The organism is Viscerimonas tarda, from assembly GCF_054601255.1.
The window spans coordinates 57,160-168,280 of record NZ_BAAHWV010000003.1; the positions used below are offsets into that span (position 1 = coordinate 57,160).

General features: G+C 43.8%; 104 protein-coding genes, 1 pseudogene and 1 riboswitch (1 of these 106 cut by a window edge). Of the genes and pseudogenes, 76 read left to right on the top strand and 29 right to left on the bottom strand.

All coding sequences use genetic code 11. The features are described from left to right. A protein-coding gene (locus tag ACYPWY_RS01910; RefSeq protein WP_459683713.1) for a pectinesterase family protein crosses the window boundary here: on the top strand, positions 1 to 1,464 show its 3' portion. The gene continues 48 nt to the left of window position 1, outside the view; only the last 1,464 of its 1,512 coding nucleotides appear in the window; its start codon lies beyond the left edge, outside the window; its stop codon occupies positions 1,462 to 1,464. A gap of 98 nt (positions 1,465 to 1,562) precedes the next feature. Here ACYPWY_RS01910 and ACYPWY_RS01915 read toward each other — a convergent pair whose 3' ends face one another. Both ACYPWY_RS01915 and ACYPWY_RS01920 read right to left on the bottom strand, forming a co-directional pair. Next, positions 1,563 to 3,605, bottom strand: coding sequence for a M13 family metallopeptidase (locus ACYPWY_RS01915; protein ID WP_459683715.1), 2,043 nt, complete (start codon positions 3,603 to 3,605; stop codon positions 1,563 to 1,565). A 140-nt stretch (positions 3,606 to 3,745) separates the two neighbouring features. Beyond that, positions 3,746 to 6,169 (bottom strand): TonB-dependent receptor, encoded by a 2,424-nt coding sequence (locus ACYPWY_RS01920; protein ID WP_459683717.1) that lies wholly within the window; start codon positions 6,167 to 6,169, stop codon positions 3,746 to 3,748. Between the two features lie 119 nt (positions 6,170 to 6,288). Here ACYPWY_RS01920 and ACYPWY_RS01925 point away from each other — a divergent pair, with 119 nt between their 5' ends. The 6 genes from ACYPWY_RS01925 to ACYPWY_RS01950 all read left to right on the top strand — a co-directional run bounded on the left by ACYPWY_RS01925 (position 6,289) and on the right by ACYPWY_RS01950 (position 9,989). Beyond that, the gene (locus ACYPWY_RS01925) at positions 6,289 to 6,492 is read left to right on the top strand and encodes a hypothetical protein (protein WP_459683719.1); all 204 of its coding nucleotides are present in this window, start codon (positions 6,289 to 6,291) and stop codon (positions 6,490 to 6,492) included. Between the two features lie 99 nt (positions 6,493 to 6,591). Beyond that, the gene (locus ACYPWY_RS01930) at positions 6,592 to 6,822 is read left to right on the top strand and encodes a 4Fe-4S dicluster domain-containing protein (protein WP_459683721.1); all 231 of its coding nucleotides are present in this window, start codon (positions 6,592 to 6,594) and stop codon (positions 6,820 to 6,822) included. A gap of 15 nt (positions 6,823 to 6,837) precedes the next feature. Then, complete coding sequence (locus ACYPWY_RS01935) at positions 6,838 to 7,911, top strand: 3-methyl-2-oxobutanoate dehydrogenase subunit VorB (protein WP_459683723.1); 1,074 nt, start codon at positions 6,838 to 6,840, stop codon at positions 7,909 to 7,911. A gap of 79 nt (positions 7,912 to 7,990) precedes the next feature. Continuing rightward, complete coding sequence (locus tag ACYPWY_RS01940; RefSeq protein ID WP_459683725.1) at positions 7,991 to 8,758, top strand: thiamine pyrophosphate-dependent enzyme; 768 nt, start codon at positions 7,991 to 7,993, stop codon at positions 8,756 to 8,758. Positions 8,759 to 8,765: 7 nt separating this feature from the next. Continuing rightward, positions 8,766 to 9,311 (top strand): 2-oxoacid:acceptor oxidoreductase family protein, encoded by a 546-nt coding sequence (locus ACYPWY_RS01945; RefSeq protein WP_459683726.1) that lies wholly within the window; start codon positions 8,766 to 8,768, stop codon positions 9,309 to 9,311. A gap of 96 nt (positions 9,312 to 9,407) precedes the next feature. Beyond that, positions 9,408 to 9,989, top strand: coding sequence for a hypothetical protein (locus ACYPWY_RS01950; RefSeq protein WP_459683727.1), 582 nt, complete (start codon positions 9,408 to 9,410; stop codon positions 9,987 to 9,989). A 134-nt stretch (positions 9,990 to 10,123) separates the two neighbouring features. Here ACYPWY_RS01950 and ACYPWY_RS01955 read toward each other — a convergent pair whose 3' ends face one another. Further along, entirely contained in the window at positions 10,124 to 11,059 is a 936-nt protein-coding gene (locus ACYPWY_RS01955; RefSeq protein WP_459683729.1) for a glucosaminidase domain-containing protein, read from the bottom strand. Positions 11,060 to 11,107: 48 nt separating this feature from the next. Here ACYPWY_RS01955 and cdd point away from each other — a divergent pair, with 48 nt between their 5' ends. Continuing rightward, on the top strand, positions 11,108 to 11,587 hold the full coding sequence (cdd, locus tag ACYPWY_RS01960) for a cytidine deaminase (protein ID WP_459683730.1): 480 nt from the start codon (positions 11,108 to 11,110) through the stop codon (positions 11,585 to 11,587). Positions 11,588 to 11,590: 3 nt separating this feature from the next. Here the strand turns inward: cdd and ACYPWY_RS01965 are convergent, their stop codons facing one another. Both ACYPWY_RS01965 and ACYPWY_RS01970 read right to left on the bottom strand, forming a co-directional pair. Next, positions 11,591 to 12,541 (bottom strand): diacylglycerol/lipid kinase family protein, encoded by a 951-nt coding sequence (locus tag ACYPWY_RS01965; protein WP_459683732.1) that lies wholly within the window; start codon positions 12,539 to 12,541, stop codon positions 11,591 to 11,593. Positions 12,542 to 12,991: 450 nt separating this feature from the next. Continuing rightward, complete coding sequence (locus ACYPWY_RS01970) at positions 12,992 to 13,204, bottom strand: hypothetical protein (protein ID WP_459683733.1); 213 nt, start codon at positions 13,202 to 13,204, stop codon at positions 12,992 to 12,994. Between the two features lie 602 nt (positions 13,205 to 13,806). Between ACYPWY_RS01970 and gldB the strand changes: the two genes are divergently transcribed. Both gldB and dnaB read left to right on the top strand, forming a co-directional pair. Next, a complete protein-coding gene (gldB, locus tag ACYPWY_RS01975) occupies positions 13,807 to 14,805 on the top strand; it encodes a gliding motility lipoprotein GldB (RefSeq protein ID WP_459683735.1) in 999 nt (332 codons plus the stop codon). A gap of 136 nt (positions 14,806 to 14,941) precedes the next feature. Then, positions 14,942 to 16,453, top strand: coding sequence for a replicative DNA helicase (gene dnaB, locus ACYPWY_RS01980; RefSeq protein ID WP_459683736.1), 1,512 nt, complete (start codon positions 14,942 to 14,944; stop codon positions 16,451 to 16,453). A 63-nt stretch (positions 16,454 to 16,516) separates the two neighbouring features. Here the strand turns inward: dnaB and ACYPWY_RS01985 are convergent, their stop codons facing one another. The 6 genes from ACYPWY_RS01985 to ACYPWY_RS02010 form a co-directional block, all read right to left on the bottom strand. After that, positions 16,517 to 17,269 carry a hypothetical protein gene (locus tag ACYPWY_RS01985; RefSeq protein ID WP_459683738.1) on the bottom strand — a complete coding sequence of 251 codons (753 nt, stop codon included), beginning with the start codon at positions 17,267 to 17,269 and terminating at the stop codon, positions 16,517 to 16,519. A 1-nt stretch (position 17,270) separates the two neighbouring features. Next, positions 17,271 to 18,401 carry an AAA family ATPase gene (locus ACYPWY_RS01990; RefSeq protein WP_459683740.1) on the bottom strand — a complete coding sequence of 377 codons (1,131 nt, stop codon included), beginning with the start codon at positions 18,399 to 18,401 and terminating at the stop codon, positions 17,271 to 17,273. After that, the gene (locus ACYPWY_RS01995; RefSeq protein WP_459683742.1) at positions 18,370 to 19,542 is read right to left on the bottom strand and encodes a DUF262 domain-containing protein; all 1,173 of its coding nucleotides are present in this window, start codon (positions 19,540 to 19,542) and stop codon (positions 18,370 to 18,372) included. Before ACYPWY_RS01995 ends, ACYPWY_RS01990 begins: the two co-directional genes overlap by 32 nt. A gap of 29 nt (positions 19,543 to 19,571) precedes the next feature. Further along, positions 19,572 to 21,038 carry a DUF3078 domain-containing protein gene (locus ACYPWY_RS02000; RefSeq protein ID WP_459683744.1) on the bottom strand — a complete coding sequence of 489 codons (1,467 nt, stop codon included), beginning with the start codon at positions 21,036 to 21,038 and terminating at the stop codon, positions 19,572 to 19,574. A 150-nt stretch (positions 21,039 to 21,188) separates the two neighbouring features. Further along, on the bottom strand, positions 21,189 to 21,929 hold the full coding sequence (locus ACYPWY_RS02005; protein WP_459683839.1) for an HAD family hydrolase: 741 nt from the start codon (positions 21,927 to 21,929) through the stop codon (positions 21,189 to 21,191). Positions 21,930 to 21,955: 26 nt separating this feature from the next. Then, positions 21,956 to 22,837 (bottom strand): virulence RhuM family protein, encoded by an 882-nt coding sequence (locus ACYPWY_RS02010; protein WP_459683746.1) that lies wholly within the window; start codon positions 22,835 to 22,837, stop codon positions 21,956 to 21,958. Between the two features lie 219 nt (positions 22,838 to 23,056). Here ACYPWY_RS02010 and kdsA point away from each other — a divergent pair, with 219 nt between their 5' ends. The 5 genes from kdsA (at position 23,057) to ACYPWY_RS02035 (ending at position 27,973) form a co-directional block, all read left to right on the top strand. Next, positions 23,057 to 23,854 (top strand): 3-deoxy-8-phosphooctulonate synthase, encoded by a 798-nt coding sequence (gene kdsA / locus ACYPWY_RS02015; RefSeq protein WP_459683747.1) that lies wholly within the window; start codon positions 23,057 to 23,059, stop codon positions 23,852 to 23,854. Then, positions 23,851 to 24,429, top strand: a complete 579-nt coding sequence (locus ACYPWY_RS02020) for a Maf-like protein (RefSeq protein ID WP_459683748.1) — start codon at positions 23,851 to 23,853, stop codon at positions 24,427 to 24,429. Before kdsA ends, ACYPWY_RS02020 begins: the two co-directional genes overlap by 4 nt. Positions 24,430 to 24,492: 63 nt before the next feature. After that, positions 24,493 to 25,716, top strand: coding sequence for a CinA family nicotinamide mononucleotide deamidase-related protein (locus tag ACYPWY_RS02025; protein WP_459683749.1), 1,224 nt, complete (start codon positions 24,493 to 24,495; stop codon positions 25,714 to 25,716). Between the two features lie 279 nt (positions 25,717 to 25,995). After that, on the top strand, positions 25,996 to 26,676 hold the full coding sequence (locus ACYPWY_RS02030; RefSeq protein WP_459683751.1) for a hypothetical protein: 681 nt from the start codon (positions 25,996 to 25,998) through the stop codon (positions 26,674 to 26,676). A gap of 553 nt (positions 26,677 to 27,229) precedes the next feature. Next, positions 27,230 to 27,973 (top strand): YaaA family protein, encoded by a 744-nt coding sequence (locus tag ACYPWY_RS02035; protein WP_459683753.1) that lies wholly within the window; start codon positions 27,230 to 27,232, stop codon positions 27,971 to 27,973. A gap of 46 nt (positions 27,974 to 28,019) precedes the next feature. Here the strand turns inward: ACYPWY_RS02035 and ACYPWY_RS02040 are convergent, their stop codons facing one another. The 5 genes from ACYPWY_RS02040 to ACYPWY_RS02060 all read right to left on the bottom strand — a co-directional run bounded on the left by ACYPWY_RS02040 (position 28,020) and on the right by ACYPWY_RS02060 (position 31,913). Further along, entirely contained in the window at positions 28,020 to 28,742 is a 723-nt protein-coding gene (locus ACYPWY_RS02040) for a DUF5036 family protein (RefSeq protein WP_459683754.1), read from the bottom strand. Between the two features lie 100 nt (positions 28,743 to 28,842). After that, positions 28,843 to 29,364, bottom strand: coding sequence for a KdsC family phosphatase (locus ACYPWY_RS02045; RefSeq protein WP_459683756.1), 522 nt, complete (start codon positions 29,362 to 29,364; stop codon positions 28,843 to 28,845). After that, a complete protein-coding gene (locus ACYPWY_RS02050) occupies positions 29,345 to 30,130 on the bottom strand; it encodes a Rossmann-like and DUF2520 domain-containing protein (protein ID WP_459683758.1) in 786 nt (261 codons plus the stop codon). The genes ACYPWY_RS02045 and ACYPWY_RS02050 overlap by 20 nt, the downstream gene beginning before the upstream one ends. A 2-nt stretch (positions 30,131 to 30,132) precedes the next feature. Then, entirely contained in the window at positions 30,133 to 30,456 is a 324-nt protein-coding gene (locus ACYPWY_RS02055; RefSeq protein WP_459683760.1) for a LiaF transmembrane domain-containing protein, read from the bottom strand. A gap of 83 nt (positions 30,457 to 30,539) precedes the next feature. Continuing rightward, positions 30,540 to 31,913 carry a sugar transferase gene (locus ACYPWY_RS02060; protein ID WP_459683761.1) on the bottom strand — a complete coding sequence of 458 codons (1,374 nt, stop codon included), beginning with the start codon at positions 31,911 to 31,913 and terminating at the stop codon, positions 30,540 to 30,542. A gap of 134 nt (positions 31,914 to 32,047) precedes the next feature. On the opposite strand from ACYPWY_RS02060, the gene ACYPWY_RS02065 reads away from it, so the two are divergent. The 12 genes from ACYPWY_RS02065 to ACYPWY_RS02120 are packed head-to-tail and all read left to right on the top strand — an operon-like array spanning position 32,048 to position 43,244. Continuing rightward, the gene (locus tag ACYPWY_RS02065) at positions 32,048 to 33,115 is read left to right on the top strand and encodes a glycosyltransferase (protein WP_459683762.1); all 1,068 of its coding nucleotides are present in this window, start codon (positions 32,048 to 32,050) and stop codon (positions 33,113 to 33,115) included. After that, on the top strand, positions 33,096 to 34,172 hold the full coding sequence (locus ACYPWY_RS02070; protein WP_459683763.1) for a glycosyltransferase family 2 protein: 1,077 nt from the start codon (positions 33,096 to 33,098) through the stop codon (positions 34,170 to 34,172). Before ACYPWY_RS02065 ends, ACYPWY_RS02070 begins: the two co-directional genes overlap by 20 nt. Beyond that, on the top strand, positions 34,169 to 35,446 hold the full coding sequence (locus tag ACYPWY_RS02075) for a hypothetical protein (RefSeq protein WP_459683764.1): 1,278 nt from the start codon (positions 34,169 to 34,171) through the stop codon (positions 35,444 to 35,446). The genes ACYPWY_RS02070 and ACYPWY_RS02075 overlap by 4 nt, the downstream gene beginning before the upstream one ends. A gap of 4 nt (positions 35,447 to 35,450) precedes the next feature. Next, positions 35,451 to 36,476 carry a glycosyltransferase family 4 protein gene (locus tag ACYPWY_RS02080; RefSeq protein WP_459683765.1) on the top strand — a complete coding sequence of 342 codons (1,026 nt, stop codon included), beginning with the start codon at positions 35,451 to 35,453 and terminating at the stop codon, positions 36,474 to 36,476. Positions 36,477 to 36,495: 19 nt separating this feature from the next. After that, positions 36,496 to 37,602 (top strand): glycosyltransferase family protein, encoded by a 1,107-nt coding sequence (locus ACYPWY_RS02085; RefSeq protein ID WP_459683766.1) that lies wholly within the window; start codon positions 36,496 to 36,498, stop codon positions 37,600 to 37,602. An 8-nt stretch (positions 37,603 to 37,610) separates the two neighbouring features. Beyond that, a complete protein-coding gene (locus ACYPWY_RS02090; RefSeq protein WP_459683768.1) occupies positions 37,611 to 38,312 on the top strand; it encodes a nucleotidyltransferase family protein in 702 nt (233 codons plus the stop codon). After that, complete coding sequence (locus ACYPWY_RS02095; RefSeq protein ID WP_459683769.1) at positions 38,309 to 38,848, top strand: D-glycero-alpha-D-manno-heptose-1,7-bisphosphate 7-phosphatase; 540 nt, start codon at positions 38,309 to 38,311, stop codon at positions 38,846 to 38,848. The genes ACYPWY_RS02090 and ACYPWY_RS02095 overlap by 4 nt, the downstream gene beginning before the upstream one ends. Positions 38,849 to 38,873: 25 nt before the next feature. Then, a complete protein-coding gene (locus tag ACYPWY_RS02100; RefSeq protein ID WP_459683771.1) occupies positions 38,874 to 39,449 on the top strand; it encodes a D-sedoheptulose-7-phosphate isomerase in 576 nt (191 codons plus the stop codon). A gap of 9 nt (positions 39,450 to 39,458) precedes the next feature. Beyond that, on the top strand, positions 39,459 to 40,487 hold the full coding sequence (locus ACYPWY_RS02105; RefSeq protein ID WP_459683772.1) for a GHMP family kinase ATP-binding protein: 1,029 nt from the start codon (positions 39,459 to 39,461) through the stop codon (positions 40,485 to 40,487). Positions 40,488 to 40,498: 11 nt separating this feature from the next. Continuing rightward, the gene (locus ACYPWY_RS02110; RefSeq protein ID WP_459683774.1) at positions 40,499 to 41,335 is read left to right on the top strand and encodes a glycosyltransferase family protein; all 837 of its coding nucleotides are present in this window, start codon (positions 40,499 to 40,501) and stop codon (positions 41,333 to 41,335) included. Between the two features lie 2 nt (positions 41,336 to 41,337). Beyond that, positions 41,338 to 42,399, top strand: a complete 1,062-nt coding sequence (locus ACYPWY_RS02115; RefSeq protein ID WP_459683775.1) for a glycosyltransferase family 4 protein — start codon at positions 41,338 to 41,340, stop codon at positions 42,397 to 42,399. Between the two features lie 11 nt (positions 42,400 to 42,410). After that, positions 42,411 to 43,244, top strand: a complete 834-nt coding sequence (locus ACYPWY_RS02120) for a glycosyltransferase family 2 protein (protein ID WP_459683777.1) — start codon at positions 42,411 to 42,413, stop codon at positions 43,242 to 43,244. A 201-nt stretch (positions 43,245 to 43,445) separates the two neighbouring features. On the opposite strand, the gene ACYPWY_RS02125 is transcribed toward ACYPWY_RS02120, so the two are convergent. After that, complete coding sequence (locus ACYPWY_RS02125; RefSeq protein WP_459683778.1) at positions 43,446 to 44,120, bottom strand: DedA family protein; 675 nt, start codon at positions 44,118 to 44,120, stop codon at positions 43,446 to 43,448. A 472-nt stretch (positions 44,121 to 44,592) separates the two neighbouring features. Here ACYPWY_RS02125 and ACYPWY_RS02130 point away from each other — a divergent pair, with 472 nt between their 5' ends. The 23 genes from ACYPWY_RS02130 to ACYPWY_RS02240 all read left to right on the top strand — a co-directional run bounded on the left by ACYPWY_RS02130 (position 44,593) and on the right by ACYPWY_RS02240 (position 72,837). Then, positions 44,593 to 45,624: a sensor histidine kinase gene (locus tag ACYPWY_RS02130; RefSeq protein ID WP_459683779.1), complete on the top strand. Its 1,032-nt coding sequence runs from the start codon at positions 44,593 to 44,595 to the stop codon at positions 45,622 to 45,624. Continuing rightward, a complete protein-coding gene (locus ACYPWY_RS02135) occupies positions 45,621 to 46,367 on the top strand; it encodes a LytR/AlgR family response regulator transcription factor (RefSeq protein WP_459683780.1) in 747 nt (248 codons plus the stop codon). The genes ACYPWY_RS02130 and ACYPWY_RS02135 overlap by 4 nt, the downstream gene beginning before the upstream one ends. 41 nt (positions 46,368 to 46,408) lie before the next feature. After that, positions 46,409 to 47,617, top strand: coding sequence for an outer membrane protein assembly factor BamB family protein (locus ACYPWY_RS02140; protein WP_459683782.1), 1,209 nt, complete (start codon positions 46,409 to 46,411; stop codon positions 47,615 to 47,617). Between the two features lie 70 nt (positions 47,618 to 47,687). Then, entirely contained in the window at positions 47,688 to 48,893 is a 1,206-nt protein-coding gene (locus ACYPWY_RS02145; RefSeq protein ID WP_459683784.1) for an outer membrane protein assembly factor BamB family protein, read from the top strand. An 89-nt stretch (positions 48,894 to 48,982) separates the two neighbouring features. After that, positions 48,983 to 50,398, top strand: coding sequence for an outer membrane protein assembly factor BamB family protein (locus ACYPWY_RS02150; RefSeq protein WP_459683785.1), 1,416 nt, complete (start codon positions 48,983 to 48,985; stop codon positions 50,396 to 50,398). Positions 50,399 to 50,481: 83 nt separating this feature from the next. Beyond that, positions 50,482 to 51,411: an NHL repeat-containing protein gene (locus ACYPWY_RS02155; RefSeq protein WP_459683786.1), complete on the top strand. Its 930-nt coding sequence runs from the start codon at positions 50,482 to 50,484 to the stop codon at positions 51,409 to 51,411. A gap of 46 nt (positions 51,412 to 51,457) precedes the next feature. Next, the gene (locus ACYPWY_RS02160) at positions 51,458 to 52,462 is read left to right on the top strand and encodes a twin-arginine translocation signal domain-containing protein (protein ID WP_459683787.1); all 1,005 of its coding nucleotides are present in this window, start codon (positions 51,458 to 51,460) and stop codon (positions 52,460 to 52,462) included. A gap of 53 nt (positions 52,463 to 52,515) precedes the next feature. Beyond that, complete coding sequence (locus ACYPWY_RS02165) at positions 52,516 to 53,079, top strand: ferredoxin (protein ID WP_459683788.1); 564 nt, start codon at positions 52,516 to 52,518, stop codon at positions 53,077 to 53,079. A gap of 147 nt (positions 53,080 to 53,226) precedes the next feature. Next, the gene (locus tag ACYPWY_RS02170) at positions 53,227 to 54,447 is read left to right on the top strand and encodes an ATP-binding protein (protein WP_459683789.1); all 1,221 of its coding nucleotides are present in this window, start codon (positions 53,227 to 53,229) and stop codon (positions 54,445 to 54,447) included. Between the two features lie 34 nt (positions 54,448 to 54,481). Continuing rightward, positions 54,482 to 55,738 carry a 4Fe-4S binding protein gene (locus tag ACYPWY_RS02175; RefSeq protein ID WP_459683790.1) on the top strand — a complete coding sequence of 419 codons (1,257 nt, stop codon included), beginning with the start codon at positions 54,482 to 54,484 and terminating at the stop codon, positions 55,736 to 55,738. A gap of 7 nt (positions 55,739 to 55,745) precedes the next feature. After that, positions 55,746 to 57,503, top strand: a complete 1,758-nt coding sequence (locus ACYPWY_RS02180) for an outer membrane protein assembly factor BamB family protein (RefSeq protein ID WP_459683791.1) — start codon at positions 55,746 to 55,748, stop codon at positions 57,501 to 57,503. Positions 57,504 to 57,507: 4 nt separating this feature from the next. Further along, on the top strand, positions 57,508 to 59,946 hold the full coding sequence (locus ACYPWY_RS02185; RefSeq protein ID WP_459683792.1) for an NAD(P)H-dependent oxidoreductase subunit E: 2,439 nt from the start codon (positions 57,508 to 57,510) through the stop codon (positions 59,944 to 59,946). 7 nt (positions 59,947 to 59,953) lie between these two features. Then, the gene (locus ACYPWY_RS02190) at positions 59,954 to 60,472 is read left to right on the top strand and encodes a DUF1016 N-terminal domain-containing protein (protein WP_459683793.1); all 519 of its coding nucleotides are present in this window, start codon (positions 59,954 to 59,956) and stop codon (positions 60,470 to 60,472) included. 37 nt (positions 60,473 to 60,509) lie between these two features. Next, complete coding sequence (locus ACYPWY_RS02195) at positions 60,510 to 60,725, top strand: hypothetical protein (protein ID WP_459683794.1); 216 nt, start codon at positions 60,510 to 60,512, stop codon at positions 60,723 to 60,725. Continuing rightward, positions 60,682 to 61,143, top strand: coding sequence for a GIY-YIG nuclease family protein (locus ACYPWY_RS02200; RefSeq protein ID WP_459683795.1), 462 nt, complete (start codon positions 60,682 to 60,684; stop codon positions 61,141 to 61,143). The genes ACYPWY_RS02195 and ACYPWY_RS02200 overlap by 44 nt, the downstream gene beginning before the upstream one ends. Before the next feature lie 49 nt (positions 61,144 to 61,192). Then, positions 61,193 to 62,161: a 2Fe-2S iron-sulfur cluster-binding protein gene (locus tag ACYPWY_RS02205; protein ID WP_459683796.1), complete on the top strand. Its 969-nt coding sequence runs from the start codon at positions 61,193 to 61,195 to the stop codon at positions 62,159 to 62,161. Between the two features lie 11 nt (positions 62,162 to 62,172). Continuing rightward, a complete protein-coding gene (locus tag ACYPWY_RS02210) occupies positions 62,173 to 63,351 on the top strand; it encodes an outer membrane protein assembly factor BamB family protein (protein WP_459683797.1) in 1,179 nt (392 codons plus the stop codon). Continuing rightward, on the top strand, positions 63,348 to 64,016 hold the full coding sequence (locus ACYPWY_RS02215) for an ABC transporter ATP-binding protein (protein ID WP_459683798.1): 669 nt from the start codon (positions 63,348 to 63,350) through the stop codon (positions 64,014 to 64,016). Before ACYPWY_RS02210 ends, ACYPWY_RS02215 begins: the two co-directional genes overlap by 4 nt. Beyond that, a complete protein-coding gene (locus ACYPWY_RS02220) occupies positions 64,013 to 67,183 on the top strand; it encodes an FtsX-like permease family protein (RefSeq protein WP_459683799.1) in 3,171 nt (1,056 codons plus the stop codon). The genes ACYPWY_RS02215 and ACYPWY_RS02220 overlap by 4 nt, the downstream gene beginning before the upstream one ends. Continuing rightward, on the top strand, positions 67,165 to 68,451 hold the full coding sequence (locus tag ACYPWY_RS02225; protein ID WP_459683800.1) for a glycosyltransferase family 4 protein: 1,287 nt from the start codon (positions 67,165 to 67,167) through the stop codon (positions 68,449 to 68,451). The genes ACYPWY_RS02220 and ACYPWY_RS02225 overlap by 19 nt, the downstream gene beginning before the upstream one ends. Before the next feature lie 181 nt (positions 68,452 to 68,632). Then, positions 68,633 to 70,975, top strand: coding sequence for a TonB-dependent receptor (locus ACYPWY_RS02230; protein ID WP_459683801.1), 2,343 nt, complete (start codon positions 68,633 to 68,635; stop codon positions 70,973 to 70,975). 57 nt (positions 70,976 to 71,032) lie between these two features. Continuing rightward, entirely contained in the window at positions 71,033 to 71,437 is a 405-nt protein-coding gene (locus tag ACYPWY_RS02235; protein ID WP_459683802.1) for a hypothetical protein, read from the top strand. Between the two features lie 200 nt (positions 71,438 to 71,637). Beyond that, positions 71,638 to 72,837 (top strand): radical SAM protein, encoded by a 1,200-nt coding sequence (locus ACYPWY_RS02240; RefSeq protein ID WP_459683803.1) that lies wholly within the window; start codon positions 71,638 to 71,640, stop codon positions 72,835 to 72,837. A gap of 4 nt (positions 72,838 to 72,841) precedes the next feature. Here ACYPWY_RS02240 and ACYPWY_RS02245 read toward each other — a convergent pair whose 3' ends face one another. The 7 genes and pseudogenes from ACYPWY_RS02245 to ACYPWY_RS02275 form a co-directional block, all read right to left on the bottom strand. Next, complete coding sequence (locus tag ACYPWY_RS02245) at positions 72,842 to 73,717, bottom strand: MBL fold metallo-hydrolase (RefSeq protein ID WP_459683804.1); 876 nt, start codon at positions 73,715 to 73,717, stop codon at positions 72,842 to 72,844. A 462-nt stretch (positions 73,718 to 74,179) separates the two neighbouring features. Next, positions 74,180 to 74,824 carry a thiamine diphosphokinase gene (locus tag ACYPWY_RS02250; protein ID WP_459683805.1) on the bottom strand — a complete coding sequence of 215 codons (645 nt, stop codon included), beginning with the start codon at positions 74,822 to 74,824 and terminating at the stop codon, positions 74,180 to 74,182. Positions 74,825 to 74,834: 10 nt separating this feature from the next. Further along, positions 74,835 to 75,419 carry a nicotinamide riboside transporter PnuC gene (pnuC, locus tag ACYPWY_RS02255; protein ID WP_459683806.1) on the bottom strand — a complete coding sequence of 195 codons (585 nt, stop codon included), beginning with the start codon at positions 75,417 to 75,419 and terminating at the stop codon, positions 74,835 to 74,837. A 2-nt stretch (positions 75,420 to 75,421) separates the two neighbouring features. Further along, complete coding sequence (locus ACYPWY_RS02260; protein ID WP_459683807.1) at positions 75,422 to 77,638, bottom strand: TonB-dependent receptor; 2,217 nt, start codon at positions 77,636 to 77,638, stop codon at positions 75,422 to 75,424. Positions 77,639 to 77,750: 112 nt separating this feature from the next. Next, a riboswitch (TPP riboswitch) is annotated at positions 77,751 to 77,847 on the bottom strand. A gap of 256 nt (positions 77,848 to 78,103) precedes the next feature. Then, positions 78,104 to 78,331: pseudogene (locus tag ACYPWY_RS02265) on the bottom strand (transposase); the annotation flags it as partial. 963 nt (positions 78,332 to 79,294) lie between these two features. Beyond that, on the bottom strand, positions 79,295 to 79,513 hold the full coding sequence (locus ACYPWY_RS02270; protein ID WP_459683808.1) for a (4Fe-4S)-binding protein: 219 nt from the start codon (positions 79,511 to 79,513) through the stop codon (positions 79,295 to 79,297). Positions 79,514 to 79,536: 23 nt separating this feature from the next. Then, the gene (locus ACYPWY_RS02275) at positions 79,537 to 79,824 is read right to left on the bottom strand and encodes a GNAT family N-acetyltransferase (protein WP_459683809.1); all 288 of its coding nucleotides are present in this window, start codon (positions 79,822 to 79,824) and stop codon (positions 79,537 to 79,539) included. Between the two features lie 361 nt (positions 79,825 to 80,185). Between ACYPWY_RS02275 and proS the strand changes: the two genes are divergently transcribed. Beyond that, positions 80,186 to 81,667, top strand: a complete 1,482-nt coding sequence (gene proS, locus ACYPWY_RS02280; protein ID WP_459683810.1) for a proline--tRNA ligase — start codon at positions 80,186 to 80,188, stop codon at positions 81,665 to 81,667. 54 nt (positions 81,668 to 81,721) lie between these two features. After that, on the top strand, positions 81,722 to 82,261 hold the full coding sequence (locus tag ACYPWY_RS02285; protein WP_459683811.1) for a nucleotidyltransferase family protein: 540 nt from the start codon (positions 81,722 to 81,724) through the stop codon (positions 82,259 to 82,261). A gap of 398 nt (positions 82,262 to 82,659) precedes the next feature. Here ACYPWY_RS02285 and hemW read toward each other — a convergent pair whose 3' ends face one another. Next, the gene (gene hemW / locus ACYPWY_RS02290) at positions 82,660 to 83,787 is read right to left on the bottom strand and encodes a radical SAM family heme chaperone HemW (protein WP_459683812.1); all 1,128 of its coding nucleotides are present in this window, start codon (positions 83,785 to 83,787) and stop codon (positions 82,660 to 82,662) included. Positions 83,788 to 84,028: 241 nt separating this feature from the next. Between hemW and ACYPWY_RS02295 the strand changes: the two genes are divergently transcribed. After that, positions 84,029 to 85,483, top strand: a complete 1,455-nt coding sequence (locus ACYPWY_RS02295) for an amino acid permease (RefSeq protein ID WP_459683813.1) — start codon at positions 84,029 to 84,031, stop codon at positions 85,481 to 85,483. Between the two features lie 72 nt (positions 85,484 to 85,555). Here ACYPWY_RS02295 and ACYPWY_RS02300 read toward each other — a convergent pair whose 3' ends face one another. Next, positions 85,556 to 85,690 (bottom strand): hypothetical protein, encoded by a 135-nt coding sequence (locus tag ACYPWY_RS02300; protein ID WP_459683814.1) that lies wholly within the window; start codon positions 85,688 to 85,690, stop codon positions 85,556 to 85,558. A 2-nt stretch (positions 85,691 to 85,692) separates the two neighbouring features. On the opposite strand from ACYPWY_RS02300, the gene ACYPWY_RS02305 reads away from it, so the two are divergent. From ACYPWY_RS02305 to ACYPWY_RS02375, 15 genes are all read left to right on the top strand, one after another. Further along, entirely contained in the window at positions 85,693 to 86,721 is a 1,029-nt protein-coding gene (locus ACYPWY_RS02305) for a 6-bladed beta-propeller (RefSeq protein ID WP_459683815.1), read from the top strand. 154 nt (positions 86,722 to 86,875) lie between these two features. Beyond that, complete coding sequence (ftsY, locus tag ACYPWY_RS02310) at positions 86,876 to 87,829, top strand: signal recognition particle-docking protein FtsY (RefSeq protein ID WP_459683816.1); 954 nt, start codon at positions 86,876 to 86,878, stop codon at positions 87,827 to 87,829. An 82-nt stretch (positions 87,830 to 87,911) separates the two neighbouring features. Beyond that, positions 87,912 to 89,207 (top strand): 30S ribosomal protein S12 methylthiotransferase RimO, encoded by a 1,296-nt coding sequence (rimO, locus tag ACYPWY_RS02315; RefSeq protein ID WP_459683817.1) that lies wholly within the window; start codon positions 87,912 to 87,914, stop codon positions 89,205 to 89,207. An 18-nt stretch (positions 89,208 to 89,225) separates the two neighbouring features. Beyond that, positions 89,226 to 89,504: an HU family DNA-binding protein gene (locus tag ACYPWY_RS02320; RefSeq protein ID WP_459683818.1), complete on the top strand. Its 279-nt coding sequence runs from the start codon at positions 89,226 to 89,228 to the stop codon at positions 89,502 to 89,504. A 3-nt stretch (positions 89,505 to 89,507) separates the two neighbouring features. Then, positions 89,508 to 91,124, top strand: a complete 1,617-nt coding sequence (locus tag ACYPWY_RS02325; RefSeq protein ID WP_459683819.1) for an HU family DNA-binding protein — start codon at positions 89,508 to 89,510, stop codon at positions 91,122 to 91,124. A gap of 160 nt (positions 91,125 to 91,284) precedes the next feature. Further along, positions 91,285 to 93,018 carry a lysine--tRNA ligase gene (gene lysS, locus ACYPWY_RS02330; protein WP_459683820.1) on the top strand — a complete coding sequence of 578 codons (1,734 nt, stop codon included), beginning with the start codon at positions 91,285 to 91,287 and terminating at the stop codon, positions 93,016 to 93,018. An 82-nt stretch (positions 93,019 to 93,100) separates the two neighbouring features. Beyond that, a complete protein-coding gene (locus ACYPWY_RS02335) occupies positions 93,101 to 94,105 on the top strand; it encodes an NAD(P)H-dependent glycerol-3-phosphate dehydrogenase (RefSeq protein ID WP_459683821.1) in 1,005 nt (334 codons plus the stop codon). A 13-nt stretch (positions 94,106 to 94,118) separates the two neighbouring features. After that, positions 94,119 to 95,465: a glucose-6-phosphate isomerase gene (locus ACYPWY_RS02340; RefSeq protein WP_459683822.1), complete on the top strand. Its 1,347-nt coding sequence runs from the start codon at positions 94,119 to 94,121 to the stop codon at positions 95,463 to 95,465. Positions 95,466 to 95,504: 39 nt separating this feature from the next. After that, the gene (rlmN, locus tag ACYPWY_RS02345) at positions 95,505 to 96,545 is read left to right on the top strand and encodes a dual-specificity RNA methyltransferase RlmN (RefSeq protein WP_459683823.1); all 1,041 of its coding nucleotides are present in this window, start codon (positions 95,505 to 95,507) and stop codon (positions 96,543 to 96,545) included. Positions 96,546 to 96,553: 8 nt separating this feature from the next. Beyond that, positions 96,554 to 97,636 (top strand): 4-hydroxythreonine-4-phosphate dehydrogenase PdxA, encoded by a 1,083-nt coding sequence (gene pdxA, locus ACYPWY_RS02350; protein WP_459683824.1) that lies wholly within the window; start codon positions 96,554 to 96,556, stop codon positions 97,634 to 97,636. Between the two features lie 17 nt (positions 97,637 to 97,653). Beyond that, on the top strand, positions 97,654 to 98,349 hold the full coding sequence (locus tag ACYPWY_RS02355; RefSeq protein WP_459683840.1) for a nucleotidyltransferase family protein: 696 nt from the start codon (positions 97,654 to 97,656) through the stop codon (positions 98,347 to 98,349). A 46-nt stretch (positions 98,350 to 98,395) separates the two neighbouring features. Beyond that, a complete protein-coding gene (locus ACYPWY_RS02360; RefSeq protein WP_459683825.1) occupies positions 98,396 to 99,262 on the top strand; it encodes an ATP-grasp domain-containing protein in 867 nt (288 codons plus the stop codon). Between the two features lie 27 nt (positions 99,263 to 99,289). After that, positions 99,290 to 100,222 carry a CDP-alcohol phosphatidyltransferase family protein gene (locus tag ACYPWY_RS02365; protein ID WP_459683826.1) on the top strand — a complete coding sequence of 311 codons (933 nt, stop codon included), beginning with the start codon at positions 99,290 to 99,292 and terminating at the stop codon, positions 100,220 to 100,222. A gap of 9 nt (positions 100,223 to 100,231) precedes the next feature. After that, positions 100,232 to 100,966 carry an HAD family hydrolase gene (locus tag ACYPWY_RS02370; RefSeq protein ID WP_459683827.1) on the top strand — a complete coding sequence of 245 codons (735 nt, stop codon included), beginning with the start codon at positions 100,232 to 100,234 and terminating at the stop codon, positions 100,964 to 100,966. 78 nt (positions 100,967 to 101,044) lie between these two features. Further along, positions 101,045 to 102,343, top strand: a complete 1,299-nt coding sequence (locus ACYPWY_RS02375; RefSeq protein WP_459683828.1) for an inositol-3-phosphate synthase — start codon at positions 101,045 to 101,047, stop codon at positions 102,341 to 102,343. 132 nt (positions 102,344 to 102,475) lie between these two features. Here ACYPWY_RS02375 and ACYPWY_RS02380 read toward each other — a convergent pair whose 3' ends face one another. Continuing rightward, positions 102,476 to 103,180, bottom strand: a complete 705-nt coding sequence (locus tag ACYPWY_RS02380) for an SAM-dependent methyltransferase (protein WP_459683841.1) — start codon at positions 103,178 to 103,180, stop codon at positions 102,476 to 102,478. 138 nt (positions 103,181 to 103,318) lie between these two features. Between ACYPWY_RS02380 and ACYPWY_RS02385 the strand changes: the two genes are divergently transcribed. The 3 genes from ACYPWY_RS02385 to ACYPWY_RS02395 all read left to right on the top strand — a co-directional run bounded on the left by ACYPWY_RS02385 (position 103,319) and on the right by ACYPWY_RS02395 (position 106,134). Next, positions 103,319 to 104,710 carry a methyltransferase RsmF C-terminal domain-like protein gene (locus ACYPWY_RS02385; protein ID WP_459683829.1) on the top strand — a complete coding sequence of 464 codons (1,392 nt, stop codon included), beginning with the start codon at positions 103,319 to 103,321 and terminating at the stop codon, positions 104,708 to 104,710. 104 nt (positions 104,711 to 104,814) lie between these two features. Then, positions 104,815 to 105,588, top strand: coding sequence for an acetylglutamate kinase (gene argB, locus ACYPWY_RS02390; protein ID WP_459683830.1), 774 nt, complete (start codon positions 104,815 to 104,817; stop codon positions 105,586 to 105,588). Positions 105,589 to 105,615: 27 nt separating this feature from the next. Next, positions 105,616 to 106,134 carry a nitroreductase family protein gene (locus ACYPWY_RS02395; protein ID WP_459683831.1) on the top strand — a complete coding sequence of 173 codons (519 nt, stop codon included), beginning with the start codon at positions 105,616 to 105,618 and terminating at the stop codon, positions 106,132 to 106,134. A 23-nt stretch (positions 106,135 to 106,157) separates the two neighbouring features. On the opposite strand, the gene ACYPWY_RS02400 is transcribed toward ACYPWY_RS02395, so the two are convergent. Next, a complete protein-coding gene (locus ACYPWY_RS02400; RefSeq protein WP_459683832.1) occupies positions 106,158 to 106,652 on the bottom strand; it encodes a hypothetical protein in 495 nt (164 codons plus the stop codon). Between the two features lie 201 nt (positions 106,653 to 106,853). Between ACYPWY_RS02400 and ACYPWY_RS02405 the strand changes: the two genes are divergently transcribed. Then, positions 106,854 to 107,309: a hypothetical protein gene (locus tag ACYPWY_RS02405; protein ID WP_459683833.1), complete on the top strand. Its 456-nt coding sequence runs from the start codon at positions 106,854 to 106,856 to the stop codon at positions 107,307 to 107,309. 5 nt (positions 107,310 to 107,314) lie between these two features. On the opposite strand, the gene ACYPWY_RS02410 is transcribed toward ACYPWY_RS02405, so the two are convergent. Beyond that, complete coding sequence (locus ACYPWY_RS02410) at positions 107,315 to 107,977, bottom strand: hypothetical protein (RefSeq protein ID WP_459683834.1); 663 nt, start codon at positions 107,975 to 107,977, stop codon at positions 107,315 to 107,317. Positions 107,978 to 108,148: 171 nt separating this feature from the next. Here ACYPWY_RS02410 and ACYPWY_RS02415 point away from each other — a divergent pair, with 171 nt between their 5' ends. The 4 genes from ACYPWY_RS02415 (at position 108,149) to ACYPWY_RS02430 (ending at position 110,861) form a co-directional block, all read left to right on the top strand. Further along, positions 108,149 to 108,856 (top strand): DUF1573 domain-containing protein, encoded by a 708-nt coding sequence (locus ACYPWY_RS02415; RefSeq protein ID WP_459683835.1) that lies wholly within the window; start codon positions 108,149 to 108,151, stop codon positions 108,854 to 108,856. Between the two features lie 125 nt (positions 108,857 to 108,981). Further along, complete coding sequence (locus ACYPWY_RS02420) at positions 108,982 to 109,356, top strand: NVEALA domain-containing protein (RefSeq protein WP_459683836.1); 375 nt, start codon at positions 108,982 to 108,984, stop codon at positions 109,354 to 109,356. A gap of 66 nt (positions 109,357 to 109,422) precedes the next feature. Next, positions 109,423 to 110,616, top strand: coding sequence for a 6-bladed beta-propeller (locus ACYPWY_RS02425; RefSeq protein WP_459683837.1), 1,194 nt, complete (start codon positions 109,423 to 109,425; stop codon positions 110,614 to 110,616). Continuing rightward, positions 110,613 to 110,861, top strand: coding sequence for a hypothetical protein (locus ACYPWY_RS02430; RefSeq protein WP_459683838.1), 249 nt, complete (start codon positions 110,613 to 110,615; stop codon positions 110,859 to 110,861). The genes ACYPWY_RS02425 and ACYPWY_RS02430 overlap by 4 nt, the downstream gene beginning before the upstream one ends. The last annotated feature ends 260 nt before the right edge of the window (positions 110,862 to 111,121 follow it).

Consider the following 111,121-nt stretch of genomic DNA (forward strand, 5'->3'; position numbering starts at 1 on the left):
TTCGGAATGAAGGCCCAGAACAGCAGCGCTATTTTATCTCCTGCCAACGGAAAACAGGATGTAAATCCTGACACACACCTCGTTATCACTTTCAAAGACAAGCCTTTGCTTGGCAACAAGGGTGTGATACGCATAGTTGATGCCGCCACCGGAAAACAGGCCGACAGCCTCGACCTCAGCATTCCGGCAGGGCCATCCGAACCCGATCCGGTGAGAAAAAGCAAGGCCATTTACACCCCAACGCCCTACACCTACGAAAGCTCCAATTACACCAATGCCAATACCATTCCGGGAACTCCTTCGGGGGCCGCCTTACCCGATACTGTGGTTTATCAACTGACCATTATCGGCCATTTTACCGATGGATTTCATTTTCATCCGGTAATTATTAAAGATAATACGGCGACCATTTACCCCCATAACAACCTGCTCGAATACGGTAAACAGTATTATGTAACGATAGATGACGGTGTTATAACTACCCCAGCAGGCGATTTCCACGGAATCGGAGCGCATGAATGGACTTTCGCCACAAAAAGCAATGCGCCGGATAGCCGCAGCCGAAAACTAACGGTGAGCAGCGATGGCGTCGGCGACTTCAACACCATACAGGGATGCATGGATTTTATCCCCGATTTCAGCGCCGAAAAATGGGAAGTGCTGATCAAGAATGGCGATTATGAAGAACTGGTCTATTTCCGCAACAAAAGCCATGTGAGCATCAAAGGCGAAAGCCGCGAGGGCGTTGTTGTCCATTATGCCAACAACGAAACGTTCAACCCGCATCCCGTCAACATAAAAACCAACGAATGGCCGGGTACATTCCCCTCTCGCCGCGCAGCCTTTGCCGCCGATAATTGCAACGACCTGCGCTTCGAGAACCTCACAATTATGACCACATTGGTTGGTCAGGCCGAAGGTTTGCTGATTATGGGTGAGCGGAATTACTTGAAAAACGTCCACATTGTTGGTTCGGGCGATGCCTTGCAGGTAAACGGTTCGGCCTATCTGGAAGGATGCCGGATTGACGGCAGCGGAGACACTGTATTGGGACGGGGAGCTGCATTTTTCAAGAACTGCACCCTTAGCAGTCGTGGGCCGTTTATGTGGGTACGAAATACGAACGAAAACCACGGCAATGTGTTTGTCAACTGCACATTCTTGGGCAAGGGCGAAAAAACCGTCATAGCACGCGCACCCAGCAACAACAAAGGCTACCCCTACGCCGAAGCTGTACTAATCAACTGTCGCCTCGACAATATCGATCCTGCCGGATGGGGCGATGTAGCCGGTGATGGCGCCGACCTCCATTACTGGGAATACAACAGCGCCACCCTGGACGGAAAACCGGTAAACATTTCGGAACGCCATCCCCTGTCGCGTCAACTGACGAAGAAAAAAGATGCCGCAATTATTAAAAATTACAGCAATCCGGCATTTGTTTTGGGTTGGAAACCGAAATAAATTACGTAGGGGCGAAATATTTTTCGCCCTTTTCTCGTATTTGTTGCGTCAAAAAAGGGCGAAAAATATTTCGCCCCTACAATAGCATTGATTATATTTTACCAAATTGAGGCGCGCTTTTCTTTCGGAATATAGAGCGGATCATTTTCCGATATTCCGAAGGCGGCGTACCAGGCATCTATGTGGGGCAGGGATCCGTTAACCCGCCATTTTCCCAGCGAATGGGTATCTATTTTTGTTAACCTCACTATTTCTTCATCGCGGATATTTCCTGCCCACAAATTGGCGTAGGCCAGGAAGAAACGTTGCTGAGGCGTATAACCGTTTATTTGTTCGTTTCCTGCAAATTGCGCTGTTTTCCCGAAAGCGTTGTACGAAACCTGCAAGCCGCCATAATCTGCGATGTTTTCGCCCAAAGTGTATTCGCCGTTGGCACGAAGAGAATCAATGACAATGATGTTATTGAAGTGGTCGAGTAGCACCTGCGCACGTTTTTCAAACTTTTCGGCATCTTCGGGTGTCCACCAGTCGAGCATATTCCCGTTTTTATCGTATTTACGTCCCTGATCATCAAAGCCATGCGTCATTTCGTGGCCGATAACCACGCCAATAGCTCCATAATTCACCGCATCATCGGCATTCATATAAAAGAATGGCGGTTGGAGGATGCCTGCCGGAAATGTTATTTCATTTGTCGTGGGATTATAATAGGCATTCACAGTTTGGGGCGTCATAAGCCATTCCGTTTTATCGACATCTTTTCCCAATTTGCTCAACATAAAAGCGAACTCAAAATTTGAAGCCTGTACAATATTCGCCCAGTAACTGTCTTCCTTTACAATCTTCAAGGCCGAGCAATCCCGCCATTTATCGGGATAGCCTATTTTCACCGCAAACGAATTTAATTTTTCGTGAGCTTTTCCTTTCGTTTCTTTGCTCATCCATTTCAACCCGTCAATCCGTTCAGCCAACGAAACACGCAGGTTATTCACCAAATTCAGCATACGTTCTTTGGCCTGAGGCGGGAAATATTTCTCTACATAAAGCCGTCCAACCTCTTCGCCCAATACGCCGTTGACGGTGTTTACCGTGCGTTTCCATCTGGGTTGAAGCGCTTTTCGGCCACTCAATTGCCTGCCGTAAAACTCGAAGTTGGTATTTACAAAATCGTCGCTCAAATAGTTGGCCGCACTATTCACCAAGCACCACGACAAATAGGCCTTTAAATCGTTCATCGGAGCCGTTTGAATCAGTTTCACCGCCGCGGCAACCGGCTCTACCTGAGAGACATTCAGTTCGGTTAAGTCTTTAGCGCCAACAGCCTCAAAGAACGCATTCCATTGAAATCCGGCAACGGAATCGTTCAGTTGGTTTATCTTAAATTTGTGGTAATTCAGTTCGGGAATCCGTGTTTTTTCTTTTTCAAAATGAGCGTTGGCCAATGCCGTTTCTACTTTAAGTACGGCTTGCGCCACCTTTTTGGCATCGGCATCGGCGTAACCCACATTCCTGAACTGATTGACAATAAGCCTTGTGTATTGCTCCCGTATTTCTTTGGCTTTGGGGTCGTCCTCAATGTAGTAATCGCGCTCGCCCAATCCCAGTCCGTCCTGATAAAGATGAGCGATATTTTTCGAGCTGTTTTTATCGTCCGCGCCCACATAAAATCCATAAAAAGGAGCAGATGCATAATGACGAAGTTTTCCGGTTAACTTTATAATATCCTCAACGGTGGTTGCCGCATTAATGGCAGCCAATTGTTCCTTAATCGGCTCAGCGCCCTCCTGATTCAGCCGAATGCTGTCCATCCCCGACACATACAAATCGCCTATTTTTTGAGCGACACTGCCTTGTTCGTGTGTTGTTTCGCCCAATTCTTCAATCAGTTCTTTCACCTGTTGCTGGTTATTTTCCCTCAACTTATCGAAGGAGCCGTAACGGCTGTATTCGTCGGGAATAGGATTAGAATCGGCCCAACCACCCGTTGCGTAACGAAAGAAATCGACACCCGGAATGGCGGCCGTATCAAGGTTTGCTATATCCAAACCCTTATCCAAAGGAGCTGTATCCCCTTTCTTGTCTTTACATCCAGAAGCTAATAACATAAAGGAAGACATTAAGTAAATAATTTCTTTTTTCATTTTTAATATAGTTTTAAGAGGCTGTCTTTTTATGAGGTTGTCATTGGCTCAGGCCGATCTCCTGACAGCCAGATGATGTTTGTTAGGAGATCCAGTGTCAAGCACGGGATGACAGACTTTTGAGACACCCCTTTTTGGGTTTAAAAATCGGCAACAACCCTAAAATTCAACTGTCGTCCTGTAAGATAGTTGGGGACAGCATATTGATGATTAAAGATATTTGTTACCCAATAATACGAATTGGTGTTACTTATATCGAACAAATTGAAAATATCGACTCCCAACCACACATTTTTGAACGAGCCTACAACCGAACTCCTTTTGCGTATGGCATAATCTTCGCCCAGCAACTCCCACGAAAATCCCATGTCAACACGGCGATAGCTCGGCGCGCGAAAGTTCACTTCATCAAAGCCTTTGTGTGGCGGAGATGTAGGCAAACCGTGAGAGAGATGACCAATCAGGCTCATTTTCAAGCGCTCGCGACCGGGCAGATAATCCTGAAAAAACAGGGATATATTGTACCGCTGGTCTGTTGGGAGCGGCACACTCTTCCCTCGCAATTTTTGTTGCGCCTTCATCAGGGAGAAACTGATCCAGCTGTCTGTACCCGGAACAAATTCGCCGAACAGCTTGGTATCCAGCCCTGTTATGTAACCCGAAGACGAATTTTCGCCCGTATAGCGTATTTTTACATTATCGACCGTATAGGGCGCCAAACCGGAGAGATTTTTGTAGTACAATTCGCCCGTAAACTTGAATTTGCGGCCTTCCAAGGCCTTGAACTGGTAATCGCCACCCAATACAAAATGGACGGATTTCTGCGACTTAATATGCTCATTAAGTTCCATATACACGTTGCCATCCCGCGATACAGGCCGTTGATATTCCTTGTAAAACGGCGCCTGATAATAGACCCCCGTCGCAAAACGAAGCGTGATGTCCTTATCGCCCGGAAGTATGTAGCCGATAGAGGCCCGGGGGCTGAATATAAACTCATCGTTGAACGACCAGTAGCTCCCTCTGAAACCGACGTTCAACGAAAAAAGATGCTCTCCCGAAGAAAACTTATAGGTGTCCTGCAAGTAGCCCGAATAGCGCGTTGTATTGGTTTTATTGTTGGAAATAAGATTGGAATACACCCTCACCGCCTGTCCGTTATAGGGCAACGAATAGCCTGCCGAGTCGCGCGTCTCCCATTCTTTTATTTTGTCGTCGATTTTTTCCTGCTGAATAGCCAGTCCCCACCTGACCAAATGCCTGTTTGCTTTGTACGAGCCAAAATGACTGACATTCAGCACATTCGATTGCAGTTTGTTGCGGGCGTGTTCGTGATAAGTTCCAACACCCTGAAAATTACCCGATTCGCCTTCGCTTCCACCCGAATCAAGGTTCACATCGGTCAGTTCATACTCCCCGTTTATATCGTATTTCACCCTTTCGTGCGACGAAAACGCCGAAGTTTGCAGTCCCAGTTGCAGTTTTTCGGTTAGCTGCCCTTTCAAGGTGAAGGCGCCGAAAGAAGTCAGGAATTTATCATCCTCCCAACCATCGAAATACACCTTGAAGTTTTTGGCAGCAGCCAGTGAGCCAAAACTGGTGCTCCGTGTTACAGGCGTGAATTTGAATATATTACCCGAATAATTACCTAAAAAGCTCAGTTCCCATTTCGGCAAGAGTTGATAGGTCATGTAGGTTTGCACATCAATAAATTCGGGGTCGTACTCCGCATCGGTATCCATCGTACCCAAAAGCGCTTTGGCCGTTTTGTAACGCAAGCCCGTAACCTGCGTAAAGTTTTTGGTAGCGCTACCCACATATACGCTGGCGCCAAGCAAGGATGCCATAGCAGAAGCCTCAAATCCGGTCGGTTTTTTGTAGGTAATATCCAGTACCGACGACATTTTATCGCCATATATAGCATCGTATCCACCCGACGAAAAGCCCACCGCCGCCGTCATATTGGGGTTGATAAAGCTCAGCCCCTCCTGTTGTCCGGAACGAATGAGCAAAGGCCGGTGAACCTCTATTCCGTTCACATACACAATATTTTCATCGTAATTTCCGCCTCGCACCGAATATTGCGAACTCAACTCATTGGTAGAACTCACGCCCGGCCCGGTGGCAATAATGGCCTCAATGTTCCCTCCCGAAGGGTCGGCAGCCAATTTCATTTTCGTAGGGTCAATTTTCCCCATGGTGTTCACCTGCCGCTGTTCGCCGATAACCGTAACTTCCTCCAGTTCCCTGGGCGTTTCGCGCAGCATAATGTTGAGCGACAGTTCCTTTTGTCCGGGCGAAAGAGCAACCTCCCGCTCGGCAGATTGGTAAGTCATCATCGAAAAAACGAGCGTCGCCGTATCGTTGGCCGAAACCGTAATTTGATAAGCGCCCTTGCCATTGGTAAAAGTAGCATTCAACAGTTTGCCCTTCTGGGTAACAAGCACGCCGCCAACCGGCCTGTTATCGAAATCGACCACCGTCCCCGATACCTTCACCGATTGAGCAAACACACCAAAAGAAGCCAGTATATACAGTAAGAAAAATCCAAATCGTTTAGTCATCCCTGTTCAGCAAATTTTCGCATTTGAAACCGCTAAGTTACACATTTTAAAATAACGGGGAAATTTGGGGAATATTATAAATGGGATGGCAGGGGGAATAAATACGGCAGGGCAAACGCATGAAAAATTTTAGTACTACTGTTACGAATGAGATTCCTCCCTTTGGTCGGAATGACTCGCCCATTGGTGGTTTAAGGGATGAGGAAGCGGCGGCAAAGCCGCCGCTTCCTACTCCCCTCTCCCAAAAAGGAGACCATCATTCCGACCAAAGGGAGGAATCTCCTGCTCCTATCAGCAACTTTACCGAAAGGCATAAGCTGTAAAATTTTTCATGCGTTTGCTCTAATTATTTTTCTCTTTTCACTTTCCACTTTTCAGTTAAAAGAGTAACTTTACAGCCTCAAAAAAAATATTTCACTAGAATGGCTAAAGTAATAGGTACTGTGGTGGTGAATACCGAGCGTTGTAAGGGTTGCGACTTGTGCGTGGCGGCCTGCCCGTGCGATGTGTTGGAACTGCACCACAAAGAAGTAAATAACAAGGGTTACCACTATGTTTATATGAAAAACGAGGAAGCATGTATCGGCTGTGCAAACTGCGGATATGTTTGCCCCGATGGTTGCCTGACAATTTATAGAAAAAAAACAGATTAAAATCAACAAAACAATATGCAGGAAGAAATATTCTTACTGAAAGGAAACGAAGCCATTGCTCATGCTGCTATACGCTATGGTGCAGATGGTTATTTCGGCTACCCGATTACGCCTCAATCGGAAATAATGGAAACATTGATGCTTGAAGCCCCCTGGAAAACAACCGGAATGGTTGTGCTTCAGGCCGAAAGCGAAACCTCCTCCATCAACATGGTTTATGGCGGCGCTGCTTGTGGAAAAGCGGTTATGACCTCTTCTTCCAGTCCGGGGATGAGCCTGATGCAGGAAGGCGTATCGTATTTGGCCGGTTGCGAACTGCCTTGTTTGCTGGTCAACGTGATGCGCGGCGGACCCGGTTTGGGCACCATTCAACCTTCGCAAGCCGATTATTTTCAGTCGGTAAAAGGAGGAGGACACGGCGACTACAAGATGATAACCCTGGCGCCCGCATCGGTGCAGGAAATGGCCGACTTTGTGGGTCTGGGCTTCGATTTGGCTTTCAAATACCGCACTCCGGTTATGATACTGGCAGACGGAGCGATTGGTCAGGTGATGGAAAAAGTGAAGCTGTCCGACTATAAAAAGCGAAGGACAGATGACGAAATCAGGAAACAATGTCCCTGGGCAACTTTAGGCAGAACCCCCGACCGAAAACCCAATATCATCACTTCCCTCGAACTCGATTCGTACCAAATGGAAAGCAATAACATCCGTTTCCAGAAGAAGTTCAAGGAAATAGAGGAAAACGAAGCGCTGGTTGAAGAAATAAACTGCGAAGATGCGGAATATATATTCGTGGCTTTCGGTTCGGCAGCCCGTATTTGCCAGAAGGCAAAAGACCTGGCTCGCGAACAAGGCCTGAAAGTGGGGATTATCCGCCCCATTACCTTGTGGCCTTTCCCAACAGAAGTAATTGCCAGCTATGCCCCCAAAGTAAAAGGATTCCTCACCGTTGAAATGAACGCCGGACAAATGATTGAAGACGTTCGCCTCGCAGTAAACGGAAAAGTGAAAGTTGAACATTACGGACGTTTAGGAGGCATTATACCAACGCCAAACGAGGTGTTGGAAGCGTTGAAAAAAATATAAAAACAGCCCCCTCAATCCCCCGTAGGGGGACTTCAAACTTCCCCCTACGGGGGATTGAGGGGGCCTAACTATAAGAATTATGAATAAAGATATTATAAGTCCCGAAAATCTGGTATATACCAAGCCTCGCCTGATGAACGACACGCCGATGCATTATTGCCCGGGTTGTTCGCACGGAGTTGTACATAAACTGATAGCTGAAATTATCGACGAGATGGGGCTTACCGACAAAACCATCGCCATAGCTCCCGTAGGTTGCGCCGTATTCGCGTACAACTACATCGACGTTGACTGGCAGGAAGCCGCACACGGACGCGCACCGGCGCTAGCCACTGCCGTAAAAAGGTTGAACCCCGACAAGATGGTGTTCACTTATCAGGGCGACGGCGATTTGGCCGCAATCGGTACGGCCGAAACAATCCATGCCGCCAACAGGGGCGAAAATATTGTGATTATTTTCATCAACAACGGTATTTACGGAATGACCGGCGGACAAATGGCGCCGACCACGCTGGAGAATATGAAAACCTCCACCACCCCCTACGGACGCAACATACAGGAAAACGGTTACCCCTTGAGAATAACCGAGTTGATGGCTCAACTGCCGGGCGTTTGCATGGTAACCCGTCAGAGCGTGCACACAGCCGCTGCAGTAAAAAAAGCCAAGCGCATGTTGATACAGGCATTTGAAAATTCGATGAATAAAAAGGGAACTTCGGTTGTAGAAATAGTATCGACCTGCAATGCCGGATGGAAATTAACACCCGTTGACGCCAATAAATGGATGGTAGATAATATGTTTCCGGCATACCCCATTGGCGATTTGAAAACAGTTGAAAAACCTTAGAGAAAAAATGACGAAAGAAATAATTATGGCCGGATTCGGCGGGCAAGGTATTTTATCCATGGGAAAAATTCTGGCTTATTCGGGATTAATGGAAAACAAAGAAGTCTCCTGGTTCCCGTCTTACGGGCCCGAACAACGGGGAGGTACGGCCAACGTAACGGTAATCCTCAGCGATGACCCAATCAGTTCGCCCATCGTGAACGAATTTGATATAGCAATTATATTAAATCAGCCTTCCCTCGAGAAATTTGAATCGACAATAAAACCGGGTGGAATCCTGATTTACGACCCCAGCAGCATACCCAATCCGCCCCAAAGAAAAGATATTTCGCTGTACAAAATAGAGGCGATGAATACCTCCTCCGAAATAAACAACCCCAAAGCATTCAATATGATTGTGCTCGGCGGATTCCTGAAAGTTTGTCCGGTAGTAGATTTGGAACATGTTATGCTCGGCCTGAAAAAATCCCTGCCCGAACGCCACCACCACCTGCTGCCCATGAATGAGCAGGCCATTTTGAAGGGGATGGAGATTATAGAGGGGGTTAAGTGATTAGGTTTTAGAATATAAGACCCTGTCATTGCGGACTTGATCCGCAATCTCCTTGTCGGCGAGAGCAGCCAATAATAACTTTAAATGTGTTATACTATGAAACTATTGAAAGGAAAAGCGTGCATAATACTGGTTATGTTATCCATGGTCGGTAGTATCGGCGCACAGGTACCAACCACCCCAACTCTAAAAAACGATCAAGCCCTATATATTGGGGGTGGTCTTGGATTGGACTATGGCGGACTGGGCGCAAAGTTCGAATATTTTCCAACGAGGCATTTTAGTGCGTTCGGAGGTATCGGATGGAATCTGGTGTCTCTCGGATGGAATGTGGGATTTGGCTATTTACAACATCCCGGCAAAAAAGTTTCACCCAAACTAATGGCGATGTATGGTTACAACGGCGTTTTAGAAACAGAATATCCAGGAGCATATTCTTATACCTCCTCTTCTCATACGTTCTCCAGCTACGAAACCTCATACGGAGTAACATTGGGAGTGGGTTTGAGTATTCGTGTCGGTCGTAGAGGTAACAGACTTGATATAAACTTGTTGTTTCCTTTCCGCTCAAGCAAGTTTATGGACAAATACAACGAATTGAAAAATAACTCTAACGTAACAATGGAACAAGCATTACTGCCGGTTGCTTTTTCTATCGGATATAACTTTTTCAACTAGTTTGGTCATTAGAATATAGAGAGGTTTATAGGAGATTGCGGGAATGAGGTTTTTATTATCCGTATTTCGTAGGGGCGAAATAGCTGCAAGCCCGCTGTCGCGAATGGGGCATTCTCAACTCTCAATTAACTTAATTACCTCAGCCTCAGCACATCCCATTCGGTAGGCACATATTCATAATCTCTTTTATTCATTTTGTAGAGATTCCCTACCCGTATTCCGTAGAGTTGGGAGATGCTGTGCATTGATTCGCCTATTTTTACTATGTGCTCGTAGTAGGGTTTGTCGGCTTTTTTCTTCTTTTTCTGGAAATAAATCAAATCGCCCGGTTGAACGGGGAAGCCCTCGGGGACTTCGTTGTATTTGTACAAATCTTTCGGCTTGAAATCAAACTCGGCAGCAATGGCTTCGTAACTGTCATTGGCTTGTGCTATTACATACACCAATCCGAATGTTTTGTAGGGTGTGTGTTTATTAAGCTTATAATCAACCGGTTTTGCTACTTCTTTTTCGTTTCTCGCTCGTTTATTTTTTGTGTCGTAGCGGTAGAGTTCATAGTCTTCAATCAATTTTATCAGCTTGTTGGCATAGGCTTTGTCGGTGGCATAACCCGCCTTCTGAAGCCCTCTCGCCCAGCCTTTGTAGTCGGTAATCTCGAGGGTGAACAAGGCGATATACCGTGTTTTACCGCTAAGGAACAACGAATGATCCTCAAACGAATCTTCGGTTTTACCATATTTACGGAAGCAATCATTCGGCCCGTCATCTTTTGCTCTCACGCTGGGGCCTTTCCAGTCGCCGCCGCATTTTATTCCAAAATGATTGTTGGCGCGCACTACCAAATCGCCTTTGCCTGCTCCCGACTCCAAAAGTCCCTGTCCCAGCGTGATACTGGCCGGAATTTTATACTTATCCATGTGCTTGATAGCCATATCTTTGTGGTTTCTTACATATTCCTCGTAGGCTTTATTTATTCTCACCTGGGCATAAACGGCGCCTAACGAAACCGCGTGCAGAACTATAATAAGTATTAATGAATGTTTCTTAACCATAGCGCTATTTTGTTTCATAACTAATTTTCTTACCTTTGATTGTGCAAATATAAACATTTTAGCAGTATGAAGAATATAGATGTCGTTTCAAGAATAAAAGTTTATTCGTTAGACGAATGCGATGCCCTGCAAAAAGAGCTGATCGAAAGCGCCCGGAATGCCACTCAGACAGCCTACGCCCCCTATTCGGGTTACCATGTAGGAGCCGCTGTTTTGCTCGAAAACGGGGAGATTGTTAACGGAAGCAATCAGGAAAATGCCGCTTATCCGTCTGGATTATGCGCCGAACGTACCGCGCTGTTCTACGCCAATGCACACTACCCCGACTCTCCGGTTGTGGCCGTAGCCATAGCTGCATTCAACAAAGGCGAATATACCGAGGACGTTTGCACCCCCTGTGGTTCGTGTCGGCAGGTTTTTGCCGAAATAGAAGCAAGATACGGCAAAGCTATCCGCATCATCATGTGTGGAAAGAATAAAATTTATGAAGTGGAATCCATAAAAGACCTGTTGCCCCTGTCCTTTGGAAAGGATGCCATAGGCTAAGGTTTATATCCAGCGAGCCAGAATGCTGGACAATACCTCCAGCGGATCGGGTTTTTCTTTAGGCGGATTAGCCGGAACCAACACTTTCAGTCCCTTGGGAATAATCTTTACCCTCAGCTCTTTTCCGGTGTGAATCGGATCGCCATCGACGTGGATAATACCCTCTTTTTCCCTGATTATGGTAACTTCCTCAACCAGAAGCTGGATTAATTTTTTGTTGAGGTTGATGCTTTTTGCGAACAATTGTATCGCGGTTTGTGAAGCGTCGAGAATAGTGAGCGGTTTCAGGATGGAGATGTTCATCAAGCCGTCCTGAATGTTTGCATGTGGCGCAATATAGGCGTTGTAGCCGTACTGGGAGGTGTTGGCACAATTAACAACAAAGGCTTTACTCTTAATTGTCCCCTCCTGATAAATGATTTCGTAGGTTTCGGGAATCTGTTCTACATAAGCTTCCAAAATACTTTTGAGGTACATCAGCGAGCCTCTTTTTTTCTCGTTCGCCACCCGCTGGCTAACCAGCGCATCGAATCCCATGCCGCAGGTACAGAAAAAAATATGTCCGTTGGCAATGCCATAATCTATTTTTATGACGTTCTCTTCCTTAATTATTTTCAGCGCCTTAGTTACCGAAACGGGTATCTGCAAATCGCGCGCCAGTCCGTTGCCCGAACCCGAGGGGATAATTGCCAAAGCCGTATCCGAATCAATCAGCGTGCGCGCCACCTCGTTTACCGTGCCATCGCCGCCAACCGCAATCACATAATCGACCTTGTTATTGATAGCCCGACGAGTTATTTCGGCGCCATGACCGGCATACTCGGTAAAAAAGATGTGTATATTGAATCCGTCAGCATCCAATTCTGCAGCAATCCGTTCGGGAACATTCTGCTTGGAAGAAGTCCCCGAAATAGGATTTATAATTACATACACCGTTTTTTTTGTGTTAAGCATACACAAATAATCAATTAAGTTATCGTACAAATGTAGCATTATTTGCCAATAATCGAAAATATATTGGGAAGAAATGAAGGGGTTTTCGCTAATAAAAACATGGAGGGACACGGAGGAATTTTCACGGAGGAATTGTCGTGGCACGCCACGACCATAATCAGCCGGTGCGGACTTGCAGCGCCTGTTGCACAACCTGATTTTTACCTGATTTCCTCTTACAAAATAACCTCAGTATCAGTTGGTTAAACACCATAAAACAACCTCATTACATCATTTATATTATCTCAAATTCTGGCAATGCAAAATGCGCGATTAATTAGGTAATTAGGTTGTGGGGGGGTATAACACAGCGCTACTGAGGTTGTTTTGTCTATTTTGAATTAGGTGGAAATTAGGTTTTTGAAATTTTGCGATTATTCTTCTACAATTGCCACAACCTCCAAGGTAATATCAACAGCATGCATTTATTACAAAAGGTTCATCAGAGCCATTTGTGTTTATAGGAGACAATCCCTTTTTCTCAATAGCCTCTGATTGTTTTCCCTCAATCACCTCTGATTGTTGTTGATTATCATCTTGTGTATCTGCATTCTCCGTTGTTTTTTGTCCGCACGATACCATTAAACCGATAATTACAATTGGTAAGATTTTTAAATTTTTCATTTGATTGTTTGTTTTACCTTTCCCTCGCTCCCTCAGAGAAATTTATAAAATAAAAAGCGCAGGAACTGTTTAATGTTTTATTTGCTTTAGAGGTATCGCCAAACACCCACCGAACAAATAAACAACAGAACCTGCGCTCTTATCTGTATATAAATTAGTTACATACAAACAGAACGCAAGCATTTGCTGTCTATCACTTTGTTCGGTTTTGAAAATTGGCGATTTTCTAAAGCAAAGTAATATCTTAAAACGCTTTCGCTAATTCAACATGTTCATCCAAGCCCAACGCTTTGATACTTGAAATTGCAACAAAAGCAATCAAAATACTTTAATACCCATCTAATTTAACTTGTGCTTTCCAAAACATCAGCCTAAATTGCCTCTTTTCTCACATAATAAATATAAATTTGCAGAACATTAATTAGTAAATTGGAAAATGGGCTGTCTCATAAGTCTTTTTCTGAGGTTGTCATTGCGGGCTTCGACCCGCAATCTCCTGAGAATCATTGCTCGTTTACTTGGGAGATCCCGTGTCAAGCACGGGATGACAGACTTTTGAGACAGCCTCTTTTCACATTTGCTAATTTGCTAATTAAATTCTTATGAAATACGGTATCTGTTTATTATCTTTCCTTTTATTGGCGAGCGGTTGTTCCGGTCAGAACAACAATCCGGCTGGTTTTGCTAAGGAACTGCAACCGGCAATTGCTATTCAGCGGTTCGATAAGGAGTTTCACGCTTATTTGCAAAATCCTTCACCCGAAAATCAGAAGAATCTGCAAGCAAGATATGCCGGATTTCTGCCTGCTTTTGGACGGATAACCATCAATAACTCAGATGCCTACAAACCCGAATTTTACACCCGCCTGAAGACCTACTTCTCGAACGAAATGCTGGCGAAAATATACGATGACGCCCTGAAAACCTTTGAAAATGTCAGCGTTTACGAACAGGAACTGCTGACGGCCAATAATTTTGTCGCTGCCGAATTTGCCGGCAAGCAGTTGCCCGCTTTCTACCTGCATGTTTCGGGTTTCAAGGAAAACGTGATGGCGCTTGATGGGATTATTTCGGTTTCGGCGGATAAATATTTGGGGAGCGATTATCCTGCTTACAAGCAATTTTTTGAGCCTTACCAGCTTATTCAGATGCAACCGGAATTGATTTCGAGGGATTACCTTAAAGCTTGGCTGCTGTCGGATATGCTGGCTACAAAGAAGAATCCCAACTTGTTGGACGAGATGATTAACGAGGGAAAGCTGTTGTATGCCCTGTCGAAATTGCTGCCGGATTGGAGGTTTAACGACCTGATTGCTTATACCGGAGAGCAGGAAAATTGGTGCAACGACAATGAACAGAAAATATGGCAAACGATTGTCAAATCGAACCACCTGTATAATCAGGATCGCTTGCTGATTGGCAAATATATAAACGATGCGCCCTACACGGCAACACTCACCACCGATTCGCCCGGCAGGGCAGGGGCATGGGTCGGCTGGAGGATTGTAAGCGCCTATGTCTCAAAGAATAATGTGCCATTGAGCCAGCTACTGGCCACCGACTCCCAGTCGCTACTAAAGGGCTCGGCGTATAATCCATAGATTTGTTGAAAATGTTTGTAATTTACTTGTTCAAAACACTTAAATCTGTTCAAAAACTTGTTAGTAACTATATTTTTGAATAGCCTCTCTTAAATGCCAAAAGAGGTGTATCTTTGGTGTTCTGAAAATTGTAAATATGGAAGATAGCAGCAAGAAAAATCAACGGAAACCACGGAATAAAGAGGCTTCATTGCCGGATATAGGTAAAATTCAACCACAGGCACGGGAACTGGAAGAAGCGGTACTCGGCGCTTTGATGCTCGAAAAAGATGCGTATTCGGTTGTCAGTGATATTCTTAAACCCGAAAGTTTTTACGATGACATTCACCAGTTGATTTATCGGGCTATTGTTAGTCTGGCTATCAGGCAAGCGCCGATAGATATGCTGACCGTTATTGAGGAACTCAGGAAAGAAGGCGAGTTGGAAACTGTCGGAGGTGCGACTTACGTGGCGCAATTGACCGAAAAAGTGGCTTCAGCGGCTCATATCGACTTTCACGCGCGTATTATTGCCCAAAAATACCTTGCCCGCGAGTTGATTTCGTTTTCGTCGGGCATCACCAATAAGGCCTTTGACGAAACAGCGGATGTGGATGATTTGATGCAGGAGGCGGAAAGCAAACTGTTCGAGATTTCGCAGCGAAATGTAAAGAAAGATGTAACCCAGATAAATCCCATTATAAAAGAGGCCTTGGACTTGTTGAACATAGCGGCGAATCGCCCCGAAGGGCTGAGTGGTTTGCAGACAGGCTATACGGCCTTGGACAAAATAACATCGGGTTGGCAGAACTCCGATCTGGTTATTGTTGCGGCGCGTCCGGCGATGGGGAAAACGGCCTTTGTGCTTTCCATGGCCAAAAATATGACGGTTAGTTATGGCTTTCCGGTAGCGCTGTTTTCGCTCGAAATGTCGAATGTGCAGTTGGTGAACCGCCTGATTGTGAATACCTGCGAAATACCGGGCGAGAAAATAAAGAACGGACAACTGCTGCCCTACGAATGGGAACAACTGGACTTCAAAATCAAGGAATTGTACGATGCACCCTTGTATATCGACGATACGCCGAGCTTGTCGGTGTTCGAGCTAAGGACAAAAGCGCGGCGTTTGGTTCGCGAACATGGCGTGAAAATCATCATCATCGACTACCTGCAATTGATGAATGCCAGCGGAATGAATTACGGAAGCCGCGAGCAGGAGGTCAGCATGATTTCGCGCTCGCTGAAAGGCTTGGCAAAAGAACTGAATATCCCCATCATAGCGCTTTCGCAGTTGAATCGTGGTGTTGAAGGCCGTACAGGTGTGGAGGGCAAGCGTCCCCAGCTGTCGGATTTGCGCGAATCGGGAGCCATCGAACAGGACGCCGATATGGTGTGCTTTATCCACCGTCCCGAATACTACAAAATATTGGAGGATGAAAAAGGCAACTCGCTGGTTGGTTTGGCCGAGATAATTATTGCAAAGCACCGCAATGGCGCCACCGGCGATATTATGTTGCGGTTTAAAAGTGAATTTGCCCGTTTCCAGAATATTGACGACGATTACAACCGGAGCGGCGCTCACTACATCTCCAAAATAGGACAAGGAGCCGATTCCGATGCCAATTCGCGTATTTTGTCTCAGGGCGATAATAGTGTTACGCCGTTTTGATACTGCAAATTAGTAAATTTGATGATAGTTTAAACGTGAAGGTGCGAAGTTTAAATTGTAAATTTATAATGTTCTTCCATTAACTCGTCTTGTTGTGTCTATGGTTCCTTGCAGATTGGCAATCCCAATATGTTTTCTATCTGAATCGAATACTTCATAGTGATCTCTATGGAGATTATCTAAATACCAAAATTTGCCTGTATCAATTTCTTTATAAACAACCTGTCCCTGCCGATTTTCATGAGTTCTACTAAAACGTTCTGTGTTATCTAATAAAGAGCATCTACCATTGGCAAAATTCCATTCAAAATACTCAGCGTATGGAATTATTCTGCGTCGAAACGAGAGTTCAATATAATCTTCTTTGGCAAATAAATTGTTAAGTTCTATTTCGTCTATTCCTTTAATAACTTGTAGTGTAGAGGTAGAATATATAGATTCGACAAAAGAAATTACTATTTTATCCCTTTCGCAAGCTTCAGCAAGTGAATAACCTGTTACAGTTCTACCATTGCATATATATATTATTTCAACAGAGTGTTCTTGTACTGATTCCCAATAAGGATCATTTATTAAGTTAGAAAGTAGAGATTTGAAACGTGTTACTTCATCTGAGCCTCGTTTAATCAAAATATCATGTAAAGTGTTACTTGCTGTAACCGGATATGACCACAAATCTTGCTTTTTATAAAGTAAGTTACTGGTGGTATCAATTTCTTTAAGCAATGAACTTAATGGCAATAAAGCATCCTTTACAAACTGTTCAGCCGTTGTAAATTGTCCAATTAGTGATAGTTCGTTAATAAGAATTTCCATTTTATAACCCTAATAGTATATCTAAATCATCATCGAATTGGTCGAAAAGCCCCTTTTTAGAGTTTAAAACACGACCACTATTGGATAATCGAATTTCTGTTCCGGTAGAGGCATTTTTTTCGTCCAATTCCAGGAAGTGTATTTTTACTTTTTCTTTTTCAATTTTATTTGCGGCTATGGCTCTGCGAATTCCATTGAATATATGGTCGCTATGCGTTTCCAGTATAATTTGTACTCCGCTTTGTGCTGCTAACGTAATGAGTTCGGCCAATTTCGATTGTCCGCGAGGGTGCAGGTGAGCTTCTGGATTTTCTATGAGCAGTAAACTTCCTTGTTCAGCGGAGAGCAATGCTACCACTATGGAAAGAGAATAAGAAATACCAAAGCCTATATTTTTGGGCTGCAGATTATTTGTGGGTAGATTTTCTCCAACCCCTTTATAGCCATATTCAATGGTTACTTTATCTGCTATTCTTTCTGGATTCATGGTTATTCTAGGACTAATCTCTCTTTCCCATGCAATGGTTTGTGCTAACAGTTTTTTGCTTAAACTGCTCGGATGGAGTACCAAGTCCGATTGGATATCGAAATTTCTATTCTCTCCATAATATTCTAAAAAATGTGCAACAAGTTCGCCTTGTCCATAATTTAAGGAAAGTTGCTTTTCTGTTTCGACAGCGTAAGTATCCATGGGATAGAGGTTTATATTTGCCCAACGTGCTGAACTAAGATATTGAAATTTATTGGTAAACAATGCTAACTGAAGCAAAGATGGCTCAAAAATCATTGGATTCTCTTGAGGTAAAAAAGTATCTTCATAGCGATTTCTTGCATTGAAATGAAAGTTGTAGTTGGTTTCATTATTTACTTCCAATGAAAAAGTTATGATTTCACTCTCGTTTGCAAAACGATAAAGAGCATCACGTCCTTTCCCTATATCACAAAGTGGGGCATTCAAGTCTAGACCGGTACTCAAACGTCCTTTTTTGAAACTTTGCCTAAGCAAAAGTAGAGCCTGCAATACACTCGATTTTCCAGAACTATTCATGCCGGTCAAAACGGTTAATGCTCCTGTTGATAAATTGGTGCTGCAATGCGATTTAAAATATTCTATTTTCAATTTTGTTATCATGGGATACCTTTATTTTAAGACCATTAATGCTTTTATCTAATACTTGTTCAAACCATGAAAAACGAATAGTTACACTATCTTTTGTCCCAGTACCTCTTGACAGTGCATTACTGTAACGTTCACTTTTCATTAGTTCAATTAAATTTTCTTTTAATAATTTACTGTTTTTTCGGAGTCGTGTTTCTTCTTCAGCAGTTAACTTTGAAAAGTTAACCGTTATGACTTCAAAATATGCTTTATTGATCGGGTTGCGATAATCTAATTCGGAAGTTCGTTTGCGAAAAGCGTCATTGCCAAAAATATCAATGGCTAATTGTAATGCCTTCTTAAACCGTGATTCAATAAGTTGGACATCGAATTTTTCCAGAATACTCATACTTGAGTTGATAAAATCATCTAATCCGGGTACATAATTAGTGTACTCAATCAAATAAAAGGCAATGAAACGACTAATAAAATCGCGGTCTTGCATCCTATTTGTTGGTATTCCTCTATCGGTCGCTTCCAAAAAATCATTTAACTGAGCTAATTGTTTTATAGTATCTGCTGCTTTCCCCTGATAAACAGCATTCCGAATTTCCTGAGGAGTTAACTCAAGCCCTCCCGTATTTAAGCGTTTAAATAAGATAAAACGAATATTGCGAGGAGCTTTCTTTATAAGATTTACCGTAATTGGACGCATAATAATACTGCGTTGCAGTGTTCTATCCAAATCGTCAAAACCTAAACCTTCCAAATATGGTTTGTCGTCCTTTTCACCCAAAAATTCTAAGCCAGTTAAACGTAATTTTTTTTTAATACAAAAATTTTCAATAGAGCAACAACGTTGTAAGCCATCAATAATATCCCATTGTTTATTTGCTGTATCGAAATAAAACGCAGGCAAAGGTAGCCCTAATAAAATTGACTCAATAAGTCTGCTTTGTTTCTCTGGTGTCCACAAGTTACCTTCGCGCTGGAAGTCTGTATTCATATTTATTTCGTCATGCTCAATACGGTCAATTAAATAACCCACCGTATAAGGCGGCGTTTCAATCTCTATTTCGTTAGGATTAAACGGATGGGTAATAGATTCCTTTCCAGACGAAGAGTCTTCGTTGTCAATTACTTGTTCTCCATTTATTTTATTTAAATCTTCCATATCAATTTTATATCACTTTCATTTCCCTATCACCACTTATAATTCAACCCAAAGCTCAACAGTTCGTTGAATTGAAAGTATTTTAGTTTCTTGTCCTTTTTCGAGTTCTCATCGTATCGGGTATACAGGTAGAAACTTGTTGAAAAATAGCGGTTTATAGCAAAGTCTAATCGGTTTTCAAATTCCGAGACTACGCTCCCATAGTCGGTGAGGTATTTGAAACGGGAGGTCCATGTGGTGTAACCGTTGAAGTTGTAGCTGAGGTCGGCGTTGACTAGCGAACCCCAACTTGTTTTTGTATCAAGCCCCTTTTTGAGCTTGAAACTTGTTTCGTCAACCTTGTCATCCATCACATACCTGAAGTTCATGGATAAGGGCGCCAGGTTCAACGATAGTTTCACTTTTTTTGTCAGGTTGTTTTTGTAGGTTTTGTTCAGGTTGTAACTCATACCAAGACCGACGTTTACATCAAGCGGAGAGAATAACGCGCTTCTTCGTTTCTTTTCGTTTTCTTTGTAGCTGTTGAAAAGCTGGGTAATGGTTTCCAGCGTTGCCGAATACGACCAGTTATCGTAGGCTTTGTAGCCAAACACGCCATAATAGCGGAAGTTATCGGTATTGACCCGTATGTCGCGGAGCGTATCTCCCGATGTGCTCTGAAAACCGAGGCGCCACTCAATGGTGTTGTTGAATGTAATTTTGTTACGGGTATAATTCAACAGCAACTTTTGGTAGCTCTGCACATAATAACTGCTGGCGCCACCTTTGCTCCAGTTGTCGGATATATGGTTTTGTGCAATTTCGATTTTATGCTCGCCGTTCCGCACCCAATACCTGCGTTTGGGTACATATTTTTGCAGGGTTGGGCTTGTTGGACCTGCCGGGCCATCAATGTTTACAAGCTCCTGCAATATATTTTTCCGGATGTTATCTTTCGCTATGGGGGTTATTCCCGAAAACATCGACTGGCTGTATTTCAGCTTTCTCATGTTGTCTGTCCGTGAATAATAGCTACGCCTCATTTCGGCGATTCTCTTGTTTTTCTCCAGCATGGGCGCGAAGGTGCTATCGGGCGGAACAAGATGGTATGCAGGCCCTTTCTCTGTCGATTTGTCGGGCAGAAAGCTTAAGTTGTCGGGCAATAGCCGCCCGTCGAAAATAACAGGTAAAAATGCCGGATTATAAAACATGGTATCGCGAAAAGTAAAATGAGCATCTAAAGGCGTCCATTGCCTTGGTATAATAATCAAACCGCAATTGTCGCGCTGGAAAAAAGTAGCGGTTGTATCGTTTTGCGAAACGGTCGATTGCAACGAATCGACTACCAAAATCGTTGAGTATGTGGATTCTACGCTGTCGCTTGTCGGCGTGCCGCTCTCGCCGGATTCACCAACCGGGCACTGGGCAAAGAGACCTGGTACCGGGAATATTGTAAAAACAATACAGACTATGAAAGTAAAGCTTCTCCTTGTCAACATATAAAGTATATTTCTCAATAAAACAATTTTAACTGCTGATTAGAAACTGTTTAAATAGTTTCTTAGCATAAATAACCAAGCAAATGTATGAAATATAGCAACTATTTACGATTACTTTAGTAATAAAAAATGTAAAGTTTGGCAATTCGACCGCTTTTAGGGGGAAAATTACCGGTTGATTCCAAGTTCTTTACGGTATTCGTCCCATTGCGATACTAATTCTTTCATGGAGGGCAAAACGATGTTTGCTCCGGCATCCCACAGCGCTTTATCGGCTAAAGGGCCGGTATTGACTGCTATGGTAAACAGACCGGCAGCAACAGCCGATTCCACGCCCATCGGGGCATTTTCTACCACAATGGCCTGATTGGGACGGAGCTCTCCTCCTTTTTTCAGCCCCATTAAATAGGGTTCGGGATGTGGTTTGCCATGCTTTACATCGTAGGCGGTAACCATTAAATCTTCCTGAAAGATGCCGGGAAAATTAGTGTTCAGGTTGTCCAACAATTGTTTTTGCCCCGAGCCTGTTACCAATATACGTTTCAGTCCCGATTCCTTAACGGCATTCAATACCTCTTTCACATACGGAATTGTTTCGCCCTTGTTGTAGGTGTTGAAAAGATGCGATTTTCGTTTATAGATGGTCTTTTTCTCCTCATCCGTAGCGTCCCTGTTCAGGTTGCGCCTGATAATCAGATTGATGGTATTGCTGCCTGTCCGTCCTTCGTGCAGGTAGAACTCTTCGGGCGTGGAGGGCAGATTGTATTCCGACATGGTTTGGTACCAAGCTTGTGCATGGTATTTCATCGAGTCGTACAACACCCCGTCCATATCGAAAAGAACAGCTTGGATGTCGAATTTTTCGTAATTATTTTTTTGCAAGTATTTTTTGAAACAACTTTCCATCAGTAGAATTTTTGCAAAAGTAGTAAAAATTATGCTTGGCGGTTAGTTAAAATATTTTTCAATAATTCTGCTGCCGACATTTCCATTTTTGAAAATGCAAACAGTTTTTTACCTAAATCTTTCAGCGATGCGCCGATATGGTACAAGTCGTTGTCTATCAAAAGAAAACGGTCGTGTATATTCGGCTTTTCTTCAATGAAAATCTTTGGATATTGGGCATTGTGTTTGTTTAAATCCGGTTGTATTTTATTCAAATTGCCTGTAAAGATTGTTGCTTTTACATCCTTTTTGCGTTTTGTGAGTAATGCTAAAACGCTGGCATCAATATAATTATCTATCAAAATGATTTCCTTTTTTCCCATTTCAATCAAATCCGAAACAAATTTGTAGGCATCAAAAATCTGTCCGTTGTAAAACACTCCTTCAACCGGTGGCAAACTTGTCCGAACAAAAAAATCAATCTGTTTTTGGTGTTCCAATAATTTTTGTTCGTGCTGAAATAGTTTATTGTCAATATGCTCAAACCGTTGATTGAGAGCATAACCACGCAAAGTATATTCTTTTAGGATTTTGGTTGCCCATTTACGGAATTGTACACCGGACAATGACTTAACTCGGTAACCTACTGAAATTATTACATCAAGATTATAGTATTTTGTGTTATAATTTTTACCGTCAGAAGCAGTTGTCAAGTAATCCTTGACAACTGAAAGTTTTTCAATTTCACCTTCTTTAAAAGCATTGTTTAGATGCAAACTGATATTTTGTTTCGTGGTTTGAAACAATTCTGCCATTTGCGACTGTGTGAGCCACACCGTTTCGTCTTCCACACGCACCTCCAATCGTACGGAACTATCCGGCTGATAGAGAATGATTTCGTTCTTTTTATTTTCAGAAATTTTCGTTGTCATCGACTTTATTTCATAAACGCCAAAATTACAACAAAATATTCTTTGAACTGGCAAAATTTTCTTGGAAATATATTCCGGTATTTACTACACATTTTAGCTGGCATAACCTTGCAAGTCCCCGCCTGCCCCAATAAACTCTGTGTTTAAAAACATTGCGGATAACCGTATAAATAATTAACTTTGTAGCTTCGTTTTAGATAATTAACTCATAATTAAAATATGACTATTTCCGATTTAAAAAATGAGAACTTTTTTCTTTTGGCTGGCCCTTGTGTGATTGAGGGCGAGGAGATGGCTCTTCGCATTGCCGAGAAGATTATTGGTATAACAGCCAAGCTGAATATCCCCTATGTTTTTAAGGGTTCGTACCGCAAGGCAAACCGTTCGCGAGTCGATTCGTTTACGGGCATAGGCGATGAAAAGGCCTTGAAGATATTGCGAAAAGTAGGCGAAACCTTTCATATTCCCACCGTTACCGATATTCACGAAACTACGGAGGCGGCGCTGGCTGCCGAATATGTTGATGTTTTGCAGATACCGGCTTTTCTTTGTCGTCAGACCGATTTGTTGATTGCCGCCGCTCAAACGGGGAAAATTGTGAATATCAAAAAAGGGCAGTTTCTGGCTCCTCACGGGATGCAGTTTGCCGCACAAAAAGTCATTGATTCGGGCAATAATAATGTGATGATCACCGAGCGTGGCGTATCTTTTGGGTACGGCGATTTGGTGGTCGATTTCAGAGGAATACCCGAAATGCAGGAATTTGGATTTCCGGTGATTTTGGATGCTACTCACTGCCTTCAGAAGCCGAATCAGTCGTCGGGTGTTACCGGCGGGCAGCCGCAATTGATAGAAACCATCTGCAAAGCCGGAATTGCCGTTGGAGTAGATGGCCTGTTCCTCGAAACACATCCGAATCCTTCGGTGGCAAAATCGGATGGCGCCAATATGTTGCCTCTCGACCAGCTGGAGGGCTTGTTAACGCGGCTTATCAGGATAAAAGAGGCGGTAAGATGAATCTCGATTACAACATTATTCTGGCCTCGAATTCACCACGCAGAAAAGAACTCTTAGCGGGTCTGGGCCTGAAATATGAGGTACATGTATTGCCCGATGTTGACGAATCGTATCCCCCTGATATGGATAAGGAAAAGGTGGCGCAGTATATTGCCGAGAAGAAGGCCAAAGGCTACACTCATTTGCTGATAGACGATAAGACGCTGATAATTACGGCAGATACCATTGTTCTATTGGACGGAAAAATCTATGGGAAACCGGTTGATGAAGAAGACGCCAAGCAAATGTTGCGCGAATTGTCGGGCAAAACGCACAAAGTTATATCGGGAGTTTGTTTAACGACAAAGGAAAAACAGAACGCTTTTACCGTAACATCGGAAGTCCGTTTTGCCACCATTGAGGAGAGCGAAATAGACTATTATGTTTCCCACTACAAACCCTTGGATAAAGCCGGTTCGTACGGCATTCAGGAGTGGATTGGCTATGTTGCCGTGGAATACATGTCGGGCTCCTACTTTAATATTATGGGCCTGCCTGTTCAACGGCTGTATCAGGAACTGAAAAAAGCCCCCTAAATTCCCCGTAGGGGGACTCAAAAGCCTCCCCTGCGGGGAGGTTGGAGGGGCTACTTAAATAGAATGAAAGCAGCAATAATTACTATTGGCGACGAAATACTTATCGGGCAGATTGTTGATACCAATTCGGCCTGGATGGCGAAAAAAATGACGCAGACAGGTTTTGAAATTGAGGAAATGGTTTCGATAGGAGATAATGCGCAGCAAATAAAAGATACGATAACCGATGTGTTTCGACGGGCGGATGTTATTTTGATGACGGGAGGCATAGGCCCCACCAAAGACGACATCACCAAGAAAACCTTGTGCGATTACTTCGGAACAGAGCTTGTTTTTGACGAATCGGCGCTCGAAAATATTAAGCAGGCGCTATCGAATTGGGCAAACCTGAACGAACTCACCCGAAATCAGGCTTATGTACCAAAAGATTCGCTTGTCATCCAAAACAGGGTAGGGACAGCTCCCATCACTTGGTTCGAGCGGAATGGGAAAGTCCTGGTGTCGATGCCGGGTGTGCCCTACGAAATGCGCTACGGCATGGAAAAGGAGATTATACCCCGTTTGCAGCAAAAGTACGATGCGGAGGCATACGTCAGCCGCGTATTTATCGTAAGCGGATACAGCGAATCGGCTTTGGCAACGTATCTGAATGATTTTGAGGATAATCTGCCCGAAGGTTTTGGCTTGGCCTACCTGCCGTCGCCCAAACTGATGAAGCTCCGCTTGTTTGTGAAAGGCGAAAGCCGGAGGCCGGAACTTGAGTCCCAGGTCGAAAAACTGGAAGGCTTGTTGGGCAACGATATTTTAGCCGAAGACGATATTTCCATCGAAAAAATTCTGGGAGAACGCCTCCTCGAGAAAGGGCTGACCATAGGCCTTGCCGAAAGTTGCACCGGCGGAAATATCGCCCATCTAATCACCTCCATACCGGGGGCCTCCGCCTATTTTAAGGGTGGGGTTGTTTCCTATTCCAACGAAGTTAAAATGGGGGTTCTGAACGTTTCGGCGGTTAATATCGAAAAACAGGGCGCTGTTAGCGAACAGGTGGCGCTGGAAATGGCGAAGGGTGTTCAAAAACTGCTCAATGTCGATTGCGCCATTGCCGTGTCGGGCATTGCCGGTCCCGGTGGCGGAACGGAAGAAAAGCCCGTAGGAACGGTATGGATTGCCACGGCAGTAAAAAATAAACTGCTGGCAAAGAAGTACCAGCTGGGCAAATACAGGGAGGCGAATATTGCCGGAGCGTCAAACATCGGCATGTTGCAGCTTTTGGATATGCTTTTTTAGGTTCAAAGTTCAAAGTTTAAAATTCAAGTTAGAGACGCCAAATTTAGGTGTTTGTACACAAAAAATAGGGTCGTGGCGTGCCACGACCACATACACCACTACCGGGCAACCGCAAGGGCTTGCCCCCACATTAACCCGAAACCTTGAACTTTGAACCCTGAAATCTGAAATTTTTGAACATTGAACACAAAAAAAATCGGCGAAAACGTGCTAAATAAAAAAATATATGATATATTTGTAGCTGCTATTAAACAATAACAAAATTAAACTAAGACATGTATGAAAACATTTATTAAAATTTTCGGATTACTTCTCGTAATGGGAGGGGTATTTACATTCACATCTTGCGGCGACGATGAAGAGAGTGGCGAAAGAGAAGTAATAACCCCCAAAAGTTATGTTTATAAGATTCCTATTGCAAAGGATACAATTAGAGCAGGTCAACTTGCTTCGGAGACGGTATATTTGGATTTGGTATCTCTTGTTGGTGAAGAAATTGCTAATAATCTTGTCCCCGGCAAATCGGTGTATCCTGAAAATACGCTTAACGCATCAAACAAAAATTTTATTAGAGTGGCCAATTTGGTGCATTCAACTTCTAAAAAAATTTTACTTGAAGATTTCACTATTACAGTAGGAAACCAGTCTCCCCTTAATTTAGGTACTTTTGTTAAGGACACAGCTAATTTAAGACCTTATCCAAGCAGTTATGTTTTTGCCGAAAAGGTTAATCCTTTGGATACTATTCCGACTACTTACGGTACCGGTAATGTAACATTCGCTAAAGCTTTGAAACCGGTATTCGACGGTCAACTTGCGGCTGCGGATGGAAAAGTGAAAGTTACAATAAGCTTTAAGCCGACAGTAGATATTGTTGCAGCGGATAAGATAGAAATTAGCATCTCAATATCAGGAACTTATACTTATATGTTGAAAAAATATCCGGGTAGCTTCATGTAAAAAGTAGCATATCCAAGCATATAGAAAGGGCTGTATCAGTAAGACAGCCCTTGTTTGTTTCTATTATTATAACTATTTTCCGAATATTATAGCCTCGCCAGCAAAACCCTGTGTTCAGGCATAATCTAAACAGAAAGAATTTTATTCGCCTCCTACGCTCCGCACAATGACGGTAGATTAGATTTTAAGTCATGTTTCTCCTTGTTCCTAACGGAACAAGGAGAAACATGACTGCGGATTGACGGTCAAATTTTCCTGCCAAGCCCCGCAGGTGGCGACACTTATTTTTACGACGATTGTCCGTAGGACATCCATATCAATAGAAAATTAGCATCAGAATTTGCCATTTTTCCCCGCAGGGGATACACGAATGAACAGGTGGATGTACTACGGACAATTTATGAGGGGGATTTAGCCTGTTTTCTATTGATATGTATATGATTTCGAGGGCTAAACACAGGGTTTTGCTGGTGAGCCGAAGAAATACGGTTATCTGTTTTGTTTGAAACTATTTATACTTTTGTATCCGGTTAAACTTTTTAGAACAAACAGTATGATTATTATTCTTTCGCCATCCAAATCCATTGATTTCAAGACAAATGAAATTCGCAAGGATGCCACGCTTCCACAATTTCAGCAGGAAGCGTGTTATCTGATGTCTTTGCTGTCAGGATTCAGGGCAGATGAAATTGCAGAAAGAGAAAAGACCAGTCTCAAAATAGCCCTTGATACTTACTGGTTTATTCAAACCTTTCCGTCCACCCCTGAGAAGGAAGCTGTTTTTGCCTATAGCGGAAATGCTTACAGCAAATTAAACGGGAAAGAACTGGATGAAATATCGCTACTTTTCCTGCAAAAACACCTTCGGATTTTGTCTGCTTTGTATGGCATTTTGCGACCTTTGGATAAAATAAAACCCTACCGTTTGGATATGAACAGCAAACTCATATCGGATTTATACGGCTATTGGAAAAATAAAGTGACCGCTACGGTAGCCGGTTTATTGAAAGACAATGACGGTTTGCTGGTCAATTTAGCGTCTGTTGAATATTTCAAAATGCTGGATTTGAAAGCGCTACCCAAGCAAACGCGCATCATTACTCCGGTATTCCAACAGGAGAAAAACGGGAAATTGGTATCAAACAGTTTATTTGCCAAACAAGCGCGAGGATTGATGTTACGGTTTATTGCGGAGAATCAAATCACGGAGCCAACCTATTTGCAGGCGTTTGACAGCGGGGGCTATTTTTATAATCCCCGGTTATCGAACGAAAATGACTGGTATTTTACGAGATAGGGAAAGTATGTATTATTTTAATGTTAAACTGTCTTCTTAATCTTTTCTATTGTACTCTTCCATAAACACAGGTATAACTATCCTTGATGCGTATATAGAAGACAATATCCTGAGGCAGACTATATTCAACTAATTTTACAATTAATTTATTTCCTTCTTTCTCAACTTCAAATACATTGAATAAATTATTAAACGCACGCTCAAATTCAAAATCTGAAGTTGGCAATTCTATTGTGATTTCGAACTGATTGGCATTCAGATGGTCCAGTATTCCGATATTGGTATTTAATGAAGGCAAACCGTTTTTAGGGACATCCATAAGAACGAATTTTACATTTGCACCTGTAACCGTATTCTCTTGTTTCATTTGTGAAACAACATATACATTATAATAGTTTGCTGCAATATTAAGTGCGAGTTTACCTGAAGGAAATTCTCGTATTGTTTCTTTATCGAAAATCTGATAGGCATTTCCCGGCTCTACGGCTGCCGTATTGGTTCCGCCTGTAAGTAGAATATCTGATATGCTTCCCAATCCGTTCTTTTTTCCAAGACTTGACAGCAAACAGGACAGAGTGTAAAAATTATTAGCCTTATTAATATACAAATCAGAATTTCCAAGTTCCGTCATGCCGTTGTCTTCATTCATCATATTGAGCGAGACAGTTCCAATGGGATCGTCGGGAGTATTGTCATCATCGTTGGAACAGGAAACAAAAGATGTTGCGAAAATTAAAAACGTAATAGACAGAAATAAATTAGGTTTCATATTATATATATTTTATGGTGCAAAGATAGTGATTATATATGACGTAACGATGGAATTGTAAATGTTGGATATTAGCATATTAATTACTTTCAATTATTCCCTACCACCCAAAAGCCTCCTCACACAACCAGTTCCCCTGCGTCTTCAGCACTTGCTCTATTACATCGCGGGCAACGCCTTCGCCGCCTTTTTTGTGGGAGATGTATCTGGCTGCTTGTTTTATTTCGGGGGCTGCATCGGCGGGCGCTACGGGCAGGCCGACCAGCTTCATTACCGGATAATCGGGCAGGTCGTCGCCTGCGTAAATAATTTCTTCGGGCTTGTAGCCTGTTTTGCTGATAAAATCTTTGAAATCGTGGATTTTTTCTGCCGATTTCATATATACGTGCTTGATACCCAGGCGGGTGAAACGTTTTCTTACGGCTTCGGTGTCGCCTCCTGTGATGATGGCCATTCCGTAGCCTTTTTTGCAGGCCAGATTCATGGCGAAACCGTCTTTAATATTCACCATGCGCATGGGGTCGCCCTCGACGGATAGCGGAATGGAATCGGGCGATAGTACGCCGTCCACGTCGAAGATGAAACATTTTATTTGGCTAAGGTCATAGTTTATCGAGCTCATTTTGTTTATTGTTTGTATGGTGAATATCTTCGGAGATTAATTGGTACAGCGCCTTCACCCGGGAATCGGTGAGCAGGGACAAGTGCTTATCCATCACGGTTTTGTCGAAGCGGATTGCCGGGCCTGTCTGTGCTTTTTCGGGCGCCATTTCGTGTACTTTTGCCGCTGTTTCGTCAATCAGGGGCAAGACCACCTCAAACGGAATGCCTTCCTTTTCGAGCAACTGTTGCGAGATGGCGTACAGGTGGTTGACAAAGTTGCAGGCAAACACCCCCGTCAGGTGTACCTGTCGCCGCTTTTCGGACGATAATTCAATCTGCTTACCGGATAGTTTTGAGAATGTGGATTTTAGCTTATCCAGATTTTCCGGTGTATTGGCTTCGATAAAAAACGGAATAGCCCCGAAATCGACAGTCCTGCTTTTGCTGAACGTTTGGAAAGGATACACTACGCCATAATTCGGTACGTGTCCTTCAAAAACATGCATGGGAACGCTTCCGGCAGTATGTACCCAAAGCCCGTTGTTTGCAGGGATTTGCTTTAATAAAGCGGGCAGGGCATCGTCTTTTACCGAAAAGATGTATAAATCGGCATCGGGTACAATTTCCTCCACTTTGTTGGTGGCAGGGCATCCGGATTTTTCGGCCAAGATTGTAGCCGATTCTACTGTCCGGCTGTATATCTGCACTATTGGGACAGCCTGTTTCTTTAGCTCCAAAGCCAGATTGGTAGCCAGATTTCCTGCGCCGATAAAAACCAGTTTCATGCTCAAAACTTGGCCGTTAGTATCAGTATCACTCCGGCAACAATCAGCAATATGGGCGCTAACAGGTAGGAGTAGAGATGCCCCCAGCCAAAGATGTCGTTCAGAATAATGAGAACGCCGATAATGGTTGACACGATTCCTATCACTTTTTCGGCGCTGGCCAACAAAAAGATGACCCCGGCGATAAGAAAGAACGGGCCTATACCCAACAGGCCTGAGCAGTAGGGTATTTTTCCCAATATTCCTGTTCTGCCCAGCAAGAATATCAATCCGAATAACATGATTGTCAGTCCGTAAGCCAAATAATTATTTGAATTTTTTGCCATAATTTAAGTTCAAAGTTCAAAGTTCAAAGTTCCGTAGGGGCAGGGTTCGCCTGCCCTTTGATTCCGATCCTCTACCCAACTTTTTATTTTTCGTTATTCATCAGTTTGTTTATCTCAGCTTCGTAATCGATGGAGTTATGAATACCTTCCGTACTGCTTTTCCTTAACAGGATATTGAGGGTTTGCATAATCAGCTTAATGTCCAGCGTCAACGAATGGCTGTTGATATAGAGTAAATCGTATTTTAGCTTGTTTTCGGCGGCGGTATTGTATTTCCCCTGAACCTGTGCAAGGCCTGTAAGTCCGGCTTTTACCTTGTGGCGCAAATCGTATTCGGGGATTTCTTTTTTGAACTGATCGACAAAGAAAGGACGTTCGGGACGAGGCCCTACAATGCTCATATCTCCTTTTAAGATGTTGAATATCTGTGGAATTTCGTCCAAACGTGTGGCCCTGAGAATGTGTCCGAACTTGGTAATCCGGTTATCGGATTGCTGGGAAATAACAGGGCCCGACAGCGCCTCGGCATTTTCTATCATCGTTCGGAATTTGCATATCCTGAATGTTTCTCCGCCACGGGTTATCCTTTCCTGCGTATAAAACACCGGACCTCCGCCAATTTTCAGGCTGATAGCTATGATGATTATAGGAATCAGAAAAATTATCAAGGCGACAAGGCATAACAAAACATCCAGGGAACGTTTTATAAATAAGCCATCCCGGGTAATGCCCGGATTTTTAATATTTAGGATGGGTATATCGTCGATTTGTGAAATATTGGCATTAAATAGTAATATCTCAGGGTTCTTGGGGACATAAAAAATCCGCTTGTACATTTTTATGCAATGTTCAATTATTTCTTGTTTTTTACTTTCTTCAACGTCCTCCGAAATAAAAACGACATCTATTTTTTCGATGTGTTGAAGAAGTAAAGGGTCTTCGGGTGTGCAAATATTATTAATGTTCGACCAGATACCTCCCGAGCGGAGCAATTTATAAGCCAATTCCTTTGTTTTGCTGTAGCCAACAATAAGTATATCTTTTCGGGCATTTTCTCTCAGGAAGCTTCTGTTGACAAACAAATGCCAGAACGACAAGAGTAAAAACTGAATAAAGGAGCTGAAAATAAGGATACTGCGCGGATAAGCAAATTCACGCTTCATAAAACTGATTGCCATGGTTATAAAAAGCAAACAGATGATGGACAACAATATGGGATAGGCGACCCCCAGAAATTTAAAATCTTTAGGCTTGTCCAATTCAAAAATCTGGCTCAGAATTAAGTAGCAGATGCCAATATAGGGCGAAATGGAAATAAATGCGTAGAAATTGTTTTCGTAAGCTTCGAGGTTGCCTTCCAACAAAAAATAGGCGAAATAGATTGACGAATAGATGATTATTAAATCAACGATAATAATGATTATATTAAATCCTTTCCGTGTAAATAAATTATTCATAGAAATACAACGATTAATTTGCACAAAGTTAATCTTTCTTGGTGAAAAATAATATACCCGGAGATAGGAAACGAAACTAATTTTGAGTAAAAAGTCTGATTATTTATCATTATCTTTGTATTTTGATTTTTTGAATGAAGATATTTCAAATAATAACAGTTTCGGAATATGGAGGCGCTCAGTCTGTTGTAACCAATTTATTGGACAAAATAGCTGAGGAGCACGATGTTTTTATTTTATATGGAGGAAATGGCGAAGCATGGCAAGTCGTAGATAAAAAAGTAAATAAAATAAAAATATCGAAACACCAAAAGGGCTTTTCTTTTGGCGATTTCGTGCTGCTTCTCCGGTTATTTTACTACCGGGTTAAGTACAAGCCGGATATTGTTCACCTGCATTCTTCCAAGATGGGGGCCTTGGGACGCATAGCGTTTAATCCCAAGAAAATAGTTTATACAGTGCATGGTTTCGATTCGATGCGAAAAGCATTCAAGAAATTTCTTTTTGTAGAAAAGATACTGAAAAACCGAACCGCCCGGATTGTTGGCGTCAGCCAATACGATGTTGACGGGCTGAAAGAAGAAGGCATATCGAAAAATGTGGAGCTGGTTTACAATGGATTAATAGATTATACGCAGGACCCGGGTATGGAGGAATTGTCCGGATTGCTGGATAAATTCGCTGAAATAAAATCCAGCTATCCGAGGATAATCATGTGCATTTCCCGTATTTCAAAGCAAAAAAAGTTCGATTTTTTTATCGGATTGGCGAAACAGATGCCCCGGTATGCATTTGTTTGGATCGGAAATAAAACCGAAATGGCAGGATTGCCCTCCAACGTGTTTTGCTTAGGCGAAGTTTATGCGGCGCATATGTACCTGAAACAGGCCGATTTGTTTATATTGCCCTCTAATTACGAAGGGCTTCCCATATCTATTTTGGAAGCCTTATCGTACAGCCTGCCGGTTGTAGCTTCTGATGTGGGAGGAGTTAGCGAAATACTGAATGGAAAGAATGGTTTTGCCGTTGAAAACGAAATAGAAGCTTTCATAAACAAAATAGAATATTGTTTAGACGAAGATGTTCGGGAACAAATGAAGTTAGCCGCCAGAGCGTCTTATCTGGAGCGATTTACGGTAGATAAAATGCTGAATGGCTATATGAAAATATATAAACAACTGTATGAAGGACAACGAAAGTAAGCCGCGTGTTTCGGTGCTGATGCCCTGCTATAATGCCGGTAAGTACCTCGCAGAGGCCATGTATTCGGTTCTGAACCAGACATATACCGATTTTGAAGTTGTGGCCATTGATGATTGTTCAACCGATAAAACGCCTGAAATTTTACACCGGTTTGCCGACTTGGACAGGCGCGTTAAGGTTTATAGAAACGAGACGAACTTAAAGCTCATAAAGACATTAAACAGAGGAGTTGGCCTTTGTCTGGGAGAGTATATCGCCCGGATGGACTCCGATGATATAGCTTTGCCCGAAAGGTTGAAAGAAGAAGTGCGTTTTTTGGACGAACACCCCGATTATGGTATTGTAAGTACGCAATTTTCTACATTCTACAACAACTCCGGTAAATTATATCCCTATAAAAATCCGACAGAGTTCGGCGAACTTCAGTCGTATTTATTGTTCAAATCGGGCATCTGTCATCCGGCGTCCATGATTCGGAAAACCGTTTTCACCGATTTGGGATTAAAATTTGAAGAACAATATCTCCACGTAGAAGATTACGCTTTTTGGTCGAAAGCTTTGTATAAAACCAAGCTGGGAAATGTGGGAGGAGCGCCGCTACTTTTGTACAGGGTGCATCAATCGCAGGTCTCGAGCATGTACGAAGAACTTCAGACCCGAAACAAGCGGGAGGTTTTTAAAATTCATTGCCAGCAATTGGGCTTGGACGACTCGGAAGACGGCCTTGATGTGTATGCCTCTGTTGCAGAAGCCGATCCGATTTATTCATCTTTCGATTTTTTGGATAAATGCGAACAGTTTATGTTGTTGTTAACAACCAAAAATGATACAAAACCGTTTTGCTCTTCGGTTTTTTTAAATAATATGCTAGCTTTGCATTGGATACGCCTGTGTGCAAACTCGCGAATAGGCCTTAAAGCATTGAGGAGATGTAAAATATCTCCATTGTACAATAAAAAATATTATACTAATAGGGATAAATTGATTTTATTTTTCAAATGTTTATTTAAAATAAAATATAAGAAGTCCTGGATTTATCATGTCGTATTCAGATGATTAAGAAAATACTTTCGGTTATATTGCTTCTGGTGTTGGTGTTTTATTACATTTATCCAACGGCAATGCCATTATTCGACTATTCCTTTCTGTTCACACTGGGGATATCAGGATTGGTTCTTTACGCATTTCACAAGTTTCCATATCCCGAACTTATTTCGATAGGGCTGGTATATTTAGTGATGTTTGTTTGGGCTTATTTCTGTATGTTTCTGGGCTCGTCAGGCGATACATTTATTTTGGAATATACTAAAAGTGAATTGGGTTGGATTTTTTCGGCTTATCTTCTCATATCCCTGTTCTTCGTCGTTCATCCTAAAGGAAAAGTTCATTATGTTATGTATTATATGATTGCCGCAATAGTATTGCAATGCATTATATCTGTAGCCATGTATATGAATCCGGACGTTAATGATTTTTTTGTGTCTCTTCAAAAAAATGACGACTTGGTCGATTTCAAACGGAGAATTACGGAAGGTGATCGCCTGCTTGGATACGGTGTTGCCTTTTTCGGCGCCGGAATTGCTTGTGGAGTGGGACTAATATTATTGGTGTATGTATTGATGACAAGAAAATTGACTTTATTACAAAACCTTTTTGTCTCGGTATTGTATTGTGGAGTCTTCTATGTCGGAATGCTTGCTGCGCGTACAACAATGGTTGGATTGGCGGCCAGTTTAGTTCTGATGGTTGTACTTTTGTTTATGCGAGGATATAAAAAACAATTCTTTATACACCTGTTTCTTAGTCTGTTTCTGTTCGCTGTCGGTTACACATTGTGTGCTTTTTATTTCCCTGATATTATAGATTGGGCATTTGAAATGTTTATCCAATACGAAAATCATGGTGAATTCAGGACTATGTCTTCCGAAGGATTAGCTGAAATGTTTATGCTTCCCGAGAATGCATTCGACTGGGTGTTTGGTAGAGGTTATGGCAATTATCTGTTTTCCGACGTTGGATATACGCGGTTGTGGATGTGGTTTGGATTGCCGGGCGCTATTTTATTTTTTTATTTCCAATATATGATAATGAAACAAGCATTTACCCAGAATATAGAGCTGGATCTTATGCTCATTACTATGTTTGTTTTCAATCTGGTGCTTAACTATAAAGGTCTTTCCGACTTGAATCACTTCTTTTTATTGCTTGCTTTTTATTTCCTGCATTATAAATATTATATCTATACACCTTATTTGTACAGACTTGGAAAATTTAATCAGACTAAACTTCGTTATGCCGTTCAAGCCCCGTCGTCCGGCCGGAGGTTTTAGAGTAATGTATGAATATGCGAACAGGCTGTCTTTGCTGGGATATGCTGTTCACCTTACTTATCCGCTGAAAACCCGGTTTATGGAGTACCGGCTGCCCTGTTGGATGAGGTTGCTGTTGTCGTATGTCGAAGGTTTCGGAACTAATAAGTGGTTTAAGTTTAATCCCGGAATAACCATGTCGTATGTTCCTTCTATCGAAGATAAATATGTGCAGGATGCCGATGTTGTGTTTGTAACGTGGTGGGCTACGGCATTGGAGGTAGGAAATTTGTCGGATAAAAAAGGACGAAAGATTAATTTAATACAAGGATTTGAAAATTGGACAGGCCACGAAGAGCTGTTGTATTCTTCGTACAACATGCCGGATACGGTGAACGTGGTGGTTGCCTCCTACCTGAAAGACATCATTTCCAACTATACGCACAACAGAATAGCCGTTATATCGAATGCCATCGACAATCAAAAATTTTATGTGTCGGCAGCTATCGAAGCCCGAAAAAAGACAACTATATGCATGTTGTATTCGATACAGGAAATTAAAGGCTCGAAGTATGGCATCGAAGCATTGAAAACAGTGAAACATAAATATCCCGAACTGAAAGTCAGGTTGTTTGGCGTTTGTCCCAAACCTAAAGCTTTGCCCGAGTGGATGACATACCACCGCGAACCATCGGATTTATGTGAGTTTTACAATAGCAATGCTATTTTCATATCCAATAGCCTGACAGAAGGTTTTGGTCTGGTTTCGGTAGAGGCGATGTTTTGTGGCTGTGCGTTGGTTTGCACGGATATTTCGGGGCATAAGGAGTATGCAATAGACCGCGAAACGGCTTTACTTGTGGAACCCCAAAATGCGGAAGATATGGCAGAAAAGATTTCGACCTTGATTGAAAATGATTCGATGCGCATAGCTTTAGCCCGAAAAGGGAACGAATATGTGCAGAAATATTCATGGAACCTGGCCGTGGAGAAAATGGATGCACTCTTGAAAGAAATACTGGCCGACCAACCATGTCTGAAAATTAATTAAAGAAAGGGGGATTACCGGAATGAAAATTTTATTAATAGGCGAATACAGCGATCTTCATTGGACTTTGGCGCAGGGAATAAGGGCTTTAGGGCATGATGTAACTGTCGCATCCGATGGCGATGGCTTCAAAAACTATAAAAGAGATATTGATTTAGCCCGAAACAGTTCGAGCATAAAGGATACGCTAAAGACTTTAATGGCCATCCTTCGGAACCTGAAAAACTTTAGGGGATACGATGTTGTGCAGGTAATCAATCCCTGCTTTACGCAGTTAAACATAAGCGTCAATAAATACCTGTACCGGTATTTGAGACGAAATAACAAGAAAGTGTTTTTGGGCGCTTTCGGAATTGATTCGTTTTGGCTAAGGACTTGCCTGGAGAATAAAACATTCCGATATACAGAGTTTTTCATTGATGGCAAAGAAAATAAATTGGCTGATAATGAGACAATAAAAAACACCTGGCTGAACAACAGCTACGAGGCCTTAAACCGGGAAATTGCAGATACATGCGATGGAATTATTGCCTGTTTGTGCGAATATTACATGTCCTACAAACAACATTACGAGCAAAAGCTGGCCTATATTCCGCTACCGGTAAATGTGGATGAAATAAAAATGAAGGCTGTTCAGGCCACCGGAAAAATAAATTTTTTCATCGGTATAAACAAGGCCAGAAGCGAATTTAAGGGTTCCGACAGGCTGTATAACGGATTGCTTAAGTTGCAGGAAAAATACCCCAACGAGGTAAACCTCACGGTGGTGGAATCGTTGCCCTACAACGAATATACCCAGAAATTGCAGGATTCGGATGTTGTTCTCGACCAGTTGTATTCTTACACGCCGGCCATGAATGGTTTAATTGCCCTGGCCATGGGGAAAGTACTTGTGAGTGGCGCGGAGCCGGAAATGTATCAGTTGCTGAACGAAACAGAAAATAAGCCTGTTATCAATGTTTTCCCTTCGGATGAGGATATATTTAATCAGTTGGAATACATTGTTTTGAACAGAAATAAACTGCCTCAACTATCCTTGGATGGACGCTTGTTTGTTGAAAAGCGCCACGAATACATAAAGGTGGCCGGAGAATACCTTGATTTTTGGAAGAGTAGGGGAGCTAAATAAATTTGGATATGGATGAATGCATCATACTAGCCGGAGGGTTTGGCACAAGGCTGCAATCGGTAGTAAAGGACCTGCCGAAGTGCATGGCCGAAGTTGCCGGAAAACCTTTCCTGTATTACCTGTTCGGGTACTTGGAACAACAGAAAGTGGCTCACGTAATCTTGTCCCTGGGCTACAAGTCGGAGGTGGTAATCAATTGGTTGAACAAGCATACGTTTTTGTTCAAGTTGTCGTATGTTGTGGAGAAAGAACCTCTGGGAACAGGTGGCGCCATTAAACTGGCGATGTCGAAAGCCGAAAGCAACCGAGCGTTTGTTATCAATGGAGATACTTTTTTTGATGTTGATTTGCAGTCGATGAAGGGCTTGCATCAGGAAAAGAATGCCGGTATTTCTATCGCTCTCAAACCCATGCAGGATTTCGACCGCTATGGTTCGGTAGAATTGGATGACGAAAACCGCATTATTACTTTTAACGAGAAAAAATACCGTCAAGCAGGTCTTATCAATGGCGGCGTTTATCTGATAAATAAAGCGGTGTTTGCTAATGCCGGTCTGCCTGACAAGTTCTCTTTCGAGAAGGATATGCTGGAAAATAAATCATTCAATGCGGGCATTTTTGGCTATGTGCAGAGTGGCTATTTTATTGATATAGGCATTCCTTCCGACTTTGAAAAGGCAAATGTTGATTTCACACAATCCGCTAAATGACAGACAGAAAACTACTGCAAACATTATTTCTCGACAGGGATGGCGTAATCAATGTGGAACGGCCGGGCGATTATGTGAAGAACATCTCCGAACTTGTTTTTGTTGATGGGGCCTTGGATGCCATTGCCATACTGTCGTCCATATTTCATCGTATCTTCATCGTTACCAACCAGCGAGGGGTGGGGCGCGGCATCATGTCGGCAGATGCGCTCGACAAGCTGCACCATTATATGACGGGCGAGATTACGAAACATGGAGGAAGCATTTCGGGCATCTATGTATGTACGGATACCAATGCCGATTCTGTAAACCGAAAGCCGAACACGGGGATGGCCTTCCGTGCACAGACCGATTTTCCGGATGTGGATTTTGCCCGTTCGGTACTGGTTGGCAACAGTAAATCCGATATTCAGTTTGGTGAAAAACTGGGCATGTTTACGGTGCTGGTTGGCAATAAGTACCCCGAACAAGATGAAATATATAATAATATTTCGGCATATTATTCAAATCTATACCAGTTTGCATTATCTTTGTAAGGCTAACATTTTATTATAAAATGAGATGAATATTATTCAAAAGAGACTGCTTGAATCTATCGAAGTAAAAAAGCAAATTGCCGGTGATGCTCAGTTGATAACACAAATAGAACAAATCTCGGATAAAATAATCGACTGCTTCAGAGCGGGAAAATCTGTTTACTTTTGTGGAAATGGCGGTAGCGCTGCCGATGCGCAACATTTGGCAGCCGAATTATCGGGGCGGTTTTATTACGACAGGCAACCCTTGTCGTCCGATGCCCTGCATTGCAATACCTCGTTCCTCACGGCTGTGGCAAACGACTATTCTTTTGATGAAGTATATGCCCGGTTGATAAAGGGGATTGGCCATGAAGGCGATATTTTGCTTGGCCTGTCAACATCAGGTAATTCAAAAAATATTCTCCGCGCTTTTGACGAAGGCCGCAAGATGGGTATTTTTACCATCGGCCTGACCGGCGAATCGGGCGGAAAAATGCGCGAGGCAGCCGATACTTGTCTGTGTGTGCCTTCGGCGGATACGCCACGTATTCAGGAGGCGCATATAACCATTGGGCACATTCTGTGCGAAATAATCGAAAGTACTTTATTCCCTAAATAAGAAGCCGGTATGATAATAAGAAGTAAAGCGCCCTTCAGATTGGGATTAGCAGGTGGTGGAACGGATGTTTCGCCCTATTCCGATTTGTACGGCGGCTGTGTATTGAATGCAACAATCAGCTTGTATGCTTATGCCAATATTGAACCAACCGATACGGGGAAAATTATTTTCAGAATTCCCGCAAAGGGCGAGGAATATATTTTCGATGCCGTTGAAGAGTTGCCGGTAACAGGCGATAAGGCCGACCTGATGAAAGGCATTTACAACCGGATTATAAAGGATTATGTGCAGAAGCCTTTGTCATTTACCCTTACCTGTAACCTCGATGTTCCGTTTGGTTCGGGGCTGGGAACCTCGTCAACGCTGGCAATCGCTATTCTGGGCGCTTACTCCGAATGGTTGGGGCTGCCCTTGGGCGATTACGACCTGGCTTATCTGGCATACTGCATCGAACGTATCGACCTTCGGCAGGCAGGGGGGAAGCAAGACCAATATGCGGCGGCATTCGGCGGATTTAATTTTATGGAATTTTATTCCGCCGACAGGGTTATTGTTAATCCCCTACGAATCAGGAGCGAAATCATAAACGAACTATCGAACAATTTGTTGCTGTACTACACCAATTCGAGCCGGAATTCGGGCGATATAATTGAAAAACAGCAAAAAAATGTGGCGGAACAGAAGTCGAAATCGCTCGAATCCATGCATTTGATAAAACAACAAGCCTACGAACTGAAGGAGGCCATCCTGAAAAACAAGCTGGATGATATAGGCAGTATTCTTCATGCCGGATGGAGCCACAAGCGCAACATGGCCGATGGTATTTCTACTCCGCTATTCGAAGATTTATACAATACGGCTATGAATGCCGGTTCTACCGGAGGTAAAATATCGGGAGCAGGCGGTGGCGGCTATGTATTCTTTTATTGTCCGAACAACACACGCTTTGCCGTAGCTCAAGCCCTGGAACATCTGGGCGGAAAGGTACAACCTTATAGTTTTACGAAAAAAGGACTTGAAACCTGGAAGACAAAATGAGTGATCGCAGAATGAGAAAAATGGCAATTCTTATCCGTGTATATGACAGGATAGAAGATTTGAAATATAATTTGCAGATAATTATAGATACTTGGCGTTACTACGATTATTATATTATTGTGGTTAGCAATGGCCACAACGACGGTTTTGCTATCCCTGAAGAATCGAAGCAATATATTGATAAACTGGTTGTTCTGGAAACCAATGCCGGCCACCGGAAAGGCAATTCGCAACTGTTGCTGGAAGGAATAAAGCACATCCCCAAGGATTGCGAATATACCATCATCCTCGAAGCGGATACATGGAAGTACAAAGACCGCTTGAACAAGGAGTATATTGACGAAATGGACGACAACCCAAATGTTGTTTGGGCAAGCGCCGACTGGTACGACAAACAATATGGCCTGGCAACCGATTTTGCCATCATAAAAACAGCATACATCAGCAACAATCCGCAGTTGTTCGACTTCGACCTGTACCCGGAGTGTTATATCGCCAATTACCTGAGGGATACAGGCGCCGAATATATGTGGATTACCGAAAACATGCCGGTGCATATTCCCAGTTATGTGTTTAAGTATCCATACGTGAACAACAGCAAGGAAAAACGCTTCTATGTTTTTCCGAAAGCGCGGATGGTAACTCATCATATCGAATTTTTGAGAGGTGGAATAGCCCGGAAGAAACACTACTTCAATGTGATGTGCAAATTGGATTACTTTACAGAGGAACCGGTTCGTTTTAGAAAATGGGAAGTTTTCAAAATGAAGTTCTGGATAAAATTAAGCCGGTTGTTTTTCAGAAAAAGCTGGATAAGTAAAAAGAAATACATGGAAATAGAGAAATAATTATGTTTGTTGTAAATGGACGTTTTCTGACACAAAAGGCAACAGGTGTACACCGGTATGCTTTTGAAATATGCAACAAATTGCACGAAATGGGAGTCGATTTTCATGTGGCTGTTCCCCGCGAAATAAATCCCGATTATAAGTTCAGTTTTAAAACGGTTGCATCCGGTTCGCTAAAAACACATCTTTGGGAGCAAATATCGCTGCCCAACTACCTGAGGCGCATCGGTAGCCCCTTGCTGATAAGTTTTTCGGGATGCGGCCCCTTGAATTATAGCAATCAGATAATTACGATTCACGATGTGTCGCACGAGCGTTATCCCGAATGGTTCTCGAAAAACTACTGCCGTTTTTACGGATTTATGTTTCCCCGCATCGGCAAAAAGGCGCAGGCCATACTCACCGTAAGCGAATTTTCGAAGCGTGAAATTGTTGATACACTGGGTGTTGACCCTGACAAAATACATGTTGTTCACAGCAATGTGCCTTTCCATACCAAGCCTGGCGATGAAGAAGTATTGAATTTCGGAAGGGACACTGATGCCGGGAAATACATACTCACCGTTTCGTCCATGGATCCGCGGAAGAATTTTGTCCGCTTGGTAGAAGCTTTCAGCAAAATGGAGGATAAGTCTATCAAGCTGTATATCATAGGTATGCAATTCAAGGCCTTCAATACGCCCGACCTCCGCAAACTGATAGGCGAAAACGTGTCGCTCCCCGGATATATTGACGATGAGGCTCTCCAGAAAATGTACCGGAATGCCCTGTTCTCGGTATATCCAACACTGTATGAGGGATTTGGGCTTCCACCCTTGGAGTCGATGACGTATGGTTGTCCGGTGATTGCAGCCGATATTCCGGCGCTGAAAGAAATCAGCGGCGATGCGGTGCTTTATGCCGACCCTTACAGCATTGAGGACATGACCTCCAAAATGAATCTGCTGGCCAAAGACGAAGAATTGAGGCGCGAATTGGTGGTCAAAGGCTTGAAACAGATAAAAAACTATTCGTGGGATATGTCGGCGAAAAAGGTTTTTGAGCTAGCCCAAAAATTCATGTAAGCGTTGAAGATATGATAGCGAAACCAAAAATTACGGTTGTAACGGTGGTGTATAATGCGGTAAATGATATAGAAAAAACCATTAAAAGCGTTATTACCCAGTCGTATCCCTCTGTCGAATACCTTGTTATCGACGGCGGCTCGACTGATGGCAGCCTTGATATAATAAAAAATTACGCCTCACAAATCACAAACGGCGAATTCCCCAACATCGCATTTCGTTGGATAAGCGAACCGGATAAGGGTATTTATGATGCGATGAATAAGGGGATTGAAAGGTCTTCGGGCGACTGGATAAACTTCATGAATGCCGGCGATTATTTTTATTCAGCCGATGCCATACAGCAAATGTTCTCGTTACCCGAGGAAGAATATGCGGATTTTGCCGTGCTATATGGCGATACGGAGTTCCGCCTGAAAACATTTTCGTATGTAATTGAAGCAATGGAAAGCCAATTAGACCGATTTATGCCGTTTTCGCATCAGGCAGCTTTCACCCGGATACAGTATGCCCGCGAGAACAAATACAATACGGACTACAAAATTGCCGCCGACACCGAGTTTTTCCTCAAACTTATCCGGCAAGGACTACGCTATAAACATATACCGGTAGTTGTATGTTCGTACGATTCGCAAAGAGGATTAAGCGCAGACAACGAAATCCGAAGGTCGAAGGAATTGGTCAGGATGCAGATTAGCTATGGCGCCGATAAAAATTCGCCCTACTACAAAAAATACATCCGCGATGCCTGCATAAAGCAGTTCCTGAAAACCATTATTCCCGCTTCGGTTTGGATGAAGATGAGAGAGAGTAAGGTGAAAAAACAGCTGGCGGCAAGGAAATAAAAATCCTTTCGTACAATGTAATGTTGTCATTGCGGGGTAATGCTGTTGTATATTGGGTATAAAATAAATGAGGTAATGAGGTCTCATTTCTAGCTATTTATCTGCTACTGAGGTTGTTTCGTTAAATGAAATTAGGTAAAAATGAGGTTTTCTATTTTCCATGCGTTTATCCAATTACCGTAATTGGTGTTCATTTCGGGTTTATTTTCCACCTTCCTTCTTGGCTTTCAATTTAGCCTTTGCAACTTCAAATATAGCCGGTAGAATAGATACTAAAACAATGATAATAACCATTTTGTCGAGGTTTTCCTCCACCCATTTTATTTCGCCTATCAGCGCTCCCAGCAGGCTGAATATCACAATCCAGGCGATGCTTCCTATGATGCTGAACGAAATAAAATGTTTATACCTCATCCGTCCCATTCCGGCGACAAAAGGAGCAAATGTGCGTACGATGGGGACAAAACGAGCCAGTATGATTGTCTTCCGGCCATGCTTTTCGTAGAACTTGTTCGTTTTCTCCAAGTAGCTTTGTTTGAATATTTTAGAATCGGGATTGCTGAATAACTTTTTACCGAAGAAGCGTCCGATTATGTAGTTGGATGTGTCGCCGAATACGGCTGCGCATATCAAAATAACGATAACGATAACCAGACTCAAATCGTTATTCGACCTCACGGCAATAGCGCCGGTCAGGAACAGAAGCGAATCACCCGGCAGAAATGGGGTAACAACCAAACCGGTTTCACAAAAAATAATGGCAAACAAAATAGCATAAACCAATGTTCCATACTCCGATACCAACCTGTCCAATGTTCCTCCCGTATCTGTCAACAGATTGATAAAAAACTCAACTACTAGATGAAAAAAATCCATAAATCTTTTAAATTAAATTTTAACGCCACAAAGATAGCAATTTAAAGTAGAGCTGCAACATGCTGCAACCGTACTCTAGGGCAAACGCATGAAAATTTTACTGCACATGTCTTTCGATAAAGTTGCTGATATGAACAGGAGATTCCTCCCTTTGGTCGGAATGACTGTCTCCTTTTTGGGGGAGAGGGAAGAGGAAGTGGCGGCGAAGCCGCCACTTCCTCTTCCCTTAAACCACTAACAGGCGAGTTATTCCGACCAAAGGGAGGAATCTCATTCGTAATAGTAGTACTAAAATTTTTCAGGTTTGCCATGAACCGTACTCCCTGAAACTCCGTGGTTAAACATTGAACCGCGAACTGTTTATGAAGAAAATTGCATTATCACGAAAAAAAGCCGGATTATAAGGAACAAGTATTGTGCAATCCTATTTTTATTTGTAATACCTTTACTGCTGATAATTGTTTAACATTTGATGGCACAATTTTTTGATAAAAATATATCGAATAAAACCCTGATAATTGCGAGTTTGATATTAAGCGCTTTTATCATTTATCCCAAGATTATTGAATTACCTTGGGAGTTGTCGCGTTTTACAAACCAGAGCGAGAAAACCGAGCACATCCTTTTTTTCATTTACCGTTATTCGTTTTTCTGCCTGTTCACATGGATACTTCTAAGGACTAATATCCACAAACACAATGCCTTGTTTTTCCCCAAGCGCTTGCTGAAAACGTTTTTGATTACCCTTGTCGCCTACCTCATCTATTTGCTTATCTCTGTGGCTATCAGCAAACATGCCGATTGTCTTACCGGCTTGCTGCTTTTTCAGTTTGTGGTGGCCTGTTTGCTTTGTACGCTTACGGGGCATGTTTTTGCGATGTATCTGGAGCAGCGCAAACGCGAGATGGAAATCGAAAAATTGAAGACCGAAAACTTGCAAAGCCGTTGCGAAGCGCTCGCTAATCAAATAAATCCTCATTTCTTTTTCAATTCGCTGAATGGATTGACCGCGCTTGTGCGTAGCGACAAAAAAAATCAAACGCTGAAATACATCAACGAGCTTTCGGGTGTATTCCGCTACATCCTTCAAAGCGATAAAAAGGGGCTTGTAACCTTGAATGAAGAGTTGCGCTTTCTGGAGTCGTTCCGCTATTTGCAGGAAATCCGTTACGCCGACAAATTCAGGTTTAACATTAACATCCCCGAGGAAAAGAAAAGCAATTGGATACCGGTGTTGTCGCTGCTCCCACTAATTGAAAATATCGTCAAGCACAACATGATTGACAGTGAAAATCAGATGGATGTATCTGTATTTATGAACGACCGGAACGAATTGGTGGTCTCCAATCCCGTTCACGAAAAGCTGGATAAGGCCGATAAAAACGGCATTGGCCTCGTCAATCTCTCCGACCGTTTCGAGCTGCTGCTCAACCGGAAAATACGGATAGAAAGCAAAGATGGATTTTTTTATGTGTATTTACCCTTAACCAGTTATGCCCTATGAAAGTGCTGATTGTGGAAGATGAAACTGCTGCTTACGAAAATCTGAAAAGCATCATAGCGGAGATTGACCCTTCGGTCGAATTTTTTGGGCATACCGAAAGTGTTGTTCAAACGGTTCGGTGGCTCGGCAACAATCCGGCGCCCGATTTGATATTTATGGATATTCACCTGTCCGATGGTTCGGCCTTCAATATTTTTTCGGCGATAGTCATCGAAACGCCTGTTGTTTTTACGACGGCTTACGACGAATATGCCATTGATGCCTTTAAAGTGAACAGTATTGATTACCTGCTCAAGCCAATAGAGCTGGATGCGGTGGCATACGCCTTGGAAAAATTCCGCAAGTTAAGCGCCCGCGATATTTTAAGCTATTTAAGCCATCTGCCTCGGCTGGGGGTGAAGTATCCCGAAAAAATGCTGATTCCGGTCAATAATGAGCTGATTCCGGTGGATGTGAAACAAATATCCTATTTTTATACAACGGCCAATTGTACCCGTACGGTATTGAGGAACAACACCAACATCTCTTATCTGAGACCCTTGGAAAGTATTTACACCTTGCTTAACCCCGCGCTGTTTTTTCGGGCGAACAAGCAGTTTGTCATCGCCAAAAGTAGTGTTAAAAATATAACCATTTGGTTCGACAGCCGTCTATTAATTACATTGGAGACCGATGTCCCCGAACGAATATTCATTAGTAAAAACAAAGCCTCTCAATTCAAAAAATGGTTTACTGAGGGCTGAAATAATTGATAATTAATAACTAATAAATAAAATTGATCAACATGAGAAAAACAATTCTTTTAGGTTTAAGCTTGTTAGCCGTTCTATCGTTACCGGCACAAGAAAATATCCAATGGCGAGGCGATCGCACCGGCGTCTATAAAGAAAAAGGTTTGCTAAAATCCTGGCCTGCCGAGGGTCCCGAACTGCTTTGGAATTATGACGGATTGGGGGAAGGTCATTCATCGGTAGCCATAGCTTCCGGTAAGATATATGTAACCGGTCTGACCGAAGGAAAAGGCTATCTCTATGTGCTGGATTTGAACGGTAAATTGTTGAATAAGAAGGAATATGGCGGCGAGTGGGACAAAAGCTACAACGGTAGCCGTGGAACGGTTACGGTGGATGCCGGTAAAGTTTATTTGATTTCGGGTCTCGGCGATGTGATTTGCTTCAGCGAAAGCAATCTGGATGTTGTTTGGAAGAAGAACCTGCTGACCGATTTTGGCGCCGAAAATATCACCTGGGGCATCTGCGAATCGCCGCTTATTGTTGGCGAAAAGTTGATAGTTACGCCGGGCGGAAAGAATTATAGCGTGGTGGCATTGGATAAAAATACCGGTAAAACAATATGGAGTTCTCCGAGCGAAAGCGGCGATTTATCGGCCTATTGTTCTCCATTGTATGTAAGCGATCAGCAAGTTCCGCAGATTGTTACCATGATTGGCAAACACATTATAGGCGTGGATGTTGCAACAGGTAAACAACTGTGGTCGTACGAAAATATCAACCGTCATGGCGTGCATCCCAATATCCCTGTTTATCACGACAATATGCTTCTGTGCACCAGCGGATACGGCAAAGGTTCGGTAATGCTGCGCCTGCTCGACGGTGGTCGCAAGGTAGAAAAAGCCTGGGATTCGCCCGAATTGGACTCGCGCATAGGCGCCATGGTGAGAATAGGAGAGTATGCTTACGGTTCGGGAGACGCCAACCGCTTTTGGTTTTGCGTAGATTGGAAAACCGGCGAACAAAAATACAAGGATAAAACATTGCCCATAGGCGCTGTTATTGCCAACGACGACATGCTCTATTGCTATTCCGACAGGGGAGATATGGCCTTGGTGAAAGCCACACCCGAAAAATTCGATTTGGTCAGCCAATTCAAAATTACCTTGGGTACCGACCAGCATTGGGCGCATCCGGTAATATACAAAGGCGTACTCTATGTGCGTCATGGAAATTCGTTGATAGCGTATAAATTAAAGTAGGGTCGTGGCGTGCCGCGACCACATACACACAGCCCCGTACGGGTTTAATATTCAAAACAAACAATATAAAATGAGAAAATTAATAGTTCTATTTTTAGTAGCTAGTGTAACAACAGGATTGTTTGCACAAGAAAATTCGCAATGGCGCGGAAAAAATCGCGATGGTATATATAAGGAATCGGGTTTGTTGAAACAATGGCCGGAAGCTGGCCCCGAACTCCTTTGGAGCTTCGGTGGCTTGGGCGAAGGACATAGCTCGCCCTCTATCGCCAACGATAAAATCTACATTACAGGGATGACCGATAGCACAGGTGTTTTGTATGTGCTCGACCTGCAAGGAAAAGTATTGAATAAGAAGGCATACGGCTTGGAATGGAGCAAAAACTACAACGGATCGCGTTCTACCGTTACCGTAAACGCCGGAAAGCTGTACATTTTCAGCGGACGAGGCGTATTATCGTGCCTGGATGAAAAAACCCTGAATGTTGTGTGGTCGAAAGATGCATTAAACGACTTTGACGGAAAGAATATCTCATTCGGTGTAACCGAATCGCCTCTGATTGTGGGAGATGTCATTTATCTTACCCCCGGAGGGAAAAAGAATAATGAAGTGGCCTTGAACAAAAATACCGGCGACCTCATTTGGTCATCTACGGGCACCGGCAAAATCTCGACCTATTGTTCGCCCTTGTATATCGGTGAATTGGAAACTCCTCTGGTTGTCAATGCCATAGATAGTTCTATCGTGGCTTTCGATGCAAAAACGGGCGAAATGCTTTGGACGGTGGATCAAAAAAACGCCTACGGCCACAGTCCGAATACGCCTTACTACGAAAATGGCTTGTTGTTTAGCACCAGCGGCGGCGGAACAGGTTCCATCCAGCTGCGGTTGACCAATGGCGGTAAAAGCGTAGAGAAAGTCTGGTCGAATGAAATGGACAACAAAATGGGCGGCTTTGTAAAAATTGGAAATTACATATATGGCTCGGGCGAAAAAAACAGGTATTGGTATTGCATTGATTGGAAAACCGGCGAAACCAAGTACAAGGACAATAAGCTTGGCGTAGGCGCTGTGATAGCCAACGATGGCCTGCTTTACTGTTATTCGGACAGGGGCGATTTTGCCTTGGTGAAAGCCACTCCCGAAAGTTTCGATATTATCAGCCGGTTCAAAATTACGCTGGGTACCGACCAGCATTGGGCGCATCCTGCGATTTACAAAGGCGTACTCTATGTGCGTCATGGAAATACCTTGATGGCGTATAAAGTGAAGTAAGTTGAAACTGTATTTTCTTTTAATTCCCCCAAATTCGAGGGAATTAGAGATGCTGGAACTTGCGCATAGAAAAATAAACTAATTAAACATTGAAACAGAAAATAACCATAATAACCCTCTGCGTAACGCTGCTCTATTTGGGCGTTATCGTTTGGTGGCATGTCTATTCTCCGCGAAAGGATTTCAGCGTGCAGGCGCCCGGTGCGGATAATCGTCCCGAAGGTTCGGCGCGGAAAGCCGACGAAGTGCTTATTGGCGAATTTTTCATGCGGTATGATGAAGCAACTCCAAGCCTGACAGGGAAATGGAATTCTTTCAGGGGAGAATCGTCTTCCAACATCGTCAAGACTTCCAACTCAATCCAAACGGGCGCGGCAGAATATCCTACGCTTTGGAGCGTGGAAACCGGCGAAGGTCATGCTGCCCCGGTTATCTTCAACGGACGGGTTTACTTCCTCGATTACGATGAGGCGCTCAGTTCGGATGCCTTGCGCTGTTTTTCGCTGGAGAGCGGAAAAGAATTGTGGCGCAGGTGGTATCGCGTGCCGATGAAGCGCAACCACGGTTTTTCGCGGACAGCTCCCTCGGTATCCGATGACTACGTTATCACGATTGGCCCGCAAGGTCATGTTATGTGTTGCGACCCGCTTTCCGGCGACCTGAAATGGTCGCTCGATATGCAGAAGACGTTTAAAACCGAAGTGCCGTTTTGGTATGCCGGACAATGTCCGCTTGTGGATGGAAATACCTTGGTTGTGGCGCCTGCCGGAGAAGAAATTCTGTTGGCCGGAATTGATTGTGCAACAGGCGAAATTGCCTGGCAAACGCCCAATACGCCCGCCTACAAAATGTCTCATTCTTCGGTGATGCCGATGACGCTGAACAGCAAAAAGACATACGTGTATATGGGTGTTGGAGGCGTGTGCGGTGTTTCAGCCGAAAAAGAGGATGCGGGGAGTTTGTTGTGGGATATTTCTAAATGGCAACCTTCCGTTATTGCGCCTTCGCCTTTGCAATTGTCGGCGAATAGCATTTTTTTGGTGGCGGGATATGGCGCAGGTGGCGCCTTGTTGCGCGTGGATAAATCGGGCGCCAAATGGACGGCTTCTATTGCCGACCAGTACAAAGCAAACGAAGGCTTATCCAGTGAACAACAAACGCCAATTCTCTATAATAATATGATTATTACCATTATACCAAAAGACGGTGGCAGCTTGCGCGGAAAATTGGCGTGCTATTCTCCTTCGGATTTGCACAATCCCTTGTGGTCGTCGGGCGCAGACGAACGGTTTGGCCTGGGGCCTTATTTGGTCATCAACGATTGCTTGTTTGCCTTCAAGGAAGACGGGGAGCTTTATGTGTATGGTATAAAGGCAAAAAGCATGGATTTATTAAAGAAACAGCACATCATGGATGGCGTTGATGCGTGGGGCCCAATGGCTTATGCCGATGGACGACTGATTCTTCGCGATGCAAGCAAGGTGGTGTGTTTGAAGATTGATTAAAAAAACAGCCCCTCCAACCTCCCCGCAGGGGAGGCTTCAAAAGTCCCCCTACGGGGGATTTAGGGGGCTGGACTGGATTTAAAATGAAAAAAGAATTTCGCATACTGGTAAATGTCATTATTCTGGCGATTGTGTCCGGTTTTGTGTGGTATATTTTCTCCACGCTGAACAGGGATGAGACCTCCTATGCGGAAGCGGAAGCCGAACAGGAAACAGCTGTCAGCCCGTATTCAAAAGTGGCTTCGTTTGATGTTTCGGGAAAAATAAGCCGCTTCGATTTATCGGAGGATAAGCTGTATGTTGCAACGGACGATTCGGTACTGGTTCTCAGTTTATCGGGGCAATACCTCGGTGGTTTTGCGACAGGAAAAAATGATATACGCGACATTTCGGTAACGGACGACCGGATTTACCTGTTGTTCCCCACCCAAATTGAAGTAGTTACATTAAACGGTCAACCAATCAACTCTTGGGAGGCGTGTAGCGATAATTCAAATTATTATTCGTTTACGGTGGCTTCCGGTTTTGTGTTTGTTACCGATGCCGAGAACAAAAACATTTGCCAATATACAACAGACGGCAATTTCCGGAAATTTATTTCGAGTCCGATGGATTTTATAGTGCCCAGCTTTTCGTTCGATATTGAAAACTTCAACGATACGGTTTACTGCGTGAATCCGGGCAGGCAACAAATCGAAAGCTACACGCTTGCCGGCGATTTCGTCGCTTCGTTCGGACAACCGGGCAGTCAGCCGGGCGCTTTCGTAGGCTGTTGCAATCCGGCCTACATCGCCTTCTCGCCCGAAGGAGACATTATTACCTCGGAAAAAGGAAATCCGAGGGTCAGTCGCTACGGAAAAGAAGGTCGGTTCAAAGAACTTTTGCTGAACAGGAAACAGCTTGGTGGCGGAACAGCCGCTTATGAAATAAAAATAGAAGGCGACACAATTTATGTTGCCGGAAACAAAACGATAACTAAGTTAGCCCCCCCGCCCCCCGTAGGGGGGATTTAAAAGCCTGCCCTACGGGGAGGTTGGAGGGGCTAAAAAAAATAGAATTATGGAAGAGAATAAAAATTCGTTATCACGGAGAAAATTTCTGCGTACTTGTGGCTCTATTGTAGCTGCCGGAACCGTAGTTGGTGTATCGGGCGTATTACTGAAAAAATCGCAGTCGGAATCACAGGCTCTCTCGTCCGGCGATCTTCGTCCGGCGGAGCAGGGCGCGTTTACTTCTCCTTACCGGCAAATCGCTACCTTTGCTACGCCCGGAGTTGTGGAGGGTTTTGAATTGTACAACGACCAATTGTACGTTGCGGCATCAAACATTGTTTCGGTATTCGACCATTACGGCAAGTTGCTTCAGCGTTTTTCTTCCGGCGAAACTATCCGCGATATGGCCGTCAACGATAACGGCATTTACATATTATATACCACAAAAATCAAGGTATTTTCTCATGCCGGAGAATTGTTGCGCGAATGGGAAGCTTGCAGCGAACTTTCGGGGTATTGCTCCCTGGCTTTGGCCGAAGAGTTTGTATTTGTTACCGATGTGCTGAATAAAAATATCTGCAAATATACGAAAGAAGGCAGTTTTGTGCAGTTCATCAACAGTCCGAACGGATTTGTTATTCCAAGCTATACCTTCCCCATTGAGTATGTCGATGGAGTGTTGTATTGTGCCAACTCGGGCAGGCACCAGGTCGAAAGCTATACCTTGGACGGGAAATACCTCGGCACATTTGGCAAAGCGGGAGGCGATCCGGGCTTGTTCACCGGCTGTTGCAACCCCGTTTACCTGACCTGTACGGCTAATGGCGAGATTATTACATCCGAAAAAGGCGATCCGCGAATCAGCTGCTACGGAAGCGATGGAACCTTCCGAAACATATTGATCGACAGCAAATCGCTCGGAGGCGGTAATTCGGCGTATGATGTGAAAGTACAAAAAGATAAAATTTTTATTGCCGGAAAAAGCAAAGTTTCCGTTTTCCGCTACGACGAATTGTTGGCGGCAAACGACGGCTGTCCGGGCTGCGGAATCGATTGTCCGTTGAAAGTTTAAAATTTAAAAGCCTCCCCTACGGGGAGGTTGGAGGGGCTAAAAAATAGAAAAGTATGGGAGAAAATAAAAATCCGGTTACGCGCAGGAGATTTCTGCGAATTTGTGGCTCTGTGGTAGCAGGGACGGCTGTTGTTTCGGTGGCAGGCTTGATGGCGAAAAAGGCTTTGTCGGGAGAGCCAGGTTATTTTTGGCAGATAGACCCCAGCAAATGTACCTATTGTGGCCGGTGCGAAACGGATTGCGTGCTTCCCGTTTCGGCGGTGAAGTGCATCCATGCCAACAAGGTTTGCGGTTATTGCGATTTGTGTGGCGGCTACTACCGCGCCAACGTAAAAGACCTGAATACGGCTGCCGAAAATCTGCGCTGCCCCACCGGCGCCATCGCCCGTAAGTTTGTGGAAGACCCCTATTTTGAATATACAATAGATGAGGATTTGTGTACCGGCTGCGCCAAATGCGCCAAAGGATGCAATTCGTTCGGAAACGGTTCGCTATACATGCAAGTGAAGCAGGAACTCTGCAAAAACTGCAACGAATGTAAAATAGCAAAAGTTTGCCCCGCAGGAGCCATACAACGGGTTCCGGTGGAGAAGGCCTATTTGTTGAAAGATGGATGAAAAAATGGATTTGCGGAGAATAGACGGCTTATTTTCCGCAAAATATGCGGAGAATAATTTGTTGCTAAAATAAATTTTACAAAAAGTTTCTATTATAACAGAATAAAGTCGTATTTTTGACAAAGTTTCTATTATAACAGAATAAAAATGAATATTACGGAATATTTTAAAAGAGAAAAATACATTAACAAGATAAGACCTTTTATCGGGAAAAATATTATCAAGGTTCTTACCGGTCAGCGACGGGTAGGCAAAAGTTATATTTTGTACCAGTTGATGGACGAAATTAAGGCGCTGAATCCTGAAGCGAATATAATTTATATCAATTGTGAATTGGATGAATTTAGAGAAATTAAAACAACCAAAGAGTTGTACGGTTATGTAGAGAGTTATTTAGTGGAAAATAGCGCTCTTAACTGTTTGTTTATTGATGAGATACAGGAGATTTCGGATTTTCAGCATACGTTGAGAAGCCTGCTTGCCGAACGAAAATGTGATATTTATTGTACAGGCAGTAACGCCAATCTTCTGTCGGGAGAGTTAGCTACTTTTTTATCAGGTAGATACATTGAAATAAATGTTCATTCGCTCAGTTATCGTGAGTTTTTGGAATTTCATCAACTTGAAAATGGACAGGATGCATTGGAAAAATACCTCACTTATGGCGGATTACCTTTTCTAATCAATTTAGAATTGTCAAAGGATCAGGCATTTGAATACTTACGGAATGTTTATTCTACGATATTACTGAAAGATGTAGTGGCAAGAGAGAATATACGGAATGTGTCATTTCTCGAAAATCTGGTCTCTTATCTTGCTGATAATGTGGGGAGTTTATTCTCGGCCTTAAACATCAGTAAATACTTGAAAGCGCAACGTATAGAGAGGACGCCTCAAGTGATTATCAATTATCTGAAAGCGCTGACGAATGCTTTTTTTGTCCACAAAGTGCTGCGTGCCGATGTGCGAGGTTTTAAGATATTTGAAATAGGGGAAAAATATTATTTTGAAGACCTTGGACTGCGAAATGTGATTGGAGGCTTCAATGCGGCAAAAGATATTCATAAACTCATGGAAAATGCGGTTTATCTTCATTTACTTCAATGTGGTTATAAAGTGTATGTGGGTAAATTGGACAATAAGGAAATTGATTTCGTGGCAGAGAATAATGGTCAAAGATTGTATGTTCAGGTTTCGTTAACGGTGGTGAGTGAGGATACTTGGAAACGAGAATTTGATAATCTGATACTTATCAGTGATAACTATCCGAAGTATGTAGTTACCCTGAATGATCTGCTTATTGGTACTGATTATAAAGGTATTCGATGCATCAATTTGGCGGATTTTCTATATACGGATTTTGAATAAAGAAACTATATTAATGCATCAAAAATAGTGTAATATGCAGAAACTTTTTTCCATACTTTCCCTGCTCCTTTTTTCGGTAGCCGCACAGGCGCAACGGTTTCCCAAGCCGGATTTTGAATCGGGTTATCAGTATCCCGAACTGCGTTACACGGTGCCGAACGAAACGTTTTGGGTGATAGTCGATTTAATTTTGCTAGTCGCCCTGATGAGCATTGTGGCGTATGCTGTTATCCGAAAAAAGACGCGCAAACCGGTCTTTTGGGTGTCGGTTATTTCGGTGGCTTATTTTGGCTTTTTTCGCAGCGGATGTGTTTGTAGCATCGGTTCTGTTCAGAATGTAGCTCTGGCTTTGGTCGATAATTCCTACACTATTCCGTTGGTGGCGCTGCTCTTTTTTATCTTGCCCATTATTTTCACTTTCCTTTTCGGGCGGGTGTTTTGTGCCGGCGTATGTCCGCTGGGCGCCATGCAGGAAATAGTCAATATCAAGAATTACCGCATATCTAAATCCTTGGCGGCAGTTTTGGGCATTATCCCCTGGGTTTACCTGATTTTTGCCATACTATATGCCGTTACGCGCAGCAGTTTTATTATCTGTCGTTTCGACCCTTTTGTCGGTATATTTCGCTTGGGTGGCGACATCGGGCTTATCCTGTTTGGCGTAGCGCTGCTCATCGCTTCGGTTTTCACGGGGCGACCCTTCTGCCGGTTCATTTGTCCTTATGGCGCCTTGTTGAGCTTCTTTTCCCGCGTATCTATCTGGAAAATGAAGATGACCCCGAACTGTATCAATTGCGAACTCTGCCACAATGCCTGTCCGGTTGACGCCATTCTGCCCATTTACGAAAACAAGGTGAAGGAAACCCGTTTGCAAGGCGTGAAAAGAATCGTGCTTTACTTGATTGTGCTGCCGCTGATATGCATCACCGGCGCGTTGATACTGCGGACAATGAGCGATTCGTTGAGTACCGCTCACCGGGACGTGCGGCTGTACGAACAGGTTATGCAAAACGAACAGGAACCGCAAAACCTCCTGTCGCCCGACTTGGAAGCCTTTTACGGACAGGGAGGAACAGTAGAAGAAATTACAGAACGAGCCACCGAAATCCAAGCCGGTTTCAAAACATATTCAACCATAGTCGGTGGATTGATTGGCCTGGTCATTGGGCTTACTTTGATTGGTTTATCGGTAAAACGCTCGCGAAAAACATACGAGATAGACGATGCTAAATGTGTGAATTGCGCCAAATGTTTTAGCTATTGTCCACAGAATAAGAAATATACAAATTAAAATAATAATGAAAAGGAAGATTATACGCAACATTGCAATTGTATCGGCAATCTTTATTGTCTCTTTTACAATTATGCTGATAACGAATTATTTTCAGGTGAAAGGCGTCAATCCGCTTCAAACGGAAGTGGTGGAAACCTTGAAACAAATCAATGACGAAAATGCCAACAACCTGGAGTTGCAGGAGCAGATACGCCAGTTAGATCTCTTGGCGCGCAGGGCTTATTTTGTGCGCATGGATCATTTAATGACAGGCGTTTACATCCTGATAGCCATGTTGGTGGCGCTTGTGGTGTCGTTGCAGCTCTATTTTGCCGATACCAAAAATATTCCCGACAAAGAAATTGACCCGATAGATGATTGGGCAATTAAAACGAATGCCCGCAAGTATGTGAATTGGGTAGCCGGAGGATTGGTGGTGGCATCGCTGGTATTTGTCCTACTCACAGCGCCTTATCTTGAGGGAGACGCGACTGCCGACTCAACCGAACTGCTCGCCGATGCTACTCAACCCGAAACAGGAGAGATCCCCGTAACCGATACAGTAGCGGAAATAACTCCGGCAGAGGTGGATACGACGGCGACCGATACGACTGCTGTGGAAGAAGAAATCTCAAAAGTAACTTACAATGGATTTCGGGGGAATAACTCCAATGGTCTATCTACGGCCAAAGCTGTTCCCACCAAATGGAATCTGAGTACGGGCGAAAATATTGCATGGCAAAGCAAAATTCCCCGGCAAGGCTACAATTCTCCGGTGATAAACGGTAACAAGGTGTTTATCAGCGGCGCCGACGATCAAGCGCGCGAGTTGTATTGCTACCACCTGAATACGGGCGAGCAGCTTTGGAAATTGGCGGCGACCAATATCACGGGTTCGCCTGCCCAAATGCCCAAGACTACCAACGATACGGGTCTTGCCGCATCGACTGTGGCCACGAATGGGAAACAGGTTTGCGCCGTCTTTGCCTCGGGCGATTTGATTTGCGCCGACATGGACGGTAACCGGCTTTGGGCGAAAAACCTCGGTGTTCCTCAAAATCATTATGGATACGCTTCATCCTTGCTGGTGTTTGGCAGTTCGCTGATTGTGCAATACGACAATAGCAACGGCCCCAAGGTGGTGGCTTTGGATATGGCGACAGGCAAAGAACGCTGGAGCAAAAGCCGGACAGACAAAATCACCTGGAGTTCGCCAATCATTGCCTATATCAACCAAAAGCCGCAACTCATCCTGATGGGCAATCCGAGCATCACCTCATACAATCCGAACAATGGCGAACAGTATTGGCGCGTGGAAGGATTGAGCGGCGAAGTGGCTTCCAGTCCTTGCAGTTCGGCGGGTGTTGTATTCGGCGCAAGCGAGTACGCCTCGTTGATTGCCGTGGATGGAACCACCGGCGAAACCTTGTGGGAAGCCAGCGATTTCCTGCCGGAAGTATCATCGCCGGTTGCCACAAAAGACAATGTTTATCTGGCCACAAGTTACGGCGTTCTGGCTTGTTACGATGCCAAAACCGGAACCCTGAAACAATCGCACGAACTGAATACCGAATTTTACTCCTCGCCGGTCATTGCCGAAGGGAAATTATATGTTTTCAGCAACGACGGCAAGATGCATATTTATACGGCGAATAGCGATTTCAAATTAATCAATTCGTTTGCCACCGGCCAGAAAACATTTGCCACACCGGCATTTACCGACGGTAAAATTGTGGTGAGAACAGAGAGCAGTATTTATTGCGTAGCATTAAAAAAGTCGTAAATCCATGGCATGTAATTGCGAAAATACCCCGGCAGAAACCGTTCAGTCCTTGATTGAACGAACCGATGCCATTATTGATAGAGTGGGGAAGAAGCGTTCTACTATCATCCCCTTGTTGCAGGCATTGCAAACGGAGTTCAACTATCTGCCCTACGATGCTATTGAGCGGGTGTATGAACGTACCGAAATCGACCGTGCACAGTTGATTAGCGTTTCCACCTTCTATTCTCAGTTCAGGCATGTACCCTTGGGCAAACACCTGATAAAGGTTTGTACCGGAACGGCTTGCCACGTGAAAGGCGCGAGCAATGTGTATGATGCATTTATCCGCCATCTGCAAATAGAAGACGGAGGCACAACTACCGCCGATAAACTGTTTTCGGTCGAAAAAATCGCCTGTCTGGGGTGTTGTACACTGGCGCCTGTGGTGCAAGTAGATGAAAAAATTTACGGACACGTAATGCCGGGCCGGGTGAATGAAGTGATTGACGACTTTTTGGAACTGCAACAGGAAAAAGAGAAAGAAGAAACTCAACACGCTCAAAAACGGATTGTTGGAGAAGTGCGTTTGGGAATGGGTTCGTGCTGTATGGCAAGCGGTTCGGCAGATATTTACAGCGAACTGAAAACGGCTTCTTCGCAGTTGGGAATTGATATTACCATCAAGTCTGTTGGCTGCGTGGGCGTATGCAACAAGGTGCCCCTGATAGATGTGGTAGGCGCCGACAACAGCATTACCCGTTATCCGAATGTGAAAGCTATTGAAATAAAGGAAATACTGCATCACCATTTTAAACCGGCAGGTCAGTTAAAACGCCTGAAAAACACTATTTTGGGGAATATCGACACCTTTCATACCGATATTACCTGGGACAATGTGGTTTGGAAATCGGAAAACGAACGTACCGGTATCATCAACAGTTTTCTCTATAATCAGAAACACATATCAACCGAAGGCTGCGGAATACTAACCCCTTTGAATATAGACGAATACTGCACGCATGGCGGGTTCGAAGCCTTAAAAAAAGTCCTTGCCGAACCGCGCGAAAAGGCCATAGAAACGGTACTGAAAAGCGGTTTACGCGGAAGGGGTGGGGGCGGATTCCTTACCGGAAAGAAATGGGAGATTGTGGCTGCTAACAACAAGCCCCCTAAATCCCCCGAAGGGGGACTTTTGAGCCTCCCCCACGGGGAGGTTGGAGGGGCCTATGTGATTTGCAACGGCGATGAGGGCGACCCGGGCGCATTTATGGATAGAATGATGCTCGAATCGTATCCTTTCCGCATCATCGAGGGGATGCTTATTGCCGCTTATGCCGTAGGAGCGGGTAAAGGAATTTTCTACATCCGCGCCGAATATCCCCTGGCGGTTGTGCGCATCAAAAAAGCCATAGAAATATGCAAGGAACGGGGATTGATTGGTCAGCACATTGCAGGCAGCAATTTTTCGTTGGATGTTACTGTTTTCGAGGGTGCAGGCGCATTTGTCTGCGGAGAAGAAACCGCCCTCATTGCATCCATTGAAGGCGATCGCGGTTTTCCCAAACAACGCCCGCCTTATCCTGCCGTGAAGGGATTGAATGGCTTGCCTACGCTGGTGAACAATGTGGAAACGCTCAGTCAGGTTTCGTATATTGTGCGTCATGGAGCGGAAAATTACAGCCGTGTGGGGACGGAAAAAAGCAAAGGCACCAAGGTTTTTGCCCTTGCCGGAAAAATTAATCACGGCGGACTGATAGAAGTGCCGATGGGCATCACGCTCAATCAGATTATCAACGATATTGGCGGTGGCGTGGAAGGCGGCCAGAAGCTCAAGGCCGTTCAAATTGGAGGGCCTTCGGGCGGATGTATTCCGGCAGAATTATGCGATATACGGGTGGACTTTGACGCCTTCAACCAACTGGGCGCCATGATGGGCTCGGGCGGTTTGGTGGTGTTGAGCGAAAGCGACTGCATGGTTGACGTAGCCCGTTATTTTTTGAGCTTCACCTGCGACCAATCCTGCGGCAAATGCACGTTCTGCCGGGTAGGTACGCGGCGGATGCTCGATTTGCTGAATAAAATATGCAGCGGAAAAGCCTCGATGGAAGACATCAACTTGTTGGAAGAATTGGCGATAAGCATCAAAAATTCCTCCCTCTGCGCCTTAGGAAAAACAGCCCCCAATCCGGTGCTGACCACCCTGAAATACTTCCGCCACGAATACGAAGAACACGTGAATGGCATCTGCAAAACAGGCGCCTGCAAAGACATGGTAAACTACGAAGTAACGACCGACTGCATCGGCTGCACGAAATGCGCCAAAGCCTGTCCGGTAGATGCCATACCCTACACCCCATATCAGGTACATACCATTGATGTGGATAAATGTGTGCTGTGCGGGCTGTGTATTGAGGAGTGTAGTTATGATGCGATACGGAAGGTGGGGAAGATTGAAAAATGAATAAGAAATGGGAAAGTTGACAAAAAATAATTTTCAGCAATTAGTCGAAAAAATAAGCGACATACACCTTGCAATGCAGCGCGGAGCAGCTTGTGCTGTGAACCAGTATCTTTCTGTGAGAAATTGGCTGTTTGGCTATTATATTGTTGAATTTGAACAAAATGGAGAGGACCGTGCAAAATATGGCGAGAAACTGATTGATGAACTGTCGAAATCGCTTAAAGAGAAAGGAATTAAATCGACAAATGCAACATACTTGAGGTTGTACAGAACTTTTTATTTGACCTATCCGCAAATTCAACCGACAGTATCGGTTATATTGCAAACGGTAGATTTACCGCATGAAATACCATTGCCAATTCAACAGACAGTGTCTGTTGAATTGGCATATTCCGAGATTTACGAAAAAGATTTGCCACCCGAACTCTTGCTTTCGCGGCTGTCGTTTTCGCATTTTATCGAATTGTTCCAGAGGAGGTGCAAGATGAGATACTGGGGTGAAATTAAAATTAATAGTATAGTATAGTATAAATCGTCTCAATAGAGGCACAAATAAAGAAGATATGAATATATTACTTATTTTTGACGAAAAATTTGAAGTTGATGGAAGTAATTTATGTAACTTTTTTAATACACATACAACCTATCTAAAATTTGAGATAGATAAAAGTATAAGACTAAATTCTTTAGTAGTAACAAAACCAAATTCTTTTGATTTTGTTTCAGAACAAATTAATGAACAAAAAAATAATTTTGATAAAAAATCCATTTACAGATAAATACAATCTTGAATATTGCATTTATTACGAAGAAATACCGTGTTTAGATTTGGCAATAAAGCGAGAAAAAGAGTTGAAAGGTTGGAATCGAGCAAAAAAAGAAGCCTTGATAAACAAGAAAAATCCCGGTTGGAAAGCGCTGGTTACTGAAAACGGATTTGTTAGAGATTCCTCCCCCTCTCCCCAAAATAACGAGTGTCATTCCGAGCGTAGTGAGGTATCTTCAGAAAAATGTTTGCGCGTTACGGATGAGATTCTTCGCTACGCTCAGAATGACGTGGTGGACAATAATAATGTGAGAGAAGAAGGTGGCGGCTCTGCCGCCACCTTCCTCTCCCCCTCTCCCCAAAATGATGAGTGTCATTCCGAACGTAGTGAGGAATCTTCCCAAAGACGCACTATTTTTAGTAATTTATAATAGAACGGAGAGGAATGACGGGTCTAATAATAAATAAGACGAAACAATTATGAAAATACAAATAAATAAAAAAGAAGTAGAAGCCTTCCCCGGCGAAACTTTGATTGAAGTTGCTCGCCGTGAGGGATTTCTCATTCCGTCCTTGTGCTATGCCAAGGAGGCGAAGCACAAGTCTTCGTGTATGGTTTGCGCTGTCAGGAATTGTGAGACGGGGCAGATTATGCCGTCCTGTACTACCTTGCCCACGGAAGGAATGCAAATTGACAGCGAAAGCCCCGAAGTGAAACAGAGCCGCACCCTCTCGCTCGAACTGCTGTTGAGCGACCACCGTGCCGATTGCGAGGCGCCCTGTTCGATAGTTTGCCCGAAAGGATTGGATGTTGAGTTGGTGTTAAAATATTACGATGCAGAACGTTATGGCGAAGCAAAATCCCTGTTGGCAAGTGTGTTTTCGCTTCCCGAAATTGGCTGTGATGATTGCAAGGCGCCCTGCGAAAAAGCCTGTCGCCGTGGTACACTCGACAAATCCGTATCCATTCGCACCATCATAAAGGAAATAGCAACGGCAGAAAGCCCGGAAAGTTCGGAGCATTCAAATTCTCAACTCTCAATTCTCAATTCTCCATTCCAATCGAAGTTGGGACGCTTCACGGCTATGGAAAAAGAGCAGCTGAAAGCAACGACTACCACCCGTTCGCGTTGTCTGCACTGCGCCTGCACTGCTCAGCACGATTGCAAATTGCGCCTATATGCTTCGGAATCAGGCGTCAAGCGTTCGCGATATACGGTTTCATCGGCTTTGCCACTCGAAAAAATACAGATAAACGACAATCTCTACTTTGAACCTGCCAAGTGTATCCGCTGCGGTTTGTGCGTGTATAACAGCGATAACGGCTTCACGTTCAAAGACCGCGGCTTTGTTATGCAGGTGGTATTGCCCGAAGAAAACAAGAAAAATATAAAAGCCGGATTGGCGGAATTATGCCCGACAGGAGCAATATACCTGAACCACGATTAATCTTGATAATTATGAAAATCTTAATAAAATCTTGGTTCATACTTTTTATTTTTGTGGGATGTAGCAACACCTCCCCCGATAAAGAGCGGGATGCGGAAAGCTGGCCTCTATTCCGTGGCGATGCGCAGTTTAGCGGATACACCGATGTGGAAATTGCTGAACATCCGGCTTTGCTGTGGACTTACAAAAGCGAATCGAGAACGGCTTCTTCTCCGGTGGTGTATAAAAAAACCGCCTATTGGTGCGATAAACGCGGACAGATTTATGGCGTGGACATCAACGGAAAACGCTGTTTCAGTTACGATTTCGGTACAGCAGTGGAGGCGACGCCCATGATTGACGATTCAATCCTCTACATAGGTCGCATTGACGGACTGATGAGCGCCCTTTCGTTAGCAAGGCAGGATACGGTTTGGAATTTTGAGACTTTCGGACAAATATCCGCATCACCCAATATCGGGGCTTTCAAAGGCAGACAGGCGGTGATTTTTGGGAGTTACGATAATTTCCTCTATTGCTTGGACAAAAAAACGGGCGCTGAAATCGACCGCTTTGAATCGGGATATTACATCAACGGCGCCGTTGCGCTTTGGAAAGATTGTTTTATATCGGGAGGTTGCGATGCCTGGCTGCGAATCATAGACGGCGGAGCGGGCATTTCGTCCGATTCCCTGCAACTGGATACCTATATTCCGGCATCGCCTGCTATCAATGGCGATTATTGTTACATTGCCGACCATTCGGGAAATATTTACGAAATCATCCTCAAGGAAGGAAAAATCGCTCAGTCAAAAAAAATAGTGGCAGCGAAGGACGATAGCGGAACATTTGTCTCGGTTCCTGCCTTATCCGCCCAAACGCTTTACATTCTTTCCGATGACCGGAATTTGTACGCCATCAACCGACAGGACGGCAGCATCCGCTGGAAATACCTGCAAAAGGGCGATTCCGGCGAAAGTTCACCGCTGGTATGTAGCGACAAAGTCATCTCCTGTACCAAAAACGGCTTCGTTTCGCTGCTGGATGCCGAATCGGGCGAATTGTTGTGGGAATATGATACGGGCGAACAAATAACGGCAAGCCCGGCAGTCATCAAGGGCTATTTTTATATATTGACCGTAAAAGGAACTTTGTTTTGTTTTAGCCCCCCTACGGGGGGCGGAGGGGCTTTTAATTTAAAAATTATATGATTCGATTATCAGGAATTACGAAAACTTTCCCCGATGGGGAGAATAAGCAGAACCCCGTTTTGCGTGGCGTGGAGATGATTGTGCCCAAGGGTGATTTTGTCGCTATCGAAGGCGCTTCGGGATCGGGCAAGACGACTTTGCTTTCTATTTTGGGGACGCTCACGCAACCCGATGCGGGAAGTTATTTGCTGGACGGTCAGGAAATCCTGACTGCCGGTGTTGACCATTCGGCTGTACGCAACAAGCATATTGGTTTTGTGTTTCAAGACCACCGCCTGATGCCCCAGTTTTGTGTGCTGGACAATATTTTGTTGCCGACTTTGGCGTACAGTTCCAAGGCGAGCGTTGAGCAAACGGAATATGCCCGCCGGTTGATGGAAATGACGGGGATTGCCTCGCTTGCTTACCAGTATCCATCGACCCTTTCGGGCGGAGAAGCCAGCCGTACGGCCTTATGTCGTGCGCTCGTTATGAAGCCCTTATTGCTTCTGGCGGATGAACCTACCGGGCAGTTGGATGCCGAAAATGCAAAAAACATCGCCTCGCTACTGACAAAAATCAACACCGAACTCGGCACAACCATCGTTATGGTTACGCATTCGGACGAAACGGCAGCGGTGGCAAAAAGAATACTGACGTTGAAAGACGGGAAAATAAAACAATGAATTTAACAAAAACAAATATAACTTTCTACATCCGCTATTACAAGCTGATAGCTCTTGCTGTTTTGATAATGGTTGCCGTTATTGTGGGCAGTCTGGTGGTGGGCGACTCGGTGCGTTCGACTTTGGTGCAGCGGGTGCACGAACGATTGGGAAATACAGAGACCATCCTGTTTTCCAAAAATTCCTTTTTGGAAAGTTCGGTTGTCGATGATCCTTTGTTTGAAGGGCAGGGGCATGGCGTTTTGTTAAGCAACGGATTCATTTCCAATGTCGGACAGTTAATTCCGGTGATGGTATGGGGCGTGGATGACAAGGATATTCCGAAAGGCGGCGCAAAAATTAATCAGACTTTGGCGGAGGAATTGAAGTTCAAAGTTCAAGGTTCAAAGTTCGAGGTTGGGGAGTCTGAGATTGTTTTGCGTCTGCCTGCTACGGGTTTGGCGCCTTCCGGTTCGTTGTTTGTAACCGACAATTATACAAGCAGTGCGCGACTGGCCTTGGCCGGAGTTGTGGATGCGGCAAACGGCGGAAACCTGAACCTGAAAAACGAACAAATCGTTCCCTACAATATTTTCGTCAATCGAACGGAACTGGCTTCTATTCTCGAAATCGAAAACAAAATCAACCTGATTTTATGTGAAAAACCGGTTTCATACGCCGATTTTTCCAAGATATGGACACCGGCCTTGTCGGGATTGAACGAGAACAGGTACGCCGGATTTACCGAAATCACTTCCGACCGGGTTTTTATTCAGGGCGATGTCGTACAGACTTTGTGCAGCAATCATCCCAATGCCAACCGCCTGTTTTCTTATTTGGTTAACTCAATCGGTAAAGACGGGGCGCTCCCCGTCTCCACAATTCCCTATTCGTTTGTTACTGCCGCCGACCAATACAAAGGACGGGCGTTGCGGAACGATGAATTTATCTTTTCGGATTATGCCGCCAACCGTATTGGAGCGAAGCTAGACGATTCTATTTGCATAACTTATTATGTATCAAAAGATTTAAAAACGCTTTCGGTCGATACGCTTTACGGTCGCGTGGGACAGATTGTTCCCCTGAGCGAATTAGCTGTCGATAAAACCTTGAGCGCTGACTTCCCCGGACTTTCGGATGTGGAAAAATGTACCGACTGGGATAGCGACCTGCCCATTGATATGAGCCTGATTACCAAGGAAGACGAGGACTATTGGACGCAATACCGCACCACGCCCAAAATCCTGATTCCGTACAGCGCTGTTTATGAAAAGTGGGGCAATGCCTACGGTAATGCCACGGCCATCCGTTTCCCATCGGCATCTCCGGTAATAGCATCCCCCGAATTGGAACCGGCTATGTTTGGCATCCAACTTATTCAACCCAAGGAGATGGGCTTGAATGCTGCCCGCAACGGGGTTGATTTTTCCTCCCTTTTTCTCTCGCTGGGCTTTTTTATCATACTCTCGGCCATTTTGCTGATGCTTGTCCCTCTTTCGGAAATGCTTTATGTGCGGCGCAACGAAATCGCCCTTTTCTCGGCCTTGGGCTACTCAAAAAAACGCATTGTCGGCATCCTTTGGCGCGAATCGGCTCCAGTCGTAGTCATCGCTTCGCTGCTGGGAATTGTTGCCGGATTATTATATACATGGCTGATACTGACGCTGTTGGGAAGTCTTTGGAAAGGGGCGACCCACACCGGCGGCTTTACTCTCTTTCCCAGCCTGAGCGTTGTTCTGGCCGGATTTGTTGCAGGTCTGGCCATCTCCTTGGTTTTGCTTTGGAGGAGTTTAAGTTCAAAGTTCAAAAAGCCCCTCCAACCTCCCCGCAGGGGAGGCTTCAAAGTCCCCCTACGGGGGATTAGGGGGCTTTCCACACTGGCAACCCTGTTCTGCATTTTTTTGGCTGCAACCAATACAGCTAGCCTTTTTGTTGTTTCCGGATTTCTGTTAATCGTAACAGCTGCTTGTTGGGGCGATTATATTATTCAGATTAAGGGTAAGCCTAGCCCACTAATCCCCCGTAGGGGGACTTTTAGAGCCTCCCCTGCGGGGAGGTTGGAAGGGCTCTCCTGGTCAAACTTATACGCCAACCGCAAGCGGACGCTTTTGTCCTTTTTCACGTTGACGGCAGGCGTGTTTATCGTCTTCTCCGTAGGACTGAATCGCCGGGGATTTGCCGATAGTTCGCAGTTGACAAGCGGTACGGGCGGTTATTCGCTGTGGTGCGAGAGTAGCGTCCCTGTTTATCACAACATGGCGACAGAAGCCGGACGGGAAAAGCTGGCTTTGAGCGATTTGCCGGAAGATACGCGCGTCATTCAGATGACCCGTTACAGCGCCGATGACGCCAGTTGCCTGAACCTGAATAAGGTGTCGCAACCCACCGTTTTGGGCGTGGATATGAATTTGCTGAAAACGGCTGATTTTGAGATTGAAAAGCATATTTATTCCGGCGAAAAACCGGTATTTGATGCCTTACAAACCGGCACGGACTCCGTCTATCCGGTTCTGATTGACGAAACGGTGTTGATGTGGGGGCTGATGATGAATCTGGGCGATACAATCTCTTACGAAAGCGGCGCCGGAAAGCGGGTTTACCTGCAATTGGCCGGTATGCTCAAGAACTCTGTTTTTCAGGGTAATGTGCTTATGGACAAGCAATTGTTTTCCGAAATATGGGGCGAAATCACGGGGAGTGAAATTGCGCTGGTAAAAATCAACGAGACGGAAACGGAGGAAACCAAAAAGCTTTTGTCGCAGGCATTGAACGAATACGGCGTGAAGGTAACGACTACCGCTCAACGCCTGAAAGAATTTAACAGCGTTACAGATGCCTACCTGAATATTTTCCTGACCCTGGGCGGACTTGGTTTGCTGCTGGGAATCATGGGCTTTATCATCGTCATACGCAAAGACCTCTCTTCGAGGACGGAGCAGATTGCGCTCTACCGCTCCTTGGGTTTTACCGATGACAGGATAAGCAAAATACTTGTTTCCGAGAATAGATTAGTACCTTTGTCCGCGGTTGTAGTGGGAGTTGTTAGCTCGCTGCTGGGAGTGAGCGGCGGCTTCGCGAATGTGGGCCTGTGGGTGTGGCTGTCCTCTTTTGTGCTGTCCTTGTTTTTAATTGTATGCATTGTTGTATTCATTCATAAATCAGTTCGATTATGTTTGTCGAAAAATTAAAGGTATTATTTATTGTCCCCGGTTCCGGCGACCCGTTTTATTGTGGTAATTGCTTTCGCGATAACCTGCAGGCCAATGCCCTACGCAAGGCCGGACACGATGTTATTATCATGCCCCTCTACCTGCCCCTGAAGGACAATTCTTTTTTGGCCGATACGCCCTTGTTTTTTCCGGCCACCTCGCTCTATCTGTCGCAAAAATACTTCCGCAACAAGTCTATGCCTCACTGGATGGAGAAGATTCTCAATTCGGATTTCTCGCTCAATATGGCGGCTTCGTTTTCGGGGACGACCTCGGCTGAGGGATTGGAGGATATGACCCTTTCGATGATAAAGGGCGATGACCAGGTTTTTCTCCGTCAGGTTCATTCCCTTATTCATTGGATGAAAGAGCACGAAATGCCGGATATTATTCACCTTTCGAGTAACCTGCTTATAGGTATTGCCAAAGCCATAAAGCAAGAAATTGATATACCCATCGTTTGCTCTCTTCAGGACGAAGAAGTATGGATAGATACCCTGCGAAAGGAAGATGCGGAAGCGGCCTGGAAAGGGATTGGCGAAAACACCGGTTACATAGACCACTTTGTTACCTCAAGCCATTTCTATAAACAGATTATAACGCAACGCTTTCCGCAAATAAACAATATAGCAGTCATTTATCCGGGGCTGGAAACGGAGAAATACGCTTCGGAACACTATCCGGTAGAGCCTGTTATCGGCTTCTTTTATCGCATGAACGAAATAAACGGGCTGAACTTGTTAGTTGATGCTTTTGTCAAGCTCAAGAAGGAGAATCGGGTAAGCGGCCTCAAACTGAGGATTGGCGGCGGATACACTTCGGCGGATAAAAAATTCCTGAAAAAAATGTACCGGATTCTGGCGCCTTACGGGGAGGATGTGCATTGGTGCGATACCTACAAGCTGAAAGACCATACTACTTTCTACAAGGAAATAACGGCTATTTGTGTTCCGATAACCTTTCAGGAAAGTGTTGGACTGTATCTTTGCGAAGCTTTTGCAGCAGGTCGTCCGGCTATTGAACCGGCGACCGGTTCATTTCCCGAAATAGTGGGCGATTCGGGTACTTTATACGCGCCCAACACATCGGATGCGCTTGCCAATGCCATCGAAAAGCTGCTGACGACCGATGGGCTGTGGGAACAATGTCGCAAAAACGCGCTGAATTTGTCGCAAACCCGCTACAACGAAAGCATACAAGCCACAGAGTTGTACCGTGTGTACAAGCCCTTGAAGGATAACCATTAAAGGATGAATGGGGCTAAATTGAACCAGAGGTTGTAGCCATGTTGATACATATACGACTCTTATTTGCTTTAACCATTAATCATTATTTCGCGTTCATTTCCTGTTTTTTCGTTTTAATAAGCGAAAATAGACCTGTTTTTTATTTATTAATTACATTTGCGTTTCAATCGAAAATTGTGATATGAAACGCATTATTAGTTTCTTACTGTTTGCTCTTGCTTTTATCGAAGCATCCGCCCAAATACAAGCAGATAGTGTTGTTCTTGAGGAGGTTACCGTTACCGCTCAGTTGCGCGAACAACGGGCCTTGGATATTCCCATAACCTTGTCAATCCTGAGTGCGAAAACCTTGGAGAATACCGCTACACGCAATCTGGAACAACTTTCGGCCCTCGTTCCCGGATTAAATATACGCATTCAAACGCCTCACCGTCCCAGCTTCGTTATTCGTGGCGTTACGAGCGATGAGGTGAACCTTACCGACCAACCGCGCGTATCGGTCTATTACAATCAGGTACCTGCAAGCCGTTCGAGTATGGCTATTACCGAACTCTATGATTTAGACCGTGTTGAAGTACTCAAAGGCCCGCAGGGAACTTTGTTCGGACGGGGCGCTTACCTCGGCGCCATTAACTTTATTACCCAAAAGCCCGTGGCCGGTTTTGGCGGCTATGTGTCTGCCGGACTGGGTAGTTACAACATGCGCGAACTGCAAGGAGCCATCAATATTCCTGTTCTGGAGAATAAATTATTGCTTCGTGCCGCAGGTATTTACAGCTATCAGGACGGTTATGTGAAAAACCTTTCGGGAGGCGACAATCTCAATGGTAAGAACACTTTTGGCGGACGTTTTTCGGCAAGCTATATGCCCATTCAGGACTTGAAAATAGATTTGCTGGTCAATTATCAGAAAGACGATAACCCCGGAACGGCGTTTATGAGTAAGCGTTATCCCAATTCAAAGGGCAAGAAGAATATTTTCAGCTACGAGGCATCGCTCGACCCGGGCCAAACCTGGTTTAACAAGCGCGATGTCCTGCTTTCGTCTCTCAACATAAAATACAATCTGAGCGAAAACAGTTACCTGACTTCCATTACTTCTATCGTGAAAAATGATGTTGACCATCATTACGATGGCGACGGCACGGTTGCTCCGGCATTGGACATGTCCGAAATGTATGATATGAAGCAGTTTACAGAGGAGGTTCGCTACAATTTTTCGGTGAATGATAAATTCAGCGGACTGCTCGGAACAAGTTACTGGCGCGAGAGCGGCGATTATTCCTGGGGATTCGACCCCGATGAACGCTATGCCGTATTTCCGGTGATGAATATCGTGAAAGGCTATTTCCCCGGTTTTTTATCGGGCATATTTCCTCAGTTGTTTTTGCCGCTGATAGCTGCCGACGGTACGCCCAACCGTTTGGAACTGTTTCCCGGCATGTTTTCGGGTAGCGCTGCGGATGTGCCTTTGCCCTCCGGCCACCACGAGCAGATTAATAACGGCGCAACCAGTCAGGCGGTTGACTTTTTTGCCGATGCCAGTTACCAACTTACGCCACAGTTGAGCTTCACCGCAGGTTTGCGCGCCACTTACGAATCGTTTGAGGCCACGCGAAATGTGAGCAACAACGGCATACCTTCTACTTTGGGAGCGCTGATGCAAATGTCGCCTAATTTGTTCAGCGCACCTATCGAATTTCCCGACATCAGCAATGCTGCATGGGCGTTTAGCTATCGCGCCGGACTGAAATACGACATCAGGCCAGGGAAAAACGTTTATTTCACTTATTCCAGAGGTCATCGACCGGCAGTGTTGCAATACAATAATGATGCAACTACCGCAAATCCGGCAAAAAAAGAAGTGCTCAATGCCGAAGGCGTACACAGTTTCGATGCCGGTTTCAAATGGTCGGCGCAGCATCGCTATTGGTTGGATGCCGGTGTGTTTTATCAAAAATACAACGATTTTCAAACAGCGCGCCTGGACAATACCACCATGCACTATGTAACCGATGATGCAGGCAAGGCCACTTCCTACGGCGCGGAACTAACGGCCAAAGTGGCCTTGTGGCACAACCTGGATGTGTTTGGCAATTACGCCTACATTCACGCCCGTTTCGACGATACGGACGCCGACGGCAACCCGCAAGAATATGCCGGAAAAACTTTCCGCCTCACGCCCGAACACAGTTTTGATATTGGCTTTACTGCCAAGCGCCATTTTAATAAGGATACTCAGCTTACGCTTACGCCCACCTACTCGTGGAAAAGCCATGTGTGGTTCGAGGACTCCAACGATATGCAGATGCCGGGTCTTGATCAAGATGCCTACGGTCTGCTCAACGCTAATGTGGCCTTGCACCTAGCTAAATACCGGCTTACGCTATCGGCTTTTGCCAGCAATCTTTTGGGCGAAAAATACGTTATCGGGGCAGGAAACACCGGCTTGATATTTGGGGCGCCGACCTTTGTACCCGGCGCGCCACGCATGTTTGGCGGACAAATGAAATTTAATTTTTAATTTATATAATTTAATTTTTTAGACACAATGAAAAAATCATTTTTGAAATTTGCTCTTATGAGCATTTTTGCAGTATTGGCGCTGGTTGCCTGCGATAAAGACGACAAGGATAAAGACGAAAGCGGAACAGGTGGACAAACAGCTACGCAGGCACAAAAGGACGCATTGGCATTCTTGACATGTTCGTATGCTGCATATACCTCATTTCCGGATGAACAGTCTGCGGAATATCAACAAGCAATAGGAGTATGTTTGCAAAGTAATTTGACTATCGGCAGCCTCAGCTTTGGCGCAGATGGCAAGCCAAACAATACTTACACCACAGAATTGTTTGCCGCTGTAACCGAAACTGTTAATGCCATGTATCAGGGGCAGACAGCGGAAGCAAAAGCACAGAGTATTGCAGGCATTCATTATATGATTCTTTCTTTCTATCAAAGTCTGCAAAGCGCTCAGAAATAAGTTAGGGGGAGGTTTGTCGGGGCTATCTCTGAGATTGTCATTGCGGGCTCCGACCCGCAATCTCCTAACAAATGCACAATCTTTGGACTTTTGTCAGAAGATCCCGTGTCAAGCAAGGGATGACAGATTTTTTAGATAGCCTCTACTTGAAATACTCCGTGAAAAATACTCCGTGAAACTCCGTGGTTAAGAATTGAACTTTGAAGAAGTATGTTATAGGAAAAGAACCCGTTGATTCGGTAGAGCTAAAATGCCTGTTAATCAGCAAAGGGGTGATAGTTGATAATGCCATTTACAAAAAGTTTGGGCACGATTATCGACTGAATCCCAGTCCCTTGACCTGTAACAGCCTGATGCTTTCGGATGGCACAAATGTGCAATTGACGGATGTGGGTTTTCACTTAAAACATCTATTCAAAGCGCTTTCGTGGAATAATTTAAAACTCTTAAAGTACGAATCGGAACTTGGTACTCCCTTTCATCTTCAGATTTTGGACGATAAACCGGCTCTTTTTTACGAAAAGGACTGGGTTGATTTCGTAACTTTCCACACGAAAACGGATTTCTACCGTCAAAAAACTGCATCGGGATTGCCCTATATCGGTAATGCTGTGCTGCAAGGCTGCGATTTTGTATCTTTTCAATGCCTGTGGCCCTGCGAATATGCCGCCCATGGAAAGCCTTGCGAGTACTGCTTTTCGGGAGCCGAATTTGAATCGCTAGCCCAAAAAGGCAAACCGCAACCGCTCGCTGTTGAGGCTTCGGATGTGGCCGAGATTGTACAATATGCGGTTCGGAACGGCGATGCCAATAGTGTACAAATTACCGGCGGTTCTACTTTTTCCGGCAAAACGGAGTACAACTACATCTCCGCCTACTTGAAGAAAATTGCTGAAACAGAAACTAAGCTTGCAGGCGAAATTTTGCTTTACATTACACCCCCGGAAGACCTGTCGCATATCGACGACTATTTTTCGTTGGGAGCCGATCGCATTGCTTGCAGTGTAGAGGTGTGGGACGAGGTACGCGCCCGGATTATTACGCCGGGTAAAATGCATTTTACTACACGACAACGGCATTTGGAAGCGCTTGACTACATTGCCGAAAAACACGGAAAAAACAAGGCCTTTTCCAATTTTATCATCGGCCTCGAAAGTCTTGAAACGCTACAAGAAGGGGCAACTTATCTGGCCGAGCGTGGAATTATACCCTCTGCATCGGTTTGGATACCCTTGGGGCGTCCTGTAATGGGCAGCATGAAAGCGCCAAGCCTCGATTATTTTCGGCGCGTAAAAGAAATGTTCGCCGAACTTTACAGCAAATACGAGCTATCTCCTGCCGGTGGCTGCGGCCTTAATGTGTGTGTGGAAAAAGATATATACAATTACTCAAAATTCTAGGTATTTACAACCCTAGACAGGTGCAGAATGCTGTGAATTTGTAACCGCCTTGTTCTGCCGATACATGACCGATGGACGGAAAAACAATGTGCATTCCGCCAACTGGAATCTTGTTCTCCGATACGTATTCCAATAATTTTTTGCGGGTTTGAATCGCTTGCTTCGAATCGGTGTCGAAAGAGAGTGCGACTTCGGGTTGTGGAAACTGGATGGGCGATGCATGAGTTATATCTCCCCAAATTAACAATTTAGCGTCTGCCGATTCCACTAAATAGGAGGTGTGTCCGGGTGTATGTCCGTAAGTGGCAATAGCCTGAATATTTGGAAGAAAGGATGTTGTTTTGCCTCCCAATTCATCGGGAACAAACAAATGCAGTTGATTTTTATAGGCTGCTATCACATCTTGCGCTTGCTTCCCTCTGGGGCTACTCATCCAGTAATCGTGTTCGGCTTGCGCGATATAGAGTTCGGCATTGGGAAAAGCCAGTTGACCATTGCGCAACAGGCCGCCGATATGGTCGCCGTGCATGTGTGTGAGCAGGACAATATCAATTTGTTCGGGTTTAACACGAAGCGATTCCAGGTTATCGAACAGTTTTCGTCCATGACCTGTGTCCACCAAAATATTTTTATCGGGCGTTTGAATTAAATATACGACTGTTTCGAGCGGAAAAGCGCCTTTTGGAAGGTATTTCTGCAACATTTCTTCGGTGGCGCCGACCAATAGTTTGCTATTTCCTTCGCCTCCACCTTCGGATAAGGCGCTGATTTTGAAGTTTCCCAATTCAAAAGTAATAACACTCTGCCCCTCCTGAGCTGCAATGCTACCAACAAACATTATCATTATAAATAAGCATAGTAACTGATTATATTTCCGCATGATATATTTTCTTTTAGTTAGAATCAATTAATTGTCCCAGCTACAAATGTACAACTATTTTGCCTTTTGCCAAACTCCGCACAGCAAAAAACAATATGATTATCCGCAATCATACTACTTGGCTTTCGTTCCTTGGTTTTTTCATCCCATTAGGGATGAATCGCTCGGTAGAAACGGCAACCACACACTCCACGCCCGCATCCTGCAGGGATGCGACCCCCTATTGCACAAGTTGCATTCCTACGGAATGCAGGGGTTTGGGGCAGGGCTGCATTTTCTACCGAGCGACCCATTCCTAACGGAATGGAGAGGGGTGTGTGTACGTTTCTGCCCCGCAGACTAAAGTCTAAGGTTAATAAAGCGCTGTCTCTGCGGGACAAAACCACAAATTGCTTGCAGGAAACGCCATTTAGTGGTATGATTGCGAATAATTATCAAAAACAAACATCGGCTTGCCTTTCCTCAAAATGCCCTGAAAATTATTACTTTGCCCGAAGTTTTCACGGTGAATGTTTCTCCCAATGATTCGTTTAAAGTTCCTTGCCACCAGTTGGTTAGCTCCCTGTTTTCAATGGGGTATTTTAGATTGTGTACGCTGATTTCGCAGCGGTCGATGGCAAAAACAGATACCTGTTGGCCTTTGAAACTGCTGAATTGCGAATCGCTTTTTATAGGAGTAAAGATGCCATAATTCGATATCATTTCTATATTTCCGGCTAGATCAAGGTATTCGGCCAAGAGGCTTATATTTCCCAGTGTGTGGTCTTCTCTTTTACCGGTTCCTCCCAAAATCAGTATGTTGCGAAGTCCTCTGCTTACACAAAAGTTCACAGATTTAGTCAGGTCATTGGTTTCCTGTTCCGAACTTTGATGGATAATGTGGGTATATTTCGATATATTTTCCCGACCCAATGAATCGCAATCTCCTACAATGGCGTTCGGATTTAATTTGCTATTTTCGAGATTTTTGATAGCCCCATCACAGCATACCAGATATTTACTATTGTATAATATCGAATACGGAATCTTGTGTTCGGGATATTCACCGTTTGCCAGAATGACGGCTTCGGCTCTGGTAGTAATGGAAGGCAATTCATATTTTCTCATGCTTTCTATTTTAATAGTTTGCGTGAATCAATTTTTTCCATCTGACATAGCCTAAAATCGAGACGATAGCATATATCAGATACATGACCGAAGTAGGGTAGAGGGCTTGCGTATAATACAAAACAACCGATACGGCATTGAGTATCACCAACAATAGCCATTGTTCTACAAACTTGTGAGCCAGCATCCACATCGACACGATGCTGAGCGTGGTTACAAAACTATCGCCGTATGGAACAGGGCTGTCGGTGTATTGGGTCAATAGATACGAAATAAGGGCAAATACCGGAATAGTTACTCCGACTAATTTCGGGTAATAATTGCGTGGCGTGTGAATAATACCAGTATTATCTGATTCTATAACTTTAGATTTATGCCACTTAATCCATCCGTACATAGCTGCCAGAATATAATAAATATTTATACAGGCAAAAGCATAAAACTTTGCCTGTATAAATACATAGATATAAAAGGATGACATAATTATGCCCACCGGCCACATCCGAATATCTGCTTTATATTCAAGATATAAATAGATGATTCCGGCGATGGCGCCAATTATCTCCACCCAGTTTGTCTCAATAAATTCTATCATGCTCAAAATCTGATACCTAACTTAGCCATTACGTTTCGGGTAGCTTGTGGAAACAGGCCTTTGTAAACAGCGGGATTTCCATCGCTATCGTAGCTTGTGTCCACCCAGGCATTGGCATCGTAGTGGTTATTCAACAAATTGTTTACTGTCAGTTGCAGGTCAATATTTCCGATTTTCTGTGTTTTGAATGTATATCCTGCAACGAGGTTGCTAACAAAATAACCATCAAGGCTGTTATTGTCGTTGGATGTGTTGTCGTAATATTGCTTGCCAACATATTTTCCTGTTAAAGTTATACTAATATCCTTTAGTGGAATAACTGTTATTCCTCCACTACCAACAACATCCGGTGAGAAGGAAATATTGGTGGACTTAAAAAATGCTGTTCGCTGTCCCGAAACTTCCCAATATTCGTCGTACTGGTCGAAATAGGCGGTGTAATTTTTGATTTTGTTTTTGCTCAAAGTTACATTGGCGCTCAAGCCTATCCATGCTGCCGGTTGGTAGGCGCCCTCCAGTTCGATACCCGCACGGTAACTTTCAGGAACGTTTTCCATTAGTTTGTAGCCTACATCGTTTAGCTTTCCGGTTTGTACCATTTGGTCTTTGTAATCCATATAATAGATGTTTGCATTGAATGACGCGCTTGCATTCTTAAAGCGGTAACCCAATTCATAATCCAATACTCGTTCGGATTTTATCTGTTGATTGCCGCCGTATTTAATGGATTCTTTGATGTCGGTTCGCAAGGGTTCGCGATTGGCAACAGCAAGCGATGCATATACGGTATTATAGGTATTGATATTTGTGGTTATTCCTACTTTTGGATTGAAAAAACTGTAAAAGTTCTTGTTGGTAATGTCGGCAAAATCGTCATCTATTCCTCTCATCCGGTAATCAATGTAACGGTATTGCAAGTCTCCGAAAGCGGATATAATGTCGGTTATTTTGTATTCGCCCTTGACAAAACCGCTGATTTCCTGCTTTCTGGATTTGTTCCGGTACCATTCGTAGTTGCTCGCAATATTGTTGTTGTATTTTATCCAGGGCAATTTACCGTAGTGGTTTCCATCAAAGTAGCTGCTCATTAATCCACCTGTAATACTCAAATTATCTGATGAATAATCGAGTGAAACGGTGCCGGTATAGAATCCGTTCGACATCAATTTCTGCCTGACAACATCCGATTTCTTATAAGTGGAATCGCCGATAGTTTGGTTAGGCAGGTTGAATTTTGAATACTTTTGCCCGGCCTTGTAGTTTTCGTAGTATCCAAAACCGTGATTGTAACTCAGATTGGCATTCAATGTGAGTTTATTACCCAATTCCCTTGAAAATAAGAGCTGTACAATATCGGAGTAGTAGTTATCCGTTTCGTTGTCGTAGTAGCGGACGCTTCCTGCTTCGTCATCGTAATATTCGCCGGAAATGTTGTATCTCCGGCCATAGCTTGCCCTGTCTTCGGGCGATAATCCTTCCCAGGTAATGCCCGTGTGCTGAATGCCGTTGATGTAGCTCAATCTTATCAATTGCTTGTCGGTGTAATGCGATAATGCTACATACAGGTTCTTGTGGTTTACCTTCCCGTTGCGGATATAGCCGTCGCCTGTTACGCGCGAGTAGCGTGCATCGAGTGATAGGCCACTTTTGCCAATTCCTGTTCCGGCGGCAATGGTGGATAAATAGGTGTTGTAGCTGCCGATGGCGGTAGATGCCTCACCGTAAGCCTCTTGGCGCGCTCCGGCTGTTTTTAGCGACAAGCTGGCGCCGAATGCTGCCGAACCGTAGGTGGAAGTTCCGACCCCGCGTTGCAGCTGAATGCTTTGCAGCGAGTTGGACAAGTCGGGCAGGTTAACCCAGTAAACTTCCTGACTTTCAGGGTTGTTCAAGGGCATACCGTTTAATGTTACGTTGATACGTGTAGCGTCTGTTCCTCTGATTCGGAGCGAGGTGTTTCCTACGCCGGAACCATCTTCTGAGAAAGCAACTACCGAGGGAAGCAGTTGAAGAATGAAAGGCAGATTGCGGGCCGTGTTGTCCTTTTTGATGTCGGCGGCATTGAGGTTGGAGTACGCGATTGGCGTATTGCTTCCCGCCCGGGTGGAGGAAATGACGACTTCATCGAGCCGGACATGTTTCAAACTATCCCCCAGATTTTCGCCCGAAAGACCGGCGGCGAAGGGAATAAAAGCAGTGATAAAAAATAAAACCTTTTTCATTTAATAAAATAATTTATACCGATAAACATTTTTTTTGTATTGTTTATCAATTAGTTAAACAAAAAAGGGGTTTAAAAAGAGAAATTACCAATTTTGAAGTAGTATGCGTGCGCGCGAAGCATATCTAATTCCCTACGCCGGCATTATCCGGATCAGGTTGTATGGGTATGATCTCAGCCCGTTTTATTAAGGCACCCCTAGAATTGGCTGCAAAGATAAAACAATAGAATGAAAAATAAAAGCCCCCTAATCCCCCGAGGGGGACTTTTAACTTTTAAGTTGAATTTTTGGCTCCGTTTGGCGCAGGTTTGTAGTGTCTGTTGCACAACCTCTAAAAGGTATAGCCGTCAGGCTAAGGCTGAAAGCCTTTAAGCATCAGCATAGGGCAACGCCCTATGTAGCAATGAATCGGTTAGTTAAGCCCTGAAAGGTAGGGTGTCCAAATTTAATGTTTGGTATAGGCGTTTAGATCGCCCTTGTTAATATATTATATTTCAATCTTTTAGGCTCATGAAAGACCATTCTTTTAATGGTCAAATCAAAGATTGACCCCATAAAAGCCCTTCTATTGTACCGATAATGGTACTCATCAAGATAACCCTGCAATCTTTCTTTGGAACAATGATGATGAATTCCTCTTAGCCAGCCTCGTATGTTCATAATGTGAATATGAAGTTCTTTCATGTTCGCTCCTTATTGTTGCCAACATAATCATTTACCTCTTTTTTCATCTTATTCTCCTTTCTTTTATTTGTTCTTATAATTACTACTCTTTTGGTTTTTCGCACTCATCCGTTTTTGTAATGGTCTCTGCTCCATTGCGCTGCAACTATTTACATTTGCTGCTGTTTTGTAAGGATTTTCGGCATTACCTCCTTTTATCTTTTGGACAATAAAAATAGCGTGGAACAACCTGTCTGATTATCAGGTTTCCACGCCTCTACGTCCAACAAGTTACTCCACGCCGCATTACACGGCGTTTACTAACTTATTCTTGACGTAGACCCATTATTATGGGATTATTGTGGAAAATGATAATCAAGAATAGCAGCAATCGCTATTTTTATTTATGTTTCAGTGCTTTATGCACAGTTTTTTTGTTTTTTTATTTCATTTTTTTGTTTTTTTAATGAGAGGGACAAAATTACATAAAATTTTCCAATAACTCCACAGACAAGGAAACTGTGAAGGCATCATAATGGTATCTGTCTATGGAATCAAAAACAATCGCATTCATGGTTGAAGTTTTTTTTGCTCTGCTCGCAAGCTGGTTTGTAAGGATGACTTCTTTGCCCGGCTGCGCTCCAATTTCTTCCTCAAGGAGAGTATCGTTTTGTTTTGATCATTGATCAAAGAACGTAACCGTTTGTTGTCTTCTGATAATTTTAATGTCTTATCCTGCATAATAATTTGATAAGTAATTGTTTAATTGACAAAGATACTCCTTTTTTTTGAACGTTTTTAACGATTATTTTGAACACCCTAGCTGTAAGCCCGACAACAGATGTCCGCCCTTAACCCAAGGCGCTGCGTTGGGCTGGGGTATTTAAGGCTTTCAGCCTTAGCCGTATCAACTACAAAGAGGCCATCTCATAAGCAATTTACGAGACAGTCCCCCTTAGCAGAAAACTTTTAGTACACTCTATCCTCACACGATTATTTTTCGTCCGGCTTGTAACTCAATGCGCCCGACGGGCAACGGTTCACCTGATCAATCAACTGCAGGGTGGTGGCATTCTCCACCTTTATCCAAGGGTGTTCCTGCGGATTATACACCTGCGGTAAGGTCTTGACACAAACACCTGCATGTTGACACAAACGAGGTTGCCAAATGATGGTTATTTCGCCGTTGGAATATTCTTTTTTACTTTCCATAATTAATTCCTGTTCTTTTAATTCTACCTGACCAATACAATCCGTCTCCACTCGGGATGCTTGTAGATATACTTTGCCACAAACGGACAAAGCGGAATCAGACGAAGTCCTTGTTTTTCAATATCTTCCAGCGATTTTTCGACAAGCTGCGAACCTATACCTTTTCCTTCCAGCGCTATCGGCGCCTCGGTATGGGTAAGGTAAATCTCGTTGTTAACCGTTTTAATGTACTCTATTTTAGGAATAAACTTACCAACATGAAACTCATATTGGCCTTCCTCTGTGTTGTCTATCAATTCGTAGGTTTCCATTGGGTTAGAGATTAATTGTTATACTTCTATATTTCCTTTATTTTACAACAAATATAAACAAAATTTGTTCAGGTATAGGTTCTTTTTATTTATTTTTATCTGCAAATTCGATATCAAACCTTTTTTATTAAGTAGCTCCGCTTCTCTGCTAAAAAAAATCGTTGTTTTCGTCCAAAAATATAGGCAAATGCGCTATCTTTGTGAGCGTCAAAACCACCTGTTTTATTCATCATTTACCGGATAAATCATTACCGGTGTGGTCTTGATTTTTTAATTTATGCACCCGAGAATTGCTTGATTTTCAGGTGAGTTTGCAATTCTTATTTCAAAAGTACATAATACAAAAAGAATTATATAACACATGGCAAAAGAGCTTAAAGAACTGACTTCGAGAAGTCAGGATTATAGTCAATGGTATCAGGATTTGGTGATTAAGGCCGACTTGGCCGAAAATTCTGCGGTGCGCGGATGTATGGTTATCAAGCCTTACGGGTATGCGATATGGGAAAAAATGCAGCGGCAACTGGACGATATGTTCAAGGAAACAGGGCATGTGAACGCCTATTTTCCGTTGTTTATACCCAAATCGTTTCTGAGCAAAGAAGCCGACCACGTGGAGGGTTTTGCCAAAGAATGCGCCGTAGTAACACACTACCGCCTGAAAAACGACCCGAACGGAAAAGGCGTGATTGTTGACCCCGAAGCAAAACTCGAAGAAGAACTAATCGTCCGCCCCACTTCCGAAACGATCATCTGGAACACCTACCACAACTGGATACAATCGTACCGCGACCTGCCTATACTCATCAACCAATGGGCCAATGTGGTGCGCTGGGAAATGCGTACACGCCTGTTCTTGCGGACTACCGAATTTTTGTGGCAGGAAGGACACACCGCCCACGCAACCAAAGAGGAAGCCGAAGCCGAAGCCAAAAAGATGCTGGAGGTATATGCCACATTTGTAGAGGAATACATGGGCGTACCCGTCATCAAAGGCGTGAAATCGGCGAATGAACGGTTTGCCGGAGCTGTTGACACCTACACCATCGAAACGCTTATGCAGGACGGAAAAGCCTTGCAAGCCGGCACCTCGCACTTCCTCGGACAAAATTTTGCCAAGGCATTCGACGTTAAATTTGCCGATAAAAATGGCAAGCAGGAATATGTATGGGCTACATCCTGGGGCGTTTCCACACGCTTGATGGGCGCGCTTATCATGTCCCACTCCGATGACAACGGACTGGCGCTGCCTCCCAAACTCGCTCCTCATCAGGTGGTCATCGTCCCTATTTACAAAAACGAGGAACAACTTGCCCTGATAGACGAAAAAGTGGCAGGCATCATTCAGGCCTTGAAAAAACTGGGTATCCGCGTGAAATATGACAATGCCGACAACAAAAAACCGGGTTGGAAATTTGCCGAGTACGAACTCAAAGGCGTTCCGGTGCGTTTGGCAATAGGCGCTCGCGACCTCGAAAACAACACCATAGAAGTGGCTCGCCGCGATACGCTGGAAAAAGGAACGGTATCCTGCGACAACATTGAGGTATTTATCCAAACCCTGCTCGATGAAATCCAAAGCAATATCTATAAAAAAGCATCCGATTACAGGGCGCAACATACGATAGAAGTGGATACATACGCCGAGTTCAAGGAAAAAATAGAAGAAGGCGGATTCATCCTGGCACATTGGGACGGAACCGGCGAAACAGAGGAAAAAATCAAAGCCGAAACCAAAGCCACTATCCGCTGCATACCCTTGGAAGGGGACAAAACGCCGGGTAAATGCATGGTAACCGGCAAGCCATCGGCTCAACGGGTACTATTTGCCAGAGCCTACTAAAATCGCAGCCTTAGCTCTCAAATTCTTCCAGTGAAAATTTAAACAGATTTTTCGTTGAATAAAGAAATAGAACCGGTACTAAGCAAAATAGCACAAGCCCTGAATGCCTCCCATGTGTTGTGGGGTGTTGGGGCTTCGCTGTTGCTGCATCAGTACGGATTGGTCGAAGACCCCACGGACATTGATATTCTGGTATCGGTCGATGATATTTCTACGGTCGATAAACTGCTCTCGTCGCTAGGGGAAAAACAGCCCGAAACGCCTTCGGATATTTACGCCACCGATTATTTTTACGAATACATAATCAATGGCATCAACGTTGATGTGATAGCCGGATTAAAAATCAAGCAAAACAAGGCAGTTTTTGAATACACTTTCGACAAGGAATCGGCGCCTCACACCTTCTTTATTGGAGGAGTACCCGTACCCTTTTCCACCCTCGAAGACTGGTACATACTCTACCGACTGATGCCGGGCAAAGAAAGTAAATCGGAGTTAATTGCCGGTTATTTTCGCGAGCATGGAGTAAGGTATCCGGTGTTGATGGAGAGGATGAATGAGAAATTAAGACTATGCTCTATTGGTAAATATTAAGAAAAAGCTAAAAGAGTTGTTATAGAAACAAACTAAATCTTATTGAGGAATTACCTCTAAATCACCTTTAAAAAACTGGGTTGGAATAATAAGAGCTCCCCCTATTGCGTTACCCAAATTAGCTGTCAATGTGGAAATAGAATGCCTTGTCGCTATTGTTGAGAGAGTATATAAATTAGAGATCTCAGTCTTTGAATTGCTTCGGGTGTTAAGTGTTTCGCTATTTGAAAAAACAAATTTGAGAGACTTCCTGACCAAACAAGAATTAGAGAACTATCAAAATGACACTTCTCCAACTCTTAATTTTTTTTAGCGGACACCAGTAGGGCACGCCACGTCTCTACTTCGAATCTGTTTGTAAGGGCGCGATTAATCGCGCCCTTACAGAACCTTGAACTTTAAACTGACATTAAATCGCTCATTATTCCGTCCGAAACAAGTAATCCTTTGGTTGATATGGTTAAACGATTGTCGTTGTTTATTATATAACCGGTTTCGATGTACTTCGATGCGTTTTGGAGGCAATAATCCCGCATTTTTGTTCCGAACAGCTTTTCCAGCCTGTCAAGACTAATTCCCCATATCGTGCGCATCCCTGTGAGAATAAAGTCGTTGTACCGCATCGTATCGCTCAATACCTCCGTTTCAGCCGGCATACTTCCCGATTCTATGGCCTCCATATACTCGTTTATCGCCGCAATATTCCACGCTCTGGCTTCGCCATTGTACGAATGAGCTGCAGGGCCTATCCCCATGTATTTTTCGCCTGACCAATAAGACGAATTGTGGCGGGAAAAAAATCCTTCCGTTGCAAAGTTAGATATTTCGTAGTGAATGAAGCCCGCTTGTTCGAGCTTTTCTTTTAAAACGGCAAACATTTCCACGCTCAGACTTTCGTCCACCTGCTTTATGGCTCCTTTTTGCAGCAGGCGATACAATTCCGTTTCTTCTTCGTAAATCAGGTGGTAGGCCGATATGTGTTTGACATTCAATGCAATCGCCTTATCAAGGCTTGACTTCCACGATTCGGGTGTTTGCCCGGGTAAGCCATACATTAAATCAATACTTATATTTGAGAAACCGGCCTCCTGACAGGCTTTTACCGCATCCACCGCTTTTTGTGCGGAATGTCTTCGCCGGAGGAATTCCAAATCGCAGTCATTCAGGCTTTGTACGCCCATGCTGATTCGATTGAAAGGAAATGAGCGGAGCATATTAATATAACCGGCATCCAAATCGTCGGGATTGGCTTCAATGCTTATTTCGGCATTCGCCTGCACGGCATAGTTTTCGTTGATGGCATTGAATAGTTTGACGAAGTCGTCCTTTTCCAGTTGCGAGGGCGTTCCTCCACCGAAATAAACGGTATCAACCGCTTCGCTATTCAGGTAGTTCTTCCTGATAATCAGTTCGTTGCATAGTGCATCAACAAACCTTCTCTTGTATCTGAGGTTTGTCTGTGTAAAAAAGTCGCAATAAATGCAACGCGTTTTACAAAAAGGAATATGAATGTATATACCTGCCATTAAACTTTTTCAAATTCATGCAAAGTTAGGAAAATAAGTTTCAGGTTCAAAGTTTCATGGCAAACGCATGAAAATCTCTGTTACGCTAAGTTAAGGCTTTCAGCCTTAGCCTATTCGGACTTTTCTCATGCGTTTGCTCTAGAACTTGAAACTTTGAACCTGAAACTTTGAACCTTGAACTATAATTCTTTCGTCATTTTTTCTTATTTTTGCAAGGTTTAAAACTTTAGATACGAAATACATGATTCAACGTCTATTCAAGAAAAAGGATATAGCCTCTATTCTGAATGAAACCGATGAAACACATAATGGCCTGAAAAGAAACCTTTCGGCTGTGAACCTCGTTACATTGGGCATCGGCGCCATAGTCGGCACCGGAATATTTGTTATAACCGGCACAGCGGCAGCAACTTATGCAGGCCCTGCGCTCTCCATATCTTTTCTCATCTCGGCTGTTAGTTGTGTGATGGCAGGTTTGTGCTATGCCGAATTTGCCGCTATGATTCCCGTTGCGGGCAGCGTTTATTCGTACAGCTACACTACCATGGGCGAAATTCTGGCCTGGTTTATCGGCTGGGTGCTTATTCTCGAATACCTGTTTGCTTGTTCGAGCGTGGCGGTTGGCTGGTCGGGGTATATGATAAGCTTGCTCAACGAGTGGGGAATTCAGCTCCCATCGCATCTGGCATACGCTACATTCGATTACATACAAGGCAAAGGCTGGGTGTGGACAGGCAGCATAATTAATTTTCCTGCGGTTTTCATTATCGGGATTATTTCGGCGCTATTGGTGGGCGGAATCAGGCAATCGGCTCTTATCAATAACGTGATTGTTGTTATCAAAGTCAGTGTTATCCTGTTGTTTATTGCGTTCGGATTGTCGTACGTGAATGTAGGCAACTGGACACCCTATATACCCGAAAATACGGGCGAGTTTGGCCATTTCGGCTGGAGTGGAATACTGCGTGGAGCAGGGGTTGTGTTCTATGCCTATCTGGGTTTCGATGCGCTATCGACTGCTGCACAAGAAGCGCGCAATCCACAGAAAGATATGCCGAAAGGAATACTTATATCCCTGATAATCTGTGCTATTTTATACATTGCCGTTACCGTTGTGCTAACGGGCATAGTCAATTACAAAGAACTGAACGTTGCCGCTCCGATTGCCTTGGCTATCGACAAAACAGGGGAAGGCTTGGCTTGGTTAAGCCCTTTCATCAAGCTGGGCGCTATTGCCGGATTAAGTTCGGTTATACTGGTGATGATGCTGGGTCAATCGCGCATCTACTACGCCATATCAAAGGATGGCTTGCTACCCGGATTCTTTTCAAAAATACATAGCAAACACGGTGTGCCCCATCGTGCTACGGTATTTGCCTGTGTTATCACGGCTGTGTTTGCAGGACTTTTCCCCCTGCATGTGCTGAGCGAACTGGTGTCTATCGGCACATTGCTGGCCTTTACGGTGGTTTGCATTTCCATTCTGGCGCTGCGCAAAACGCAACCCGGGTTAAAACGTCCGTTTAAAACGCCGTTTGTACCCTTTGTTCCGCTGTTGGGCGCAGGGATATGCATCATTCAAATGGTGTCGTTGCCCTGGAGTACCTGGGTAAGGTTAATAATTTGGACGGCCATCGGGCTGGTAATCTATTTTGGTTATGGGATTAAGCATAGTAAATTGAATGATAAACAATAAAAAGGACTACCCCTGGCCAGAGCTTGTGAAAGATAAAAAGGCTTCCATCACTCTATTCAACTGCCGCCTCGGCTACATCGCCCCTGCCGCCTCGGCTACATCGCCCCTGCCGGATGGGGCGATGTAGCCGGTGATGGCGCCGACCTCCATTACTGGGAATACAACAGCGCCACATTGGACGGAAAACCCCTGGATAAATGTTAACAAGCTTGAAAAACTATCAAATTATGCGTCATTTAACTAAATTATTATGTGTATTATTTACAATGGTATGCTGGGGTTGTGCTCACGATTCAGAAACAGAAAAATACCAGAATAGCCGTAAAAATGTCGTAAATGTTCGGGAAAAAGTGAAAGAAATAGAGATGGAAGACGTCTTAATCGGTCAGACTGCACGCTTGTTCCTGATTGGTGATTATTTAATTATCGGAGATTATAAATCGTTAGATAAACTCATCCATATATTTGACAGGGAAACATTTACCTATGTAACAAGCATTGCAGACAGAGGACAAGGCCCACATGAAATTACAAATATGGGACATATAGAGACAGATGAGAGCAGTCGTCTGTTTTATGTGTCCGACCATGGCAAGCAAATGATACTCAGCTATAATTTAGATAGTGTCCTTGTGAATCCATCAGATGTGCCACACGAGAAAATGAAAATGAATAAAGGCCTGTTTCCTGATAAATATCGGTATTTGAATGACACCCTATCTATTGGTTTAATTATAGAACCAATAGGAAATTCCGATTTTAGTCAAATTGTAGCAAAATGGAATATGGCTACAGGGGAGATAAAGCCAATGAAATATAAGCATCCTAAGATAGAGAAGAAACGTGTTAATTTTGCCGTATCCGAAGATAATGGCATCTATGTTGAGTGTTATACCAATCATGATTTAATGACAGTATGTAATTTTCAGGGTGATTTAATACACAATATATATGGCCCTGATTGGAGCAGTCAGGGTAATAAAACTCGCTATTATGGTAAAGTCGTTTTTTGTAATGGCAAAATATTGGCATCCTATTCGGGAGGAGACAGGCTTTCAGAAGAACGTTTCCCAACAAAATTTCATGTTTTTGATATAAATGGTGATTATCTCCAAACTTTGGAAACAGGGCTTAAAATATGCGATTTCTGCTATGACAAAAAAACGAATAGAATAATTATGAATTTGGATGAGGAAATACAGTTCGCTTATTTGGAGTTAGATAAACTTGTTGAGTAACTATATCTAGTCGTTTTGAATTGTTCTATTCTGAAATATACAATTTATTTTGTATTTTTGCAGCAAAAGACTAAGCGCCTCGTTGTGTTTGTTTTTTGAGGATAGTGAAATCAGAAGGATTATTATACACAGTTCACTAAGTTATATAAAATATATGGGGCTATTTAACCTTTTTACCAAGCAGAAAAAAGAAGTTCTGGACAAGGGTCTGGAAAAGACCAAGGAAAGTATGTTCTCGAAGCTTTCGCGCATTGTTGTCGGCAAATCGAAAGTAGATGAGGATGTTCTCGACGATTTGGAGGAAGTGCTGATTACATCCGATGTAGGAGTTGACACCACCTTGAAAATTATCAACCGCATCGAAAAACGTGCAGCAAACGACAAGTACGTCAACACGGAAGAGCTGCGCACTATTTTGCGCGAAGAAATAGCCGAATTGCTCACCGAGAATAATTCGCAGGATAACGAAAGTTTTGATTTGCCTGCCGGGCGAAAACCATACGTGATTATGGTTGTCGGCGTGAATGGCGTAGGAAAAACAACTACTATCGGTAAACTGGCCAATCAGTTCAAAAAGAATGGCTTGTCGGTTTACCTGGGCGCTGCGGATACTTTCCGCGCCGCTGCCGTAGAACAATTAACCATTTGGGGCGAGAGGGCCGGAATACCTGTTGTTAAGCAGGTTATGGGCGCCGATCCGGCATCGGTGGCATACGATACGGTTAGTTCGGCAAAGGCAAACAAGGCCGATGTAGTCATTATAGATACTGCCGGGCGTTTGCACAACAAGCTGAACCTGATGAACGAGCTTTCCAAGATAAAAAATGTGATGGGCAAAGTACTGGAAGGCGCTCCCGATGAGGTATTGCTGGTTCTCGACGGCTCTACCGGGCAGAATGCTTTTGAGCAGGCCAAACAGTTTACCGCCGCCACACACGTAACCGCGCTGGCAATCACCAAACTCGATGGTACGGCCAAAGGTGGCGTGGTCATCGGCATATCCGACCAATTTAAAATACCCGTAAAATATATTGGCTTGGGAGAAGGAATAAACGACCTTCAGGTATTTAATAGAAAAGAGTTTGTCGATTCTTTATTTGGAGGATAAAAAATATTATTATCTTTGCTACCTGATACGAGTTTTCCCGATGAATTGGGTAAGATTTGTTTACGGAGTAACAAAATGATGAATGAAAAAAAATAGGATTGACGTCATTACTTTGGGTTGCTCAAAGAACTTGGTAGATTCGGAATTGTTGATGAGGCAACTGTTGGCGAATGGTTATACCGTTAAGCACGACCCCGATAAACCGGAAGGAGAGATTGTTGTAATCAATACCTGCGGATTTATCGGAGACGCCAAAGAAGAGTCGATTAACGTAATACTTGGTTTTGCAGAGGCTAAGAAGAAAAGAAAATTAGCTAAGCTCTTTGTCATGGGATGCTTGTCGGAACGGTATATGGAGGAATTGAAAGCAGAAATTCCGGAAGTAGATAAGTTTTACGGGAAGTTTGCCTGGAAAAGTTTAATAGAAGACCTGGGAAAGTCGTATCACGACGAACTGAAATTGGAAAGGAGCCGGACAACCCCAAGCCATTACGCCTACCTGAAAATAGCGGAAGGCTGCAACCGGAGTTGCTCGTATTGTTCCATCCCAATTATGACAGGCAAGTACGTCTCGCGCCCGATGGAAGAAATTGAGGAAGAAGTCAGGCTGCTGGCAGCAGCCGGTGTAGTAGAATTTCAGGTAATAGCTCAGGATTTGACCTATTACGGACTTGATTTATATAAAGAGCTGAAACTTGCGGAGTTGGTAGAACGTATCTCCCATATCAAGGGCGTTCGCTGGATCCGTTTACATTACGCCTATCCGGCCAGGTTTCCTTACGATTTGCTGCCGGTTATGCGCGGGCATAAAAATGTTTGCAAGTATCTGGATATTGCATTACAGCACATAAGCGATAATATGCTGACGAAGATGCGGCGGAACATATCGAAAAAAGAAACGCTGTTGTTGCTCGAAAAAATCAGGGCGGAAGTGCCCGGCATCCACTTGCGTACGACCCTGATGGTCGGCCATCCGGGTGAAACCGAACAGGATTTTGAAGAGCTGTTGCAGTTTGTGAAAGAAGCGCGTTTCGAGCGAATGGGCGCATTCCCGTACTCTAACGAAGACGGAACGTTTGCCTGCGAGCATTATAGCGATGATGTGCCCGAAAGCGTAAAGCAGGAACGAATGGATAAACTTATGGCCGCTCAGGAGGAAATATCGTTGAGCATCAATAGCTCGAAAAGAGGTAAAATTCTGGATGTGATAATCGACCGCGAAGACGAAGGTTATTATATTGGCAGAACCGAATTTGATTCGCCGGAGGTAGATACCGAAGTATTGATATTTAAAGAAAAAAAGCTTAAACAAGGGCAAATTTATCAGGCTCTGATAACAGAGGTTGATGCATTTGATCTTTATGCGAATATTGTTTGAATAAAAACGCAACAAAATATGACACACAAAGAACTTATCACAGAATTGGCAAGTCGTTTAGGCTGGACTAATGCCCGCACATCGCAGGTGTTGGATTTGGCGACAGCTGTTATTAGCGAAAATCTAGCAAATTCAAATAGTGTCAATATTCAAGGTTTTGGAGTTTTCGAGGCTAGGTTACGTCAGGAACGCGTCTCGGTTAATCCTGTTTCCAAACAGCGTTTTCTGGTGCCGCCCAAAATAACGCCAACGTTTCGTCCCGGACAAACAGTAAAGGACAAGCTTAAAAATTTGTAATCTATGAAAGACAAACTCGCACTTCAGGATATTGTTGATCTACTGGCGAAAAAAGCCAATCTTAGCAAAAAAGAAGCAGATATTTTTTTCAGAGAGCTTTTTATGGTCATTGTAGATAATGTTTTCAATGATGAGCATGTAAAGATAAAGGATTTTGGTACATTTAAGCTTACAAAAGTCAGTAGCAGGGAAAGTGTTGATGTCAACACCGGCGGAAAAATCGAAATTCCGGCGCATTATAAAATAAGTTTCTTGCCCGACAAATCGTTGAAAGAATTGGTTAACAAACCATTTGCTCAATTTGAGGTAGCCATGCTGAAAGATGGCGTTTCGTTCGATATTGAAGAATCGGAAGAACCCGTTGAATCGTCCGGAGAAGATGATACGGCCATTGACGAAACAGCGCCCAAGCCACAAACTCAACCGGAAAAGCAGCCTGAAACAGCTCCGGTGGCTTCGGAAGCCGGTTTGACCCAAAAGCCCGAAAAACCGGCGCCACAACCCCAAGAAAAAGCAAAACAAGTAATACCTTCTATCCCACAACCCTTTGTATATACCTATACCTCCGAAGATAAAGAAGATAAAGGCAATTCCATCACCATAGTTATACCGGCAGATAAAGTGCTGGGGAAAGCTATTGTTGACGAAAAAGATGCCGTCTCCTTGTCCCTGCCGCAGGAATCCGCAGGGAAAGGCGCTTCGCTTGAGACAAACAAAGTTCGGGAAAAAATAGACTCGCTTAAAGACGCTATTGATTCCTTATCGAAAGTGAAAACATCGGCAGAACTTTCTTCCGATGACAATTCCGGTATTGAAATAGAGAGTGTAACCGGCGAAGCAGAAGCGCAAGAACCTGTTGAAGAACAGAAAATTAATGAACCGGAAGTTTTACCCGAAGACGAGGATGCAGTTGGCGAATTGCCCGAAAATCTGCCGGAAAGCGAAGGTCTTGATAAAACTGCCGAAGAAGAAGAGTCGGATGAGGATTATACAAATGATTACGAATATCAGGACTATTACAGAGAAACAATTTTTACGCGCATTCGCCGAAAAATACCAATTATTATCCTGTTGCTGGTCGTAACAGGCATCATCGGTTATATGTTCTATGAGTTGTTCAATGAGAAGAATAATTACGAAATTTACAAGGGCTATCGCAATCTCACATCTTCGGATTCGTTGGTGGACGAGCAAAATTATTTGGGAGACACCGTATCGTTGAAAGCAGAGGATACCCAGCAAACAGCGATTGTCGATAGTTTGTTGAAACCCAACAGGGTAGCGCCGAGAAATGAAGCTCAGGCAATACAAGCGCCTGAAAGTAGTGTGAACAAAAACGATACATTAAAGGATGCATCCGAAACTCCTCGCCAAAAATTTGAACGGATTATTTCCGAAAATTTCAAGATAGCGGTAGTTAATAAGGCTGCTTTTGTGCGGAATAAGGGAAAAAATGCGGTGGAAGCGCCGGTGGAAACACCTGCCGAACCGGTTTCCAATAGTGTACCTGCCCGGGTAGAGCCAATTGTACCTGTTCCGGAAAGAGTAGTAAATAGGGTTGATTCTCAATCGGTTAATAGGCCAATAGCAGTAGCTGACACAACAGAAAGTTCGGAGTAAAAAGACGGGGTGGGAGATATTGATATGTTTGTTTTCGTAGATAAACAATTATATTTCTACCTTTGTGCCGCGAAAAGTATCCGGCGCCGGGCCTTTTTTCAGTAAAGGATAAAAAGATTCCGGGTAAAAAATAGTAGCGGAAGATTAATTCAAAAAAGTAATGAGTATATTGGAGTTGAGCGAGCAGGAAATTGTTCGCAGAAAGAGTTTAGATGAGTTGCGCGCAGTTGGGGTGGATCCGTATCCTGCGGCATTGTACGAGGTAAATGCGTATTCAACAGATATAAAACAGGCATTCGGTGATGAAGACGAACCACGTCAGGTATCGGTTGCCGGACGTATTATGAGCCGCCGAATCATGGGGAAAGCATCGTTTATTGAGCTGCAAGACTCCGAAGGGCGGATTCAGGTTTACATTACCCGAGACGATATTTGTCCCGATGAGGAAAATAAAGACTTATACAATATTGTATTCAAAAAATTGCTGGATATAGGCGATTTTGTCGGCATCAAAGGGTTTGTGTTCCGTACCCAGATGGGCGAAATCTCCATCCATGCCAAAGAACTTACCGTGCTCTCCAAATCGCTTCGTCCGCTTCCGGTGGTGAAGGTGAAAGACGGCGTAACATACGATGGCTTTACCGACCCCGAACAACGTTACCGCCAGCGTTACGTGGATTTGATAGTGAATGAAGGCGTGAAAGATACCTTTGTGAAACGTACAAAAGTCTTCAATTCGATGCGTGAATACCTGAACGGATACGGATACATCGAAGTAGATACTCCTGTTTTGCAAAGTATTCCGGGAGGCGCGACTGCACGCCCGTTCATTACGCATCACAATGCGCTGGACATACCGCTGTATCTGCGTATAGCGAATGAACTTTACCTGAAACGCCTGATAGTAGGTGGTTTCGACGGGGTATATGAGTTCTCCCGTAACTTCCGCAACGAAGGTATGGACAGAACGCACAATCCTGAGTTCACCGTCATGGAATTTTATGCCGCTTACAAGGACTATAATTGGATGATGGATTTCACCGAACGCATGTTGGAAAAAATATGTACGGATGTGCATGGCGCTACGAAAGTGAAAATGGGAGGTAAAGAGATTGATTACAAGGCCCCTTATCCCCGTGTTACGATGATAGATTCCATCAGGCATTTCACCGGTGTGGATATAAATGGCATGGATGAGCTTCAACTGCGTGATGTTTGCAAACAACTAGGCGTGGAACAGGACGAAACAATGGGCAAGGGCAAACTGATAGATGCCATCTTCGGCGAAAAATGCGAAGGGAATTACATACAACCCACATTCATTATTGATTATCCGGTGGAAATGTCGCCCTTGACAAAGAAGCATCGTAACAATCCCGAACTGACCGAACGCTTCGAATTGATGGTGAACGGAAAAGAATTGGCAAATGCCTACTCGGAATTGAACGACCCGATAGACCAGCGCGCCCGTTTTGAAGACCAACTTCGTTTGTCGGAAAAAGGAGACGACGAAGCGATGTTCATCGACCAGGATTTCCTGCGCGCCCTGGAATATGGAATGCCCCCGACAAGTGGTATAGGTATTGGCATGGACCGTTTGGTGATGTTTATGACCGGACAGGAAAGCATTCAGGAAGTCATGTTCTTCCCGCAGATGCGTCCCGAGAAAGTGGCGAAAAAAGACGCTGCATCAAAATACACGGCAGCAGGCATTCCCGAAGAATGGGTAGCCGTTATTCAAAAGGCCGGTTATCTGACCGTTGAAGAGCTGAAAGAAATTAATCCGAATAAATTCCACCAGGAATTATGCGGTCTGAATAAAAAACATGGACTCGGGCTGACCAATCCAACAAATGAAGAAGTTACACGCTGGATTGAAAATACGAAGAATTGATTTTTGGTCAATAAGCGTTTAGATGCTTACGAGCTTTCTGCGGCGCTTATTGATATGATGTGTTTAACCAGAATTGAAATTTATGGAATTTCCGGGGAAAATAGCTGTTATGGGAGGAGGAACTTGGGCAACCGCTTTGGCGAAGATATTGCTCGTTTCGCAAAAGCATATCCATTGGTATATGCGCCGTCCCGAACAGATAGAAGATTTTTTGAAATTGGGACGAAATCCGTCTTATTTGACAAATGTGGAATTCAATACCGGTAGAATTACGTTCTATTCGGATATAAATGAAGTCGTTAACGATTCCGACACACTTATCATGGCGGTACCGTCGCCTTTCCTGAAAGGGCATCTGGAGAAATTGAAGTCTTCGGACATGCTCAAGGATAAGTTCATTATTTCTGCAATTAAGGGGATTGTACCTCCCGAAAATCTGCTTGTTACCGATTATTTGACAAAGTTTTACAACATACCCGACGGCAACATTGCCATTGTGGCAGGACCCTGTCATGCCGAGGAAATTGCGCTCGAACGCCTGACGTATCCCACAATTGCCTGTGCCGACCTCGGCAAGGCCGGAATCCTTTCCCGCATATTCACCACCCGTTTTGTACGCTCCTCTGTTTCGACCGACCTGACCGGTATTGAGTTGGCTGCCGTGCTGAAAAACGTATATGCCATAGCCGCCGGTATCTGTCATGGCTTGAAGTATGGCGACAATTTTATGTCGGTGCTGGTTTGCAATGCGGTGAAGGAGATGGAACGCTTTATTGATACCGTTTCGCCGATGGATCGGAACATTTTCGATTCGGCCTATCTGGGCGATTTGCTTGTAACGGCCTACTCCAGTTTTAGCCGGAACCGCACATTCGGCTCCATGATTGGCAAGGGGTATTCGGTAAAGGCGGCTCAGATAGAAATGGAGATGATTGCAGAAGGATACTACGGAACAAAATGCATCCGTGAAATGAATGACACCTACGAGGTGAATATCCCGATTGCCGACATGGTTTACCGTGTTTTGTACCAAGAGGCGCCGGCGCATTCCGAAATTAAAAGATTGAGAGAACAGATACTAAAATAATAAATAGAGGATTATGAATAAGGTTATTGGTTTACAAACAAGCAAAGTATTATCATTCGTAACAAAAGAAGAGATTGCAAAGAATGCTGCATTTGCAAAACAGTGTAACGAAACTCTACATAAAGCTACCGGACAGGGAAACGATTTCCTCGGTTGGCTTAATTTGCCTTCGTCTATCACGGAGGAACAACTCAAAGATATAGAAGATACCGCTCGCTTGCTTCGCGAAAAATGCGAAGTGGTTGTGGTTGTTGGGATAGGCGGCAGCTATTTGGGCGCAAGGGCGGTAATCGAATCGCTTTCAGATTCGTTCGACTGGTTGCAACAAAACCGCAAAAATCCGGTGATAGTTTATGCCGGTCAGAATATCGGCGAAGATTATATCTCCGAACTGCTTGCGTACCTGTCGGGTAAGTCGTTTGGTATTGTCAACATCTCAAAATCGGGAACGACTACCGAACCGGCTTTGGCTTTCCGCCTCTTGAAAAAGGAACTGGAAACTGCGGCAGGAAAAGCGGAGGCCAAATCGCGCATTGTCGCCATCACCGATGCTGCCAGAGGGGCGCTTCATACATTGGCAAAGAAGGAAGGATACAAAACCTATGTAATTCCCGACAATGTAGGAGGCCGTTTTTCGGTGTTGACCCCCGTTGGTTTATTGCCGATTGCTGTTGCAGGTATCAATATTCGTACCCTGATAGCCGGCGCTGCTTTTATGGAAAAAGAAACGGCTCCGGCTGTGCCTTTCGATAAAAACCTGGCCGAACAATACGCTGTTGTTCGCAACGAACTGTATAAGAAAGGGAAAAAGATAGAAATCCTGGCCAATTTTAATCCGAAACTACACTTTTTGGCCGAATGGTGGAAACAACTTTACGGCGAAAGCGAAGGAAAAGAAAACAAGGGAATATTCACCGCATCGGTCGATTTTACTACCGACTTGCACTCCATGGGGCAATGGATACAGGAAGGCGAACGCTCTATTTTTGAGACGGTTCTTTCGGTTGCCCAGCCCAAAAACAAAGTACTTGTTCCTGCTGACGGAGAAGATCTGGACGGGCTCAACTTCCTCACGGACAAGAATGTGGATTTCGTAAATAAAATGGCGGAACTGGGTACTCAATTGGCACATGTTGATGGAGGCGTTCCGAATCTTAAAATCGAAATCCCCGAACTGAGCGAATATTATATCGGGCAATTAATCTATTTCTTTGAAAAAGCTTGTGGCATCAGCGGTTATATTCTGGGTGTAAATCCATTCAATCAGCCGGGTGTTGAGGCTTACAAAAAGAATATGTTTGCGCTACTGAATAAACCTGGGTTTGAGAAGGAACATCAGGAAATACAAAAACGTTTGTAACAAGCGTTCCCCTCAAAAAAGGGGGAACAACTATTGACTATGTCGGAAAAAACACCTTTGTTGGGTATGAGTTTAGACGAGCTGAAATTGGTCGCCGGAGAGTGTGGTTTGCCTGCATTTGCAGCAAAGCAGATGGCCGACTGGCTATATAAGAAGCGTGTAACGTCAATAGAACAGATGACCAATGTATCGGCGGCAAACAGGGCTTTGCTGGCCGGAAAATACGATATAGGACGCTCGGAACCCGTTGAAAGCCAGACCGCAAAAGACGGAACGGTTAAGTATTTGTTCCGTACAGGTTCCGGTAAATTGATTGAATCGGTTATGATTCCGGACGAAAACCGGATGACCTTGTGTGTGTCGTCTCAGGCAGGATGCAAATTGAATTGCCTGTTTTGCATGACCGGTAAACAAGGCTTTAGCGGCAATTTGTCGGCCAACGATATACTGAACCAGATTTTTTCGATTAAAGAATCGGACGAATTGACGAATGTTGTTTTTATGGGAATGGGCGAACCTCTGGATAATTACGAGCAACTGGCAAAAAGCCTCGAAATTTTGACAGCTGCTTATGGATTGGCTTGGAGCCCGAAGCGGATAACCGTTTCAACAACCGGCATCCTGCCCAAATTGCAGCTTTTCCTCGAGGAAAGCAATGCCCATTTGGCCATCAGCCTGCACAATCCTTTCCCCGAGGAGCGCCTGTCGATTATGCCTGTCGAGAAAAGTTATCCATTGGTCGAAATCCTGGATTTGCTTCGCCAATACGACTGGTCGAAGCAGCGGCGCTTGTCGTTTGAATACATTATGTTCGACGGCGTCAACGATTCGGCGCCATACTCCAAGGAGTTGGCGCGTTTACTCAAAGGGCTTGAGTGCCGGATAAACCTGATTCGTTTTCATGCCATACCCGGCGTTGATTTACGTTCGTCCAACAGGGAAAATATGGAACAATTCCGCGATTACCTGACATCCAAAGGAATCATGTGTTCCATTCGTGCATCGCGGGGAGAAGACATTTCGGCGGCTTGCGGCATGTTATCAACTGAGAAAGGAAAAGAGAAAAAGATTCATAATTAAAATACACTATGGTAAAAGTAGGAATTACACATGGAGATATAAACGGGATAGGTTACGAAGTAATCCTGAAAACGTTTGCAGATATTCGCATGGCCGAAATCTGTACTCCTGTTATATATGGTTCGACAAAAGTGGCGGCATACCATCGCAAAGCATTGGACTTGCAGCCGGTTATGTTCAACCAAATAGCAAATGCCGGAGATGCCGAGGCAAATAAAGTGAACGTTGTCAATTGCACGCAGGAAGAAATAAAAGTAGAACTGGGTAAATCGACCAAAGCGGCAGGCGATGCAGCATTCGTATCGCTCGAAAAAGCAACAAAAGATTTGGCCGATGGCCTGATTGATGTAATAGTAACCGCACCGATAAACAAGGATAACATTCAGCAGGATGATTTTCATTTTCCGGGTCATACCGAGTATTTTGAAAACAAATTTTCGGCAAATGGCGAAAAATCGTTGATGATTCTGGCCAAGGAAGATTTGCGGGTGGCTTTGGTTACGGGGCACATCCCCTTGTCCGATGTTACCAAGTCGGCTACAAAAGAAAAAATACAGTCGGCATTGGCTATTTTCAATAACTCGTTGAGGCGCGACTTCAACATTGGCAAACCACGTATCGCCGTTCTGTCGCTGAATCCTCATGCCGGAGAAAACGGGCTGCTGGGTTCCGAAGAACAGGAAATAATACAACCGGCCTTGCAGGAAATGAGCGACAAGGGAATACTCTGCTTAGGTCCTTTTGCCGCCGATGGATTTTTTGGTTCGGGACAATTTAAGCGCTACGATGGCATATTGGCTATGTACCACGACCAAGGACTGGCGCCGTTCAAAACCCTGGCTATGGAAGAAGGGGTGAACTATACTGCCGGTTTGCCGGTAATAAGAACCTCTCCGGCTCATGGAACGGCTTATGGCATTGCCGGAAAAAACGAAGCTTCGGAAGAATCGTTTCGTCAGGCTATTTACATGGCAATCGACATATTCCGCAACCGGAAAACCTTCGATAAATCGCATTCAAATCCCTTGAAGAAACTTTATTACGAAAAAGGTTCGGATAATGAAGTTATAGACATGACAAAAGAAGACTGAAGGTTTTGGAACAAAAAATAAATTACGCCATAATAGCAGCAGGGGAAGGTTCGAGGCTGGCACAGGAAGGTGTTGCTTTGCCCAAACCCCTGGTAAAGCTCAACGGCCAGGAAATGATAGGGCGGCTGATTGATATTTTTGTCAGGAACAACGCGGCCTCTGTGAGCGTTATCGTCAACGGGGAAATGACGCAGGTTCAGGAGTATATCTCAAGTCTCAGGCTGGAGGCGCCCTTGAATGTGGTGATAAAGTCAACACCAAGTTCGATGCATAGCTTCTACGAGTTGCGGAATTTTTTGCGCGACGGCAAATTTTGCCTGACAACAGTCGATACCATTTTTAAGGAAGCAGATTTTGCCAGGTATATCCAAGCCTTTGCCGACGACAACACAGCCGATGGCATGATGGCCGTAACCGATTTTATCGACGACGAAAAACCCTTGTATGTCGATACCGATCCGGCTATGAATATCAAGGGATTTTTGGACGAACCGGGCGCCTGCAAGTATATTTCGGGTGGCATTTACGGACTCACGCCCAAGGCTATCGACACGTTGGAAAGCTGCCTGGCATCGGGTCAATCGCGTATGCGTAACTATCAGCGGCAGTTGGTCGCCGATAAGCTGACGCTCAAAGCATATCCATTCCCTAAAATTGTTGACGTAGACCATGCCGGAGACATAAAAAAAGCCGAAGCATTTTTAACGGAATAGTTAAGTAGAAGTTTAAGATTAAGATTAAGATTAAGAGAAAGACAGGATGTCAAAAATAAAATTGGCAGGCGTAAAACGGAAAATCAAATATTCGCCCAATCACATCGGGAACGATGCGATGATATTTAACCTCACGGCACAGCATCTCGAAGAGATGGGCTACGAGCTGAAAGAATACACCGAAACCGAATTCGCACTGAGCGATATAGCCGAACCTGTTGTCTTCAACATGGTACGCGAGCGGGCAAGCATCAATAAATTGCAACAGCTCGAGAAGAATGGTACAATAGTTATCAATTCGGGCTTTGGTATCGAGAATTGCACCCGCGAAAAGATGACGCGCCTTTTGCTCGAAAACAACATACCTCATCCCCGAAGCCTGATAGTAGGCACCACCGAAGACCCCTCCGAAGCGCTTGAAGCAATGGACGCTCCGGCTTTTTGGATTAAACGGGGCGATTTTCACGCCATTCACCGCGAAGATGTGGCTTATGCCCGAAGCGTGGAGGAAGTGAAGGATATTTTAAAAGAATTTTCGTTGAGAGGCATACCGAGCGCCGTAATCAATGAACATCTGGTAGGCGATTTGGTGAAATTTTATGGTGTAGCCAACACCGATTTCTGTTTCCAGTTTTATCCTTTCAACTTCAACCACAGTAAGTTTGGGCACGAAGCAATAAACGGCACAGCAAAACACTTGCCTTTTTCGAGAGAAGATTTGAAAAAAGTGTGCGATAAAGCGGGCGATGTGCTGAATGTCAGAATATATGGCGGCGATTGTGTGGTAAACGAAGATGGTACATTCCGCATCATTGATTTTAACGACTGGCCAAGCTTTGCACCCTGCCGCGATGAGGCGGCTCTGAAAATAGCCGAAAGTATTCACAAGGAAATTAACGCGAAACTTAAGTAAGAACCCGTCGAATTTGAAGTATAGAAAATGGAAAACCAGAATCAACCGACGCTTGAATCAACCTTAAAATCATCAGATACCGAGGAGTTTATCGACATTCATTTTTATCGTCCGATAGGCTACCGCTGGGCGCTTTTGTTTCAACGGCTGGGAGTTTCGCCCAATGCCATAACCATCGCGAGTATATTTCTGGGTGTTGGAGCGGGTATCTGTTTTTATTTTGATTGCCTGTGGATTACCCTTTTGGGCATATTTTTACTCGTATGGGCCAATTCTTTCGATAGCGCCGACGGCCAATTGGCACGTATGACAAAGAAATTTTCGGCTCTGGGCCGGATATTGGATGGCTTTGCGGGCGATTTGTGGTTTGCGTCAATTTATATAGCCATTTGTTTCAGGCTTTATCCGGTGTGGGGCTGGGGGATATGGGTATTGGCGATTACAGCCGGTTATTTCCATTCAAAACAAGCTGCCATGGCCGATTATTACCGGAATATCCACCTGCTGTTTCTGAAAGGAATAGGGGGCAGCGAACTCGACAACTCGTCCGATTTGGAAGCCAAGGATAAAGTGTTGTCGTGGAAAAATAACTTTTTCGCCAAATTTTGTTTGTTCTTTTATTTACAATATACAAAAGGACAGGAAGGCTGGTCGCCCGAATTTCAGAAACTGATGAAAACAATCAGGGAAAAACTGGTGAGCAAGGGTTCGTTAGGGGATGAATTTAAGACGGATTTTCGTCTCAAAAGTTTACCGATGATGAAATGGGCGAACATTTTGTCGTTTAATACCCGCGCCATTGTCCTGAGCCTGTCTTTATTGGTAGAAGAACCCTGGATATACTTTGTCTTCGAGTTAACGGTACTGAACAGTATTCTGGCTTACATGATCAGAAAACACGAGAAATTTTGCGGAAATTTTACCACGGCGCTAAATGATAATGAATATAATTCTAATTAGCAAATAAATATGTTTGATCTGGATAAAGTTAAGGGAATAATTTTTGATTATGGCGGAACCATAGACAGCAACGGCAAGCACTGGGCCGAGGTTTTGTGGGAGGCGTATCAGGATCAGAAAGTACTGGTTACAAAGGAACAATTTCGTGAGGCCTATGTGTATGGAGAAAGGTATCTGGCCAGAAATCCGGTCGTAAAACCGCATCACAATTTTCTGGATTTGTTACAGATTAAGACAAAATTGCAATTGGATTATTTGTATGAGAATAAATTTTTGAACCAAACAGATAAAACAAAAGATTATTGGCTTGCAATTTCAAATCAATGTTATACCTTTGTCCGCAATATAATCTCGGCGGAGAAATCAATACTTGGAAATTTGCACGAAAACTATCCAATGGTTTTGGTGTCGAATTTTTATGGAAATATACAGGCCGTGATCGAAGATTTTGAGCTGGCCGGATATTTTGACGAAATAATAGAGTCGGCAGTTGTTGGGGTGCGGAAACCCGATCCGGCAATATTCGGCATAGGAGTTGATAAATTGCAACTTTTGGCGTCCGGTGTTGTAGTTGTGGGGGATTCGTATCCGAAAGATATTGTGCCGGCAACAAAGCTTGGCTGTCAAACCATCTGGCTGAAAGGCCCGGGCTGGGGCGATGAAGAGGAGAATGCTACGGCTGATGCAGTTATTTCAGATTTCGGAGAATTAAAAACGGTATTTAAGATAGAAATAGATAAATAAATTGTAATCAAATATTCAAACGACTGATTTTTTAGTCATTCAGCCGCGGAAAACAAATTAATAATTATACAAAAAACTATGGAAAAGGTTCAATTAAAAGAAGCTAAAGGAAAATTAGGTGTCCTCGTCGTAGGTGTCGGTGGAGCCGTTGCTTCTACTTTCATTGCAGGTACTTTGATTTCTCGTAAGGGACAGGGTGTTCCTGTTGGTTCTATCACTCAACTAGCGACAATACGCTTGGGAAAAAGAGAAGAAAATCGTTTCCCCAAAATTAAAGACGCAGTTCCTTTGGCTGATTTGAAAGACATTGTGTTTGGCGGATGGGACATCTTTGAAGATGATGTTTACAAAGCTGCACGCCATGCGGAAGTACTAACCGTTGAAGACTTGGACAAAGTAAAAGACGAATTACTTGCCATCAAACCAATAAAAGCGGTGTTTGACCAAAACTATGTAAAACGTTTGCACGGAACCTGGGTAAAATCGGCTCCTACAAAATGGGATTTGGTACAAGAAGTTCGCGAAGACATTAAAAAATTCAAGAAAGATAACAATTGCGACAGACTTATCGTAATTTGGTGTGGTAGTACTGAAGTGTTTACCAAACTGGAAGATGTACACAAAACGCTTCCTGCGCTTGAAAAAGCATTCAAGGAAAACCACGAAGCCATTGCACCTTCTATGATTTATGCATACGCAGCTATTGCTGAAGGCGTGGCATATATCAACGGCGCTCCTAACCTCACCGTAGATATGCCTGCTATCTGGGATTTCTCGGCGCAAAAACAAGTGCCTATCCTCGGAAAAGACTTCAAAACAGGTCAAACCATGTTGAAGACAGTTCTCTCTCCTATGTTGAAAACCCGTATGTTGGGCTTGAACGGATGGTTCTCTACCAACATCCTTGGAAATCGTGATGGCGAAGTGCTTGACGATCCGGGTTCGTTCAAAACAAAAGAAGAATCGAAATTGTCGGTTATTGACAACATCCTTCAACCCGATTTGTATCCCGAACTTTACGGCAATGTATATCACAAAGTACGCATCAACTACTATCCTCCCCGCAAAGACAACAAAGAAGGATGGGATAATATCGACATCTTCGGCTGGTTGGGCTACCCAATGCAATTGAAAGTGGATTTCCTTTGCCGCGACTCTATTCTTGCCGCTCCTTTGTGTCTTGACCTGGTGTTGTTTACCGACCTTGCACAACGCGCCGGAATGAGTGGAATCCAAAGCTGGTTGTCGTTCTACTTCAAAAGCCCGATGCACGACAACGAACATATTGCAGAACACGATTTGTTTATCCAATATGTGAAGCTGAAAAATACGCTTCGTAAGTTGATTGGTGAAGAAACCGTTGACTTTATCGACTAATTCGATTTAAAAGCGAATATAAACAATCAGGGCATCTTTCATTGCGAAAGGCGCCCTGATGTTTTTTATGGCTGGTTGTGTTATGTCTCTCATTTAGTGCCGTCCCATGCGGGATTAAGTACAATGGTTTACTTACTTGTAAATGAGGAATATACACGGCTTCTTATCCATGTCGGGCAGCCTCTTTGCCCAGTCTTTCACCGGAAGGGTTTTTATAAATTCGTCTTCGCAGGTAATATTTATGGCGACACATAACTTGGTGGAAGGGCGGCAGTTTTGTATCAGATCCTCCATTAATTTCCTGTTCCGGTAGGGCGTTTCGATGAATAGTTGCGTTTGATTTTCGGTATATATCCGCTGTTCGAGCATTTTGACGGTTTTAATGCGTTCGCCTCCATCAATTGGCAGATAACCGTGAAAGGCAAAACTTTGGCCGTTAAATCCCGAAGCCATCAGCGACATAATTATTGATGACGGTCCGACCAAAGGTGTTACCTTGTAATTTTTACGTTGGGCAATAGCCACTATATCGGCTCCCGGGTCGGCAATAGCAGGGCATCCCGCTTCCGAAATCACGCCAACATTCAGGCCATTGGCAAGCGGCAGCAGGTAAGTTTCTATTTCTTCGGGCTTCGTGTGCTTGTTCAGTTCATAAAAGCTGAGTTCGTCTATATTGATGCTTGGTTCTGTCTTTTTCAGGAAACGGCGCGCCGAACGAATGTTTTCTACAATAAAATGTTTTATGGTCAGAATAACCTCGCGGTTGTAGGCCGGCAATACGCTATCAATGCTCGTATCGCCCATTGTAACTGGAATAAGAAAAAGTGAAGCTTGCATAGTATTTTTATTTTCCACAAAAATACATACTTTTACCGTATAATAGAATGAATAATGAAAAAAGCCCCTCCAACTTCCCCGTGGGGGAGGCTTAAGAAGTCCCCCTGCGGGGGATTTAGGGGGCTTAATTGTATAATAATGAACCTACCCGAAAAATTTATTGAAAGAACAAAAGCCTTACTGGGCAACGATTGGGAGCTGTTCCGTGAAGCCTTGGACAAGGATACGCCGGTGAGCATCCGTATAAATCCTTCAAAATGCGAATCACAGCCCCTGAATCTGGAAAAAGTAGCTTGGTGCCATTCGGGTTACTACCTCGCGGAACGGCCATCGTTTACTTTCGACCCCTTGTTTCATGCCGGATGCTATTACCCGCAGGAAGCTTCTTCGATGTTTGTTGAGCAAGCCATCAAGCAGTATGTAAACGAGGATGTGCGTGTGCTTGATTTATGCGCCGCACCCGGAGGAAAATCCACGCATCTTTTATCTTTGCTCTCAAAAGACAGTTTGCTGGTTTCCAATGAGGTGATACGTCCCCGTGCAAATATTCTAGCGGAAAACATTGCAAAATGGGGAGCTGGCAATGCCCTGGTTACCAGCAACGACCCCAGTGAATTAGGGAGACTGGAAAGCTATTTTGATGTGATTCTGGTAGATGCCCCCTGTTCGGGCGAAGGCATGTTTCGCAAAGACGAGGGTGCGGCAGGCGAATGGTCGGAGGCCAATGTGCAGTTGTGCAAGGAACGCCAACAGCGAATAGTAGCCGATATATGGCCTGCACTAAAGCCCGATGGCCTGTTGATATACAGTACCTGCACCTACAACACCGGCGAGGATGAAGAAAATGTGCAATGGATATGCGACAAACTGGGAGCCCAACCCCTAAGTCTCGACATTCCTGCCGGTTGGAGCATCACCGGAGCGTTGCAAGGCGACATGCCCGTATATAGATTCTTGCCGCATAAAACAAAGGGAGAAGGCTTCTTTTTGGCGGTGATGAGAAAGACAAGCGAAGATGCACCCTCAACAAACAATCAAAAGCACAGCAACAAAAAATCCAAAAATAACCGGACGAAACCCGCCTTGTTGGACGAAACATACCGCAACTACATAAAAGGCAAGGAAAACTACTCCTTCACCGACCTGAACGGGAAATGGACAGCGATTCCCTTAGCCTTTGCCGATGATTACAATTACTTATCCTCGCAGCTAAGGATTATTTCGGCAGGAGTAGCCATTGGCGAACAAAAAGGCAAGGATTTTATCCCGTTCCAAGCCTTGGCCTTGTCGCAACAGTTCAACAAAGCCGCATTTCCAAGCATCGACATAGATTGGGCAACAGCCATAGCCTACCTAAGAAAAGAAGCCCTGAGCCTTCCTCCCGAAACCGAAAGGGGATATGTGCTGTTGACCTACCGCCAAATCCCCTTAGGCTTTGTTAAAAATATTGGGAACAGGGCGAATAATCTTTATCCACAGGAGTGGCGGATACGCTCGGGGAATTTGGTGGAGAGTTTTGGAGTTTTGTAGGAGAAAAACGGGTTATAATTGTTGTTGTATTAAATAATTTCATAAATTTGGGGGTAGTATTTAAAGAAATTGACTGAAATTTCATGATTTTATCTATATAAATAATGTCTAAAGAAAAACTGACCCTTATAAAAGTGGGTGGAAAAATTGTAGAAGAGGATGGCTCGCTGAACGAGTTGTTGAAAGACTTTGCCAAAATAACAGGCTATAAGGTTTTGGTGCACGGCGGAGGCCGTTCGGCTACCAAACTGGCCGACAGATTGGGCCTGGAAAGCAAAATGGTAAACGGTCGCCGGATAACTGACCTCGAAACCCTGCAAATTGTTACCATGGTTTACGGCGGATTGGTCAACAAAAATATAGTGGCCAAGCTTCAGGCTATTGGCATCAATGCCCTGGGCTTGACCGGCGCCGATATGAACATTATGCGCTCGGACAAACGCCCCGTAAAAGATATAGATTACGGCTATGTTGGCGATGTGAAAGAGGTGGACACCAAGCTGTTGCAATACCTCATCAAGCAAGGAATCGTTCCTGTTCTGGCTCCGCTTACGCACGACAAAAAAGGGAACATCCTCAATACCAATGCCGATACCATTGCTGCCGAAGCCGCCCAGGAACTGGCCAAAGATTTTGATGTTACCCTGGTTTACTGCTTCGAGAAAAAAGGTGTGCTGATGGATGAAAACGACGACGACAGCGTAATTCCCGAACTCAACAAAGCCTCTTTCGAGAAACTGGTTACCGGGGGCATTATACAGGGAGGTATGCTACCCAAGCTCGAAAACGCCTTTAAATCAATCGACAACGGCGTGAAGGAAGTCGTTATCACTCAAGCCTCTTCCATTTTGGGAAAAGGCGGAACAACTATTACCTAAATATTTTTATTCAAAAATAAACAATACATGAATCTGAAAGAACTGTCGCAGAATCGTTACTCGGTGAGAGCTTATCTGCCTGATGAAATCGAAAAAGAGAAGCTTGATTACATGCTGGAATGCGCCCGCCTGTCGCCTTCGGCATGTAATTTCCAACCCTGGTTTTTGTATATCGTGTCATCGCCCGATAAGAAAAAAGCCCTGCAGGCAGCCTATAACCGCGATTGGTTTAAAACTGCGCCGCTTTATATTGTGGTATGCGCCGATCGCTCGCAATCGTGGAAACGAACGGCTTCCGACCAAAAAGATCATGGCGATATAGACGCGGCCATCGTTTCGGAACATATCTGCCTGGCTGCCGAAGATGCAGGTTTAGGCGCTTGCTGGGTGTGCAATTTCGACCCCTCGATACTAAAAAAGGCGCTGAATCTTCCCGAAAATCAGGAACCGGTAGCTATATTTCCTGTCGGATACATCGACAAGGCGAACAGTATTATTCCCGAAAAGAAAAGGAAAGAAATTTCAGGGTTGACAAAATGGCTGTGAGGACGAATTAAAGAAGCGGTTTCTTATTCCTTGTCTTTGTATTTTTCGTAATAGGGACTGTATATATACACAATAGCTTTGGCAGAGCGGATTTTGTCTTTCCTGAAGCGTTTATATACAGGCTTCCAGCCACTTTTCAGGAATTTCTTGTATATTTTTTCGCCATCTTTCATTTTTAGTTTCTTTTCCAGGTATATCCTGATGCTGTTTGTCTCCCTCTTTTCTCTTTTCCGGTTGTTGAGCTCGTGTGTATTGTAGCACGAAAGGTTGAATCCCAAAACCACATCGGGATTGTCAACATCCGCAAGAATTGTCATATCGTTGACCGGCATTCCGTAGTAGTACAATACCTCTTCGAGGGTCTTTCCGGCATACACATATTCCCTGTCCCAGAAGTTGTACATAATATACGCGGTGGTATCTTTACTAAAACTGCTCAGGGGTTTGTACGGCAATTTCTGGCTGTTTGCCGTTGTGGCAGACAGAAGCAAAATGAGGCTTAATACTAGTTTGTTCATGTTTGTTTAGTTTCAAGTTCAACGTTTCAGGTTGTAGAGACGGTAAGGCTGAAAGCCTTTGAGCATTAGCCTGACGGCTATATCCTGCGAGACTCAATCTGGGGTCGTGGAACACCATCCTGCCTGCGGCTTTTGAATTTTATTTTCGCAAAGATATTCTTTTTTGTACATTTACAAACTGATTATATATCCTATTTTTTTATGAACAACGAATTAATAGCTATAATACCCACATTGCCTCTGATACAAAACGTAGAGGATATAAACGAATCGACAAGAATAGAACAAGACCTTAAACTACAAGGGCCTTATGCCATGAAGTTTTTGCTTAATTATAGCGATATTTTTAAGGTGGATATTTCGCACTTCCGGTTCAACAGGTATTTTCACAAAGATATTCCTGTGCTAAGTTATTTTACCCGCTTTTTCGGAAAGAGGAAAAGGCTTACCTTGGGCGACTTGGAGCAAGCGATTGCTTACGGTAAACTGAATGATGAAGTATTTAAAGAAATAAGAGAAAAGACGCAGGAGAAATATCCCCATAAAAGATTGTATTTCAAAGGAGAGGTACGGTACAAACCCGGGGAAATACTTGTTTATGTATTGGTAGCGGCTGTGTTATTTGTCATCCTGAGCCTTGTCGCCATTTGGGTATAAGCGGGTTATTGCCTGATATTAACCATTCCCTTCCGTGGTATAATAGCGCCGTCCAGTGCATAATAATAATCAATGGTTCGGCGGATATTCAGTTTTTCTTCCTCCGACAGGCTTAGCGTGCCAATAGCCTCGTTTGTTCCACGGTCGATAAGGCTAAGGATTACGTTTTTGCCGTTTGCGACTGCTTCCAGAAAAGCCAGATCGGTTTTGTTCACGCCATTGTCGTACCAGTAGAAATACGATGATTGGGCAATCTGGCTGTTTGCACTCCCCGATTCGTTGCGATTGGCTATATAATTGAACTTTTTTCCGTCTGCATTAAACGTATAACTATCCACATCGGCGTATTTCTCGTCCCAATATTGTATATGGAACCTTAGTGCGGTGGCCTTTTTCCCTTTCAGGCGGAAGTAACAGTATAGTCCGTCTGTTTTTCGGCTTATGCCTTTGGCTTGTACCAGTATCTGAGCGCCCGATACCTGTTCGTTAAAATACGGAGCCAATTCCGATGCCGAATGTTCCGATACGGGTTTCTTTTGTTCCGGGACATTCGGCGCCGTGCCGGTTGTGTCTTGGGCGCCTTTGCTTGCGGCTGCATTGCCCGCTTTAGGCTGGTCGCACGACACGAGAATGAAACAAAGAGAGGATATTAAAATTAAATTCTTCATTGTAAGCTACGATTTTCTGTTTTCAGGGCACAAAGTTCGCATAATCATTCAGAAAAACAATGATTATAGGGGGATTTTAATCAGGGCAAACGCATGAAAAAGGGTTCACCGATAACACCCCGTATTTAGTCCCGCATGGGACTGCACTTTATTAACCGTATGCTTTAGCTTATGGGACAGGCTGCAACACGCTACAAGATATTGATTTATACCGATTCCACAGGTTGCACTGGCTGCAAACTAAAATTGTATCAATGGAAAGAAATTATCCATGAAGCCGATTCATTAATGCCAAATAAACTAAATTTTCTATTCTACTTTCATCCAAAAGACACAAAGGAACTTAAATTTTTGTTAAAGCGAGACCGACTGGAATATCCGGTATTTATTGATGAGCAAAACGAGATCAACCGTTTAAACAATTTTCCTACGGACATGATGTATCAATGCTTCCTGCTAAATAAAGAAAACAGGGTAGTAGCCATGGGCAATCCCACCATGAATCCAAAAATATGGGAGCTATACAAAAGCATTATACAGGGAGATACCACAGCGACAAACAACCTGAAAACAACCACCGTAGAACCCCAGGCCATAGAAATAGAACTGATCGATTTGCGAAAAGGTCAAACAAGTAAAGCCTCATTCTTCCTCAAAAATACGGGCAAGCAGCCTTTAATAATCAACCATGTGGATACATCCTGTGGCTGTATCGTCCCCTCGTGGGAGAAACAGCCCGTAAAACCAAGCGAGACCACCGAAATAAAAGTAGAAATAACGCCCGCCACCACCGGCTATTTCCAGAAAACAATCACCGTCTATTGCAACATTGAAAATAATTTTGTACACTTGTCAATCAAAGGAACGGTAAATAATTGAAATTTCATATATTTAACATTGTGTGATTGAATATTTAACTAAATATATTTGAAAGTTACACCCCCCCCCTGCCTTATCTTTGTAGGGTAATAAACAGTAGTTTTTGAGCATTTAATTAAATAATCATGAAGAAAAAGATTATTGGCGGTTTGGCTGTGTTGACCATCGCCGCAGTTGCAGTATTGAATGTGAATTTGAGTTCGCAAAAGGAGTTATTGAGCGATATTTTGCTGGCCAATGTGGAAGCGGTAGCGCAGGGGGAGTACAACAGTAATGATCGAAGAGGTTTCTTGGACAATCCTTTGCCGTGCGAAATAAAGGAAGTATATGAATGCTCTATAGGGGTAACCGTTCCTAGTTGGGTACCATATTTGGGCGGATTCGAATGTTGGGCCACTTTTCAGGACGAAGTGTCGTTTCCTGGCACAGAGAATCATTGCGTATATACTGGAAACGAAGATCATATGTGTGATTATTATCGGTGTCAAAAAAACAGTTAATAAAAAATAAGGAAGTTTGTTCAACCTTGTCTAATGGCTAGGACAAACTTCCTAAACCTTATTTACATGAAAATAAAAATATATTTATTGATAGTAATATTTCCAGTTCTCTCTCTTTCGTGCAAACACAAAGAGGAAATCAGAGAGGTCGGAATGGATAATTCTTTGGTTAAAACAATATTGATTGATCCGGATGATTTTGACAAAAAAGAACCGGCAAGAATTTCAGAAATAGCGAATGGGGTGGAATATATTCCATTACAAACAGAAGATAGTATTTTAATTGGAAAAATTGGGAAGTTAATTGTACGGGACAATTTGTTTTACCTTTGGGACAAACTGTCCGAAACTATTTTTTGTTTCGATTCGGCAGGAAGATTTATTCATAAGATACATAAACAAGGTTTAGGCCCCGAAGAATATCCCCGGATTAGTGATTTTACAATTGATATGAAGCATGGAGATATTTATATCTATTCGGATATGGGACAAGCATTTTACAAATACACGAAAGAGGGTTATTTTATAAAAAAGATACCAACGACCCTAATTTTCTCTTCTTTTGCAGTACAGGAGGACGATATTTTTCTTTGTTATACAAGCCAATTGCCGAATGCAAGCTTCTATCAACAGACTTTCCCCGAACAGTACCGATATATAGTGCTGCATGGTAATACAATTCGGAACAATCAATTGAAATATACTTACACTAAAAAGAATTCGCGGGTTCCCTTATCCAATAATAATTTCTCATTTTATAGAGATACAATCTTATTGACCGAATATTTGAAGCCGGAAATATATTCTATTGATAGCGTTGGCAACCTGACGCCTAGATACAGGATAGAGTTTCTGACCAATAAGTACCATCCGTCTTTTGATACAGATATTGATTTAAAACGAATGGAAGATGAGAAGAAATCAGGAGACCTCACCATGCTATTCAATTTTTTTTACGAAACAGATAATTATGTATTTATGAGTTATGCCAGAGGATTGGTTGGGTTGGCATATGTAAATAAACGAGATAATACCGTTCACAATATGGGCTATTTTTTATATGACAATATCAACCAAAATTCATTGTCTTGCAGCATTGATTTTGTAGATAATAGTTATATGTATGAAATAACGGAACCTGACATTTTGATAAGAAAACATTTGGCATCAGAAGAAAAAATTTCGAAGCATCTACAAAATGTAATAGCTGAAATAGACGAGTTTGCTAACCCTATTATTGTGAAAATAAAGTTAAAATGAACAATAACATATTGAGGCTTATCTTTACATTCTTTATTATACTAAATGCTGTTGCTTGCAAAAAAAATGAGAAAATCAATATAGACAAGGAAGGTATTGATTTTGTAGTAATGAATGTTACCCTTGGCGAAGAATTTTCTTTACCTTCTTATTACACACTAACAGATATATCACTAAAAAATCGCCCATGCAGACAAGGTGGGACACAAGTAGGAAAAATCATTCAAACACAGCACTATAAGTAAAAAGACCTTTCATTTCCGACTTTGGGAAAAGACATAAAAAAGACGTTTTCAGACAAAGTTTGCGCCCCAACTCGTACCCCTTAAAAACGGAAGACAAAAAGGGGCGCAAACAGTCCGAAATTGGCAGCCAACTGTCTGATATTGTCTATGTTGCATAGAACTCATTTAAAAGTAAATACAGTAATTTTGTAACTTAAAAAATGAGTTTTTATGAGAAGTACATTCAAAGTCCTCTTTTTCCTGAAAAGAGACAAGCAAAA

Bases quoted from the DNA above. Each gene is read 5' to 3' on its own strand.
- ACYPWY_RS01915 (WP_459683715.1), bottom strand. From the start codon at position 3,605: ATGAAAAAAGAAATTATTTACTTAATGTCTTCCTTTATGTTATTAGCT.
- ACYPWY_RS01920 (WP_459683717.1), bottom strand. From the start codon at position 6,169: ATGACTAAACGATTTGGATTTTTCTTACTGTATATACTGGCTTCTTTT.
- ACYPWY_RS01925 (WP_459683719.1), top strand. From the start codon at position 6,289: ATGAAAAATTTTAGTACTACTGTTACGAATGAGATTCCTCCCTTTGGT.
- ACYPWY_RS01930 (WP_459683721.1), top strand. From the start codon at position 6,592: ATGGCTAAAGTAATAGGTACTGTGGTGGTGAATACCGAGCGTTGTAAG.
- ACYPWY_RS01935 (WP_459683723.1), top strand. From the start codon at position 6,838: ATGCAGGAAGAAATATTCTTACTGAAAGGAAACGAAGCCATTGCTCAT.
- ACYPWY_RS01940 (WP_459683725.1), top strand. From the start codon at position 7,991: ATGAATAAAGATATTATAAGTCCCGAAAATCTGGTATATACCAAGCCT.
- ACYPWY_RS01945 (WP_459683726.1), top strand. From the start codon at position 8,766: ATGACGAAAGAAATAATTATGGCCGGATTCGGCGGGCAAGGTATTTTA.
- ACYPWY_RS01950 (WP_459683727.1), top strand. From the start codon at position 9,408: ATGAAACTATTGAAAGGAAAAGCGTGCATAATACTGGTTATGTTATCC.
- ACYPWY_RS01955 (WP_459683729.1), bottom strand. From the start codon at position 11,059: ATGAAACAAAATAGCGCTATGGTTAAGAAACATTCATTAATACTTATT.
- cdd (WP_459683730.1), top strand. From the start codon at position 11,108: ATGAAGAATATAGATGTCGTTTCAAGAATAAAAGTTTATTCGTTAGAC.
- ACYPWY_RS01965 (WP_459683732.1), bottom strand. From the start codon at position 12,541: ATGCTTAACACAAAAAAAACGGTGTATGTAATTATAAATCCTATTTCG.
- ACYPWY_RS01970 (WP_459683733.1), bottom strand. From the start codon at position 13,204: ATGAAAAATTTAAAAATCTTACCAATTGTAATTATCGGTTTAATGGTA.
- gldB (WP_459683735.1), top strand. From the start codon at position 13,807: ATGAAATACGGTATCTGTTTATTATCTTTCCTTTTATTGGCGAGCGGT.
- dnaB (WP_459683736.1), top strand. From the start codon at position 14,942: ATGGAAGATAGCAGCAAGAAAAATCAACGGAAACCACGGAATAAAGAG.
- ACYPWY_RS01985 (WP_459683738.1), bottom strand. From the start codon at position 17,269: ATGGAAATTCTTATTAACGAACTATCACTAATTGGACAATTTACAACG.
- ACYPWY_RS01990 (WP_459683740.1), bottom strand. From the start codon at position 18,401: ATGATAACAAAATTGAAAATAGAATATTTTAAATCGCATTGCAGCACC.
- ACYPWY_RS01995 (WP_459683742.1), bottom strand. From the start codon at position 19,542: ATGGAAGATTTAAATAAAATAAATGGAGAACAAGTAATTGACAACGAA.
- ACYPWY_RS02010 (WP_459683746.1), bottom strand. From the start codon at position 22,837: ATGACAACGAAAATTTCTGAAAATAAAAAGAACGAAATCATTCTCTAT.
- kdsA (WP_459683747.1), top strand. From the start codon at position 23,057: ATGACTATTTCCGATTTAAAAAATGAGAACTTTTTTCTTTTGGCTGGC.
- ACYPWY_RS02020 (WP_459683748.1), top strand. From the start codon at position 23,851: ATGAATCTCGATTACAACATTATTCTGGCCTCGAATTCACCACGCAGA.
- ACYPWY_RS02025 (WP_459683749.1), top strand. From the start codon at position 24,493: ATGAAAGCAGCAATAATTACTATTGGCGACGAAATACTTATCGGGCAG.
- ACYPWY_RS02030 (WP_459683751.1), top strand. From the start codon at position 25,996: ATGAAAACATTTATTAAAATTTTCGGATTACTTCTCGTAATGGGAGGG.
- ACYPWY_RS02035 (WP_459683753.1), top strand. From the start codon at position 27,230: ATGATTATTATTCTTTCGCCATCCAAATCCATTGATTTCAAGACAAAT.
- ACYPWY_RS02040 (WP_459683754.1), bottom strand. From the start codon at position 28,742: ATGAAACCTAATTTATTTCTGTCTATTACGTTTTTAATTTTCGCAACA.
- ACYPWY_RS02045 (WP_459683756.1), bottom strand. From the start codon at position 29,364: ATGAGCTCGATAAACTATGACCTTAGCCAAATAAAATGTTTCATCTTC.
- ACYPWY_RS02050 (WP_459683758.1), bottom strand. From the start codon at position 30,130: ATGAAACTGGTTTTTATCGGCGCAGGAAATCTGGCTACCAATCTGGCT.
- ACYPWY_RS02055 (WP_459683760.1), bottom strand. From the start codon at position 30,456: ATGGCAAAAAATTCAAATAATTATTTGGCTTACGGACTGACAATCATG.
- ACYPWY_RS02060 (WP_459683761.1), bottom strand. From the start codon at position 31,913: ATGAATAATTTATTTACACGGAAAGGATTTAATATAATCATTATTATC.
- ACYPWY_RS02065 (WP_459683762.1), top strand. From the start codon at position 32,048: ATGAAGATATTTCAAATAATAACAGTTTCGGAATATGGAGGCGCTCAG.
- ACYPWY_RS02070 (WP_459683763.1), top strand. From the start codon at position 33,096: ATGAAGGACAACGAAAGTAAGCCGCGTGTTTCGGTGCTGATGCCCTGC.
- ACYPWY_RS02075 (WP_459683764.1), top strand. From the start codon at position 34,169: ATGATTAAGAAAATACTTTCGGTTATATTGCTTCTGGTGTTGGTGTTT.
- ACYPWY_RS02080 (WP_459683765.1), top strand. From the start codon at position 35,451: ATGTATGAATATGCGAACAGGCTGTCTTTGCTGGGATATGCTGTTCAC.
- ACYPWY_RS02085 (WP_459683766.1), top strand. From the start codon at position 36,496: ATGAAAATTTTATTAATAGGCGAATACAGCGATCTTCATTGGACTTTG.
- ACYPWY_RS02090 (WP_459683768.1), top strand. From the start codon at position 37,611: ATGGATGAATGCATCATACTAGCCGGAGGGTTTGGCACAAGGCTGCAA.
- ACYPWY_RS02095 (WP_459683769.1), top strand. From the start codon at position 38,309: ATGACAGACAGAAAACTACTGCAAACATTATTTCTCGACAGGGATGGC.
- ACYPWY_RS02100 (WP_459683771.1), top strand. From the start codon at position 38,874: ATGAATATTATTCAAAAGAGACTGCTTGAATCTATCGAAGTAAAAAAG.
- ACYPWY_RS02105 (WP_459683772.1), top strand. From the start codon at position 39,459: ATGATAATAAGAAGTAAAGCGCCCTTCAGATTGGGATTAGCAGGTGGT.
- ACYPWY_RS02110 (WP_459683774.1), top strand. From the start codon at position 40,499: ATGAGAAAAATGGCAATTCTTATCCGTGTATATGACAGGATAGAAGAT.
- ACYPWY_RS02115 (WP_459683775.1), top strand. From the start codon at position 41,338: ATGTTTGTTGTAAATGGACGTTTTCTGACACAAAAGGCAACAGGTGTA.
- ACYPWY_RS02120 (WP_459683777.1), top strand. From the start codon at position 42,411: ATGATAGCGAAACCAAAAATTACGGTTGTAACGGTGGTGTATAATGCG.
- ACYPWY_RS02125 (WP_459683778.1), bottom strand. From the start codon at position 44,120: ATGGATTTTTTTCATCTAGTAGTTGAGTTTTTTATCAATCTGTTGACA.
- ACYPWY_RS02130 (WP_459683779.1), top strand. From the start codon at position 44,593: ATGGCACAATTTTTTGATAAAAATATATCGAATAAAACCCTGATAATT.
- ACYPWY_RS02135 (WP_459683780.1), top strand. From the start codon at position 45,621: ATGAAAGTGCTGATTGTGGAAGATGAAACTGCTGCTTACGAAAATCTG.
- ACYPWY_RS02140 (WP_459683782.1), top strand. From the start codon at position 46,409: ATGAGAAAAACAATTCTTTTAGGTTTAAGCTTGTTAGCCGTTCTATCG.
- ACYPWY_RS02145 (WP_459683784.1), top strand. From the start codon at position 47,688: ATGAGAAAATTAATAGTTCTATTTTTAGTAGCTAGTGTAACAACAGGA.
- ACYPWY_RS02155 (WP_459683786.1), top strand. From the start codon at position 50,482: ATGAAAAAAGAATTTCGCATACTGGTAAATGTCATTATTCTGGCGATT.
- ACYPWY_RS02160 (WP_459683787.1), top strand. From the start codon at position 51,458: ATGGAAGAGAATAAAAATTCGTTATCACGGAGAAAATTTCTGCGTACT.
- ACYPWY_RS02165 (WP_459683788.1), top strand. From the start codon at position 52,516: ATGGGAGAAAATAAAAATCCGGTTACGCGCAGGAGATTTCTGCGAATT.
- ACYPWY_RS02170 (WP_459683789.1), top strand. From the start codon at position 53,227: ATGAATATTACGGAATATTTTAAAAGAGAAAAATACATTAACAAGATA.
- ACYPWY_RS02175 (WP_459683790.1), top strand. From the start codon at position 54,482: ATGCAGAAACTTTTTTCCATACTTTCCCTGCTCCTTTTTTCGGTAGCC.
- ACYPWY_RS02180 (WP_459683791.1), top strand. From the start codon at position 55,746: ATGAAAAGGAAGATTATACGCAACATTGCAATTGTATCGGCAATCTTT.
- ACYPWY_RS02185 (WP_459683792.1), top strand. From the start codon at position 57,508: ATGGCATGTAATTGCGAAAATACCCCGGCAGAAACCGTTCAGTCCTTG.
- ACYPWY_RS02190 (WP_459683793.1), top strand. From the start codon at position 59,954: ATGGGAAAGTTGACAAAAAATAATTTTCAGCAATTAGTCGAAAAAATA.
- ACYPWY_RS02195 (WP_459683794.1), top strand. From the start codon at position 60,510: ATGAATATATTACTTATTTTTGACGAAAAATTTGAAGTTGATGGAAGT.
- ACYPWY_RS02200 (WP_459683795.1), top strand. From the start codon at position 60,682: ATGAACAAAAAAATAATTTTGATAAAAAATCCATTTACAGATAAATAC.
- ACYPWY_RS02205 (WP_459683796.1), top strand. From the start codon at position 61,193: ATGAAAATACAAATAAATAAAAAAGAAGTAGAAGCCTTCCCCGGCGAA.
- ACYPWY_RS02210 (WP_459683797.1), top strand. From the start codon at position 62,173: ATGAAAATCTTAATAAAATCTTGGTTCATACTTTTTATTTTTGTGGGA.
- ACYPWY_RS02215 (WP_459683798.1), top strand. From the start codon at position 63,348: ATGATTCGATTATCAGGAATTACGAAAACTTTCCCCGATGGGGAGAAT.
- ACYPWY_RS02220 (WP_459683799.1), top strand. From the start codon at position 64,013: ATGAATTTAACAAAAACAAATATAACTTTCTACATCCGCTATTACAAG.
- ACYPWY_RS02225 (WP_459683800.1), top strand. From the start codon at position 67,165: ATGTTTGTCGAAAAATTAAAGGTATTATTTATTGTCCCCGGTTCCGGC.
- ACYPWY_RS02230 (WP_459683801.1), top strand. From the start codon at position 68,633: ATGAAACGCATTATTAGTTTCTTACTGTTTGCTCTTGCTTTTATCGAA.
- ACYPWY_RS02235 (WP_459683802.1), top strand. From the start codon at position 71,033: ATGAGCATTTTTGCAGTATTGGCGCTGGTTGCCTGCGATAAAGACGAC.
- ACYPWY_RS02245 (WP_459683804.1), bottom strand. From the start codon at position 73,717: ATGCGGAAATATAATCAGTTACTATGCTTATTTATAATGATAATGTTT.
- ACYPWY_RS02250 (WP_459683805.1), bottom strand. From the start codon at position 74,824: ATGAGAAAATATGAATTGCCTTCCATTACTACCAGAGCCGAAGCCGTC.
- pnuC (WP_459683806.1), bottom strand. From the start codon at position 75,419: ATGATAGAATTTATTGAGACAAACTGGGTGGAGATAATTGGCGCCATC.
- ACYPWY_RS02260 (WP_459683807.1), bottom strand. From the start codon at position 77,638: ATGAAAAAGGTTTTATTTTTTATCACTGCTTTTATTCCCTTCGCCGCC.
- ACYPWY_RS02270 (WP_459683808.1), bottom strand. From the start codon at position 79,513: ATGGAAAGTAAAAAAGAATATTCCAACGGCGAAATAACCATCATTTGG.
- ACYPWY_RS02275 (WP_459683809.1), bottom strand. From the start codon at position 79,824: ATGGAAACCTACGAATTGATAGACAACACAGAGGAAGGCCAATATGAG.
- proS (WP_459683810.1), top strand. From the start codon at position 80,186: ATGGCAAAAGAGCTTAAAGAACTGACTTCGAGAAGTCAGGATTATAGT.
- hemW (WP_459683812.1), bottom strand. From the start codon at position 83,787: ATGGCAGGTATATACATTCATATTCCTTTTTGTAAAACGCGTTGCATT.
- ACYPWY_RS02295 (WP_459683813.1), top strand. From the start codon at position 84,029: ATGATTCAACGTCTATTCAAGAAAAAGGATATAGCCTCTATTCTGAAT.
- ftsY (WP_459683816.1), top strand. From the start codon at position 86,876: ATGGGGCTATTTAACCTTTTTACCAAGCAGAAAAAAGAAGTTCTGGAC.
- rimO (WP_459683817.1), top strand. From the start codon at position 87,912: ATGAAAAAAAATAGGATTGACGTCATTACTTTGGGTTGCTCAAAGAAC.
- ACYPWY_RS02320 (WP_459683818.1), top strand. From the start codon at position 89,226: ATGACACACAAAGAACTTATCACAGAATTGGCAAGTCGTTTAGGCTGG.
- ACYPWY_RS02325 (WP_459683819.1), top strand. From the start codon at position 89,508: ATGAAAGACAAACTCGCACTTCAGGATATTGTTGATCTACTGGCGAAA.
- lysS (WP_459683820.1), top strand. From the start codon at position 91,285: ATGAGTATATTGGAGTTGAGCGAGCAGGAAATTGTTCGCAGAAAGAGT.
- ACYPWY_RS02335 (WP_459683821.1), top strand. From the start codon at position 93,101: ATGGAATTTCCGGGGAAAATAGCTGTTATGGGAGGAGGAACTTGGGCA.
- ACYPWY_RS02340 (WP_459683822.1), top strand. From the start codon at position 94,119: ATGAATAAGGTTATTGGTTTACAAACAAGCAAAGTATTATCATTCGTA.
- rlmN (WP_459683823.1), top strand. From the start codon at position 95,505: ATGTCGGAAAAAACACCTTTGTTGGGTATGAGTTTAGACGAGCTGAAA.
- pdxA (WP_459683824.1), top strand. From the start codon at position 96,554: ATGGTAAAAGTAGGAATTACACATGGAGATATAAACGGGATAGGTTAC.
- ACYPWY_RS02360 (WP_459683825.1), top strand. From the start codon at position 98,396: ATGTCAAAAATAAAATTGGCAGGCGTAAAACGGAAAATCAAATATTCG.
- ACYPWY_RS02365 (WP_459683826.1), top strand. From the start codon at position 99,290: ATGGAAAACCAGAATCAACCGACGCTTGAATCAACCTTAAAATCATCA.
- ACYPWY_RS02370 (WP_459683827.1), top strand. From the start codon at position 100,232: ATGTTTGATCTGGATAAAGTTAAGGGAATAATTTTTGATTATGGCGGA.
- ACYPWY_RS02375 (WP_459683828.1), top strand. From the start codon at position 101,045: ATGGAAAAGGTTCAATTAAAAGAAGCTAAAGGAAAATTAGGTGTCCTC.
- ACYPWY_RS02380 (WP_459683841.1), bottom strand. From the start codon at position 103,180: ATGCAAGCTTCACTTTTTCTTATTCCAGTTACAATGGGCGATACGAGC.
- ACYPWY_RS02385 (WP_459683829.1), top strand. From the start codon at position 103,319: ATGAACCTACCCGAAAAATTTATTGAAAGAACAAAAGCCTTACTGGGC.
- argB (WP_459683830.1), top strand. From the start codon at position 104,815: ATGTCTAAAGAAAAACTGACCCTTATAAAAGTGGGTGGAAAAATTGTA.
- ACYPWY_RS02395 (WP_459683831.1), top strand. From the start codon at position 105,616: ATGAATCTGAAAGAACTGTCGCAGAATCGTTACTCGGTGAGAGCTTAT.
- ACYPWY_RS02400 (WP_459683832.1), bottom strand. From the start codon at position 106,652: ATGAACAAACTAGTATTAAGCCTCATTTTGCTTCTGTCTGCCACAACG.
- ACYPWY_RS02405 (WP_459683833.1), top strand. From the start codon at position 106,854: ATGAACAACGAATTAATAGCTATAATACCCACATTGCCTCTGATACAA.
- ACYPWY_RS02410 (WP_459683834.1), bottom strand. From the start codon at position 107,977: ATGAAGAATTTAATTTTAATATCCTCTCTTTGTTTCATTCTCGTGTCG.
- ACYPWY_RS02415 (WP_459683835.1), top strand. From the start codon at position 108,149: ATGGGACAGGCTGCAACACGCTACAAGATATTGATTTATACCGATTCC.
- ACYPWY_RS02420 (WP_459683836.1), top strand. From the start codon at position 108,982: ATGAAGAAAAAGATTATTGGCGGTTTGGCTGTGTTGACCATCGCCGCA.
- ACYPWY_RS02425 (WP_459683837.1), top strand. From the start codon at position 109,423: ATGAAAATAAAAATATATTTATTGATAGTAATATTTCCAGTTCTCTCT.
- ACYPWY_RS02430 (WP_459683838.1), top strand. From the start codon at position 110,613: ATGAACAATAACATATTGAGGCTTATCTTTACATTCTTTATTATACTA.